General features: G+C 63.5%; 84 protein-coding genes, 1 tRNA gene, 1 other RNA gene and 1 pseudogene (1 of these 87 only partly in view). 53 read left to right on the top strand and 34 right to left on the bottom strand.

Features of this window, described 5'->3' with window-relative positions; all coding sequences use genetic code 11:
- Positions 1–30: 30 nt before the first annotated feature.
- Positions 31–107, bottom strand: a tRNA-Ile gene (locus tag HPO_RS11750).
- A gap of 101 nt (positions 108–208) precedes the next feature.
- Between HPO_RS11750 and HPO_RS11745 the strand changes: the two genes are divergently transcribed.
- A complete protein-coding gene (locus HPO_RS11745) occupies positions 209–994 on the top strand; it encodes an SIMPL domain-containing protein (RefSeq protein WP_051612556.1) in 786 nt (261 codons plus the stop codon).
- A 47-nt stretch (positions 995–1,041) separates the two neighbouring features.
- Here HPO_RS11745 and HPO_RS11740 read toward each other — a convergent pair whose 3' ends face one another.
- Both HPO_RS11740 and HPO_RS11735 read right to left on the bottom strand, forming a co-directional pair.
- Positions 1,042–2,007: a KpsF/GutQ family sugar-phosphate isomerase gene (locus tag HPO_RS11740; RefSeq protein ID WP_241767904.1), complete on the bottom strand. Its 966-nt coding sequence runs from the start codon at positions 2,005–2,007 to the stop codon at positions 1,042–1,044.
- A gap of 102 nt (positions 2,008–2,109) precedes the next feature.
- The gene (locus HPO_RS11735; RefSeq protein WP_084324286.1) at positions 2,110–3,384 is read right to left on the bottom strand and encodes a D-alanyl-D-alanine carboxypeptidase family protein; all 1,275 of its coding nucleotides are present in this window, start codon (positions 3,382–3,384) and stop codon (positions 2,110–2,112) included.
- A gap of 241 nt (positions 3,385–3,625) precedes the next feature.
- Between HPO_RS11735 and HPO_RS11730 the strand changes: the two genes are divergently transcribed.
- The 4 genes from HPO_RS11730 (at position 3,626) to clpA (ending at position 8,430) form a co-directional block, all read left to right on the top strand.
- Complete coding sequence (locus HPO_RS11730; protein WP_035598817.1) at positions 3,626–4,042, top strand: phasin; 417 nt, start codon at positions 3,626–3,628, stop codon at positions 4,040–4,042.
- Between the two features lie 176 nt (positions 4,043–4,218).
- Positions 4,219–5,535, top strand: coding sequence for a tetratricopeptide repeat protein (locus tag HPO_RS11725; RefSeq protein ID WP_035598894.1), 1,317 nt, complete (start codon positions 4,219–4,221; stop codon positions 5,533–5,535).
- 165 nt (positions 5,536–5,700) lie between these two features.
- Positions 5,701–6,057, top strand: a complete 357-nt coding sequence (gene clpS, locus HPO_RS11720) for an ATP-dependent Clp protease adapter ClpS (protein WP_035598890.1) — start codon at positions 5,701–5,703, stop codon at positions 6,055–6,057.
- Between the two features lie 57 nt (positions 6,058–6,114).
- Positions 6,115–8,430, top strand: a complete 2,316-nt coding sequence (gene clpA, locus HPO_RS11715) for an ATP-dependent Clp protease ATP-binding subunit ClpA (protein WP_035598814.1) — start codon at positions 6,115–6,117, stop codon at positions 8,428–8,430.
- A 78-nt stretch (positions 8,431–8,508) separates the two neighbouring features.
- Here clpA and HPO_RS11710 read toward each other — a convergent pair whose 3' ends face one another.
- Positions 8,509–8,937, bottom strand: a complete 429-nt coding sequence (locus tag HPO_RS11710; RefSeq protein ID WP_035598812.1) for an MAPEG family protein — start codon at positions 8,935–8,937, stop codon at positions 8,509–8,511.
- A gap of 155 nt (positions 8,938–9,092) precedes the next feature.
- On the opposite strand from HPO_RS11710, the gene HPO_RS11705 reads away from it, so the two are divergent.
- Both HPO_RS11705 and HPO_RS11700 read left to right on the top strand, forming a co-directional pair.
- Positions 9,093–10,295 carry a serine hydrolase domain-containing protein gene (locus tag HPO_RS11705; RefSeq protein WP_035598810.1) on the top strand — a complete coding sequence of 401 codons (1,203 nt, stop codon included), beginning with the start codon at positions 9,093–9,095 and terminating at the stop codon, positions 10,293–10,295.
- 61 nt (positions 10,296–10,356) lie between these two features.
- Positions 10,357–10,767 (top strand): energy transducer TonB, encoded by a 411-nt coding sequence (locus HPO_RS11700; protein WP_157532791.1) that lies wholly within the window; start codon positions 10,357–10,359, stop codon positions 10,765–10,767.
- Between the two features lie 5 nt (positions 10,768–10,772).
- On the opposite strand, the gene HPO_RS11695 is transcribed toward HPO_RS11700, so the two are convergent.
- From HPO_RS11695 to HPO_RS11680, 4 genes are read right to left on the bottom strand one after another with little or no spacing between them, the layout of a single operon-like run.
- Positions 10,773–11,162, bottom strand: a complete 390-nt coding sequence (locus HPO_RS11695) for a YbaN family protein (RefSeq protein WP_035598808.1) — start codon at positions 11,160–11,162, stop codon at positions 10,773–10,775.
- Between the two features lie 40 nt (positions 11,163–11,202).
- Positions 11,203–11,604, bottom strand: a complete 402-nt coding sequence (locus HPO_RS11690) for a rhodanese-like domain-containing protein (protein ID WP_035598883.1) — start codon at positions 11,602–11,604, stop codon at positions 11,203–11,205.
- 7 nt (positions 11,605–11,611) lie between these two features.
- Positions 11,612–13,015, bottom strand: coding sequence for a metalloprotease TldD (gene tldD / locus HPO_RS11685; RefSeq protein ID WP_035598805.1), 1,404 nt, complete (start codon positions 13,013–13,015; stop codon positions 11,612–11,614).
- A 38-nt stretch (positions 13,016–13,053) separates the two neighbouring features.
- Positions 13,054–13,650 carry a TetR/AcrR family transcriptional regulator gene (locus HPO_RS11680; RefSeq protein WP_035598802.1) on the bottom strand — a complete coding sequence of 199 codons (597 nt, stop codon included), beginning with the start codon at positions 13,648–13,650 and terminating at the stop codon, positions 13,054–13,056.
- Between the two features lie 149 nt (positions 13,651–13,799).
- On the opposite strand from HPO_RS11680, the gene HPO_RS11675 reads away from it, so the two are divergent.
- Entirely contained in the window at positions 13,800–14,555 is a 756-nt protein-coding gene (locus HPO_RS11675) for an SDR family NAD(P)-dependent oxidoreductase (RefSeq protein WP_035598799.1), read from the top strand.
- A gap of 47 nt (positions 14,556–14,602) precedes the next feature.
- Here HPO_RS11675 and HPO_RS11670 read toward each other — a convergent pair whose 3' ends face one another.
- Positions 14,603–15,154: a tetratricopeptide repeat protein gene (locus tag HPO_RS11670; RefSeq protein ID WP_035598797.1), complete on the bottom strand. Its 552-nt coding sequence runs from the start codon at positions 15,152–15,154 to the stop codon at positions 14,603–14,605.
- Positions 15,155–15,306: 152 nt separating this feature from the next.
- Here HPO_RS11670 and coxB point away from each other — a divergent pair, with 152 nt between their 5' ends.
- The 12 genes from coxB to HPO_RS11615 all read left to right on the top strand — a co-directional run bounded on the left by coxB (position 15,307) and on the right by HPO_RS11615 (position 25,665).
- A complete protein-coding gene (gene coxB / locus HPO_RS11665; protein ID WP_035598794.1) occupies positions 15,307–16,266 on the top strand; it encodes a cytochrome c oxidase subunit II in 960 nt (319 codons plus the stop codon).
- Positions 16,267–16,290: 24 nt separating this feature from the next.
- Complete coding sequence (ctaD, locus tag HPO_RS11660) at positions 16,291–17,991, top strand: cytochrome c oxidase subunit I (RefSeq protein ID WP_035598791.1); 1,701 nt, start codon at positions 16,291–16,293, stop codon at positions 17,989–17,991.
- Between the two features lie 80 nt (positions 17,992–18,071).
- Positions 18,072–18,563, top strand: coding sequence for a hypothetical protein (locus HPO_RS11655; RefSeq protein ID WP_035598789.1), 492 nt, complete (start codon positions 18,072–18,074; stop codon positions 18,561–18,563).
- An 8-nt stretch (positions 18,564–18,571) separates the two neighbouring features.
- The gene (locus tag HPO_RS11650; RefSeq protein WP_035598786.1) at positions 18,572–19,525 is read left to right on the top strand and encodes a heme o synthase; all 954 of its coding nucleotides are present in this window, start codon (positions 18,572–18,574) and stop codon (positions 19,523–19,525) included.
- Between the two features lies 1 nt (position 19,526).
- The gene (locus HPO_RS20835) at positions 19,527–19,700 is read left to right on the top strand and encodes a hypothetical protein (protein WP_199285919.1); all 174 of its coding nucleotides are present in this window, start codon (positions 19,527–19,529) and stop codon (positions 19,698–19,700) included.
- Positions 19,700–20,317, top strand: coding sequence for a cytochrome c oxidase assembly protein (locus HPO_RS11645; RefSeq protein ID WP_035598782.1), 618 nt, complete (start codon positions 19,700–19,702; stop codon positions 20,315–20,317). Before HPO_RS20835 ends, HPO_RS11645 begins: the two co-directional genes overlap by 1 nt.
- Positions 20,318–20,392: 75 nt before the next feature.
- Positions 20,393–21,274, top strand: coding sequence for a cytochrome c oxidase subunit 3 (locus tag HPO_RS11640; protein ID WP_035598780.1), 882 nt, complete (start codon positions 20,393–20,395; stop codon positions 21,272–21,274).
- Between the two features lie 121 nt (positions 21,275–21,395).
- Positions 21,396–22,079, top strand: coding sequence for an SURF1 family protein (locus tag HPO_RS11635; protein ID WP_162174039.1), 684 nt, complete (start codon positions 21,396–21,398; stop codon positions 22,077–22,079).
- Positions 22,076–23,458, top strand: coding sequence for a threonine synthase (gene thrC, locus HPO_RS11630; RefSeq protein ID WP_035598777.1), 1,383 nt, complete (start codon positions 22,076–22,078; stop codon positions 23,456–23,458). Before HPO_RS11635 ends, thrC begins: the two co-directional genes overlap by 4 nt.
- Before the next feature lie 9 nt (positions 23,459–23,467).
- A complete protein-coding gene (locus tag HPO_RS11625) occupies positions 23,468–24,037 on the top strand; it encodes a GNAT family N-acetyltransferase (RefSeq protein ID WP_051612552.1) in 570 nt (189 codons plus the stop codon).
- Between the two features lie 13 nt (positions 24,038–24,050).
- Positions 24,051–25,082 (top strand): EAL domain-containing protein, encoded by a 1,032-nt coding sequence (locus tag HPO_RS11620; RefSeq protein WP_035598774.1) that lies wholly within the window; start codon positions 24,051–24,053, stop codon positions 25,080–25,082.
- 4 nt (positions 25,083–25,086) lie between these two features.
- Positions 25,087–25,665: a suppressor of fused domain protein gene (locus HPO_RS11615; protein WP_035598771.1), complete on the top strand. Its 579-nt coding sequence runs from the start codon at positions 25,087–25,089 to the stop codon at positions 25,663–25,665.
- A 5-nt stretch (positions 25,666–25,670) separates the two neighbouring features.
- Here the strand turns inward: HPO_RS11615 and HPO_RS11610 are convergent, their stop codons facing one another.
- From HPO_RS11610 to HPO_RS11600, 3 genes are all read right to left on the bottom strand, one after another.
- Positions 25,671–26,237, bottom strand: coding sequence for a YqgE/AlgH family protein (locus tag HPO_RS11610; protein WP_035598768.1), 567 nt, complete (start codon positions 26,235–26,237; stop codon positions 25,671–25,673).
- 63 nt (positions 26,238–26,300) lie between these two features.
- The gene (locus tag HPO_RS11605) at positions 26,301–27,371 is read right to left on the bottom strand and encodes a PepSY-associated TM helix domain-containing protein (protein ID WP_035598765.1); all 1,071 of its coding nucleotides are present in this window, start codon (positions 27,369–27,371) and stop codon (positions 26,301–26,303) included.
- Between the two features lie 5 nt (positions 27,372–27,376).
- Positions 27,377–29,509, bottom strand: coding sequence for a TonB-dependent receptor (locus HPO_RS11600; protein ID WP_035598759.1), 2,133 nt, complete (start codon positions 29,507–29,509; stop codon positions 27,377–27,379).
- Between the two features lie 320 nt (positions 29,510–29,829).
- Between HPO_RS11600 and HPO_RS11595 the strand changes: the two genes are divergently transcribed.
- The 3 genes from HPO_RS11595 to HPO_RS11585 all read left to right on the top strand — a co-directional run bounded on the left by HPO_RS11595 (position 29,830) and on the right by HPO_RS11585 (position 31,934).
- Positions 29,830–30,312 (top strand): peroxiredoxin, encoded by a 483-nt coding sequence (locus tag HPO_RS11595; protein WP_035598756.1) that lies wholly within the window; start codon positions 29,830–29,832, stop codon positions 30,310–30,312.
- Positions 30,313–30,465: 153 nt separating this feature from the next.
- Positions 30,466–31,434 (top strand): SPFH domain-containing protein, encoded by a 969-nt coding sequence (locus HPO_RS11590; RefSeq protein ID WP_035598753.1) that lies wholly within the window; start codon positions 30,466–30,468, stop codon positions 31,432–31,434.
- Positions 31,435–31,466: 32 nt separating this feature from the next.
- Complete coding sequence (locus tag HPO_RS11585; RefSeq protein WP_035598751.1) at positions 31,467–31,934, top strand: NfeD family protein; 468 nt, start codon at positions 31,467–31,469, stop codon at positions 31,932–31,934.
- A gap of 121 nt (positions 31,935–32,055) precedes the next feature.
- Here HPO_RS11585 and HPO_RS11580 read toward each other — a convergent pair whose 3' ends face one another.
- Positions 32,056–32,814 (bottom strand): hypothetical protein, encoded by a 759-nt coding sequence (locus tag HPO_RS11580; protein WP_035598749.1) that lies wholly within the window; start codon positions 32,812–32,814, stop codon positions 32,056–32,058.
- 206 nt (positions 32,815–33,020) lie between these two features.
- Positions 33,021–35,015, bottom strand: a complete 1,995-nt coding sequence (gene parE / locus HPO_RS11575; RefSeq protein ID WP_035598746.1) for a DNA topoisomerase IV subunit B — start codon at positions 35,013–35,015, stop codon at positions 33,021–33,023.
- A gap of 367 nt (positions 35,016–35,382) precedes the next feature.
- Here parE and lon point away from each other — a divergent pair, with 367 nt between their 5' ends.
- Entirely contained in the window at positions 35,383–37,800 is a 2,418-nt protein-coding gene (gene lon / locus HPO_RS11570; protein WP_035598744.1) for an endopeptidase La, read from the top strand.
- Between the two features lie 102 nt (positions 37,801–37,902).
- On the opposite strand, the gene HPO_RS11565 is transcribed toward lon, so the two are convergent.
- The gene (locus HPO_RS11565; protein WP_035598741.1) at positions 37,903–38,853 is read right to left on the bottom strand and encodes an NUDIX hydrolase; all 951 of its coding nucleotides are present in this window, start codon (positions 38,851–38,853) and stop codon (positions 37,903–37,905) included.
- Positions 38,853–39,425, bottom strand: a complete 573-nt coding sequence (locus HPO_RS11560; protein ID WP_035598738.1) for a YfbR-like 5'-deoxynucleotidase — start codon at positions 39,423–39,425, stop codon at positions 38,853–38,855. The genes HPO_RS11565 and HPO_RS11560 overlap by 1 nt, the downstream gene beginning before the upstream one ends.
- Positions 39,426–39,673: 248 nt before the next feature.
- Between HPO_RS11560 and HPO_RS20530 the strand changes: the two genes are divergently transcribed.
- Entirely contained in the window at positions 39,674–39,823 is a 150-nt protein-coding gene (locus HPO_RS20530) for a hypothetical protein (protein WP_157532788.1), read from the top strand.
- Between the two features lie 74 nt (positions 39,824–39,897).
- Here the strand turns inward: HPO_RS20530 and HPO_RS11555 are convergent, their stop codons facing one another.
- From HPO_RS11555 to ygfZ, 5 genes are all read right to left on the bottom strand, one after another.
- Entirely contained in the window at positions 39,898–41,016 is a 1,119-nt protein-coding gene (locus tag HPO_RS11555) for a beta-ketoacyl-ACP synthase III (protein ID WP_035598735.1), read from the bottom strand.
- Between the two features lie 132 nt (positions 41,017–41,148).
- Complete coding sequence (locus HPO_RS11550; RefSeq protein WP_035598733.1) at positions 41,149–41,427, bottom strand: hypothetical protein; 279 nt, start codon at positions 41,425–41,427, stop codon at positions 41,149–41,151.
- Positions 41,424–41,633: a hypothetical protein gene (locus HPO_RS11545; RefSeq protein ID WP_035598730.1), complete on the bottom strand. Its 210-nt coding sequence runs from the start codon at positions 41,631–41,633 to the stop codon at positions 41,424–41,426. Before HPO_RS11545 ends, HPO_RS11550 begins: the two co-directional genes overlap by 4 nt.
- Positions 41,630–42,211: a DNA-3-methyladenine glycosylase I gene (locus HPO_RS11540; RefSeq protein ID WP_035598727.1), complete on the bottom strand. Its 582-nt coding sequence runs from the start codon at positions 42,209–42,211 to the stop codon at positions 41,630–41,632. The genes HPO_RS11545 and HPO_RS11540 overlap by 4 nt, the downstream gene beginning before the upstream one ends.
- A complete protein-coding gene (ygfZ, locus tag HPO_RS11535; RefSeq protein WP_035598724.1) occupies positions 42,204–43,016 on the bottom strand; it encodes a CAF17-like 4Fe-4S cluster assembly/insertion protein YgfZ in 813 nt (270 codons plus the stop codon). Before ygfZ ends, HPO_RS11540 begins: the two co-directional genes overlap by 8 nt.
- Positions 43,017–43,124: 108 nt before the next feature.
- Here ygfZ and HPO_RS11530 point away from each other — a divergent pair, with 108 nt between their 5' ends.
- Positions 43,125–44,465, top strand: coding sequence for a dihydroorotase (locus tag HPO_RS11530; protein ID WP_035598877.1), 1,341 nt, complete (start codon positions 43,125–43,127; stop codon positions 44,463–44,465).
- Positions 44,462–45,262: an ion transporter gene (locus HPO_RS11525; protein WP_051612550.1), complete on the top strand. Its 801-nt coding sequence runs from the start codon at positions 44,462–44,464 to the stop codon at positions 45,260–45,262. The genes HPO_RS11530 and HPO_RS11525 overlap by 4 nt, the downstream gene beginning before the upstream one ends.
- Before the next feature lie 16 nt (positions 45,263–45,278).
- Here the strand turns inward: HPO_RS11525 and HPO_RS20830 are convergent, their stop codons facing one another.
- Complete coding sequence (locus HPO_RS20830; RefSeq protein ID WP_035598722.1) at positions 45,279–46,352, bottom strand: hypothetical protein; 1,074 nt, start codon at positions 46,350–46,352, stop codon at positions 45,279–45,281.
- 147 nt (positions 46,353–46,499) lie between these two features.
- Here HPO_RS20830 and HPO_RS11515 point away from each other — a divergent pair, with 147 nt between their 5' ends.
- The 3 genes from HPO_RS11515 (at position 46,500) to HPO_RS11505 (ending at position 51,754) form a co-directional block, all read left to right on the top strand.
- Positions 46,500–47,921: a M20/M25/M40 family metallo-hydrolase gene (locus tag HPO_RS11515; protein ID WP_035598720.1), complete on the top strand. Its 1,422-nt coding sequence runs from the start codon at positions 46,500–46,502 to the stop codon at positions 47,919–47,921.
- Between the two features lie 112 nt (positions 47,922–48,033).
- Complete coding sequence (locus HPO_RS11510; protein ID WP_035598717.1) at positions 48,034–49,902, top strand: feruloyl-CoA synthase; 1,869 nt, start codon at positions 48,034–48,036, stop codon at positions 49,900–49,902.
- 304 nt (positions 49,903–50,206) lie between these two features.
- Positions 50,207–51,754 carry an acetolactate synthase large subunit gene (locus HPO_RS11505; protein ID WP_035598872.1) on the top strand — a complete coding sequence of 516 codons (1,548 nt, stop codon included), beginning with the start codon at positions 50,207–50,209 and terminating at the stop codon, positions 51,752–51,754.
- 78 nt (positions 51,755–51,832) lie between these two features.
- Here the strand turns inward: HPO_RS11505 and HPO_RS11500 are convergent, their stop codons facing one another.
- Complete coding sequence (locus HPO_RS11500; RefSeq protein ID WP_035598714.1) at positions 51,833–53,923, bottom strand: alpha/beta hydrolase family protein; 2,091 nt, start codon at positions 53,921–53,923, stop codon at positions 51,833–51,835.
- A 115-nt stretch (positions 53,924–54,038) separates the two neighbouring features.
- Here HPO_RS11500 and ffs point away from each other — a divergent pair.
- Positions 54,039–54,131, top strand: an RNA gene (gene ffs, locus HPO_RS20270) — signal recognition particle sRNA small type.
- Positions 54,132–54,322: 191 nt separating this feature from the next.
- Here the strand turns inward: ffs and HPO_RS21225 are convergent.
- From HPO_RS21225 to HPO_RS11485, 3 genes and pseudogenes are all read right to left on the bottom strand, one after another.
- A pseudogene (locus tag HPO_RS21225) lies at positions 54,323–54,658 on the bottom strand (hypothetical protein); the annotation flags it as partial.
- 62 nt (positions 54,659–54,720) lie between these two features.
- Positions 54,721–55,104 carry a hypothetical protein gene (locus HPO_RS11490; RefSeq protein WP_035598709.1) on the bottom strand — a complete coding sequence of 128 codons (384 nt, stop codon included), beginning with the start codon at positions 55,102–55,104 and terminating at the stop codon, positions 54,721–54,723.
- A gap of 34 nt (positions 55,105–55,138) precedes the next feature.
- Entirely contained in the window at positions 55,139–56,239 is a 1,101-nt protein-coding gene (locus tag HPO_RS11485) for an acyltransferase family protein (RefSeq protein WP_035598707.1), read from the bottom strand.
- A gap of 329 nt (positions 56,240–56,568) precedes the next feature.
- Here HPO_RS11485 and HPO_RS11480 point away from each other — a divergent pair, with 329 nt between their 5' ends.
- Both HPO_RS11480 and HPO_RS19785 read left to right on the top strand, forming a co-directional pair.
- On the top strand, positions 56,569–58,437 hold the full coding sequence (locus tag HPO_RS11480) for a ribonucleoside-diphosphate reductase subunit alpha (protein ID WP_035598704.1): 1,869 nt from the start codon (positions 56,569–56,571) through the stop codon (positions 58,435–58,437).
- Positions 58,438–58,779: 342 nt separating this feature from the next.
- Complete coding sequence (locus HPO_RS19785) at positions 58,780–59,637, top strand: lipid A-modifier LpxR family protein (protein ID WP_051612549.1); 858 nt, start codon at positions 58,780–58,782, stop codon at positions 59,635–59,637.
- A gap of 154 nt (positions 59,638–59,791) precedes the next feature.
- Here HPO_RS19785 and HPO_RS11470 read toward each other — a convergent pair whose 3' ends face one another.
- Entirely contained in the window at positions 59,792–60,241 is a 450-nt protein-coding gene (locus HPO_RS11470) for a DUF2267 domain-containing protein (protein WP_035598701.1), read from the bottom strand.
- Positions 60,242–60,350: 109 nt separating this feature from the next.
- On the opposite strand from HPO_RS11470, the gene HPO_RS11465 reads away from it, so the two are divergent.
- The gene (locus HPO_RS11465; RefSeq protein ID WP_084324280.1) at positions 60,351–62,066 is read left to right on the top strand and encodes a phosphatidylglycerol lysyltransferase domain-containing protein; all 1,716 of its coding nucleotides are present in this window, start codon (positions 60,351–60,353) and stop codon (positions 62,064–62,066) included.
- A gap of 68 nt (positions 62,067–62,134) precedes the next feature.
- On the opposite strand, the gene HPO_RS11460 is transcribed toward HPO_RS11465, so the two are convergent.
- On the bottom strand, positions 62,135–62,704 hold the full coding sequence (locus HPO_RS11460; RefSeq protein ID WP_035598698.1) for a LabA-like NYN domain-containing protein: 570 nt from the start codon (positions 62,702–62,704) through the stop codon (positions 62,135–62,137).
- A 155-nt stretch (positions 62,705–62,859) separates the two neighbouring features.
- Between HPO_RS11460 and rpoZ the strand changes: the two genes are divergently transcribed.
- From rpoZ to HPO_RS11415, 9 genes are all read left to right on the top strand, one after another.
- On the top strand, positions 62,860–63,210 hold the full coding sequence (rpoZ, locus tag HPO_RS11455; RefSeq protein WP_035598694.1) for a DNA-directed RNA polymerase subunit omega: 351 nt from the start codon (positions 62,860–62,862) through the stop codon (positions 63,208–63,210).
- 8 nt (positions 63,211–63,218) lie between these two features.
- Positions 63,219–65,486 (top strand): RelA/SpoT family protein, encoded by a 2,268-nt coding sequence (locus tag HPO_RS11450; protein ID WP_051612548.1) that lies wholly within the window; start codon positions 63,219–63,221, stop codon positions 65,484–65,486.
- A complete protein-coding gene (gene pyrE / locus HPO_RS11445) occupies positions 65,476–66,057 on the top strand; it encodes an orotate phosphoribosyltransferase (RefSeq protein WP_035598691.1) in 582 nt (193 codons plus the stop codon). The genes HPO_RS11450 and pyrE overlap by 11 nt, the downstream gene beginning before the upstream one ends.
- Positions 66,057–66,800, top strand: coding sequence for a pyridoxine 5'-phosphate synthase (locus HPO_RS11440; protein ID WP_035598689.1), 744 nt, complete (start codon positions 66,057–66,059; stop codon positions 66,798–66,800). The genes pyrE and HPO_RS11440 overlap by 1 nt, the downstream gene beginning before the upstream one ends.
- Positions 66,797–67,210: a holo-ACP synthase gene (acpS, locus tag HPO_RS11435; protein WP_035598686.1), complete on the top strand. Its 414-nt coding sequence runs from the start codon at positions 66,797–66,799 to the stop codon at positions 67,208–67,210. Before HPO_RS11440 ends, acpS begins: the two co-directional genes overlap by 4 nt.
- Positions 67,207–67,962 (top strand): ribonuclease III, encoded by a 756-nt coding sequence (gene rnc, locus HPO_RS11430; protein ID WP_051612547.1) that lies wholly within the window; start codon positions 67,207–67,209, stop codon positions 67,960–67,962. The genes acpS and rnc overlap by 4 nt, the downstream gene beginning before the upstream one ends.
- Entirely contained in the window at positions 67,959–68,906 is a 948-nt protein-coding gene (gene era / locus HPO_RS11425; protein ID WP_035598683.1) for a GTPase Era, read from the top strand. Before rnc ends, era begins: the two co-directional genes overlap by 4 nt.
- A gap of 6 nt (positions 68,907–68,912) precedes the next feature.
- A complete protein-coding gene (gene recO, locus HPO_RS11420) occupies positions 68,913–69,644 on the top strand; it encodes a DNA repair protein RecO (RefSeq protein ID WP_035598681.1) in 732 nt (243 codons plus the stop codon).
- A gap of 82 nt (positions 69,645–69,726) precedes the next feature.
- On the top strand, positions 69,727–69,915 hold the full coding sequence (locus HPO_RS11415; RefSeq protein ID WP_114105080.1) for a hypothetical protein: 189 nt from the start codon (positions 69,727–69,729) through the stop codon (positions 69,913–69,915).
- Positions 69,916–69,982: 67 nt separating this feature from the next.
- On the opposite strand, the gene HPO_RS11410 is transcribed toward HPO_RS11415, so the two are convergent.
- Positions 69,983–70,666, bottom strand: a complete 684-nt coding sequence (locus HPO_RS11410; protein ID WP_035598677.1) for an extensin-like domain-containing protein — start codon at positions 70,664–70,666, stop codon at positions 69,983–69,985.
- Between the two features lie 133 nt (positions 70,667–70,799).
- On the opposite strand from HPO_RS11410, the gene parC reads away from it, so the two are divergent.
- A complete protein-coding gene (gene parC, locus HPO_RS11405) occupies positions 70,800–73,034 on the top strand; it encodes a DNA topoisomerase IV subunit A (protein ID WP_035598674.1) in 2,235 nt (744 codons plus the stop codon).
- A 71-nt stretch (positions 73,035–73,105) separates the two neighbouring features.
- Here parC and hemB read toward each other — a convergent pair whose 3' ends face one another.
- Both hemB and HPO_RS11395 read right to left on the bottom strand, forming a co-directional pair.
- Positions 73,106–74,104 carry a porphobilinogen synthase gene (hemB, locus tag HPO_RS11400; protein WP_035598671.1) on the bottom strand — a complete coding sequence of 333 codons (999 nt, stop codon included), beginning with the start codon at positions 74,102–74,104 and terminating at the stop codon, positions 73,106–73,108.
- 29 nt (positions 74,105–74,133) lie between these two features.
- Positions 74,134–74,679 carry a GNAT family N-acetyltransferase gene (locus HPO_RS11395; protein WP_051612546.1) on the bottom strand — a complete coding sequence of 182 codons (546 nt, stop codon included), beginning with the start codon at positions 74,677–74,679 and terminating at the stop codon, positions 74,134–74,136.
- Positions 74,680–74,738: 59 nt separating this feature from the next.
- Here HPO_RS11395 and HPO_RS11390 point away from each other — a divergent pair, with 59 nt between their 5' ends.
- Positions 74,739–75,878 (top strand): isobutyryl-CoA dehydrogenase, encoded by a 1,140-nt coding sequence (locus HPO_RS11390; RefSeq protein ID WP_035598668.1) that lies wholly within the window; start codon positions 74,739–74,741, stop codon positions 75,876–75,878.
- A gap of 129 nt (positions 75,879–76,007) precedes the next feature.
- Here HPO_RS11390 and HPO_RS11385 read toward each other — a convergent pair whose 3' ends face one another.
- A complete protein-coding gene (locus HPO_RS11385; protein ID WP_035598665.1) occupies positions 76,008–76,856 on the bottom strand; it encodes an SDR family NAD(P)-dependent oxidoreductase in 849 nt (282 codons plus the stop codon).
- Between the two features lie 183 nt (positions 76,857–77,039).
- On the opposite strand from HPO_RS11385, the gene HPO_RS11380 reads away from it, so the two are divergent.
- The 4 genes from HPO_RS11380 (at position 77,040) to HPO_RS11365 (ending at position 80,000) form a co-directional block, all read left to right on the top strand.
- On the top strand, positions 77,040–78,005 hold the full coding sequence (locus tag HPO_RS11380) for a glycerophosphodiester phosphodiesterase family protein (RefSeq protein ID WP_199285920.1): 966 nt from the start codon (positions 77,040–77,042) through the stop codon (positions 78,003–78,005).
- A gap of 70 nt (positions 78,006–78,075) precedes the next feature.
- Positions 78,076–78,465 carry a globin gene (locus HPO_RS11375; protein WP_035598660.1) on the top strand — a complete coding sequence of 130 codons (390 nt, stop codon included), beginning with the start codon at positions 78,076–78,078 and terminating at the stop codon, positions 78,463–78,465.
- 41 nt (positions 78,466–78,506) lie between these two features.
- Complete coding sequence (locus tag HPO_RS11370) at positions 78,507–79,064, top strand: cytochrome b (protein WP_035598657.1); 558 nt, start codon at positions 78,507–78,509, stop codon at positions 79,062–79,064.
- Between the two features lie 96 nt (positions 79,065–79,160).
- Entirely contained in the window at positions 79,161–80,000 is an 840-nt protein-coding gene (locus HPO_RS11365; RefSeq protein WP_035598655.1) for a TauD/TfdA dioxygenase family protein, read from the top strand.
- Between the two features lie 10 nt (positions 80,001–80,010).
- Here the strand turns inward: HPO_RS11365 and HPO_RS11360 are convergent, their stop codons facing one another.
- Positions 80,011–80,298, bottom strand: a complete 288-nt coding sequence (locus HPO_RS11360) for a PilZ domain-containing protein (protein WP_162174038.1) — start codon at positions 80,296–80,298, stop codon at positions 80,011–80,013.
- 152 nt (positions 80,299–80,450) lie between these two features.
- Here HPO_RS11360 and HPO_RS11355 point away from each other — a divergent pair, with 152 nt between their 5' ends.
- From HPO_RS11355 to HPO_RS11340, 4 genes are all read left to right on the top strand, one after another.
- Positions 80,451–81,515: an enoyl-CoA hydratase/isomerase family protein gene (locus HPO_RS11355; RefSeq protein WP_035598650.1), complete on the top strand. Its 1,065-nt coding sequence runs from the start codon at positions 80,451–80,453 to the stop codon at positions 81,513–81,515.
- Positions 81,516–81,778: 263 nt separating this feature from the next.
- Positions 81,779–82,273, top strand: coding sequence for a MarR family winged helix-turn-helix transcriptional regulator (locus HPO_RS11350; RefSeq protein ID WP_051612545.1), 495 nt, complete (start codon positions 81,779–81,781; stop codon positions 82,271–82,273).
- A gap of 201 nt (positions 82,274–82,474) precedes the next feature.
- Positions 82,475–82,984, top strand: coding sequence for a DUF1543 domain-containing protein (locus HPO_RS11345; protein WP_035598647.1), 510 nt, complete (start codon positions 82,475–82,477; stop codon positions 82,982–82,984).
- Between the two features lie 84 nt (positions 82,985–83,068).
- Entirely contained in the window at positions 83,069–83,773 is a 705-nt protein-coding gene (locus HPO_RS11340; RefSeq protein ID WP_035598644.1) for a hypothetical protein, read from the top strand.
- 10 nt (positions 83,774–83,783) lie between these two features.
- Here the strand turns inward: HPO_RS11340 and HPO_RS11335 are convergent, their stop codons facing one another.
- Positions 83,784–84,161: the 3' portion of a c-type cytochrome gene (locus HPO_RS11335; protein WP_035598640.1), read on the bottom strand. The gene runs 165 nt beyond the window's last position; 378 of the gene's 543 nt are visible here — the last part of the coding sequence; the start codon falls outside the window, past its right edge; its stop codon occupies positions 83,784–83,786.

The raw sequence follows: 84,161 nt of genomic DNA, 5'->3' as shown, positions 1-84,161 counted from the left end.
CTATGTGTCCGGGCCGGACAAAAGTGGGGATGGTGGGCCCGGCAGGACTTGAACCTGCGACCAAACCGTTATGAGCGGTCCGCTCTAACCAACTGAGCTACAGGCCCCACCGGGATGTCGTTTAAGGGCCGCGGGCTTGCCACGCAACGGCCTTCTTCGGCAGACAAGACAGACAGACCCAATTCTAGGGCAAATGAGGTCACTCACCATGAAACATGCAACTTTGTCTGCCATCGCGCTGGCTTTCGCCCTCGCACCTGCTGCCTGTGCGCAGGGCGCCGCCGCCTACACAGCACCTGCCGGGAGCACGCAGATGGGTCACCCCAACTCTATCCAGCCTGAAACCACCCTTCAGATTTCCGCAGAAGCCCGCGTCGACCGGGCGCCGGATATCGCCTTCATCACGGCGGGCGTCACTGAGGAACGCGCGACGGCGAAAGAGGCGATGGCCGCGCAGTCTGCGGCGATGAACGGCGTGTTCGAAGCCCTGCGGGCCGCCGGTATTGCCGACCGTGACATGCAGACGTCGGGTCTCAGCCTGCAGCCGCGTTACGATTATGTCGAAACTGCCGGCCGCGACGGGATGAAACGCGGCGTACAGAAGCTCGCCGGCTATGTGGCGTCGAATCAGGTGACCGTACGCGTGCGGGATCTGGCCCGTCTGGGCGATACGCTCGATGGTCTGGTCTCGGCGGGCGGCAACACGCTTTCGGGCGTCAGCTTCGCGATCGATGACGACAAGGAAGTGCGCAATGAAGCGCGCACCAAGGCAATGAAAGACGCGATTGCCAAGGCAGAGCTTTACGCTTCCGCGGCGGGCCTGCGCGTCGCCCGCATCGTGACGATCAGCGAGGGCTATGAGTACAGCCCGCAGCCGATGCCGCAGATGGCGCGCATGGCGATGGCTGACGGCATGATGGAATCAACCCCGGTTGCCGGCGGTGAAGTTGGCGTCACAGCGAATGTCAGCGTGCTGTTCGAACTGACGAAGTAAAGCGGATGAGGGCAGGCGTCCTGACGCAGTCAGGCGCCTGCTTCGCCTCAGACATAGCCCTCAGCGAGCAGATCTTTCATGTCGATCAGGCCGAGCGGCTTGCCGGCCTCGTCTACCACGAAGGCGTTCGATATGCGGTTTTCGCTGAAGCTCTTGATCACCGTCATCATCCGCGCGGCGGGATCGATGGTGCGGGGGTGGGGCGTCATCACCTCCAGCGCGCCGGCCTCGGTCCGGCCTGCCAGCATGGCGCGGCGCAGGTCGCCATCGGTGACCATGCCGATCAGCTGGCCATTTCCGTCGACGATGCCGACACAGCCCTTGCGCCCTTCGGACACGGCGATCACCAGCTGCGCAAAGCTCGCATCACTGCCGGTCAGCGGCAGAGGATCCGTCTGGTCATTTACATAATCACCCGCCGTCTGAAGCGTGCGTCCCAGCTTGCCGCCGGGATGGCGGGAGCCGAAATCTTCCCGCGAGAAGCCGCGCCGCGCCATCAGCACGATGGTCAGCGCATCGCCAAGCGCCAGGGCCATCGTGGTTGAAGACGTCGGGGCGAGGCCATTCGGGCAGGCTTCGGGAACGGTGGGCATTTCCAGCAGCACGTCGGCATAGCGGCCAAGGGTCGATTCGCGCGCGCGGGTCATGCCGATGAGGGGGATGGCGTTGCCCTTGCAGTAGCGCAGCAGATCGATCAGCTCACGGCTTTCCCCGGAATAGGAAATGGCGATCACGACCGAGCCCGGCACGATCATGCCGAGATCCCCATGGCTGGCTTCGGTCGGATGCAGGAAGAAAGAGGGCGTGCCGGTGGAGGCGAGGCTGGCGGCGATCTTCTGGCCGATATGGCCGGACTTGCCGACGCCTGCGACGATCACATGCCGGTCGGTGGCGAGGATGGCGTTGACCGCCTGCTCCATCGACGGGCCGATGGCCTGTTCCAGCTTTTCGAGCGCCTCCCGCTCTGTGCGGATGACATTCCGGGCGAGATCGAGATCGGATTGTGTGGTCAAGGCAGGGCAACTCCGCACACCAGGCTGGTCAGCGGCCTTGTCCTAGAAATAGACCCTGGCTTCAAGCCCCGCAGGCCAGCGCCCCGGAGGGCGCGGCCATGATCAGCGGCGCAGCTGGCGGCGGGTATAGTCCGACACCGACTTACCGGCAGCGGCCTTGGCGGCCTGGCGGGCTTCATATTCAGATACCGAAATGCCATCGAAGGTCAGAGCCGGCAGGATCTGCGGGGCGCTGGCAGGCGCGCTCACAGACGCCTGCGTCGGGGCATAGCTTGTGACCGATAGCGTGTTGGGCACATCATAGTCCGGCGTATTGGTGATCTGCGCGGTCACTTCGGCGGCGGCAGAAGCCTGCTCGCTGGCATCACCTTCGCCCACTTCCACTTCGACTTCGCGCAGCATGGAGACAGGCTGCTTGCCGTTGTTCTCGGCGAGGATGGCGCTGAGCGGGCGGCCGTTCAGCATCGGCTCGGCCGCGGCGTTGGGGTTCAGCGGCGTGGAGAGCGACGCGAAGGAGACGAGCCGCGCGTTCGGGTCGATCACTTCCGGTGTCTGGCCGATCGAGACGAAGGCCGATTCGACAAGCTCGGTGACATGGGCATCGCGCGACTTTGCCGAAGCGCCGCCCAGCATGATGGCGATGATGCGGCGCCCGTCCCGTTCGGCCGAGGTCATCAGGTTGAACCCCGAAGCGCGGGTATAGCCGGTCTTGATCCCGTCCACCCCATCGACAGGGCCGATCAGATTGTTGTGGCTCTTGTAGGTCATCCCGCCCCAGCTGAAGCGCTGGGTCTGGAAGTAATGGTAATAGTCGCCGTGATTGTCCAGCAGGGCATCTGCCAGGATCGCCAGATCCCGCGCGGTGGTCAGCTGCGCCGTGTTGGGCAGGCCGGACGCATTGCGGAAGGTGGTGTTGGCAAGGCCAAGCTCGCTGGCTTTGTCCGTCATCTGATTGGCGAACTTGCGCTCGGACCCGCCGAGATGTTCGGCAACGACAACGGCCACATCATTGGCGGATTTGGTGACGAGGGCGAAGATCGCATCCTCGACGGAAATGGTGTCGCCGGCTTTCAGGCGCAGGTTCGAAGGCGGCTGCGCAGCGGCGTTGCGCGAGACCTTCATCTTGTCCTTGAGGCTGACTTCGCCGGCATCGATGGCGTCAAACAGCAGATAGAGGGTCATCACTTTGGTGAGCGATGCTGGGTAGCGCGGATCGTCCTGGTTACGTGCGTGAAGCACTTCCCCGGTATCTGCATCAACGACGATCGCGGCATATTTCTCAGCATGCGCAGCCGGCGCTATGACGGCGGCGGTAATGGTTACTGAGGCGGCGATGGCGGACCCGCGGAACGCACGGGACCAGACTTCTGCTGCCATAGGCGGCACCCTCCAGAACTAAACACGCCCCCCGGACCATCCAGGACCACCCTAGATTCAGCCAATTCTATTGACCACTGCTTAACGCAGGATGAGCAGCTCAATGTTTTGTAATTTCCAGCTGCGATGCAAATCCCATGCAAAATGATTAATGTTGCGGCGCACAAAATTTATTGCGGTCGCGAAGGAGGTGTGCTATATAAAGCACAGTCCACGCCCCCCGTATAAAAAGGATGTCCCCATGGCTAAGACGACCACATCTGCCTCCCGCGCAAAGGCTGAAGCCCGTCCGACCGAGGCTGCCACCAAGAAAATCGAAGCCGGCATGGACACGCTCGCAGGCTTCGCTTCCAAGTTTTCCGAATACACCGAAGACGGCGTCAAAGCGCTGAAAGACAGCGCCGCCGTTTCGACCGAGACGATGCGCGAAATCGGCAGCCGCAACATGAACTTCATGACCCAGGCCATGGAGCAGGGCGTTGAGCTGACCCAGGCGCTGGCCTCGGCCCGCGACCCGCGCGAACTCTTCGAAATCCAGTCTGGCTATGCCAAGTCGATGTTCTCCGCCTACACCGCAGAAGTCACCGCTCAGGCTGAACTCTGCATGGGCGCCTGGCGCGAAGCCGCCAAGCCGTTCATGGGCCGTCTGGCGAAGTAACATCCCGATCCGTTTTCCGGCTCCGGCGTTTCCTCCCAACGCCCGGCAGTAGAGTGGAAGCGTAGATTAGAAAGGCCGGGCCGGTTGGTCCGGCCTTTGGTCTTTTCGGGCCCCGGTTTGCCCCCGGCCAGAACCGATCTATGGTCGGCGGGAATCTGCGTCTGGGGGAAGCCGCGATGATACAGGACCGTCAGGGAAACAGTTTGCCGGGCGCAAGCCCGAAGGCAGCCGAACTGTTTGATCTTTCCTGCCGCCGCTTTGCGCGGTTCCGGGGTGATCCGGTGGCGCCGCTGGATGATGCGATTGCCGATTCGCCGGAGTTCGGCATGGCGAAGATTGCCAAGGCCTGGATTTATGTGATGTCGACCGAGCCGGGCGCGACCGCCGGGGCGCGGCGCATCCTGCGGGACATCGAGAAGGAACATCCCGCCCTCAGCGAGCGCGAAGCCGCGCATATCGAGGCGCTGCAGGCGGCCACGGTGGGCAACTGGACTGTGGCGGGGCGCGTGCTGGACATGTGGTCTGCCTTCCATCCGCGCGATTACCTTGCCCTGCTGGCGGGACACCAAATCGACTTCCTCACGGCGAACGCCCGCAACCTGCGCGACCGGATCGCGCGCGCGCTGCCGGCCTGGGAGAAGGTGCCCGAGCGATCGTTCCTGCTGGGCATGCTGGCCTTCGGTCTTGAAGAGGCGGGCGATTATCCCCGCGCCGAAGCGGCCGGGCGCGAAGCCCTGGAGAAGGATGCCGACGACGCCTGGGCCCATCATGCCGTCGCGCATGTGATGGAAATGCAGGGCCGGGCCGAGGAGGGGCGCGATTTCATCCGCCGGCGCCGGGCGCACTGGGCCCAGCCTGACAGTTTCCTGAAAATCCACAATTGGTGGCATCTGGCGCTCTGCCATCTGGAACTGGGCGAGTTCGAAAGTGCGCTGCAGCTTTATGATGACGAGATCCGCGCCGGGGAAAGTACCATCGCGATGAACCTGGCGGACGCCGCCGCCCTGCTCTGGCGGCTGCAGGTGATCGGCGTGGATGTGGGCGAACGCTGGGACGAACTGGCCGAGGCCTGGACCCAGCATGCCGATGGCCGCTGCTATCCCTTCAACGACATGCATGCCGCCATGGCCTTCATCGGGGCAGGCCGCCGCAATGACGCGCTCGACCTGCTGGTCGCCGCCGAGGGCGCAGAACCTGGGGAAATGCGCGACTGGATGGCACAAACCGGCCGGCCTGTGATTGAGGGACTCGTCGCCTTCGACCGGGGACACTATATGGAGGCCGCCGAGCTGCTTTTCCCGGCGCGCCAGATCTACGGCACCTTCGGTGGCAGCCATGCCCAGCGCGATGTCATCGACTGGACGCTTACGGAAGCTGCCATCCGTGGCAAAATCCATGGGCTAGCCGACTCACTGATTGCCGAGCGCCTGTCTCTCAGGCCCGGCAGCCGCATCAACAGGGCCTTTCAGGCCCGCTCGAAAAAGGAACATTGAAGACGCCCGCCCGTCATCCATTCCTGCCGCCACCTGACGCCGGGGCCCCAATGGAGCGCTGCCACGAAAGCGTGCAGAGCTGGATTTAGACGGTAAATGCATCTTCAATCTCTCACAGGAACGTATATCTTGATCAGCATGAGCAGCGATTTCGACCCGGTCCGGATGAATGGATCATCGAACTCCGGCAGCCCAGGGGGCAGCCAGCCGGGGGACGGGGATGGCACAGGCTTTGATCTGGCCACTGAAACGCGGATCAAGACCAAGAAGCCGTCGCTCTACCGGGTACTCCTGCTGAATGATGATTACACGCCGATGGAATTCGTCGTGTTCATCCTCGAGCGGTTCTTCAACCGCTCCCGCGAACAGGCGACCCGGATCATGCTTCACGTCCATCAGAAGGGTGTGGGGCTGTGCGGGGTCTATACATATGAGGTTGCCGAGACGAAGGTAGCCCAGGTGCTCGATCTTGCACGCCGACATGAACATCCTCTCCAGTGCGTCATGGAGAAAGAAGACTAAGCCACTATATACAAACAACAGGCCACGTTCACACATACCCCCGGAAGGCTTCATCCCTTGCCACGTCTCTCCCCCTCTCTCGAAACGGCCCTCGAAAAGGCCCTCACGCTCGCGTCTGAACGCGATCATGAGTATGCCACGCTCGAGCATCTCCTTCTGGCGCTCACAGATGATGAGCACGCCCGCGAAGTCATGGGGGCCTGCAAGGTAGATATAGAGGCCCTGCGCGGAGACCTGACCCGCTATATCGACGAGGAGCTGTCGAGCCTCATCGTGGATGACAGCGAGGGCCGGGTGCAGCCGACCGCCGCGTTCCAGCGCGTCGTGCAGCGCGCCATCCTGCATGTCGAAAGTTCCGGCCGGGAAGAAGTGACGGGCGCCAACGTCCTCGTCTCGATCTTCTCCGAGCGCGAAAGCCATGCCGCCTACTTCCTGCAGGAGCAGGACATGACGCGGTATGATGCGGTCAATTTCATCTCCCACGGCGTCGCCAAGCAGCCGGGCATGTCGCGCCCGTCTACCCCGCGCGGCGCAGAAGCCTCAGAGGAAGAACCGGTGAAGCAGGGCCACGAGGCACTCGACACCTATTGCGTGAACCTCAACGCCAAGGCGCGGGCCGGCAAGATCGACCCGCTGATCGGCCGCGATATGGAGGTCAACCGCTGCATTGAGGTGCTCTGCCGCCGCAACAAGAACAACCCGATCCTCGTCGGCGACCCTGGCGTGGGCAAGACGGCGATCGCCGAGGGCCTCGCCAAGCGCATCGTCGATGGCGAAGCACCCGAAATCCTGGACGACGCCATCATCTGGTCGCTCGACATGGGCGCCCTGCTGGCCGGCACGCGCTATCGCGGTGATTTCGAGGAACGCCTGAAATCGGTGATGAAGGAACTCGAGCAGCAGGAGAAAGCCATCCTGTTCATCGACGAGATCCACACAATCATCGGCGCGGGCGCCACCTCGGGCGGCGCAATGGATGCGTCCAACCTCCTGAAGCCTGCGCTTCAGTCCGGCGGCTTGCGCTGCATGGGCTCGACCACCTTCAAGGAATACAAGCAGCACTTCGAGAAGGACCGCGCGCTGTCCCGCCGCTTCCGCAAGATCGATGTGGTGGAGCCGACCGTTCCGGACACGATCAAGATTCTCACGGGTCTGAAGTCGAAGTTCGAGGATTTCCACGGCCTGAAATACACCAATGACGCCATCAAATCGGCGGTCGAGCTGTCGGACCGGTACATCACCGACCGCAAGCTGCCCGACAAGGCGATTGATGTGATCGACGAGGCAGGGGCCGCGCAATGGCTGCTGCCGGCATCGAAGCGCAAGAAAACCGTGGGCGCGCGGGATATCGAGGCGGTCGTCGCCAAGATCGCGCGCATTCCCCCCAAGCAGGTCACGTCCGACGATGCCGCCGCGCTCAAATCGCTGGAAAGCGATCTCAAGCGGGTCGTGTTCGGCCAGGACGAAGCCATCGAAGCGCTGTCGGCCTCGATCAAGCTTGCCCGCGCGGGCCTGCGCGAGCCCAACAAGCCGATCGGTTCCTACCTGTTCACCGGCCCCACGGGCGTCGGCAAAACAGAAGTTGCCAAGCAGCTTGCGTCCATCATGGGCGTGGAAATGCTCCGCTTCGACATGTCGGAATATATGGAGCGTCATACCGTCAGCCGTCTGATCGGCGCGCCTCCGGGCTATGTCGGCTATGATGAAGGCGGCCTGCTCACCGATGGCGTGGATCAGCATCCGCATTGCGTGCTGCTGCTCGACGAGATCGAGAAGGCCCACCCGGATCTCTTCAACATCCTGCTGCAGGTGATGGATAACGGCGCGCTGACCGACGCCAATGGCCGCAAGGTCGACTTCCGCAATGTCATCGTCATCATGACGACCAATGCGGGCGCTTCGGACGCTGCGAAAAACTCCATCGGCTTTGGCCGCGGCAAGAAGGAAGAGGAACAGGAAGAAGCGCTCAAGCGCATGTTCACGCCGGAATTCCGCAACCGCCTCGACGCGATCGTCACCTTCGGCGGCCTGACGCCGGAAATCATCGACCGCGTGGTGGAGAAGTTCATCCTGCAGCTGGAAGTTCAGCTGGAAGATCGCAACGTCTCCATCGAGGTGTCCAAACCGGCGCGCGAATGGCTGGCCAAACGCGGCTTCGACGCCGAGATGGGCGCGCGGCCTCTGGCCCGCACGATCCAGGAATTCGTCAAGAAGCCGATGGCGGAGGAACTCCTCTTCGGCAAGCTCCAGAAGGGCGGCGTGGTCCAGATCGATCTCGACAAGAAGGCCGAGGAACTCACCTTCAAATACATTGCTGAGCCGCCGAAGAAGAAAAAGCCGACCAAGGACGAAACCGAGGAACCGGCAGCCTGATTTCTTCAGCGCCTCCAGATGCAAAAAAAAGGGCCGTCCCATCGGGGCGGCCCTTTTCGTTTGGGGCTGGGGTCAGCCTCAGAGGCTGGCGAGCAGGCCCGCCCAGTCTGCCGCGCTAAGGGCGGAGGCGACCAGCGCGATCAGCGCCGCGAAAGAGACCGTCCAGACAAGGCCGCGCAGGTAAGGCACGCCCATCGCATAGAGCGGCAGATAGACAACCCGCGCCCCGGCAAAGATGAGGGCAGAGATGCGCGTGGCCGCTGTGGAATGATCCATCAGCGCCAGAATGATCACGACGCCCAGGAAGAAGGGCAGCGTTTCATGCAGGTTGCGCAGTGCCCGCGTCAGCCGGCCCAGCAGCAGGGAATCCGGCTCGGCCGGCGGCGCGTCCTGCGCGGTGTTGGCATAGGGCACGCCGTGGACGCGCCGGAATTCGATTGCCTGCAGGATCACCTGCACCAACCCCAGCGCAATCACGATCAGCGCCGCCAATAGTTCAACAGTCATGGAACCTCCCCCGTCTGACATTGTTGTGGGCTGAACCTGCGCCCACCCGCGCCGCCTGTCAAAGCGCGCCTTTGGAGGCTGACGCATGGTCAGCCCTCGCAAACGGGCCCAAACCGGCTAACGTTCCGGGCAAAAGAACCTCGGGAGGAATGAATATGGCCGCCAGCGTGCAGGGAAAATGCGATCCGAAATTCGCGAAGGTGCGTGAGGAATTTGAGCGCAATTTTGCCGCGCGCGGCGAGGTGGGCGCCTCGGTCTGCCTGTCGGTGGACGGGCAGACGGTGGTGGACCTCTGGGGCGGCATGGCCAACCCCGAAACCAGCGATCCCTGGCAGGAAGACACCGTCTCCATCGTCTTCTCCTGCACCAAGGCGGCGGTGGCCACCTGCGCCCATATCCTGATCGACCGGGGGCAGCTCAATCCCAATGCGCTGGTGAAGGACTACTGGCCGGAATTTGCCAAGAACGGGAAGGAAAAGACCACCGTTCAGATGATGCTGAACCATGAGAGCGCGCTGCCCACGCTGCGCGATCCGGTCAAGCCCGGCGGCTTTGCCGATTGGGACTATATGGCCACCCGCATGGCGGATGAGGAAGCCTTCTGGGAGCCGGGCACGCGCAACGGCTATCACATGATCAATTTCGGCTGGACGGTGGGTGAGCTTGTCCGCCGCGTTTCCGGCAAATCGCTCGGCACGTTTTTCCGGGAGGAAGTGGCGGAGAAGACCGGCGCGAAATTCTGGATCGGCCTGCCGGAAAGCGAGCAGGTACACATCGCCCCCATCCGCATGTATCAGCCCCAGCCGACCGATCAGCCTACGGAATTTACCATCGCGCTGATGACGGACCCCAATTCCATCCAGCACAAATCCTTCCTCAACACCGGCGGCTGGGATTTCAATGACCGCAAGGGGCAGGCGGCCGAGATTGGCGGGGGCGGCGGCCTCTCCAATGCGCGCGGGCAGGTGGCGTGGTATACGGAGCTTGCCACCAATTCCGGAAAGCTCGTCTCGGCAGACCGTCTCGCCGCCATGGGCCGCGTCACCACCGCCACCCAGCGCGACGCCACGCTGCTGATCCCCACCCGCTTTGCGTCGGGCTATATGAAATCGATGGACAATCGCGGCCTCAATCTCGGCCCCGGCACCAGCGCGATCATGGGCGAGGCCGCTTTCGGCCATGTCGGCGCGGGCGGCTCAATTGGTTTCGCTGATCCCGAAGCGCGCATGGCGTTCAGCTACACCATGAACCAGATGGGCGGCGGCCTGCTGCTGAACGAGCGCGGCCAGAGCCTGATCGACGCGGCCTATCAGGCGCTCGGCTATCGCACGAACACGCCCGGCGCCTGGGTGCGCTGAAGCGGCTTGATTGGCATTTTTCCGGAGACTAACCTTCCCGCATTGATTGCGGGAGACGCGGGTGATTTTCAGGGCTTTGATGACGGGGCTGCTGATAGCGGCGCTGAGCGCGCCGCCGGTATTGGCGCAGGGGAGTCTGCCGGACGTGGAGCCTCGTCCTGTCCGGCCGCCCATGCCCTCTTACCCCGTGGGCGCTGCCCGCGTGATGCTGCAGGGGTATTGCGAGGTTGAGTTTTCCGTGGATACGCGCGGGCGCACCAGCAACATTCATCCGCGCTGTTCGCATCCGGAGTTCTGCGCCAGCGCGACAGCGGCGATGGAAGAAGTGCGGTTCATGCCGGGCCGGCGTGATGGCCGGATCGTTCAGCGAAACAATGTCGTCTATCCGCTTGAATACCGGATTGAGGGTATGCCGGACCCAATCCCAGACCGGACAGAGCTCAAAGGATGTGTGGACCCGCTCGTTTCCTGACGGCCTCAGAGCGGCGGCGGTTCCCGGTCCGTCGGTATGAGGATCATCACGACCGTTGCGGCGACCGCCGCCAGCGCCACGACCAGCACGAGGGGTTTGGTGAGCGACTGGGTGAAACCCGCGGTCACCACCGCTGAGCCCCAGGCAAAGCCGACCGCCACGCGCTTCACTTCCGGGCGCACGGCGCGGCGTTCCTCGAAGCGGCGGGCTTCCTGAAGCGCGGTCTTGAGAATCGGGATGCGTTCCAGCCAGCGTGTCATCCGCTCGGACGAGCGCGCAAACGCCCACAGCGCCACGATCAGGAATACGGTCGTCGGCATACCCGGCAGGATGGCGCCGATAATGGCAAGGCCGGTGAAGATCAGGCCGACCAGAATGAGCAGCGGCCGGGTCATGAAGGGGCACGCCCGCAGCAATGGCGGGGCCTGGAGGACATCAGGAAAACGAGACCGGCAGGCGCTCAGACAGCCAGCCCCCGGGGCCTTCCATGCCGCCCACCACATTGTAAACCTGCGTGAAGCCCACCGCGCGCGCCTGCGCGGCGGCTTGGCCGGAGCGCTGGCCCGAGCGGCAGATAAACGCTACCGGCGCGTCAAAGCCGCCAGCGGCCTGCATCACCTGTTTCAGAAAGTCCTTGTCCTGAAGGGTGATGCGCTGCGCCCCCGGCGCAGTTCCGGTCTGGTGCCATTCCTGCGGCGTGCGCACATCAATCAGCGTGATCTCGCCTGCGGCCAGCTTGTCATGCGCCTCGCGCGCCGAAAGGCGCTGCACGGGCGGCGTGTTCCGGTCGCTTCCCTTCAGGGAAAACATCGAAGCAAGGATCGACTGGATATTCATCGCTGCGTCAGCCAGCTCCCCCAACCGTCAGGGAACCGACTTTCAGCGTCGGCTGGCCCACGCCCACAGGCACCGATTGCCCGGCCTTGCCGCACACGCCAACGCCATCATCCATGGCAAAGTCGTTGCCGATCATCGTCACATCGCGCAGCACGGTCGGCCCATGGCCGATCAGCGTGGCATTCTTCACCGGGGCCACCACCTTGCCATTCTCGACAAGGTAAGCTTCCGTGCACTGAAAGACGAAGTTGCCCGATGTGATGTCCACCTGTCCGCCGCCGAAATCCACCGCCCAGAGGCCGCGCTTGATAGAGGCGACGATTTCCTTGGGATCCTTGTCCCCGCCCAGCATCACGGTATTGGTCATGCGCGGCATGGTGGAGGCTTCATAGCTTTCGCGGCGGCCATTGCCGGTGGGTGCCATGCCCATCAGGCGGGCATTCATCCGGTCCTGCATATAGCCTTTGAGGATGCCATCCTCGATCAGCACGGTGCGCTGGGTCGGTGTGCCCTCATCATCGAAGGACAGCGATCCGCGCCGCGCCTCGATGGAGCCGTCATCGATGATAGTTACGCCCTTCGCGGCCACCTGCTCGCCGATGCGGCCGGAATAGACGCTTGTGCCCTTGCGGTTGAAGTCGCCCTCGAGGCCATGCCCCACCGCCTCATGCAGCAGCACAGCCGGCCAGCCGGGGCCGAGCACCACTTCCATTTCGCCGGCGGGGGCGGGGATGGATTTGAGGTTCACCGAAGCTTTCTGGATGGCGCGGGCCACCATGGCTTTCCAGCGCTCGGGCGCGATCCACTCGTCATAGGCCGCGCGCCCGCCCGCGCCGGCGCCGGCCGATTCGCGCCGGCCGTTTTCTTCCAGCGTCACCGATACGTTGAGGCGCACCAGCGGGCGGATGTCATGGAAATGGGCCCCGTCCGGGCGCAGGATGTCGATCTCGCTATGGCTGCCCGATAGCGAGCAGGAGACCTGCACCACGCGCGGGTCGGCCGCGCGGGCAAAGGCGTCGATCTCGGCCAGCAGGTTTGTCTTGTCGGTAAAGGCCGGCGCCAGCGTCGGATCGATGGGGGCATAGAGGCGCCGGTTGGTCGGCTGAGGGCCGGTGGCGAGCTTCCCCGAATGGCCGCGCTTGGCCTGGGCGGCCGTGTCCGCGGCGCGGCGGATGGCGTCCAGCGTCAGCTGCGAGGCATAGCCCTGGCCCTGTGCCTCGCCCGCCACCACGCGCAGGCCAAAGCCCTGATCGGTGTCATAGGCGGCCGATTTCAGCCGGCCATCGTCAAACACGAAGCTCTCCGAGCGCGAGCGCTCCACATAAAGATCGCCATCATCGGCGCCGCGGGTGGCCTCCGCCAGAATGTCGGCAGCGGCTTTCAGGTCAAAAGGCAGGGGGGATTGGGTCATGTTCCCAAGATGCGGGCTTCCGCGTCTGCGTACAAGCCTCAGCCTGCGGGTGGGGCAGGCGGAAAGACGGCCAGGGCCTGCTCGGCCACCGCCAGCAGCGTTTCCCGGCTGAACCCGGCCTTCGCCTGCATGGCCATGCCATGCAGGACGGCCATCACGAATGTGGCGAGGGCCTCTGGGTTCGAAGTTTCGGGCAGATCCCCGTCTTTTCTGGCCTGTACGAACCGCTCCCGCAGCATCGCCTCGCCTTCGGCCCGCGCATCGATCAATGCCTGCCTCACCGGCTCAGCTTCATCAGAGCCCGCTTGCGCGCCGTTGATCATCAGGCATCCGGTGTTCTCCGGAAATGCGGTATTCAGATGGATTGCAGCGCAGAATATCTTTGTGGCCACTTCCCGCGCGGTCGGCAGGTTCATCGCCTCAGGAAAATAATCGAGATACCGCTCCTGATAGCGATCCAGAGCCTTCCGGAAGAGGGCTTCCTTGTTGCCGAAGGCCGCGTAGAGGGCAGGCCGCTCCACGCCGGTGGCTTCGGTCAGGTCGGTATAGGAGGCGCCTTCATAGCCTTTGCGCCAGAAGACGCAGAGCGCCGCATCAAGCGCTTTCTCCACATCGAATTGCCGGTGGCGTCCCATTAGCTCAGCTCAACTCTGTTATCATAACGATCATTACAAAATAGATTGACCGCGTCCCATCTCATATCATACCAGACGGTATCGTAACAATCGTTACGAAATAATCATCGGGGCTGCAACTGCGGCCCCGAACACGAGAAGGATATCTCATGTCGACGAAACTGAAGGGCAAGGTTGCCCTGGTCACGGGCGGCTCGCGCGGGCTTGGCGCGGCCATTGCCGAGGCGCTGGCCGATCAGGGCGCAGATGTCGCGATCAGCTACACCGCCTCGGCGGCGAAGGCTGAGGCCGTGGTCGAGAAACTAAAGGCAAAGGGCGTGCGGGCGCTGGCCATCCAGGCTGATCAGGGGGATCTGGCCACGGCCGGGCCGCTGGTCGATCAGGTTGCGGCGCACTTCGGCAAGCTGGACATTCTGGTCAACAACGCCGCCGTCGCCGTTCAGGGGCGCACGGTGGACGATCCGGCGCTCGAGACGGCCGAGTATGACCGCCAGTGGCAGGTCAATGTCCTGGGCGTGGTGGCCCTAACGCGGGCAGCGTCCCGCAAGCTCTCCGATGGCGGACGCATCATCTTCATCGGCTCGGGTCTTGGCAGCAAGGTGCCGTTCCCCGGCGTGGCCGACTATTCGGGCACCAAGGCGGCGATTGCCGGCTATGCCAAGGGCGTCCAGCGGGATCTGGGGCCCCGCAACATCACGGTGAACGTGGTGCAGCCGGGCATCATGCTGACCGATATGGGGACCGCCGCCGCCGGCAAGCTGCCGGACTCCGTAATGGATGCCCACCCCATCCGCCGCGTGGCCACCGTTGAGGAAGTGGCCGCCGCCACCGTGTTCCTTGCCGGGCCGGACGCAGGCTACATCGCCGGCAGCATCGTGGATGTGTCGGGCGGTTTCCTCGCCTGAGGCGGGGCCGGGTTCAGGGCGGATAGTCAACATCCGCCCTGAGCGTTTCAGTTCGTCACCACCGTGAACCGGGCGAGCTGGTCATCTGTCGGCGTGTAGTCCGGCTTGAGTTCCTTCGATTTGACGAAGTCGTAATAAGCCCCTTCCACATCGCCGGTACGCTCGCGGGCCAGGCCGCGATTGTAATAGGCGGCGTAGAGGTCGGACGAATCGAGTTCGATGGCCTTGTCCAGCGACACCAGGGCAGAGTTGTAATCCTGCTTGAGGATGTAGGCGGCGCCCTCGTTCAGCCAGGTAGGGCCGGAGTTTGGCGAGATGCGCTTTGAGGCGGCATAATCGCTCAGCGCCGCATCCAGCTTGCCCTGCCGCATCCGCAGAACACCCCGATTCGTGAAGGTGGCGGCGCGATTGGTCAGATTGAGGGCCTCATGCTCCAGGGCCCGCGTGCAGAGTTCTTCCGCAGCCACCTGGCTGAGCAATCCGTATTTCGCCGCTTCGTAACAATCCTTAGCCAGCCCGCCACCGATGACGGTTACCTGCGCGGTGGCCGCAGGGGCCAAAACGGCCAGAAGGGCCGTAAATACAACTGTACGGACCATGTTTTCCTCCCGTATTTCGTTGTAAGAAGAGTATAGCACTCTGCCCCCGGCCGGGCGATGCGCTGCGACAATTTTGAGCGAGGAAAACGCTGGGGTTCCCAGCGCGGCTGGTATAGTTAGAGGCCAAATTGAGACGAATTGGGGTTGAATCCGTGCGACACATCCTTGCCGCCCTCTCCGCTGCCATGCTGGCCGCACCGGCCTTTGCGGCCGAGCCTGTAGACGGCGCGATCAACATGCAGCCTGCGGCGACGCGAATCGCTGAGCGCGTTCATGAGTTCCACAATGTGCTGCTCGTGATCATCACGGCCATCACGCTGCTGGTGCTGGCGCTGCTCATCTGGATCGTGGTCCGCTATAACCAGAAGGCGAACAAGGTTTCCCGCAAGTTCAGCCACAACACCACCATCGAGATCGTGTGGACGGTTGTGCCGGCGCTGATCCTGGTGGGCATTGCGGGCCTCTCCTTTCCGAACCTGTTCTATCAGAACGTCACGCCGAACCTTGGCCAGATCGTTGCCACCTCCAAGCAGCTGCTGGCGGACGGCAAGTCGGCCGAGCATCAGGCCTTCACCAAGAACTACTTCCCCGATGCGGCGGAAGAGGGCTTCGTGAACGTCAAGATCCAGGGCAACCAGTGGAACTGGACCTACACCTATCCCGATATCGTCGATGAGACGGGCGAACCTGTGGAATTCGTTTCCAACGGCATCCATAAGGGCCGCGCCTCTGATCCCACCGATGGCCTGCGCCTGCTGTCGACCGACTATCCGATGGTCGTTCCGGCAAACCGCTATGTCCGTTTCTACACGGCGGCCGCTGATGTGATCCACTCCTGGGCCGTGCCGGCATTCGCCATCAAGGTGGATGCCATCCCCGGCCGCCTCAACGAAGGCTGGTTCCTCGTGCGGGAGCCGGGCGTCTATTACGGCCAGTGTTCGGAACTCTGCGGCGTTGACCATGCCTACATGCCGATCGAGGTCCGCGTGGTTCCGCAGGCACAATTCGATGCCTGGGCTGAGCTGATGAAGGCTGGAGATTTTGACGGCGCCGCCGCTTCGGTGAGCCAGATCGCTTCGGCTGAAACCGAAACCAAATTCGCTTCTAACTAAGTTCCGAGAGAAAGAGCCTTTCCCATGCCTATGGACGAAGTTGCCCTCGATCACGGCCACGACAGCCACGATCACAAACCCGGCTTTTTTGCGCGCTGGTTCTTCTCTACGAACCACAAGGACATCGGTACGCTGTACCTCATCTTCTCGCTGATCGCGGGTATCGTCGGCTATTCAATGTCGGGCCTGATCCGCTGGGAGCTTGCTGAGCCCGGCATCGGCCCGATGCTGTGGATCCAGACCACCTTCTTCGGCCTGGAAGGCGACGCTGCCGTTGCCGCGGCCAAGCATTTCTACAACGTCGTGATCACCTATCACGGCCTCGTCATGATCTTCTTCATGGTGATGCCCGCGCTGATCGGTGGCTTCGGCAACTGGTTCGTGCCGCTGATGATCGGCGCGCCGGACATGGCCTTCCCGCGGATGAACAACATCTCGTTCTGGCTGACGGCGGCTGCCTTCGTGCTGGCCATCCTGTCGATGGTGGTTCCGGGCGGTTCTGCCGGTAACGGCTTCGGCGGCGGCTGGACCCTGTATCCGCCGCTCTCCGGCTCGACCGGCCACCCCGGCCCGTCGATGGACCTCTTGATCCTGTCGCTGCACACCGCCGGTATCGCCTCGATCCTCGGCGCCATCAACTTCATCGTCACCATTCTGAACATGCGCGCACCGGGCATGACGCTGCACAAGATGCCGCTGTTCGCCTGGGGTATGCTGATCACCGCCGTCCTGCTGCTTCTGGCTCTGCCGGTGCTCGCTGGCGCGCTGACCATGCTGCTGACCGACCGTAACTTCGGCTCACAATTCTTCGTGCCTGCCGGCGGCGGCGACCCGGTGATGTTCCAGCACCTGTTCTGGTTCTTCGGCCACCCCGAAGTGTACATCATGATCCTGCCGGCCTTCGGCATCGTCAGCCACATCGTGTCGACCTTCTCGAAAAAGCCGATCTTCGGCTATCTCGGCATGGCCTATGCCATGGTGTCCATCGGCGTGATCGGCTTCGTCGTGTGGGCCCACCACATGTACACGGTCGGCATGAACGTGGACCTGAAGGCCTACTTCGTGGCCGCCACCATGGTCATCGCGGTGCCCACCGGCATCAAGATCTTCTCGTGGATCGCTACCATGTGGGGCGGCTCCATCGAGTTCAAACTCCCGATGCTCTGGGCCATCGGCTTCATCTTCCTGTTCACCGTGGGCGGTGTGACGGGCGTGGTGCTGGCCAATGCCGGTGTCGACCATACGCTGCACGACACCTACTATGTGGTGGCCCACTTCCACTACGTGCTGTCGCTCGGCGCCGTGTTCGGTCTCTTCGCCGGCTGGTACTACTGGTTCGAGAAGATGTTCGGCATCAAGTACAACAGCTTCCTCGGCGGCCTGCACTTCTGGCTGATGTTCATCGGTTCGAACGTCCTGTTCTTCCCGCAGCACTTCCTGGGTCTGCAGGGGATGCCGCGCCGCTACATCGACTATGCAGATGGCTTTGCCACCTGGCACCACTGGTCGTCGATCGGCTACGCCATCACCCTCGTTGCCACGCTGATCTTCTTCTTCTCGCTGGCTGTTGCCTTCATCCAGCGCCGCAAGGCCACCGTGGATGAGCATGGCCATGGCAACCCGTGGGGCGAAGGCGCAACGACGCTGGAATGGACCCTGCCGTCCCCGCCGCCGTTCCACCAGTATAACGAACTGCCGGTGGTCACGAACAAGGGCGGCCACTAAGCGCCCGGCCTGACAAAGGCTTGAAATCAGACGGCCCTTCGCATGAGAGTGCGGAGGGCCGTTTTGCTTTGAGAAGGCTGATGCTTCAGAACCGTTTCGTCCCGCTCGGATTTCTCTTGGCCAGCCTGTTTGCGCTTAGCGGAGGCATCTCGGTTCTTGCAGCGGTCGCGATTGCGCATGCATTGAACAGCCGAATGCCCGATCATGGGCTCTACGATTCGTACTACTTTGTGCATGACTGGGGCTTCACATTCTACGTTTTCGGTGGGTTCTTGGTATTTGCACTGTTTTACTGGTTGGTGCCCCGTGTAACCGGAATTCGGTTTCGTAAAGTTCTTGCTTATTTGCATTGGGGTACGGCTACGATGGCAGCTTTACTTGCCCTCTGGTCGTCACTCTCGGTTGCGTTCCGGGACCCTCCGAAGCGATTTATCGACTATGAGTCGAGCTTCGAGCAGCTATCAATGATCGCCATGCTCGCTGAATATGTCGCGCTGCTTTCCCTCGTCATCTTTGCCATATGCATCGCAGACGCCGTTTTTGAGCGCATCCGCCGAGGCAAACCGCTATAAGCCCGCCTATGACTGACACGCACACGACATCCAGCAAACGCCCCGCCACGGCTGCTGACTATGTGAACCTGATGAAGCCCCGCATCATGATGCTGGTGGTGTTCACAGCGGTCGCAGGTCTGGCCGCTGCCAGCGGCATGACGGGCGTAACCATGCACCCGGCCATGGCGGCGATTGCCGTGCTGGCCGTCGCGCTCGGCTCGGGCGCAGCAGGCGCCATCAACATGTGGTATGACGCGGACATTGACGCCGTGATGAGCCGCACGGCGACGCGGCCGATCCCGTCCGGCGCCGTGCCGAAGGAAGAGGCCCTTGCCATGGGCCTCATCATGTCAGGCGTGTCGGTGATGCTGATGTGGCTGGCGTCCAACTGGCTGGCGGCCGGGCTGCTGGCTTTCTCGATCTTCTATTACGGCGTCATCTACACGATGTGGCTGAAGCGGGCGACTCCGCAGAATATCGTCATCGGCGGCGGCGCAGGGGCCTTCCCCCCGGTCATCGGCTGGGCGGCGGTCACCGGCAACACGCCGCTGGACGCCTGGATCCTCTTCGCCATCATCTTCTTCTGGACCCCGCCGCATTTCTGGGCGCTGTCGCTGCTGGCGCACAAGGAATACGCCAAGGTCTCGGTGCCGATGCTGCCCGTCACGCATGGGGCAAAGGCCACGCGCCTGCAGATCCTGATCTACACGCTGGTGCTGATTCCCGTCTCGCTCAGCCCGCTGGCGACCGGTCTTGGCGGCTGGATCTATGCCGTCACCGCCGGCGTGGGCGGCCTGGTCTTCCTCGTCTGCGCGCTGGCCATCCTGAGCTCGAAGGCGGGGGATGACGGCGCCCCGGGGGCAGACATGAAACTCGCCCGCAACACATTCCTCTTCTCGATTCTCTACCTCTTCGCCCTGTTTGGCGCGGTGCTGGTGGAGCATGCCGCCGGGCTGCATTTCCCGGTCATCGGAGGCTGATATGGAAGATCCGACCCTCAAGCCGGACGTGCGCCGGATGACGCCGGAAGAACTCGCCGCCCGCAAGAAGCGGAACCTGTGGCTGGGTCTGGCCCTTGCCGGTTTCGTCGTTCTGGTGATGATCACCACCATCATCCGGCTGGCAACCGGAACAGGCATTTCGGGGCGGATGTAATGGGTCTGTCGAACGCAAGGATCGGTCTGATCGCGGGCGGCTTTGCCGCTGGTATGCTGACGCTCGCCTTTGCGGCAGAGCCGCTTTATTCGGCTTTCTGTGAAGTGACCGGCTTTGGCGGCACCACGCGGGTGGCTACCGAAGGCCCGAAGGAAATGCTCGACCAGACGGTTGAGGTCCGCTTCGACGCGAATGTGGCCGATACGCCGCTGAAATTCCGCGCGCTGCAGGGGCCCCAGACAGTCCAAATCGGCCAGCATGGCCTGGCCTTCTACGAGGTCACCAACCCGACCGACCGCGAAATCCGCGTCATCGCCAGCTATAATGTGACGCCGCACCTGGCGGGGCCGTATTTCAACAAGCTGGAATGCTTCTGCTTTTCTGAGCGCGTGATCGCGGCCGGGGAAACGCGCAAGCTGCCGGTGGTCTATTTCATCTCGCCCAACATGGTCGAAGACCGGGTGGCGAAGAATCTCGAAACTATCACACTCAGCTACACTTTCTTTGACAGTGGCACGTATAACGGGCCGCGCACCGAAGTGTCCGGGCCTGTGCCCGCAGCGGCGCCTGACGCGCCGGCGGGCGGGGGTGCGGCAAATCCGGCCACGCCGGGCTGAAACAGTTGCGAAAAGGCGCGCGCAAGCGATAAACAGCGCCAAAGTATTGTGGCGATTCCGGAGGGGATTGAGAAAATGGCCGGCGGCGACGTCAAACACGATTATCACCTGGTGAACCCCTCGCCGTGGCCGCTCCTCGGCTCGCTGGCGGTCACCGTTCTCGCAATCGGCGGTGTGACCTACATGAAAGGCCTGTTTGGCCTGGCTGAAGGCACCTGGTGGCTCATGGCCATCGGCTTTGCTATGGTCATCTGGGTCATGTTCGGCTGGTGGGCAACCGTCATCAAGGAAGGCCGCGTGGGCGATCATACGCCCGTGGTCGAGATCGGCCTGCGCTATGGCATGATCCTGTTCATCGCCTCCGAGGTGATGTTCTTCGTGGCCTGGTTCTGGTCCTTCTTCGAATTCGCCATCTTCTGGGATGCCCGCGTCGGCGCGCACTGGGATTCTGCAAACGCGCTGTTCCAGGAAGGGCTTGAGCGCTTCAAGCAGTTCCCCCCCGAAGGCGTCACGATGTTTGACCCCTTCCACCTGCCGCTGATGAACACCCTCGTCCTGCTGCTCTCGGGCACCACGGTCACCTGGGCCCACCATGCGCTGGCTCATGGCAACATGAAGAGTGCAAAGCTCGGCCTGATCGTCACGATCCTGCTCGGCCTCGGCTTCACCGGTCTTCAGGTTCTCGAATACAGCCACGCGGCCTTCTCGTATGACGGCACGCTCTATGGCTCGGCCTTCTTCATGGCCACGGGTTTCCACGGCGCCCACGTGGTGATCGGTACGATCTTCCTGATCGTCTGCCTGATCCGCATGTATGCCGGCAACCTGACGCCGAAGAAGCATCTCGGCTTCGAATTTGCCGCCTGGTACTGGCACTTCGTGGACGTGGTGTGGCTCTTCCTCTTCGCCTTCGTCTATGTGGCTCCGTGGCTCATCCACGGCGGCAGCGGCCACTAAGTCTCTGCGCCGTCCCAAGGGGCGGTAAGGGATGACACAATCTGGCCCGCCGGTGTTTCAGCGCTGGCGGGCTTTGTCTTTCCGGGGACGTGCTTGTCCCGATTTGTCCTGGATCCGACCGATGATGTTCCGCCCCTTACCCGTCATGACCGTGCTGAGCGTGATCGCGTTCGCCATCCTGATCATGTTCGGCAACTGGCAGTGGGGGCGCTATGCGGAGAAGATGGCGCAGAAGGGTGCCGAGCCGGACTGGGCCGAGATCGCCGGCACCACGCTGCCGGGCACCGAGAAGATCGTCTATGCCTATGCCGATGGTGACGCCGCCTGGCGGCAGGTGACCGCGTTCGAGACAGCAGAGGGCATCCTCTTCCTGCCGCTGACGATTACCTATTCGATCGAGCCGCCGCCGGTGAACCCCGCCGGCGAGCCCCAGACGCTGACGCTGCGCGGCCTCTGGCATCCGCCCCAGCGGCGCAACGCGTTCACCACAGAGGATGATCCGGAGAAGGGCATCTATTATGCGCTGGATCCGGAGCGGCTGGCCGCCTCGCTGCCGGCGGATCTGGCGGCGCGGGTGATCCCCCGCGTGTTCGAGCCGGAAACGCTGATCCGTGCGGACTATCCGGCGCCCCAGCCGGTCGCCAACCCTCTGCTGATGCCGGGCGACAGCGCGCGCCTGCCGCCAGAGCGGCATTTTGGCTATGCAATCACCTGGTGGGGCCTCGCCATGGCGCTCGCCGGTGTGTATCTGGCCTTCCATTACCAGCGCGGGCGGCTGCGCTTCAGGCGGGAGACGAGTAAGTGAAGTATATCTCGACACGGGGTCAGGCAGAGCCTGTCGATTTTGCCGGCGCGTGCCTTGCCGGTCTTGCGGCCGATGGCGGCCTCTATGTGCCTGAAAGCTGGCCGCAGATTGCGCCGGCTATACCCGGCGAGCCCTATGCCGAAACCGCCGCGCGCATTCTCTCTGCCTTTGCCGGCGACGCCATCCCCAAGGATGTGATGCGCCAGCTGTGCGAGAAGGCCTATGGCCGCTTTGCCCACCGATCCGTGGCGCCGCTGACGCAGGCTGGCCCCGGCCTCTGGCTGATGGAGCTGCACCATGGGCCGACGCTGGCCTTCAAGGATGTGGCGATGCAGATCATCGGCCAGATCTATGACTATCTCCTCGGCCTCTCGGGCCAGCGGATGACGGTGACCTGCGCGACTTCCGGCGATACCGGCGGGGCCGCTGCCGGAGCGTTTGCCGGGGCGAAAAATGTGCGCCTGGTGATCCTGCATCCGCATGAGCGGGTCTCGCCGGTGCAGCGCCTGTTCATGACGACCACGGGCGCGGAGAACGTCCTCAACATCGCCGTGGACGGAGACTTTGACGACTGCCAGTCGATGGTCAAATCGATGTTTGCCGACAAGGCGTTTGCCGCCAGCATCGGCCTTTCGGGCGTCAACTCCATCAACTGGGCGCGGATTGCGGCGCAGGCGGTCTATTACGCCACCGCCAGCGCGCAGCTCGGCCACCGGGCGCTGCGCTTCGTGGTGCCGAGCGGCAATATGGGCGACGCGCTGGCCGGCTATGTGGCGGCCCGCTGCGGCCTGCTGCCGGGCGGCCTCGAAATCCGCTGCGCAGTGAACGAAAACGACACGCTGGCCCGGGTGTTCAACACCGGCCGGATGACCCGCCAGGCCGCCGTGGCAACGCCCAGCCCGGCGATGGACATTGCCGTGCCGTCCAATTTCGAGCGCCTGCTGTTCGAAGTGACGGGGCGCGACGCTGAGGCTGTGCGCCGGACCTATGAAACCTATGCCCAGGCGGGCGAGGCAGAGCTGCCGGAGACGGCCAGGGCGCGCCTCTCCTGCACCGGGCTTTCCGCCGCTTCGGTGAACAATGCCGATACGCTGGCCGAGATGGAGCGGTTCCGCACCGAGACCGGCTGGCTGATCTGTCCGCATACGGCGGTTGGCACGCAGACGGCACGGGGCCTCAAGCCTTCGGATGCGGCGGCGACCGTGGTGCTGGCAACGGCAGCGGCGAGCAAGTTCCCCGAAACGGTGAAGGAAGCGACCGGCGAAGACGCCCCGCTGCCGAGCCGCTGCGCCGAGCTTCTGGGCCGGGGCGAAGTGTTCGAGCGCTTTGCCTCTGATCCGGCGGCGGTGCGCGCCCGCATTGCGGCCTTCGCAGGCTAGGCCGGGCCCATGGCGTTTGTGCCGCTCGATACGGTTATCGCGGCAGAGCGGCTGGTGCTGATGGCGCCGCGCAAGAGCGACTATGAAGACTGGGCCGCGCTGCGCACGGTGAGCCGCGCCTACCTTGAGCCGTGGGAGCCAAGCTGGCCGGCCGATGCGCTGAGCCGCAAGGACTGGCAGCGGCGCGTCACCGCCTGGACCAAGGCCTGGAAAGCGGGCACGGGCTATGTGTTCCTCATCCGCCGGCTGTCTGACAATGCGCTGCTGGGCGGTGCCTCTCTGACACAGGTGCGCGGCTGGCCGGCCAACAGCGCCAGCCTCGGCTACTGGATGGGCGAGCCCCATGCCGGCCAGGGCTATATGAAGGAAGCGGTGAAAGCCCTGTGCACATGGGCGTTTCCGATGCTTAACCTCGCCCGGATCGAGGCGGGGATCGTGCCGGAGAATGACCGCTCCCGCGGGGTTCTGGAAGGCACGGGATTTGCTGAAGAGGGACGGGCGAGCGCATACCTCGAGATTGCGGGCGTGCGCCGAGACCATATCCTTTTCGCTCTCGTCAGGGGCGATATTCGCCGCTAGGTAACGAGAACACATGGCAAAACGCACCCCCAAGGAACCCCAGGGCAGCTGGCACTGGCGCGGCGAGGCTGGCCGCCTCCTCATCGAGGCACAGACCGGCACGCTGTTATCGGATCTCTCCGGGGACTGGTCTCTCGATGCGCTGGAGAAGATGGTGGAGGGGCTGAGCCGGGGGCGGCTGGCCAAGGCGCTGTCGACCGGTGAAGGCGGCCCGGTGCGCTGCGGCCTGCGGCTTTCCAACGGCCGGGACGTGCATTTCGTCGGTGCCTTCGTCAGCGACAGCGAGGCGCGCGGCATGCTGCTGGCGGGGGAGACCTTCCCCGAGATTGACCCCAGCGATATGCGCCCCGGCCCGGATCTCGCCCCGGTCTACCAGCCGATCATTTCGCTGCGCGATGGCCGGGTGGTCGGCTTCGAGGCGCTGGCGCGCTGGGACAGCAATGAAGAGACCGTTCCGCCCAGCCGTTATGAAGATCAGGCGCTGGCGTCCAACATGCTGATCCGCTCGGCCGAAACCCTGTCGAACCTGCGGGAGGGGGCAAAGCGCGACGACCTCTTCATGCATGTGAACCTCACCGCGCGGGAGCTGACCAAGAGCACGCTGCCGGCGCTGATCGAGGCGCTGATGAATGGCTACAAGCTGCCTGAGCGGGCGTTGCGCATGGAGCTGACCGAGCAGGCCGCCCTGCGCGACGAGACCCATGCGCTGGCCGCCGCGATGGCGCTGAAGGCGGTGGGCGCGGGGCTGGTGCTGGATGATTTCGGCACGGGGCATTCCTCCTTCGCCTGGCTGGCCGACCTGCCGTTTGACAGCCTCAAGATCGACCATGGCCTGACCAGCCGTCTTGGCCAGCACCGCAATGACACGATCCTCTCCACCATCACGCTGCTGGCCAGCCGGCTGGGCATGTCCTCGACTGCCGAGGGCGTGGAAGCGCGTGAAGATGCCAGCCGCCTGCGGGCGCTCGGCTTTGACTATGCCCAGGGCTTTGCCTTTGCCCGTCCGATGGACGCAGACAGCGCGCTGGCTTTCCTGAAAGGATGACGAAATGAGCCAGGCAACGCCCCAGCACCGCGCGATTGCAGATTACCTGACCGATGCCTTTGGCGGCGAGATCAGGGTGATGGGCCAGTCCTATCATGATGGATTATCCGTGAACGTGCTTGTCTCTTCCGGGGCGCCGGAGGGGGACTATCTTTCCTGCTCCACCATCGGCCTCAGCGACCGGGAACTGGTGCTGGAAGATGAGCCGATGGGCTTTGGCGTGGAGCTGTGCGGGGCGCTCTATGCGGACGAAATGCCGTTTGTGGAGATGCTGGCCGATATTGCCCATGAGGTGCAGACCGGTGAATGGAGCATTGGGCTGGGCACGATCCTGCCGGATGTGGTGCAGGCCTATTTCCCCGGCAGCACGATGCAGCATCTTCTGCTGGTGCATCCTTTCTTCTGGGATGAAGACTTCGGCGTGTTCGAGCAGGATGGCCGCAAGACCGTCTGGCTGCAGATCATTCCGATTTCGGGCAGCGAGTTTGAACTGGCCGAGGAAGAAGGGCTCGAAGCGCTGGAAGAGAAGCTGGAAGCCTCCGGCGCCGATGTGTTTGACCTGCTGCGCGCGCCGGTGGTGTGACGCCGTCAGGCATTGCCCGCATTTGACTGAAGCCGCGAGAGGTCTACGCCCATCCGCGTGAGGGCGTGGCGCCATTTGTGTTCATAGGCGTCGCCGAAGACGAGATCGGAATCGGGCGCGCCGACCAGCCAGGCATTCTGCGCCAGTTCCTGTTCGAGCTGGCCAGCGGCCCAGCCGGCATAGCCCAGCGCCATGACGAATTTGCGCGGCGGCGCCGATGAGGCAATCGCGGCGAGGATTTCGCGCGTGGCCGTCATGCACAGCTCATCCTCCACCTCCATCGTGGCGCCGTCACAGATCACGTCATCTGTGTGCAGAACAAAGCCGCGTTCAGTGGCCACCGGGCCGCCCTCCAGAATGGCGACGCCTTCCAGATCAGCCTCCTGGGGCACATCCATCTGGTCGATGATTTCCTGCAGGTCGATGCCCTCCATCGGGCGGTTCAGCACGATGCCCATGGCGAAATCCGGGGTGTGGGCACAGACAAGGATCACCGATCGCTCGAAGCGCGGGTCGCCGATGCCGGGCATGGCAATCAGCAGCTTGCCGGTGAGGTCCGTTTCAATCTGCATGTCGTGCTCCGGCCACCGAGGCTGGGGCAGGTGGCGGGCATTTGCAAGTGAAAATCCGGTGGGTCAGGCCGCGAGGGCAGGCTTTTTCCGGCGCTTGCGCCTGGGTTTGCGCAGGAAGGTCCAGGTTCCGGCAAGGCCGAGAACGGTCAGGGAGAGGCCGGTGAGGAAGGAGAGGAGATCATAGAGGCGCCCGCCGATCCCGGCCGAATGCAGGGGATAGAGCGCGTTGAACACCCGGTCGGCGCGGGAGAGGGCGCGGCCATCTTCGGTGGCGAGGGGGCGGTTGGTGGCCGGGTCCATCAGCACATAGGTGCGCCCGTTCTGGTGCCACTCGCCGGGCTGGCGCAGGCGCAGGGAGGCCGGGGCGCCTTCGCTGCGGGGCGGGCTGGCAAGGCGCGGATAGGCGCCGGGGAAGGCCTCCTGGGCGGCGGCGAGGGTGGCGGTCCAGTCGGTGGTGCCGGGCCCGGCGGCGAGGCGCGCCGAGGGCGCTTCGGCGGGGGTGAGGGTGACCACCTTCAGCACCGCGCGCACCGGGCCGGAATAGACCATGGCGAACCCGGTGAAGGCGATGAGAATGATCGGCAGGGCGAAGATCACACCCAGATCGCGGTGCTGGGCAAGGAGATCCCGGCGCCGGGCCGATTTCGGCCAGACGCGCCAGGCGAACATGCGCAAGGTAGGCCAGACGATGATAAGGCCGGTGAGGGCGAGGATAACCGCCGCCCCGCCGGCCACCCCGGCGATGAGCTTTCCGGTGTTGCCGGCCAGCAGATAGTGGTGAAGGTCAAACAGCCAGTCTTCGGCGCGGCCGTTCTTGGCCCAGCGCGCAACCGTCTCGCCGCTGCGGTCGATATAGGCGCCGCCGCCATCCCGGAAGACCGCCTTGTGCAGGCCGAAATGCGCATCGCCGAGGGAGACGTATTGCAGTCCTTCAGGGCCATAGGTGGCCTCGATCCGGCCGAGCACCGGGCCGAGGGTTTCGGGGGCCAGAGAGACCGCCTCGCGCGCCTCTGGAAAGACGGCGCGCAGATAGTCCTTCTTGAACACCAGCAGGGACCCCGACAGCCCCAGCACGGCAATCAGGAGAGACAGAACGGCGCCCGCCCAGGCGTGCGCCGTTCTCAGAAACATCATCAGCCTCAAAACTTCTTCTCGAAGGCAAGGGCAATCACCCGGCCCCGGCCCGCGAAGAAGCGGGTGTTGCTGGTGGGCTGAACGGTCTGGCTGTCATAGGTGACGTATTGCTTGTCGAAGAGGTTTGACGCCGAGAGGGTGATGTCGCCGAAGCCTGCCGAATAGCGCAGGAAGGCATCGGCCAGGGTGTAGCCGTCAAAGTCTGTATTGGCGGCCAGGCCATCGAAGGTGCGGTCGAGATAGGACCGGGTCTGCACACGGACGGAATAGGGGCCGGCGGAATAATCGGCGGCGAGGTTTACCCGGTCCGGGCTGATATTGGCGCCGTCAAGGTCGGTGTCGACGCGGTTGTCATTATTCGTATCGGTGCGGCCGTTGAGCATGGCATAGCCGCCCGAAAGGCGCAGGCCGTCCAGCGGGGTATCCCAGGCGCCGGAGAGTTCCAAGCCATCAATCTCCGTGCGGCGGCGCTCAACCTCGAACACGTCATTGCGCAGCACAAGGATCGATCCGAGTTCGGACTTGCTCCAGAAATAGGCTGCCGAAGCAGAGAGCGGGCCGCGCCGCCATTCGAGGCCAATCTCGGTATTGTCGGAGATCACCGGCTCGACATTCAGGAAGGTATCGACATCCTGGCCGGGCGTTTCCACGCCGCGCAGGATGCGGCCGACATCAGCCATGGTGAAGCCTTCGGCATAGGAGGTGTAGGCGGTGAGGCCGTCAATGACCTCCACGGTGACGCCGGCATTTATGAGGGTTTTCTCGAACTCCGGTTCGCCGCCGCCCACCTGTTGCGGGCCGTAGGAGTAGAGGGTTTCATAATCGTTCACCTTCAGCTTCGCGATCTCATGGCGCAGGCCGGCGGAGAGGTGAATGCGCTCGCCCCAGAGGGCCTGGTTGAGCTGAAGGAAGGGGGCGTAGGAGGTGAACTCGGTTTCCGGAACCCAGTTGCGGCCCGTGAGGACCAGTTCCTGATAGGTCTTGTCATTGAGCACATCGAGGCCGCCCATCACGCGCAGGCCCGGCACAGCGTCCATTTCGCGCTCATAGGAAACGCGCAGGCCCTTCTTTTCCGAATTGTTCGCAGACTGATCGAACAGGGTGCCGACCGGCGCGATGCGCGGGTCCTGGAAGGAGGCGAACGAACCGCCGCCATAGATGGCTTCAAAATCCTGATAGAAAAGCTGGCCGGTCAGCGTGCCGCCCAGCACATCCTGGTCGGTATAGGTCAGCGAGGAGGTGAGCACCTTGTTGGTGGGGATGATGCCTTCCTGCTGGCCGCGCACGGTGGTCGTCGGCGTATTGGTGGCGCGGGAGCCGTTGACGAGCACATAGTCCCCATCGCCTTCCAGCTCGAAATGCTGGGCCATCAGTTCCAGCCGGCGGGCGCCGCCAAGATCGATGCCGGCCTTGCCGAAGAAGGAGAGGCTTTCGGAATCCTGCAATTCCCCCTGGGCGCCATCAACGCCGATGCGGCGGCCATCGCCGCTATAGAAAGCGCCGCGCTTCTGCTTGGCGATGCCGAGGGTTACGTCGAGGAGGCCGAAATCACGGCCCGCCAGAGCGCCGGCGCGGTAGTCATAGCCATCGCCCTGGAAGTCGTTGGAGGCGGAGATCTGGCCCATCAGCTTGCCGGTCCAGCCTTCGCCCTCCTTGGCGGCCGGGGCGGTGACATAGTTCACCACGCCGCCGGTGGCGCCGATGCCCTGAATGGCGTTGGAGCCGAAGATGACTTCCACCCGGTCGATGAAGAAGGGGTCGATGGTGTGGCCTTCGCGGCTGCCATCGCGCAGCGGGTTGGACTGGGGCACCCCGTCGATCAGGTAGAGCGGCTTGCGGCCCCGCAGGGATTCGCCCGCGCCGGACAGCTTCTCCCGCGTGGGGGAGAAGGAGGGCACCAGCGTGGAGACGACATCGACCGCCGAGCCGGTGAGCTGGGCCTGGAGGGAGAGTTCCTCATCGCTGATGATCTGGATGGTGTTGGGCAGGGCCGAGGGCGGCAGGGTGGTGCGCGAGGCGGTGACGATGATGGTCTGCTCGACCTTGGTTTCGTCCGTGGCGGCCTCGTTTTCCTGCGCGGTGGCGGTGGCCGACATCGCCAGAAGGGCGGCGGCGCTGACGCCAATGAATCTGTTCATGGGGGCTCCTGAAATCTCTCTGTCTGGAGAAAACCCGTCTGCCATAGTCGAAAATGACAATCATTCGCAATGCGTCAATTGAGATTCTTTCGCAGATTCTGCAGCCCGTTGCGCGGGGATCACAATCGGCCCCGCGCCTCTGACGGCCCTTTCAATGCCGCTTTGCCCGGTGGCAGAAAGGGCGGCGGCGATCCTGGGGCGGGTTTGGCGGTTTTCCGGGTTGGGGGGAAACGACACGGATTGCCGGCTGCCGGGCGGGCAAGCATTGCGGGACGCGCCGGAGCGGCCTATCTCCTGAGGCCAGCAAGGAGAAAACTGCCATGGCGATCAAAGTGGGCGACAAACTGCCGGAAGCGACTTTTATGGAAATGACCGTGGATGGGCCAAAGCCCGTGACCACGGCTGAGGTGTTCGGTGGCAAGACCGTTGCCCTGTTCGCCGTGCCGGGGGCCTATACCCCGACCTGTTCGGCCCGCCACCTGCCGGGCTATGTCGACAAGGCTGGCGACTTCAAGACCAAGGGCGTGGATGACATCGTCTGCACCTCGGTGAACGATGTGTTCGTGATGGGCGCCTGGGGCAAGAGCTCCCATGCCGACGAGAAAGTGCGGATGCTGGCCGATGGCAATGGCGCCTTTGCGCAGGCGCTGGGCCTCGAACTTGATGCGTCCGGCTTTGGCATGGGCAAGCGCTCGCAGCGCTATTCCATGCTGGTGAAGGACGGCGTTGTGGCCGAACTGAACGTGGAAGCGGGCGGGGAATTCAAGGTCTCCAGCGCCGACTATCTGCTCGGCCAGCTCTGAGGCCGGCTGAAGGGCGCGTTTAAGCGCCTGTTACCGAATACGGCGATGATCGGCCTGCTGCGGGGACGTGGCGGGCCGATTTTCGTTGCGGATTTATTGAAAAACGGCAAACTCTCCCCAAGTCTGATTTGTTATCAACGTGGAGAGGGACCCATGGACATCGTATTCGTCACCTTCGTCGTCGCCCTGGCTGTGGCGTTCATCCTGCTGTTCTCGGCGCTGAAATTCGTGCCGCAGGGCTATAACTGGACCGTGGAACGGTTTGGCCGCTACACCAAGACGCTGGCGCCGGGGCCGCACGTCATCGTGCCCTTCATCGACCGGATCGGTCGGCGGATGAACATGATGGAGACCGTGCTGGATGTGCCCCAGCAGGAGGTGATCACCAAGGACAACGCCATGGTCTCCTGCGATGCCATCGTGTTCATCCAGGTGATTGATGCGGTGCAGGCGGCCTATGAGGTGAACAACCTCACCCATGCGATCACCAACCTCTCCATGACCAATATCCGGACCGTGGTGGGCTCAATGGACCTCGATGAGGTGCTGTCGAACCGCGACGAGATCAATGCGCGCCTCCTGGGCACGATTGATGCGGCGACCCATCCCTGGGGCGTCAAGGTGACCCGGATCGAGATAAAGGACCTCACCCCACCCGCCGACATTACCGAGGCAATGGCCCGGCAGATGAAGGCCGAGCGCCTGAAGCGAGCGGAAATCCTGACCGCCGAGGGGGAGAAACAGTCTGCCATCCTGAAGGCCGAGGGCCAGAAACAATCGCAGATCCTGGAGGCCGAGGGCCGCCGCGAGGCCGCCTTCCGCGACGCCGAGGCGCGCGAGCGGGAAGCCGAGGCCGAAGCGAAGGCCACCGCGATGGTTTCCGAGGCGATTGCGCGGGGCGATGTCAACGCCATCAACTACTTCCTGGGCCAGGCCTATGTGGCCGCGTTCGAGAAGCTGGCGACCTCCAGTCAGCAGCGCACCGTGATCATCCCGGCCGAGTTCTCGTCGATCCTGGGCACTATCGAAGGCATCCGTGGGCTGACGGACTCGGCGAAGGCCGCCTCGGCCACGCCGCGGCCGCCGGGCGGGGCTGTGCCGCCCACACGGACGGGCAGCTGAGCCCCGGCCGGTAGACAGAGGAGTTCCTGAACATGGACGCATTGCTGGCAGGGGTGACATGGTGGCACTGGTTGGCGCTGGCGCTGATCTTCTTCGGCCTGGAGATGATCACCGGCACGTATGACTTGCTGATGGCCTCCATCGGCGCGGTGCTGACGGCGATCTTTGCCGCCGTAGCGCCCGAGGGGATTGCGGGCTGGCACGGGCAGGTGATCGTGTTCCTGGTGGCCGCGATTATCCTGATTATCGGCAGCCGGATCGTTTTCCCTGGCCTGCGCAAGGCGGCGCCGGAACACCCCACGCTGAACAAGCGGATGGCGCAGCTGGTGGGCCAGCGCGGACAGGCGACGAAGGACTTCGTGGCCGGGGCCGGGCAGGTGAAGATCGGCGATACGGTGTGGGGCGCAGAAGCAGTTCCGGGCGAGCCGCCGATCCTGGCGGGCGACGCGATCATCGTGGCGGAGACGCGCGCCAATACGGCGGTGGTGCGCAAGGGCTGAGGTTTTCCAGCCCTTTGCAATTGAACAAAACCCCTCCGGCAGCGGAGGGGTTTTTTATGTGCAACGCCTGTATCCTCCCCAGCGGGGCTGGGGAGGCGGGCGGCGGGGATTTTGCCGTGCGTCAGGAGGTATTGGGGTGGGCGGGGAAGAGGGGCGCAACCGCCGCATTAAGATCAATCAGGAGGCTGATGAATTGCGGATCGGTTTCTTCGCCGAGGCCGGAGGGCCTCTGAAAGGAGATGGGCAGCGGCGGAAGCGCGCCAATCTGGCGGTGCTTTTCGGCTTCCTTCTCCTGGCGGCGGAGAAAACGTTCGGCTTCGCGCTCGGGATTGCCCATGGCGAAGGCCAGCGCGTCCAGCCGACACAGGAAACGCTCCTGCAGGCGGGCAGCTTCTTCGGTGGGGCTTCTGAGGGGGCGCAGCGGCGCAAGGGGGCGGCAGGGGCGATCCATGGCGGCGGCCTGAAGCAGGCTGCGGCGCAGCTGGTCTGCGGCGGTATCGTCCGCCTTCGAACGGCGCTGGGGTTCCTTCATGCTGAAAACCGGCGTGCGCGAAGATTTTCTGGCGCCGCCTTCCGGGGGCTTGCGCGGCGAGGCTTGCGGCGGGGCCGGGGCGGAGGCCGCAGCCGGGATGAGCGCGGCCAGCGGGGGCAGGGGCAGGGAGGCGGCGATCAGCAGGATGGCGCGGCGCATGGCCGCCTCGGCCGGGATCAGCCAGTTGCGCATCAGCCTACGGATGAGAGCGGCCGGAATGATGGCGCCTTCGCCGGGAGGCAGGCGCTCTTCGATTTCCGCCACCAGGGACAGCACAAATCTCCGTGTACGGCCGATCAGGCCGTCATGGGCAGTCTTGAGCTTCAGGGGGCGGGGCGCATAGTCCATGCAGGGAGATTAGCATGGGCCGGCAGGGGGTGGATAAGCCGGAGGTGTTTTTGGGGAGGGGGTTGATTTGGTGGGAATTTTTGGAAGATGGGGTGGGGGATAGGGGCTCACCGTTGGAGGCCCTCACCTCCCACGTTCTGCGAGCGCGGGCCCCTCCTCTCCCTGAGGGAGAGGGGTTTGGCGTTGTGCTTGGGGTTGACGCTGGATCAGATATCCAGCTCTTCGACGAAGGCGGCGTTTTCCTGGATGAAGCGGAAGCGGAGTTCGGCTTTCTTGCCCATCAGGGTGTTGATGAGGTCTGCGGGCTTCATTTCGTCATCCATGGTGGCCGGCAGGGTGACGCGGGCAAGCGTGCGGGTGGCCGGGTTCATGGTGGTTTCTTTCAGCTGGGCGGGGTTCATCTCACCCAGACCCTTGAAGCGCGTCATGTCGACCTTCTGGTTACCCTTGAAGTGTTCCTTCATGATCCGCGCACGGTCTGCATCATCCATGGCGTAATGGATGTTGCCCTTGTTGGAGAGGCGATAGAGCGGCGGCATGGCGAGGAAGAGGCGGCCGGCCTCGATCAGGCCCGGCGTGAGCCGGTAGAAGAAGGTGATGAGCAGGGAGGCGATGTGGGCCCCGTCCACGTCCGCATCGGTCATGATGATGATGCGATCATAGCGCAGATCATCGATGTTGAACTTGCGGCCAAGCTCCGTACCCAGAGCAAGCGAGAGGTCGGCCAGTTCCTGGTTGCCCATCAGCTTGTCGCCGGACGCGCTTTCGACGTTGAGGATCTTGCCGCGGAGCGGGAGGATAGCCTGCGTCTCGCGGTTGCGGGCCTGTTTGGCGGAGCCGCCGGCCGAGTCGCCCTCGACGAGGAACAGCTCTGTGCCTTCCGGGCCTTTGGCCGAGCAGTCTGCGAGCTTGCCGGGGAGGCGGAGTTTCTTGGTGGCGGACTTGCGGCTGATTTCCTTCGCCTTGCGGCGGCGGGCGCGCTCATCGGCGCGGTCAATCGCCCAGGAGAGGAGCTTGTTTGCCTCCTTGGGGGAGCCGGCGAGCCAATGGTCGAAGTGATCGCGCACCGCGTTTTCCACAAGGCGGAAAGCGTGGGTGGAGGAGAGCTTGTCCTTGGTCTGGCCGACGAACTCAGGCCCGCGGATGAACACCGAGAGGAGGAGGCCGGAATGGCCCATGATGTCTTCGGCGGTGACTTCGGAGGCTTTCTTGTTGCCGGTCAGCTCGCCGAAATTGCGGATGCCCTTGGTGATGGCCGAGCGGAAGCCGGCCTCATGGGTGCCGCCTTCGGGCGTCGGGATGGTGTTACAGTAGGAGCGGGAGAAGCCGTCGGCATCGCCGAAACCGGCCTGCGTCCAGGCAATCGCCCATTCGACCTTGCCTTCGGCGCCCATGTCCACGAGGCCGGTGAAGGGGGTTTCGGTGATCGTGCCCTTGTCGCCGAAGACTTCGGTGAGCTGGTCGGCCAGGCCATTGGGATAGGAGAGGACGGCTTCGGCGGGGACTTTGGAGTCCTCGGGCAGAAGCTCGGGATCACACGACCACCGCAGCTCGACGCCGCGGAAGAGATAGGCCTTCGAGCGCGCCATCTGGAAGAGGCGCTGGGGGCGCCAGCGGAGCTTGTCGCCGAAGATCTGGGCGTCAGGCTTGAAGCTGACGGAGGTGCCGCGCCGGTTGGGGGCAGCGCCGACCTTCTGGAGCTTGCCGAGGGGCTGGCCGCGCGAGAATTCCTGACGGTAGAGCGTGCGGTCGCGGGCAACCTCGACGATGACCTTCTCGGAGAGGGCGTTGACCACGGAGATGCCGACGCCGTGCAGGCCGCCGGCGGTGGAGTAGGCCTTGTCCGAGAACTTGCCGCCCGAATGGAGCGTCGTCATGATGACTTCGAGCGCTGATTTCTTGGGGAATTTCGGGTGCGGGTCGATCGGGATGCCGCGGCCATTATCCGTGACGGTCAGGAAGCCGTCGGCGGCGAGCTTGATCTCGATGCGGCTGGCATGGCCGGCGACGGCTTCGTCCATCGCATTGTCGAGGACTTCGGCGAAGAGGTGGTGCCAGGCACGCTCATCGGTGCCGCCGATATACATGCCGGGGCGCTTGCGGACGGGCTCAAGGCCCTCGAGAACCTCGATATCCTTGGCGGAATAGCCCGCCGTGCCGGCCAGCAGGTCGTCTTGCTTCATCTGCCGCGCTGAGGACATGGGGCCGCTTCTCCGTCTTCTGAAAACGCCGGGGGGACCGGCGGAATTGTGCAGGCAGACAAGAGGGTAAATTCCTTAACGTTCCGCTAAGGTTTGTTAACCTTCGGCCTTCTGCCAAGGGGGAACATCTGGCGGGGTTTGCGGGGTGGGGCAAGGGGGCGGTGTGCGTTGCCGCGCCGGGAACGGGGGAGGAGAAGAGTGAACGCGGGGGTAAGCGCAATTCACAACATTGTTGAGCAGCGTTCAGCTTGAAGGGTTAAGGTGGGGTTTCCACATTCCGACTGTCGCCCGAAGGATGCTCTGACCGGTGTTTTGAGGGTATAACGGGTTGCCGCTCAGCGGGGCCCGAATCAAAGGAGGCACTAAGATGCCAAAAACAAAGACAGTGCCGGTGTTGCCGCTTCGGGACATCGTTGTTTTTCCAGACATGGTCGCGCCGCTGTTTGTCGGCCGTGACAAGTCTGTCCGGGCGCTCGAGATGATCGACGAGTCCGATAATGAAATCATGCTGGTGGCCCAGAAGGACGCGGCCATCGACAATCCGGTTTCCGATGACCTGCATGCCACCGGCACGCTGGCCACCATCTTGCAACTCCTGAAGCTGCCCGACGGCACCGTGAAGGTGCTGGTGGAGGGGCGCACGCGCGCCCGCCTTGTGGAGCTGCACGACCGGGTGGAGTATTTCGAAGCCGAGGTTGAGGCGATCCCCGAGGCCGAGCCGGCGAGCTCCGATGTGCAGGCGCTGATGCGCGCCGTGCAGGAGCAGTTCGAGAGCTATGTGAAGCTCAACCGCAAGATCCCGCCAGAAGCGGTCACCACGATCAGCCAGCTGACCGATCCTGGCCGGCTTGCCGATCAGGTGGCGTCGAACCTCTCGGTGAAGCTCTCCGACAAGCAGGAATTGCTGGAGATGGCCGAGGTGAAGGACCGCCTGGAGAAGGTCTTCTCGCTGATGGAAGGCGAGATGGGCATGCTGCAGATGGAGCGGAAGATCAAAAACCGCGTCAAGCGGCAGATGGAAAAGACCCAGCGCGAATATTACCTCAACGAGCAGATGAAGGCGATCCAGCGCGAGCTGGGCGATCAGGGCGAAGGCTCTGACCGCGACGAGCTGGCCGAGCTGGACCAGAAGATTGCCGACACCCCGCTCAGCCATGAGGCCCGCGCCAAGGCCGAAGCCGAGATCAAGAAACTGCGCCAGATGTCGCCGATGTCTGCCGAATCCACGGTTGTGCGCAATTATCTCGACTGGCTGCTGTCGCTGCCCTGGGGCAAGCGCAAGGATATCGAGACCGACCTGGTCAAAGCCGAGCATCAGCTCGACGACGACCATTATGGCCTCGACAAGGTGAAAGAGCGTATTCTCGAATACCTCGCCGTGCAGAAGCGGACCGGGCGCCTGAAGGGCCCCATCCTCTGCCTCGTCGGGCCTCCGGGCGTGGGTAAAACCTCGCTGGGCCGCTCGATTGCCGAAGCCACGGGACGCGACTTTGTGCGCGTGTCGCTGGGCGGCGTGCGCGACGAAAGCGAGATCCGCGGCCACCGCCGGACCTATATCGGCTCCATGCCGGGCCGGATCATCCAGAGCCTGAAGAAGACCAAGAGCGGCAACCCGCTGTTCCTGCTCGACGAGATCGACAAGATGGGCATGGACCATCGCGGCGATCCGGCGTCGGCGCTGCTTGAGGTGCTCGATCCAGAGCAGAACTCGACGTTCAACGATCACTATCTGGAGGTCGATTATGACCTGTCGGACGTGATGTTCGTGACGACGGCGAACTCGCTCAACATGCCCCAGCCGCTGCTGGACCGGATGGAGATCATCCGTATCGCCGGCTACACGGAAGACGAGAAGCTGGAGATCACCAAGCGCCACCTGGTTCCGCAGGTGCGGGAGGATCATGGTCTCAAGGAAGAGGAATGGATCGTCACTGACGGCGCCATCCGCGACCTTATCCGCTACTACACCCGTGAAGCGGGCGTGCGCAGCCTGAAGCGCGAAGTTTCCCGCCTGGCCCGCAAGGCCGTGCGTGAACTGGCGACGCAGGACATCACCAGCCTGACCATCGATTCCGACAACCTGGCTCAGTATGCCGGCGTGCGGAAACATCGCTATGGCCTTGCCGACGAAACCGATCAGGTGGGCGCGGTGACCGGCCTTGCCTGGACCGAAGTGGGCGGCGACCTCCTCACCATCGAGGCGGTGAAAATGCCGGGCCGGGGCGCAATGAAGGTGACGGGCAACCTGCGGGATGTGATGAAGGAGTCGATTTCGGCGGCCAGCTCGCTGGTGCGCTCGCGCTCGGTGGACCTTGGCATCAAGCCGACCGTGTTCAACACGACCGACATCCACGTGCACGTTCCCGATGGCGCCACGCCGAAGGACGGCCCGTCTGCCGGTATCGCCATGACCACGGCCATCGTGTCGCTGCTGACCGGGGTTCCGGTCAACCGCGAAGTGGCGATGACGGGGGAAGTGTCCTTGCGCGGACGGGTGCTGCCGATTGGCGGTCTCAAGGAGAAACTGCTCGCGGCCCTGCGCGGCGGCATCAAGACGGTGCTGATCCCGAAGGAGAACGAGAAGGATCTCGACGAGATTCCGGAGAATGTGAAGACCGGTCTGAAGATCATTCCGGTGTCGGACATTCAGGAAGTGCTGAAACTGGCGCTGACCGGGCCGCTCGCCCCGATCGAATGGTCGGAGGAGGATGAAGCCCGCCTGCAGGCAAGCCTTGGCGGCGGACCGGGCAATTCCGGCGATGCCGACGCGGTGCGCACGCACTAAGGCCCGCCTGAAGGCTGAAACATATGGAAAAGCCCCCTCCGGAAGGAGGGGGCTTTTTTCGTTCGGGGGCAGACGATTTTGCTTGCCGGGACGGGCGCGCGCTCAGTCCGCAGTTTTTCGCGGGGTGGCGAGGCCGGGGGCGGCGAAGCCGCCGGAGGGGTGGCGCCGGTAGGTGAAGAGTTCGGCCGGCCGTCCGCCGGTGGAGGTTTCCATCTGGCCGGTGCCGGTGACGAGCTGTGTCTTCTCCAGCGCGCGGCGGAAGTTCTGCGTGTGCAGGGGCAGGCCGAGGATGGCCTCGACCGCGCGTTGCAGTTCGCTGAGGGTGAAGCGGTCTGGCATCAGCTCGAACACGACCGGGCGGTATTTGATCTTGCTGCGCAGGCGGGAGAGGCCGGTGGCGAGAATCCGTCTGTGGTCGGATGTCATGGCGGCGCCGAGGCGGATGCCGGCTTCGGGCAGCCCGGCATCGCGCGCACATTCGGCCACGAGGCCCGCCTCATAGAGCAGCTCGTAGCGTTCCAGCACGCGCTCCTCGATCCAGCGGGCATTGTCCAGGCCAAAGGCGATGCGCGCGCGTTCGGCCCGCTGTTCATTGCCCGCCGCCCAGGTTTTCAGGCGCGGGGCGATCTCGGCATCGATGAGGGCGGGGCGGCCGCTGCGATGATCTTCCCACGGAAAATACTGATACCAGCTGCGCCAGCGCGCCTCGAAATTGGCGGCCACAGGCTTTTCTTCCGGCGTCAGCGCCAGATAGCCGACCGAGATGACGTGCGCGTTTGGCGGCGCGTCCACCACGCTGGCTTCGGGCGTTTCGCGGTCCTTGTCGCCGAAGGTGTAGAGCTGTTCGACATAGCCGAGTTCAAAGCCGGTCTGTTCGCGCACCCAGCCGCGCAGGGAGAGGTCGAACGTGCGGTGATTGTCGGGGTCGAACGGGCCGAAGGGCAGGGCTTCCTCGCCGCTCGGCCGGCGGGTGACCAGCACATGCGGCTCGCCCTCCTGGATGGCAACCATCACGGCCGAGAGGCCAATCAGCAGCGGCGAGCCAGCGGGCATCAGGCGGCCTCCGCCGCGAGTGCGTCCTGGATATCGTCGAAGCGTTTGAGGAACGCCTTCTGGGCATCGGGGGCCGAGAGCGGCTTCAGGCGGAATTTCATCCCTTCGGGCGGATGGCCGAAGAAGCCGTCCGACTCTGCCTCGCTGAAGCCGGCAAGCTGGGTCGCCTCGAACCAGGCGCAGATATGATCGGCCTTCTTGATGAGCTTCTTGAGCTTCACCGGCGTGACGGGTTTCAGGCCGAAGCGGATGTGGATCGCCTCCTGCAGGCGGGCCTCGATGTCCTTGTAGCTTTCGCCCAGCAGCGCCTTGAAGGGGGAGATCATGTCTCCGATCACATATTCGGGGCTGTCATGCAGCAGGGCCGTCAGCCAGGCATCGGGGCCGAGGCCGGGCTCCAGCTTGCGCACGATCTGCTCGACCACCACGGAATGTTCGGCCACCGAGAAGGCATGTTCGCCGCGCGTCTGCCCGTTCCAGCGGGCCACACGGGCAAGACCATGGGCGATATCCTCGATTTCCACATCCATGGGCGAGGGGTGCGCCAGATCAAGACGGCGGCCAGACAGCATCCGTTGCCAGACGCGGGGGGGCTTAACAGAACGCTTCAAAGGGTCGGCTCCATGGGGGGCATCTTAAGGGATTGGTAGTACGGGTAAATAAACGGCGGCAATACGGTTACAAACTCGCCTTGTTTATGCCCCGCTTTGCCAATGACGCATTAAGGCCTGTCAGGCATAACCCTTGCAACAGAGGCAATGGTCCCGAGTTTTCCGTGGGCCGCGCCAACAGGCAAGTAGAGTAACGGGTGAGCCGCGTAATGATTGACATCCTGCACCAATTCGCAACCGGGCCTGGTTTTCCTGTCGCTGTTCTTGTGTGCGGTGCTGTCATAGTGGTCACCGAAGCGGCCCGCGCCAGCCGCCGTGCCCTGTGGGGCGACCTGTTTACCGAAGACTTCGACGAATAGGCTTTCTCGCCGAACCCAATCTCCGGCTCATCCCGCCTCCGCAGGATGAGCGGACGGAGGGCGCGGCGTGTCTGCTAGGTCCGCTCCACGAATACCGTGCCGGCTGAATAACCTGCGCCGAAGGAGCAGATGAGGCCTTTCTCGCCGGGGGAAAAATCCTCCGAGTGCAGATGGAAGGCGATGATCGAGCCGGCCGAGGACGTGTTGGCGTAGGTGTCCAGCACCGTGGGGCTTTCGGCTTCGCTGGCTTCGTGGCCGAGCACTTTCGATGAGATCAGCCGGTTCATGTTGGCGTTGGCCTGGTGCAGCCACATGCGCTTCAGTTCGGCAGCCTTGAGGCCGAGCTCGCCGAGATGCGCGGTGATCATCTCTGCCACCATCGGCACGACTTCCTTGAACACCTTGCGGCCTTCCTGGACGAACAGCTTGTCGGGCGCGCCGATGCCGTCGGGCGCGGCGCGGTTCAGGAAGCCGAAATTGTTGCGGATATTGTTGGAGAACTGGGTCTTCAGTTTCGTGCCGAGGATTTTCCAGTGCCCTGCCGGGGCGAAGGCCTCGTCCTCGACCAGGATGGCGGTGGCCACATCGCCGAAGATGAAATGGCTGTCGCGGTCGGTGAAGTTGAGATGGCCCGAGCAGATTTCCGGGTTCACCACGAGCACCGAGCGGGCATTGCCGGAGCGGATGAAATCGGCCGCCGTCTGGATGCCGAAGGTGGCCGAGGAACAGGCGACGTTCATGTCGAAGGCAAAGCCCTGAATGCCGAGCGCGTCCTGCACCTCGATGGCCATGGCCGGATAGGCGCGCTGCATGTTGGAGGCCGCGCAGATCACCGCGTCGACATCCCTGGGGTCGCGGCCGGCGCGTTTCAGCGCGTCGCGGGCAGCCAGCACGGCCATCTCGGCGAGCACCGAAATCTGGTCATTGGGCCGCTCGGGAATGCGCGGGGTCATGATGTCGGGATCGAGGACGCCTTCCTTGTCGATGACATAGCGGGCCTTGATGCCCGAGGCCTTCTCGATGAACTCGACGGAGGAGTGGGGCTTGGGCTCCAGCAGGCCGGAGCTGATATCGGCGGCATTCTCGAGGTTCCAGCTGTCAGCCCAGGCATTGTAGCTTTCGACAAGCTCTGCATTGGAAATCGAGTTGGGCGGGGTCCACAGGCCTGTGGCGGAAATCACGGGGCTCGGCATAGGGGTCTCCGGGGGCGCCCGTCCGCCCGCAGGCGTCAGGCCCTTCTTGCTAAATCCTTATTTTGCAAGCTGTAACGCGCGTTGCGGGGCCAGCACAAGGCTGACCCGCTGTCCGGGACGCCGGAAGAGGACTTACTTGTCGACCTGGCCGGGGCCGCCATAGACCTTGCGGTTCAGTTCCCGGTCTTCGGCAGCGCGGACGCTTTCCTCCCAGGCCTCTGACTCCTTGTCATATTTGGCTTTTTCCGCCGCGATCACGGTTTCGCGGCAGAGGCGGCGCTCATCGGCGTCCACCTTGTCCTGGCAGGCGGAGAGGGCCTTGGCCTCGGCCCGGTCCTGCCAGGTGGTGCAACCTGCGGCGGGAATCAGCGCCAAAAGGGCGCCCGCGGCAGCAAAACGGCGCATCATCATGGACCTTTCTTGCGGTCTTTTTCCCGCTTGGTTGTGAGGGCGACATCCGCCACCATGTTCTGCATGCACCGGGCGCGGTCTTCATCGTCCTGGATGCTGGCGCAGGCATCAAGCGGATTGGCATAAGCGTTCGATGGCGCGCCGCTCGCGCAACCGGCGACACCCGACAGAATTCCCACTGCCGTGACAAACATAATCGTTTTCATGATCTCTCCCGCACACCCTTGTGACGGGGACACCCTACCTCATGGTCGTTGACCATGCCAACAGCCTGAGCCCATGCGTAGACAATTGTGGGCCCGACGAATTTGAAGCCGCGCTTCTTGAGGTCTTTCGACATCTTCTCCGACCAGTCCGTGCTGGTGGGGGCTTCGCGGAAATTCTTCCATTTGTTGATGATCGGCTTGCCGCCGACAAAGCCCCAGCAATAATCGGAAAAATCCTCGCCCGCCTCCATCATGCCCAGATAGACCTGCGCATTGCCGATGACGGCCTCGACCTTCTTGGGGCTGCGGATGATGCCGGGATTCTGCAGCGCTTTTTCGGCGCGTTTGGGGGTCCACCGGGCGAGCTTTTCCGGGTCGAAGCTGTCAAACTCCTGCCGGATGCTCTCGCGCTTGCGCAGGATGGTGATCCAGGAGAGGCCCGCCTGCATCCCGTCGAGCTGCAGTTTTTCCCACAGCGCGCGGGGATCGCGCTCGGGCACGCCCCATTCTTCGTCATGATAGGCGCGGTAGAGCGGGTCTGTGACCGGCGCCCAGCCGCAGGAATGGGGTTCACTCATCGGCCTTTGCCTCCAGATGGGCTTTGACTTCGGCAATCAGCCAGGGCGCGCCTTCGATCTCGGCGGAGGCTTCGTTGACGGTGACGGGCTGCTGGCCGGCGATGGACTGGGCGAACCGGTCTGTGCGGATCAGGGCGAGCGCTTCGCCGGCGGCGGCGCTGGTGATCTGGCCCAGTACCAGCGCCCCGGCGCGGACTTCGGCGCCGGGCGTCAGGCCTTGGCCGCGCAGGCGGACGGTGCGCTTGCGGATGAGGCCCTTGCGCTTCATGCGGCTCGCCACTTCCTGGCCGACGAAACAGCCTTTCTTGTAGTCGATGCCGTTCATCAGATCCATGTTGATGTCGGTGGGGAAGACTTCGGCGGCGCGGTAGTCGCGGCCCCATTCGGGGATGCCGGCGGCGATGGTCAGCGCGTCCCAGCCCTCGATCGGGGGGGCGGCTTCTGCGGCGGGGGCCACGGCGCGGCGCGGCAGCTTTGCGCTGCGCGGATCGGGGGCGCCGTCTGCGCTGATGGCGGAGACCAGCGCCTCATCCCGGACAAGCTCGACCGCCGAGCGCAGGCGGAACATCTTCAGGCGTTTGAGCAGGTCTTCGGCGGCATCCTGATGCACATCGATCAGCGCGCCGTCTGCCGTGCGATGGGCGATATAGTTGGCAATGATCTTGCCTTGCGGGGTGAGCAGGGCGCCGTAGCGCGCTTCGCCCTCTGGCCAGTCCATCACCTTGTGGGTGACCGTGCGCTCCAAGAGGGCGAGCGTGTCGGGGCCGGTGAGGCGGAGAATGGCGCGGTCTGGAAGGCGGTGCATGGGCCTGATCTAAGGCCGCCCGGCGGCGGCCGCAATGCCTGCGTGGTCTGCGGCCGGAACGGCAGAGCTGCGCGTGACTTTTCCTGCAAGCGGCGCGATAAGGCGGCCATGACCCAAGTTTTCGATCTTATCCTGCGCGGCGGCACGGTCGTCACCCCTGGCGGCGAAGCCCAGACAGACATCGGCATCATTGGCGAGCGCATCGCCCGGATCGGGGATCTTTCCAAGGCTGCGGCGGGAGAGATTTATGGCGCCTCCGGCCTGCACATCCTGCCGGGCGTGATCGATACGCAGGTGCATTTCCGCGAGCCGGGCCTGGAATACAAGGCTGACCTTGAAACCGAGGCGCGCTCGGCCGCGCTGGGCGGCGTCGTCGCCGTGTTCGAGATGCCCAATACCAACCCGTCGACCATCACGCCCGATGCGATGCTGGACAAGCTCGCCCGCGCGAAGGGACGGATGGACATCGACCATGCCTTCTATGCCGGGGCGACGCATGACAATGTGGCGCTGCTGCCGGAGATGGAGCGGATGCTCGGCTGCTGCGGCGTCAAGGTATTCATGGGCGCCTCGACGGGCGATCTTCTGATCAAGGATGATGCCGGGGTGGAGGCTGTGCTGCGGGCCATCAAGCGCCGCGCCGCGTTCCATTCGGAGGATGAGTACCGCCTTGAGGAGCGCCGCAGCCTGGCCGTGACGGGCGACTGGAACAGCCATATCATCGTGCGCGATGTGGAGGCGGCGGTTTCTTCCACGCGCCGCCTGTTGCGCCTGGCGCGCAAGACCGGCAAGCGCATCCATGTGCTGCACATCTCCACCGCCGAGGAAATGGACCTCCTGGTGAACGCCAAGGATGTGGCGAGCGTTGAAGTGCTGCCCAACCACCTCACCCTGGCGGCGCCTGATTGTTATGACCGGCTGAAGGGCTTTGCCCAGCAGAACCCGCCGGTGCGCGAGGCGCGCCACCGCGAGGCGCTGTGGCGGGCGCTGAATGCCGGGATTGTGGATGTTCTGGCGACGGATCATGCCCCACACACGATTGAAGAGAAGCAGCGGCCTTATCCGGCCAGCCCTTCGGGGATGCCCGGCGTGCAGACGCTGGTGCCGGTGATGCTGACGCATGTGAATGACGGAAAGCTCAGCCTGCAGCGCTTTGTGGAACTGACGAGCGCGGGCCCGCAGCGCGTCTTCGGCCTCGCCGACAAGGGCCGCATCGCCGAAGGCTATCATGCCGACTTCACGATTGTGGACCTGAAGCACAAGCAGACGATCACGGCTGACTGGTCGAAATCGAAATGCGGCTGGACGCAGTTTGACGGTTTTGAAGCGACCGGCTGGCCGGTGGGCACGGTCGTGCGCGGCGGCTTTGTGATGCGCGATGGCGAGATCGTGAAGAAAGGCGGCGGCCAGCCCGTGCGCTTCAACGAAACGCTGGAGCCGCAGGATTGAGCAAAGCGGCGGCGGAGAAACCCCTCGGCCCGCGCCGGACGCTGATCTGGCTTTACGAAGGCGTGGGCAAATGGCCGCTGACTTTCCGCTGGTCGATCCTTGTGTTCGACATGCTGACGATCAGCTATTTCCTGGTCTCGCCTTTTGTCGGCGAGGAGGGGCGCCATTACTGGCTGGACTATGTGATCGGCGCGATCATTACCGCCGATCTGGTAGCGCGTTTTTACATTTCCCCCAAACGGAAGCGTTTTTTCCTGCGCTTCATGAACATTGCAGACCTGATCGTGGTGTTCACGATGTTCGCCCCGCTGGTCTCGCAGAACTATGCCTTCCTGCGTATCATCCGTGCCGTGAGGATTGCACGCGCTTTCAGCTTCCTGCGGACCGAAAGCCCGTTGGCCCGGTATCTTCAGCTCCACCGCGTGCTGATGGAGCGGGCAATCAATCTTGTGGTTTTCCTCTTCATCATGTCGGCGCTCGTCTATGCCGATCAGGTGGCCAAAAGCCCGGATATCCGGAATTATCTGGATGCCTTCTATTTCACCGTCACCAGCCTGACGACCACCGGCTATGGCGATATTGAGCTTGTCGGCTGGACCGGCCGCGTCCTGCCGATCATCATCATGCTGCTGGGGGTTACGCTGTTCCTGCGCCTTCTGCGGGCGCTCGTCACTCCGGCGAGCAAGGCGGAAGTCGAATGCACCAATTGCGGCCTCACGCGCCATGAGCGGGACGCGGTTCATTGCAAGCATTGCGGCGCAGTCGTGTATATCGAAAATGAGGGTTTCGAACCCTGACCGGTGCCTGGCGGGGTCAGAGATCAACCCGGTAGCCGTGAACGATCATGTCGACATAGGTGCCGGGCGGGAGGTCTTCCCATTTGCCGCACCATTCGGGCCATTTGCATCGCCACAGCTCGGTGACCGGGAACATGGCCACATTGTCCGGCGGGAAGGTGAGACCCTCCGGGGCGCCGGGCTGTCTGGCCCAGGCGGCGACCTTTTCCGGCGTGATGACGAGTTCCTCGCTCCAGCCATCGGTGAGGCTGGTGGCGCGCATGGTGACCTTGCCGGGGCGGCGGATGATTTCATAGCGCATCCGGTGGCCGGTGAGATCCTTCTCTGCCCGGTGCATGTTGAAGCCGCCGCGCCCATTGTGCAGGTTGAACTCCAGGGCGCCATTGACCAGTTCGAAATCGAATTCGTGGCCCCAGGCCTGCGGGCCTTCGGCGAACAGCCAGAGCGGGGCGTAGACGACACCCGGCCAGATGCGGTCTATGGTGGCTTCGACCGTGTAGTGGCCCTGGGTGCGGGCACGGCGCAGCTCCCGCTCCCATTTGATGGCGCCGCCCGCGCGCGCGTCCAGCCGGTGCAGCAGGGAACCGTCCGTCTGCGGAATGACGCGGTCGAAGCGGAAGGAGAAACCGCCCGGCATCTTGGACGGCTGGGGCCCGACGATGGGGTGGTAGACCTGATCATAGTTTGACTTTTCGACCGCCGTGGCGGGAAAGCGGACAAGGCCGCCGGCGTCGCCGCCGGGCAGGGGAAGCTCCATCAGCGCGCCGAGATCCTGCCAGAGCTGGGCGGCCTCTGCCCGCTGGGCCCTGATCCGGTCCTCCAATGCAGGGATGTCCGTCTCGTCTTCAGGCGATGCATCCCCGAAATGGACGGCCGCCAGCCTTGTCTCATCGGCGTAGATGCCGGCCGAGACGGTTCGGAGGTTTTCAAGGGTCTGCTCGATGGCCGGATCGGCGGAAAGGCGGTCAGCGGTGCCTGATTTTGAAAGAAACAGGGCATAGGCTGCCACGGCGCCCGCCACCAGCACCCCTGCAAGCAGCAGACGCCCTGCGCGTGTGAGGGTAAAAGCGGTGTTCTTGCGGTCTGTCATGGCGCGTGCCCTGCGGAACAATGGCCCAGCCTATAGGTGCCGGAAAAACGGCGATGCACAAGCCGTGCCAGGGCGGGGTTTGCCAAGGGGCGGGACTGGCCATACCGTTGCGCCGGAAAGAAACTGCCTGCCCGCCGAGAGGACCCCATGACGTTCAGACCCGCCTTGCTGATTTCCGCTGCCCTGCTGCTGGCTGCCTCTCCGGCCTTTGCGGAGGCGCGCGCCCCGCATGAGCAGAAGGCCCGCAGCCTCTATGAGGAAGCCATCGCGGTGCGCACGGCGCAGGGGCAGGGCAAGGTTCCCGAACTGGTGGCGTATCTGGTCGAGGAGCTGAAAGCGGGCGGGTTCACCGATGCCGACATTGAAGTGACCGATTACGAGAATGATGGCGAGCGGATCCAGGGCCTGATGGTCTGGTACCGCGCCGAGGAAGGCAAGGCGGCGGACAGGCCCATCGTTCTGCTGGCGCATATGGATGTGGTCGATGCGCTGCCCGATACCTGGGAGCGCTATCCCTTCGACCTGATCGAGGAGGACGGCTATTTCTTCGGCCGGGGCACGGCGGACAACAAATATGGCGTGGTCAGCCTGATCTCCACCTTCCTGCGGCTCAAGGAGGAGGGCTTCAAGCCGAGCCGCGACCTGATCATCGCGCTGTCGGGCGATGAGGAGACCGGCATGGTGTCTACCCGCGCGCAGGCCCTGTACACCGCTGAAAAGATTGATCCGGCCTATGTGCTGAATGCGGATGCGGGCGGGCTGTCGCTGGGCATGGATGGCAAGGCGCTGCTTTATGGCATTCAGGGCTCGGAGAAGACCTATGCCACGTTTGAGCTGACGATCGATAATCCCGGTGGGCATTCGTCTGCTCCGAGGGCGGACAATGCCATCTATGAGCTGGCCGATGTGCTGAAGAAGATCGAGGCGTACAAATTCCCGGTGATGCACAGCCCGATGACGCTGGCGTCGATGAAGATTTCCGGGGCGCAGACGCCGGGGCCGCTGGGGGACGCCATGCGCGCCTTCGCCGAGAACCCGGCAGACGAGGCCGCCATCGCCGTGCTGCGGGCCGAGCCGTCTACGGTTGGCACCACGGGGACGACCTGCGTGGCGACCATGCTGCGCGCGGGGCATGCTGAGAACGCGCTGCCGCAGCGGGCGACGGCCACCGTCAATTGCCGCATCTTCCCCGGCGTCGGCATCGAGGCCACCGAGAAGACGCTGAAGGACGTGGCGGGCAATGAGAGGCTGAGGATCAAGCTGGTCTCGGACCTGGTGGAAAGCCCGGAATCGAACCTGCCGGAGGAGGTGCTGGCGGCGGTGAATGTGGCGCTGGCCGCGCGCGGGCTGGAGGGGCTGACGGTCATGCCGCACATGTCGTCGGGCGGCACGGACGGGATGCACTACCGCAATCTCGGCTATGACACGCTGGGCATCGGGGGCTCGGCGGCCAAGCCGAACGACACCTTCGCCCATGGCCTGAACGAGCGCCTGTCGGTCGATGCCTTCTATTCCGGCCTCGATCACTGGTACATCATCCTGAAGGAACTCGCCGGCGGGGAAGGCTGAGGCGCAGGCGGGGGGCTTGCCCTTTTCCGCGCGCTGGGCGAGCAATCAGGCCGCAAAACAACATGAAACGGGGCGGCGTCAGACTGTCCTACGGGGAGGTTGACGTTCGCCCATGAGCAAGACTGCGCACATTCCGTTCCGCGAGGTGCCTTACCTGCCGTTGAAATTGAAGGTGGACCGGCGCGCCGATGGCACGATCTATCTCGACAGCGGCCACCCCCTGAAGGCGCACCCGCCGCATATGCTGGCGCCGCTGGTGAAATGGGGCGCTGAGCGCCCCGGCCAGGTGTGGCTGGCTGAACGCTGGCCGGAAGATCCCGGCGCGAATGACTGGCGCCGGATGACCTACGCCGATGGTCTTGCTGCGGTGAAGCGCCTTGCGGCGGCCTTCCTCAGCGAAGGGGCGGGCCAGGACGCGCCGGTGATGATCCTGTCGAAGAATTCCATCGACAATGCGCTGGTGATGTATGGCGCGATGTGGGCGGCAAGCCCTGTGGTGCCGGTGACGCCCGCTTACGCCACGCTGAGCCAGGACCTCTTGCGCTTTGGCTATATCGACCAGCTGACCAGCCCGAAATTCATCTATGTCGAGGACGGGAAGGAATATCAGCGCGCCCTGAACAGCCTGGACCTGACCGGCCGGCTGGTGATCTATTCGCGCAATGCGCCCGATGTGCCCCGCGCTGTCAGCCTGGAGGATTTTGCCGGGCAGGCGGGGCCAGCGGTGGACGAGGCATATGCCCGGCTGACGCCCAAAACGGTTGCCAAATACATGCTCACGTCGGGGTCCACCGGTGAGCCCAAAGCGGTGATCAACACCCATGGCATGGTGGCGGCCAATGCCAAGATGATCCGCTCCGTGTGGAATGAGGAACGCCTCGACGAGATTACCGGCGGGCCGCAGGTGATGCTGAACTTCCTGCCCTGGAGCCACACCTATGGCACCCATTCCATCCTGCACAACATGCTGGACTGGGGCGGCACGCTGTATATCTGCCAGGGCGCGCCGACGCCCGCGCGCCTTCCCGAGATGATCCGTAACCTGAAGGAAATTCCCACCACCCAGCACACCACCGTGCCGCAGGCCTGGGCGGCGTTGGCCACGGCGCTGGAACAGGATGATGCGCTCGCCGAAGTGTTCTTCTCCCGCCTCACCTCCATGGCGTATGGCGGCGCCTCGATGGGGCAGGATATCTATGAGCGCATTCAGGAAGTGGCGGTGCGCGTGACCGGGGAGCGTATCTCGCTTTCGGCAGGCTATGGCGCCACCGAAACCTCGCCGACGGCGTCCAACGTTCACTGGCCCAATGACAAGATGGGGCTGATCGGCCTGCCTCTGCCGGGCAATACGTTCAAGCTGGTGCCCACGGGCGAAAAGCTGGAACTGCGGGTGAAGGGCGTGAACGTTACGCCCGGCTATTTCCGCAATCCGGAGAAGACTGCAGAAGCCTTCGATGAAGAAGGCTATTACCGGCTGGGCGACGCGGTGAAGTTTGTTGATCCGGCCCTGCCTGAGCGCGGCCTTGCCTTTGACGGGCGCACAGTGGAGGAATTCAAGCTGGCCAGCGGCACCTGGGTTTCGGCCGGGGCGGTGCGCGTGGCGGCTGTGGCGGCGTGTGGCGGGGCGCTGTCGGACGCTGTGGTCTGCGGGCTCAACAAGGATGAGATCGGCCTCCTCGGCTTCCTCAATCTTGCCTGGTGCCAGCGGCTGGTGGGGGAGGCGCTGCCGGCCGATCAGCTGGTCACCCATCCCAAGGTTCAGGAGGCCGTGCGGGCCGGCCTTGCCGCGCACAACAAGGCCCACCCTAATGCGGCGGCCCGGATTGCGCGCATCCTTCTGCAACCCCAGGAGCCGCGCGCCGATCTGGGGGAAATCACCGAGAAGGGCTATATCAACCAGTCGCGCACCCAGGCGTTGCGGGCGGACCAGCTGGACCTGCTCTATTCGGACGCGCCTGCAGCGGCAAGACTCCTGATTTGACGGAAAATTCTGTGGCAAAAGGCGCTTGCCGGGTAGAAACCTGCCCTTAAGGGCTCGATTCCTTATCCAAAGTGCTTAAACATGCCCCGCGGAGCGACCGGGTAACCGGAAGCTTCAGCCATTCCCCTTTGGCTTATGGGCGGGTCGCGGATAGTCAGGAAGCTCCCCTTGCTTCCTAATTGTCTGCGGCCCGCTTTCTAATTGTCTGCGGCCCGCTTTGGTTTTGCGCTGGCGTCAAAACCCGCTAGGGAACGCCAGCAGCAAATTTAGGGGAGGTTCGTCCATGTCCGACACGTCCGCCGCCATGACCGGCGCAGAGGCCCTTGTTTCCACACTGGCAGATCATGGCGTTACTGCCTGTTTCGCCAATCCCGGCACTTCGGAGATGCACCTCGTCACCGCGCTGGACCGCGAGCCGCGCATCCGCTCGGTGCTCTGCCTGTTCGAAGGCGTGGCGACGGGCGCGGCTGATGGCTATGCCCGCGTTACCGGCCGCCCGGCGATGACGCTGCTGCATCTTGGCGCGGGCTTCCTCAATGGCGGGGCGAACATCCACAATGCCAAGCGCGCCTGGACGCCGATGATCAATGTGATCGGCGATCATGCCGTGCCGCATCTGCGCTATGACGCGCCGCTGACCTCCAATATCATGGGGCTGGCCGGGCCCAACTCCGTCTGGATCAAATCGGCTGACAGCGTGGCCGCCACGGGCGAGTTGGCAGCCGAGGCCTGGGCGGCGAGCTTTGGCCCGGTGCCCGGCCCCGTCTCTCTGATCCTGCCGGCAGATTCGGCCTGGAATGAAGGCGGCAAGCCCGGCAAGACGCGCGCCCAACCTTTCCTGCGCGCGCCGGACGCGGCGCGGGTGGAGGCGGCGGCCAAAGCCGTGAAGGCCGCCAAGCGGCCGATGATCCTGATCAGCGGCAGCGCGCTGACGGGGCCCGGCCTTGGCCATGCGGCGCGCCTGAAGGCGGCTGGCATCCGTGTGCTGACGGATACGTTCTTCCCACGGCAGGTGCGCGGGGCCGGCATCTTCGCGCCCGAGCGGATGCAGTATTTTGCCGAAGGCGCGATGGCAGACCTTGACGGCACGGACCTGATGCTGGTGGCCGGTACGCAGGTGCCGGTCGCGTTCTTTGCCTATCCCGGCAAGCCGAGCCTGCTGGTGCCCGAAGGCTGCACGCCGCTGGTGATCGGCGGGCCGGAAAGCGACAGCGCGGCCATCCTCGAAGCCCTCGCCGATACGCTTGGCGCCACTGAAGCGGCCCCGGCGCCCACGCTGGAAATTCCCGACGCGCCCACCGGCGCGCTGAACGCGGCCACGGTCGGCGCGTCGATTGCCCGCCATATGCCGGAGGGCACGTTTGTTTCCGATGATGGCGTTTCCAACGGCCTGCCGAGCTTCCTGATGACGGGCCGGGCGCGGCCGCATGACTGGATGATGCTGACCGGCGGGGCCATCGGGCAGGGCATGCCGCTGGCGCTGGGCGCGGCGGTCGGCGCGAAGGGCCGCAAGGTGCTCTGCCTGACGGGCGATGGCGCGGGCATGTATACCAACCAGGCGCTGTGGAGCATGGCGCGGGAAGGCGTGGACGTGGTCAATGTCGTGTTCGTCAACAATTCCTACCGTATCCTGAATATCGAGCTGGCGCGCACCGGCGCGGGCAATCCCGGCCGCGTGGCCGCTGACCTGCTCGGCCTCGGCCGCCCGGAGATCGACTGGGTGAAGCTTTCCGAGGCGCAGGGCGTGCCTGCGGTGAATGCCACCACGGCGGAAGAGTTCGACGCCGCCCTCCAGCGCGCCTTCAGCGAGCCGGGGCCGCACCTCATCGCGGCGCATGTGCCGGCGCGCTGAGCTGGTTCACAATGACAACAAAAAAGCCCCGGAGCAGGCTCCGGGGCTTTCCTGTTTCATCTGAGGACGGAGGACTGGTTATTCTGCCGCCTCGTCCTTCTTCTCCGCCTGCTTCACCGGATCAAACTTCGCGAACCAGCCCATCACATTGTCCGTCTGGGCGATGAGGCGGCTGGGGCGGCCGGTGATGTGGTGGGGGGCGCCGGGAATGCGGATGAGGGCGGTTTCCACGCCGTTCATCTTGAGGCCGGTGTAGAACTGTTCGGCCTCCCAGGCGGGGGTGCGGAAATCTTCCTCGCCCACCAGCATCATCGTCGGCGTCGTCACCTTGTTCACAAAGCTGATCGGCGAGCGTTTGAGGAAGGCGTCCGGATCGGTCCATGGGTCGGCGCGTATCCAGTGGCGGCGGACATATTGGGCAATGTCTGCAGCGAGTGCCATCGTGTACCAGTTGATCACCGGCTTGGCCGACACGGCGGCGGCAAAGCGGTCGGTCTTGGTGACGATCCAGGCGGTGAGGATGCCGCCGCCCGATCCTCCGGTCACGAACAACCGGTCCTTGCTGACATAGTTGCGGCGGATGAGTTCATCCACCACGCTCATCAGGTCGTCATAGTCATAGCCGGGATAGGCCAGGTCGATGGCGTGGGCAAAGTCCTCGCCATAGCCGGTCGAGCCGCGCGGGTTTGACCAGACGGTGACATAGCCTTCGGCCGCATAGCGCTGGATCTCGCTGGCGAAATAGGGGCCATACATCGCGAAGGGCCCGCCATGGATTTCCAGGATCATCGGGAAGCTGCCATCGGCCTTGAAGTCTGGCGGCAGGGCCACCCAGGCTTCGATCTCCAGCCCGTCATGGCTGGAGGGCACCTTGATCTCTTCAACGCGCGCCATTTCCAGATAGGGCAGGATATCGTCGTTCAGCGCGGTGAGCACCTTGGCGTCCTTGCCATCGATGCCGGCGGAGGCAATCTCGGAGGGGCGCTCGGCAAAGCCGGCGGTATAGGCGATCAGCGGCTTTTTCCCTCCGCTGACGGAGAAACTGCCCGAGGCATAGGGGCGGCCAATGGAGGTGCCCCCGATATCGGTGAGCAGCCGGGTCACGGCCCCGCCTGTGGTGATGCGGAAGAGGCTCAGCACGCCATGATCTTCGGACAATACCAGCAGGCTCTTGCCATCGGGCGCCCACACGGTCTGGTCCACGCTGCCGGGAAAGTCTGCGGCGATCTCGCGCGCGCCGCTGCCATCGGCATTCATCAGATAGAGATTGTCCTGCTGATAGGACAGTACCTTGTCGTCATAGCCGCGATAGGCAATCGTCTTGCCGTCCGGCGAAACAACGGGGGCGTAATCCGGCCCGTCCCGGTTTGTCAGAGGGCGGATGGAAAGATCGCCGAGGCTGATGGCGTAGATCTCGCTCTCGATGGGGTCGAGCTCGTGGTCTTCGGCGAGGTTTCCGGACACCAGCAGGGTGGTGTTGTCCAGCCACGCCGGCCCGCCCATGTCTGTTTCCTCAAAGCTTACCTGGCGCGGCGTGCCGCCATCCACCGGGAGCACGAAGATCTGCGTGGTGCCGTATTTGAGATAGCCGCTCCCATCAAAGCGGAACTGCAGGCGATCGAACACCTTGACCGGATCGCTCCATTTGCCGCCTTCGGGCGTTGCAGGCGCCTTGGCAAAGCTCGGCGTTTCTCCGGGTACGAACATCGAGAAGGCGATGAACTTGCCGTCCGGTGACCAGACCGCCTGCGACGGCGCCTGCAGGAACTGGGCCAGCGGATGGCTGCGGCCGGTATCGGGATAATAGACGCGCATTTCCGGCTTGCCGCCATTGCTGGCGGAATAGACGAGGCGCGAGCCATCGGGCGACCAGCGGGGGCTGGAGGCGCCTTCGGGGCTGACGATCAGCGGGCGGTGGTTGCCGGTGGCCGTGTCGATGCTCCAGAGCTGGCCGATGTCGCGGTCGGTCAGCCGGTCCATCGCGCGGCGGACATAGACAATGGTTTTCCCGTCCGGCGAAATCTGCGGATCGGTGGCGTATTCCATGTCGAAAACGCGCTCCGCCGTGAAGCGTTTGGACGGCGTCTTGTCTTTCTTCGTGTCGGCGATTGCCGGCGTGACCGCCAGCACAAGCGCCAGGCTGGCTGCGGCCAGTATGCGCAATTTCATCGGAAACCCCTCCGTCAGTCGTGTGCGCATGGCGTAACATGCTGAAAGCATGGAGGATAGCGCAGCGGCAATCCGGGCTTGCGATTCGGGGGCTGCTCACGCATATAGCCCTCGGAGGCAGGCGGCGGACGAGCCGCTCGCCAATCGGGTCAGGCGGGGAACCGAGCAGCCCTAACGAGTTTCCGCTCGGGTCGTTTGCCTGTCTCCACCCTTTCCCCCTTCCTCTGCCGCCACCGCCCGTACCATGGCGGTCTCCGTCAGCAGGGGATGCTCCGCCAGATCCGACACGGATATATAGACGGCGCCGAGCCGCGTGCTCTTGGCCGGCAGGGCGTCTTCGCCCAGCGCCTCGGACATCGCCCGCCAGACCAGCTCAGTGCAATAAAGGCGCGTATCGGTCTCCAGCGAGAAGGCGCGGTCGAACGGGCGCCCCACGGCGGCTTCGGCATAGGCGAGATAGGCGGCGCGCGCCGGGCCGGTGAGATCGATCTGGTAGAGGCCAAGCTCGCTGACATCGGAGAGATAGGCGGCAAGGCTGACGCGGACCACCTTGCCCGTCTGCCGGGGCGCGCCGGTATCGGCATGGATTACCGAGAGACTGCCATCGGGATTGGCCACCGCGATGCCGACATGGCCCCAGCGCTTGTCGCCCTGAGACCAGATGGCCGCGATCTGAGTGCCCGTGCCGGTGCCGGCGCCCTTGAACAGGAGGTCGCCCGGCTGGACCGGGGGCAAGGCAGAGGGAAGGATCTCGGCGCCCGCGGCGCTTGCAACCAGCAGGCAGGCCAGCGCGGGGGCTATTTGCCGAAGCAATTGGAGAGCACGGCGCTGCCCGGCAGGGAGATCGATTCATAGATGAGCGTCATGGCGTCATCGATGGTCGCGGCTGAAGACAGCGTGTCAGCCACCAGCATGGCGTCGGCTTCCGACATGAATTCGCCTGTGGGCTCTTCGTATATTTCGTCCCAGCCTTCCCAGGTGATGGAATCGGCGAGGCAGGTGCAGTCTTCCGCGTAGTAACTGCTCACCTTGCCCGCCGTGACGGCGGCATCATGCCGGGCCACCAGCGCCGGGCAGGCATTTTTGGCCCGCGTCTGCTGCGCGATATGAACATCGGTCAGCTGGGCGAGGGCGGGCATGGCAACGGCAAGGCCCGCCAGAGCGGCGATCAGATATTTCATGTGTACGTCCCCGGTAAGTCGTGTGGGCTTGAGGCTACACCTGAGCTGCGGCGGGGCGCAATCGACCGAATATCCTTTGGCCGAGTTTCTTTGACTGGCCGGTCACCGGCTGTTCGAACAGGGTGAAACTCGCCCAGGCGACAAGCGTGCAGCCCAGCATGATGGCGGGCAGGGCAATCGCATTGTCCAGCAGGCCGGGCATGGCAACCTTGCCCCAGACCAGGCCGAAGAAGTTGGCCGACAGCATGTGGGTCAGATAGAGCGAGTAGGACCAGTCCCCGATGCTTACCGGCAGGCCGGTCAATTTCCAGTCCTGGCGCAGTTCGATGGAGGCGGCGCCATAGGTCAGCAGCGCCGCGCTTGGCAGGAAGAGAATGACCCGGGCGCGGTCATGGGTGATGAAGCCGCCGGAGTCTGCGCCCAGCGCGCCGTTCACATAGAGGGTCATGCCGATGATCAGGGCGGCGGCGCCCACTGCCAGGGCCGGCACACCCAGGGCGCCTCTCGTTGACCGCCAGAGGAAGGCGGCGGCTGCCCCGGCCAGGAATTCCAGCAGCATAGGGTGCGTGAGAAGCCGCAGGACCGGTTCTTCGCCGCGGGAGGGATTGAGAATCAGGCCGAGGCTGACGGCTACCGTGCCCCAGAGAATCAGGATCGGCAGGCGGCGGCGTTCGCCCAGGGGGATCATCAGCAGCGCCGCGAAGAAGATGTAGAAATACATCTCGTGAATCAGCGTCCAGCCGGTCTGGAGCAAAGGGCTCTCGGATTTGGGAATCAGCAGGTAATCCTTGAGCAGGCTGATCTCCTGCTGAGTGCCGCCATAGACCAGTTGCGGACGGAAAAGCCAGATCGGCACCAGCGCCGACAGGCAGAGCCACCACAAGGGATAGATTCGCGTGACCCGCGACCAGAGGAATTTTCCGGCATCCCGGAGGCCCCCCAGCGTATGGTGGGACACCAGCACCATGACGAAGCCCGACAGGACGAAGAAAAGATCGACGCCCCAGTCGCCGATATCGGTCCATCGGCCGAGAATGTGGCCGATTCCCCGCTTGGCCTCGATATCCTCGATATGGGCGAGCAGCACCATGTAAGCGGCAATGGCCCGCAGCACTTGCAGATTGTTCAGCTTCATTCGGGTCCCCACACGAATATTGCTGATTGTTAGTGGCGACCATCTGGCTAAAAGTGCAATAGCCTTCTTATCGGCGGCCGCCGGGACTGAGAGGTTTCTGACCGGGCTTCAGGCGGGGCTGAAACGCCTGAAAACACTGGGCGATCCGGCCCGCGTTAAGAATTTGTTCACCGGTTTTCCACGCCTTCTTGACGGAATTGCGAATTGGGGCGTTGACCCGAAATTAACCTTCGGACACTATATCTTGTGTCGGGGCAAAGGGGTGAGGCCACATCTGGTTTAACTCCCGCGATATCCCTATATCTGCAGGAACATCGAGGAGGGTCGCCATGTCGGCAACCAACGCTAAATCCGTCGCCGCTGAAGCCGCTCGCAAGGGCAAGCCGAAGGCGGGTACGGGCGCGAAAGTGGCGCTCGTGCCGGTCAATCAGGTTGTGACCGATCCGTCCCGCGATTCTCTGCTGACCGATTTCGGCAAGAAGACGCTCGATGACCGCTACCTGCTGCCGGGCGAGACCTATCAGGACATGTTCGCGCGCGTTGCCACGGCCTTTGCCGACGATGCCGCCCATGCCCAGCGCATCTATGACTATATCTCCAAGCTCTGGTTCATGCCGGCGACCCCGGTGCTGTCGAATGGCGGCGCTGATCGCGGCCTGCCGATCTCCTGCTTCCTCAACCAGGTGGGCGATTCGCTGGACAATATCGTCGAGACCTGGACGGAGAATGTCTGGCTCGCCTCCAATGGCGGCGGCATCGGCACCTATTGGGGCAATGTCCGCTCCATCGGGGAGAAGGTCGGCCAGAACGGGCAGACCTCGGGCATCATCCCCTTCATCCGCGTGATGGATTCGCTCACCCTCGCGATCAGCCAGGGCTCGCTGCGCCGTGGCTCGGCGGCGTGCTATCTCGACATCCACCACCCGGAAATCGAGGAGTTCCTCGAAATCCGCAAAGCGTCCGGCGACTTCAACCGCAAGTCGCTAAACCTGCACCACGGCCTCAACATCACCGACGCCTTCATGGAAGCGGTGCGCAATGACGAAGAGTTCGGCCTGATCTCGCCCAAATCCGGCGAAGTGCTGAAATACGTCAACGCCCGCAAGCTGTGGCAGAAGATCCTTGAGCTGCGGATGCAGACCGGCGAGCCCTACCTCCTGTTCACCGACACCGTGAACAATGCCATGCCGGCCCACCAGAAGCGCCTCGGCCTGAAAGTCACCCAGTCGAACCTCTGCTCGGAAATCACCCTACCGACCGGCATTGACCATCGCGGCCAGGATCGCACGGCCGTTTGCTGCCTCTCCTCGGTCAATGCCGAGACGTTCCTGGAATGGTCGAAAGAGCCGATGTTCCTGGAAGACATCTTCCGCTTCCTCGACAATGTGCTGGAAGACTTCATCCAGCGCGCCCCGCCGGAAATGGCCCGCGCCGTCTACTCCGCCAAGCGCGAGCGCTCGGTTGGCCTCGGCGTCATGGGCTTCCACTCCTTCCTGCAGGCGATGAACGTTTCGCTGGAAAGCGCGACTGCCAAGGCGCTCAACCTCAAGATCTTCAAGCATATCCGCCAGGGCGCGGACGCGGCTTCGGTGAAACTCGCCAAGGAGCGTGGCCCCTGTGAGGACGCCCGCGATGTCGGCATGATGGCGCGCTTCTCCAACAAGCTCGCCGTGGCGCCCACCGCGTCGATCTCGATCATCTGCGGGGGTACCTCGGCCGGCATCGAGCCGATCCCGGCCAACGTCTACACCCACAAGACCCTCTCGGGCTCCTTCACGGTGAAGAACAAGCAGCTGCAGGAACTGCTCGGCTCCAAGGGGCTCGACACGGACGAGGTCTGGACCTCGATCCTCGAGCATGAGGGCTCGGTGCAGCATCTCGACTGCCTGACGCCGGACGAGAAGGACATCTACAAGACTGCCTTCGAACTCGACCAGCGCTGGATCATCGAGCTGGCGGCTGACCGCACGCCCTTTATCTGCCAGTCCCAGTCGCTGAACCTCTTCCTGCCCGGCGACATCAATAAATGGGACCTGCACATGCTGCACTGGACAGCATGGGAGCGCGGCCTGAAATCGCTTTACTATTGCCGCTCCAAATCGGTGCAGCGCGCCGCCTTTGCCGGATCGGAAAAGATCGAAGGCGAGAAGCTGGAAATCGAGAGCACCGATTATGACGAGTGCCTCGCCTGCCAGTAAGGGCCGCTCACATAAGTGATTTCCATCAAGGGGCGTTTGCCGTTAACGGCAGGCGCCCTTTCTCGTTGGGGAGGTAAACCCCGGCACTGCCTTGGTTTTGTCTATTTTCTCAACGCGTTAATGCAAATCCCGGGCTTGCCGCAGGGGTAGGAAAGTCAAAAAATTTTTTTATTTCCGAAACCTGTAGCGTTTTCTGCAGAAATGGGCGGGCAGGCGATCCGTTAATCAATTCGGGCCGAAATCTGTGTTGGGCTCGATTTCTCTTCATGATATTGGAACTGATAAGGGCGAACTTCGTTACAGAAACAGTGGCGAGGTTCTACCTTGAGAGGCGTCCGAGTGATGATGATTGCATTCGCAACCAGTCTTGCATCATTAGCCTGCCAGGGCTGTGTCTCTGGCGATGTCGCCGGGCATGCCTACGCCGAAGCCGCAGCCGAACCCTCGCTGGGCATGATGCTCGCAGTTCCGGGCGCGATGGGCGCAGGCCCGCTGAACGCCCCTTCCGATGCAGCGTCCGCCGCGCTTGCCGCTTCGGCAAACACCAGTGTCATCACGCCGCTGACCAGCGCGGATGCCCCGATCAGCGTTGTTGCCATGTCCGGGCCGCAGCCGGCCTTCAGCCTTACGGGCTCTGGCACCACCGGCGTGTCGGTCGTTGATTCCAACCTCGCCTGGACCGGCAGTTCTGCCCTGTCGCGCGTTGCCGCCGATCTGGCCACCCGCCGCGCGGGCCGCTCGGTTGAGGTGGTGCAGGATATGTCGCTCGGCCTCTCCATTGCTGCGCCTGCCTCCCGCACCGGCCTTGCCTTTGACGTTGGCCTCGCCCCGCGCGTTGCCATCCGCGATGAAGGCGATCTCACCAGCCAGCGTTTCGGCGGTGAAGTCCGCTTCGGTCAGGGCCTGAACCTCACGAACAATAAGGGCCAGCCGGAAGGCTGGTATCTCTTTGTCGGCGCCGATGGCGAAGCGCTCGTCTGGGATAATTCCGGCTCCACGCCGTCGCTGTCGGATGTCTTCGATGTCCAGGTCACCGATCAGGTCACTGTGGGTGACCTTCAGGCTGGCGTGTCGATCCAGCGGGCAGGGGGCGAGCTGTCCTTCAGCTATATCCGCCGCGAGATGAAGTTTGACGACCGCAACCGCAGCCTCAAGGATACCGAGGACTTTGCGGGCATCACCTTCACGATGCGCCGCTGAGCAGGCCTGCTGCCAGGGCTGCCACCAGTACCAACAAGGCAGATCGCCTTGAGGTTCCGGACCCACAGGCAATCAGTATACTGAAAAATATGGTATCCCGTGCCTGACGTTTCTGCCGTATGGGTTAGCTTTTCCGCGCCAGAGTTTTGCACGCTCAGGGAAAATCAACCGGGCGCAGCCGTTCTGGCGCGACGCGCCAGAAGGCTTCGGCTTCCGGGCCAATGGCAGACAGAACCGGGTCTATTTCATCGGGCCTGACCACCGCGCGCAGGGCAATTGCCGCCGCCTCAATGCAATTGTCAGGCGTCAGATTGTGACGTGGCCGCAAGGCTTTTGCCTCGGCAGTCTGCGCCTCGCGGTTGCCCCAGGGCGATGGGGCTTTCGGATGCCAGCGGTAGAGGAAGATGGCGCGCACAACACTGGGCAGGGCATCGGCAAATCGCAGCGCCTGGTCCACAGTCAGGCGCCGTCGGAAGGCCAGCAGCACGCCTTCAATGGCGGTGTAGGCGGAATTGTTGCTGACGAGATCCATTTCATCTCTGGCGACTTCAAGGAAGCGTTGCCATTCGGCGCTGGCATGTCGATAGGTCCACGGCATTGGCATGCCTAACTGATATATCCCTCCGCCGCGCTGCCCATGTGGTCGCTCGCCGCAATTCGTGGCAAGTCAACAGCTCAGGGATTCCTTTTCCGTACGCAGGGCAGGCTGGGCAATGGCTGAGAAAGAACTGGCAGAGACCCCCGAAAAGCAGTCAAGCGAGCCCCCCGCTACAACCCGCAGCGGGGAGTTTGGCTGGCGGGTGTTTGTGGATGCCGCTGTGCCGCCGGCGGCGGCCATTATCTGTTTTGCGGCTGGTGTGCTGTTGCTGCTCTCGGCCTCCCAGCCAAATCTGGCGGGGCGGATGGGCGATCTGCTCGCCGTGCTGCCCCTGCCTCTGGTCGAGGTGTCTCATTTCGTTGCCTCGCTGCTGGGGATGCTGCTTCTCTTCCTGGCGGCGGGCCTCTGGCGGCGGATTGATACGGCCTGGTGGGCGGCGATCCTTGTGCTGCTGGCAGGCGCCGCTTTCTCCCTGCTGAAGGCGCTGCATTGGGAGGAAGCCCTTGCGCTGGCGCTGATCGCGGGGGCGCTGATGCCGCTGCGCCGCTCCTTCTACCGCCGGGGCCATATGTCGGACGGGCTGCTGTCGCTGCCCAGCCTGATTGCCATCTTCGCGGTGACCGGCCTTGCCATCTGGGGCCTGCTGGCGGCCTATGAGAATGTTCCTTATCAGGATGATCTCTGGTGGACGTTCCTGCGCGATTCCGATGCGCCGCGCTCCATGCGGGCGCTGGCAGGCGCCGTCACGCTCGGCTGCGTCGTGGCCGCCTGGCAGATCATCGGTGTGCGGCAGAGCCGGAAGGCTGACGGTCACACCGCCGCAGACCTTGCCAGGGCAGAGGCCATCTTTTCCGCCACGCGCGAAGGCCATCCCGATGCCAATCTGATGTTTGTGGGCGACAAGTCCTTCGCGTTCACGCCTTCGGGCAAAAGCTTCGTCATGTATGGCCGGCGCGGCGGCCTCTGGATCGCCATGGGCAATCCGGTGGGCCCGGCGGAGGAGCAGCTCGACGCCCTGATCGCCTTTCATGAAGCGGCCGATCATGCGGGCAAGTCTCCAGTCATCTACGGCGCCAGCGGCGATCTGCTGCCCGCGCTGGTCGATCTGGGGTACACCATTCGCAAGATCGGGGAGGCGGCCTGCATCGATGTGCCGGGGTTCAGCCTGGAGGGATCCTCCCGCGCGCGGCTGCGCCAGGCACGCAACCGGGCGCTGCGCGATGGCTGGCGGGTGGAGGTCATCCCGCCGGGCGGCCCGGTCCCCTGGGAAGCGCTGCGCCAGATCTCGGACGCCTGGCTGAAAGCGCATTCGGGCACCGAGAAGGCCTTCTCGCTCGGCCGCTATGACGAGGCCTATCTGGCGCGCTTCCCCATTGCCATCGTGCGGCAGGAAGGAGGGGGCGGGGCGCCGGTGGCCTTCGCCTCGCTCTGGCCGGCGCCGGGCGGCAAGGAGATCGCGGTCGACCTGATGCGCCATGGCCCAGACGCGCCCAATGGGGTGATGGATTTCCTGTTCCTGGGGGTGACCCTGTGGGCCAAGACGCAAGGGGTTGAGGTTTTCGATCTGGGCATGGCGCCGCTCTCGGGCCTGCGGCCGGGGCGGTATTCGCCCGCCCTCACCAATGTCGGCCACATCGCCTATGACCGGGGCGAGAGCCTCTACGGCTTCCGGGGCCTGCGAGCCTACAAGTCGAAATTTGCGCCGGACTGGCAGCCCCTGTTCATCGCCGCCCCGCCCAGGGTGTCACTGCCCTTTGCGCTGATGGCGGTGGCCTTGCTCACTTCGGGCGGGCTGCTGGGCCTGATTCTGCCTAAAACGTCCGCCAGATGACCCGGACGTGTCCGGAAATGTCCGAAACTGCCTGGATATGTCCGGCGTCTGACCGGCTTTTCCGGGGGTTAGTCGTCGTGATCGAGGGGCGGGGCGTCGCTCGTGTCGCGGCGCGGCCGGGCCACCAGATCGCCCAGATCGGTCAGTTCGATGAAGGTATCCGCCTCCCGGCGCAGATCGTCTGAAATCATCGGTGGGGTTGCATTCATGGTCGAGACGACCGACACGCGAACCCCTTTGTTTTTCACAGCTTCCACCAGCCGCCGGAAGTCGCCATTGCCGCTGAAAAGCACGATGTGATCACAGTAGGTGGCCGCTTCCAGCATATCGACCGCCAGTTCCACATCCATGTTTCCCCGCACCCGCTTGCGGCCTTCGCGGTCCACAAATTCGCGGGCGGGTTTCTTCACGACGTTGAAACCGTTATAGGCCAGCCAGTCCACCAGGGGGCGGATCGGGCTATAGTCGTCATTCTCCACCAAGGCAGTGTAATAGCTCGCCCGCACCAGCCGCCCGCGCGACTGGAACTCCTTGAGAAGCTTGCGGAAATCAATTTCCAGCCCGACGGACCGGGCCGCAGAATAAAGATTGGCCCCATCAATGAACAACGCCAGGCGTTCATCCTTGTAAAAAGCCATTGGCTTTATCCTCTTCTTCCAATAGGGAAGGGCCAAATTCATGCCCAGACGCGTTTACGTCCGGAATACCGGTCCCCTGCAGACTCTGCAAGGACGGGTTGCCGTGGCGTGCTGCAGCGCATATAAAGGGCGGTTCTTCAGGAGTATTTCCCCGTATGGCCCGCGTTACCGTAGAAGACTGCATCCAGAAGGTTCCCAACCGCTTCGAGCTGGTTCTGCTCGCAGCGCATCGCGCCCGCATGATCCGTGAAGGATCGCCGCTGACGATCGACCGGGACAATGACAAGGATCCGGTCGTTTCCCTGCGTGAAATCGCTGAGACCTCGGTGGACCTGAAAGTCGTCAAGGAAGCCCTCATCTCCAACCTGCAGGACATCCGTCCGGGCGAGGAGAACGAGCGTGAAGCTGACCGTGTTGCGCTTCAGGCAGCGCCGGCTGCGACCGAAGAAGATGTTCTGCGCGCCTATCAGGCAGAACTCGAATCCGGGCGCGACGACCGGCTCTAGGAGCACCAATGGACGGCAGCGCCCTTTCCGGACCGGAAAAAGGGGCTGGCACGGGGGCTGGCACACCGGCTCCTGCCAGCGATATTGCGTCTGACCTGCCGCCGGTTCTCTCGCGGGAAGAGCTGATCGCCAAGGTCCGCGCCTATCACCCGCGCGTCAAATCCGAGCTTCTGGGACTGGCCTATGATTTCGCCAAGAAGCATCATGGCGAACAGTCCCGCGATTCCGGCGAGGCCTATTATTCTCACCCGGTTCAGGTGGCGAGCCTGCTGGCCGATGTGAAGCTGGACGAAGTTACCATCGTTGCCGGCCTGCTGCATGATGTGGTCGAGGATACCGAGATCGACATTGGCGACATCGAGGTGCGCTTCGGCCCGCAGGTGGCTGAGCTCGTCGACGGCGTCACCAAGCTCGACAAGCTGGAATTCACCTCCAAGGAAGCCGCGCAGGCGGAGAACTTCCAGAAGTTCATCCTGGCGATGACGAGTGACCTCCGTGTACTGCTGGTCAAGCTGGCGGACCGGATGCACAATATGGAGACGCTGCACTTCCGCAAGAAGCCGGAAAGCCGGCAGCGGACCGCGCGCGAAACCATGGACATCTATGCCCCGCTCGCCCGGCGCATCGGCCTTTATGATATGGCCGCCCGGATGGACGATCTGGCATTCAAGGAACTCAATCCGGAAGCCCGCCGCGCTATCATCTACCGGCTGGAAGAGCTCGAACGCGAAAACAAGGACGACCTCGGACGGATCCGCGCGGACCTCACGCGCATCCTGAATGAGGCGGGCCTGCGCTACCGCCTGAGAGGCCGCCGCAAGCAGCCCTATTCGCTGTGGCGCAAGCTGGAGCGCAAATCGATCTCCTTCCGCGATGTGGCCGATCTTTTCGCCTTCCGCATCATCGTGCCGGATGTGGCTGATTGCTATCGCGTGCTCGGCGTGCTGCATACGCATTGGGCCTGTATTCCGGAACGCTTCCGGGATTTCATCTCCGTACCCAAACCAAACGGATATGCCAGCCTTCACACCACCGTGCGCGCTTCCGGCAACCGCCGGGTGGAGCTGCAGGTCCGTACCGAGACGATGGACCTCACCGCCGAATATGGCGTGGCCGCTCACTGGGGCTACAAGAACCGCTCCTATGGCTTTGACCTGGATTCGGCCCGCGCCGCCGGTCTTGATCCGGAGGCCAACCTCAAAGCCTTTGCAGAGCTCGTCCGTGACGGGGCGGAGCCCGGCGAATTCCTTGAGCATGCCAAGCTGGAGATGTACCGCGAGCATGTGTTCACCTTCACGCCGAAGGGCAAGCTGATCATCCTGCCGGCCGGGGCCATGCCGCTCGACTTTGCCTATGCCGTTCACTCGGCCGTGGGCGACACGACCATCGGCGCGCGCATCAATGGCGAGGAGAAATCCCTCCGCCGCCCGCTCAAGAATGGTGATGTGGTCGAGATCATCCGTGGTAAGACGGCTGAGCCGATCCGCGGCTGGGAAATGCTTACCCATACCGGCCGGGCAAAATCCGCCCTCCGGCGCCTGGAGCGCGAGCGTGAGGTTGCCGAATTCCGCCGGCTGGGCGAGGGGCTGATCAACCAGGCCCTGCGCCGCGCGGGCGCCGACCCGGTGGACGTGATGCTGCTGGATGTGGCGCAGAAGTCCGGCTTCAAGAGCGTCGACGACATGCGCGAGGCTGTTGGCCGGGGACGCTTCAAGACCTCCGCCGTGATCAAGCTTGTTTTCCCCGGCTACCAGCCCGAGCGGACCGACGACACCGCCAAGACGCCGATCGACAGCGACCATGTTCCGCTCTTTGTCGAGGGGCGCACGCTGACGCCGGGCGTCACGCTGCATCTCTCCACCTGCTGCCACCCGTTGCCGGGCGACCGGATCATCGGCGTGCAGGTGCCCGACAAGGGCCTGATGGTGCATGTGTCGAGCTGCCCGCGCCTTGCCGAGTATGATGACCGGCCGGAGCTGTGGCACGACCTGAAATGGACGGAGCTGGCGCGCACCGATGCCGTCGCCGTTACCCGCATTCGCATCAACGCCTCCAACCAGCGCGGCGTGCTGGCAAAGCTCTGCGCGGCGGTGGCCGAATCCAATGGCAATATCATCGGAATCTCGACGGCATCGCGGCATCCGGATTTCATTGAGCTGGTGATGGATATTGAGGTTGAAGACCTGAAGCGTATGACGCAAATCCTTGCGGCACTGCGGTCGTTGGCCGTGGTAGACAGAGCCATACGCGACCAGGAGGGGCAGAATGACCAGTGAAGACGTACTCGCCGTATTCAAGGAGGCGGGTGCATTGCTGGAGGGGCATTTTATCCTCTCCTCCGGGCGGCGCAGCCCTGTGTTCCTGCAGAAGGCGCTTGTCTTCTCCCGGCCCGATCTTTCCGAAAAGCTCTGCAAGGCGCTGGCGGAGAAACTCACCGCGAGCTTCGGCAAGATCGATGTGGTAGCCGGCCCCGCCGTGGGCGGCATCATTCCGGGCTATGAGCTCGCGCGTCATCTGGGCGCCCGCGCCATCTTTGCCGAACGCGTGGATGGTCAGCTTCAGTTCCGCCGCGGCTTTTCGATTGCCGCAGGCGAGCGCGTGCTGATTGCCGAAGACATCGTGACGACCGGGCTTTCCTTCCGCGAGACGGTGGAAGCGCTGGCCAAGCTGCCGGGCGAAGTGGTGGGCGGGGCGTGCATCATCGACCGTTCGGGCGGGCGCGCCGATGTCGGTTGCAAGCTGATCTCGCTGGCGCAGGTGAACTTCCCGGATTACGCGCCCGATGATCTGCCTCCGGAGCTTCAGAAGCTGGAAGCGATCAAGCCCGGCTCGCGGGGCCTTGCCTGATGACCGGCCGCCTCCGCCTCGGGGTCAATATCGATCATGTGGCGACCATTCGCAATGCGCGCGGGGGCGCCCATCCTGATCCCATGCGCGCGGCAGAGATTGCCGCCGCCGCCGGGGCAGACGGCATCACCATCCACCTGCGGGAAGACCGCCGCCACATCCGCGATGGCGACCTCGACGCGATCCGCGCGGCCACGCATCTGCCGATCAATCTGGAGATGGCGGCCACCGAAGAGATGACGGAAATCGCCGTCCGCTTCCGTCCGCATGCGGCCTGCATCGTGCCGGAGCGGCGCGAGGAACGCACCACCGAAGGCGGCCTCAATGTGGCCGGTCTGCACAATCAGATTGCGCCGATTGTCAGCCGTCTGAACGAAGCGGGGGCGCGCGTTTCTCTCTTCATCGAGCCTGATCCGGTGCAGATTGCTGTGGCCGAAGTGCTGGGCGCGCCGGTGGTGGAGCTGCATACGGGCCGTTATGCGGAGCTTTGGATCGAGGGCGGGGCAGAGGCCGCCGCGCCCGAGCTGGAACGGCTGAAGCTAGCCGCGGCCGATGCGCGCCGCCGGGGCATCGAGCCGCATGCCGGCCATGGCCTGACTTTCGAGAATGTCGGCCCCGTTGCCGCCATTCCGGAGATTGCCGAGCTGAATATCGGCCATTTCCTGATCGGGGAAGCCATCTTCATCGGCCTCGACGCGGCGATCCGCGAAATGCGCCGCCGCATGGACGAGGCGCGCGGATGATCATCGGCATCGGGAACGATCTCTGCAATATCGAACGCATCCAGCGCTCGCTGGATCGTTTCGGCGAGCGGTTCGAGCAGCGCGTATTCACGCCCTATGAGATTGCCAAGGCGCGCGGCCGCCGCCGCGTGGCAGAGACTTATGCCAAACGTTTTGCCGCCAAGGAGGCGATGGCCAAGGCGCTGGGCACGGGCGTCCCGCGCGCGGGCGTCCACTGGCAGCATATGGGCGTTATCAACCTGCCTTCGGGCAAGCCGGGCTTCGAGCTGACAGGCGGGGCCGCTACGCGCCTGGCAAAGCTGACCCCGCCGGGCCATCGCGCCCTGGTGCATCTGACGCTTACGGACGATCATCCCTGGGCCGAAGCGCAGGTGATCATCGAGGCCATTGCCATGGCAGATGTGCGATGAAGCCCGCCCGTCCGAAGCGCACGCGCCAGCGCGCCGCCGTCAAGGCGATCAGGCCGTCATTGGCGCTCGAAGCGCTGAAGGAAGCGCAGGACATCATCGGTTTCCGCTTCAAGGATGCGGCGAGCCTTGAGCGCGCCTTGACCCATCCGAGCGCCGTTGCGCCGTCGGGGGATACGGTCAAGCTTTCCAATCAGCGCCTGGAGTTTCTGGGCGACCGGGTGCTGAACCTCATCATTGCCGAACGCCTGATCGAGCGCCGCCAGTCTGACAGTGAAGGCGATCTGGCGCCGCGCCTCAACCGGCTGGTCAAGAAGGGTGCGTGCGCCGAGGCGATGCGGCATCTGGGGCTGCAGCGCTTCATTCTGATGTCCGAGAGCGAAGCGGCGGCTGGCGGGCAGGAGCGGGAATCGACGCTGGGCGACGCCTGCGAGGCGATCATCGCGGCGATCTATCAGGAGGGCGGCCTCAATGCCGCGCGCAAGTTCATCGAGCGCGCCTGGGCGCCGCAGTTTGAAAACGTTCCGGCTGAAACCAAGGACCCCAAGACCCTTCTTCAGGAATGGGCGCAGGGGCAGGGACATCCGTTGCCGGAATATGTGGTCACCGGCCGGTCCGGCCCCGATCACGCCCCGGTTTATGAAGTTGAAGTTCGCCTTGCCATGGGCAAGGCTGCCGCTACCGGCTCTTCCAAGCGCGAGGCGGAGCGTCATGCTGCTGCCCTGATGCTCCGAACACTGACAGGAACAGAATGAGCGAAACAGATATCCGCCGCGCCGGGTTTTGCGCCGTCATCGGCGCGCCGAATGCCGGCAAATCTACCCTCACCAACCGCCTTGTCGGGGCCAAGGTCGCCATCGTCACGCATAAGGTGCAGACGACGCGGTTCCCTGTGCGCGGCGTGGCGCAGGTGGGGGATACCCAGATCGTGATCGTCGACACGCCCGGCATATTCGCCGCCAAGCGCCGGCTGGACCGGGCGATGGTCAAGGCCGCCTGGGGCGGGGCCGAGGAGGCCGATTGCATTGTTCACCTCGTCGATGCCTCGGCCTGGGTGGCCGAGCAGGCGGGCCGGCTCAGCGCGGCGCAGCGCCACTCCATCGAGGATGATCGCCGCGTGATCGAACAGCTCAAGGAGGCGGGCAAGCGCGCCTTCCTCGCGCTCAACAAGATTGATCTGTTCCCGCATGATCAGGTGCTGCCCGTCATGGCGGCGCTGAACGAAGCGGGCGTCTATGATGAGATCTTCATGATCTCTGCCGAGAAGGGCGACGGCGTGGACAAGCTGGAAGCGGCCATCGCGGCGCGGATGCCCGAAGGCCCGGCGCTTTACCCGCCAGACCAGATTGCCGACCTGCCCATGCGCCTTCTGGCGGCGGAGGTGACCCGCGAAAAGCTGATGCTGCGCCTGCATCAGGAGCTGCCCTATCAGCTGATGGTCGACACCGAAGCCTGGGAAGAGCGCGCCGACGGGTCCGTTCGTGTGCAGCAGGTTATCATCGTGGGCCGCGAAGGTCACAAGGCGATGGTGCTGGGCAAGGGCGGCAGCCTGATCAAGGAAATCGGCCGCCAGGCACGGCTGGAGCTGACCCAGATGCTGGAGCGCCCGGTGCATCTCTTTCTCTTCGTGAAGGTGGATGAGCGCTGGCAGGAAAAGCGTGAGCGCTATCAGGGGATCGGCCTGGAGTTTGATGTCTGAGGGTGCATGAACTGGTCCGATAACGGAATAGTACTCGGAGGGCGCCGCTTTGGGGAAGGCGGCCTCATCCTGGATGTACTGACCCGTGAAAGGGGACGCCGTTCCGGCCTTGTCTATGGCGGCGCCTCTCGCCGCAAGCGGGCCCAGTTTGAAACGGGCAACACGGTGGCGCTGAGCTGGAGCGGGCGGCTGGACGATCAGCTGGGGCGCTTCGATGTTGCCGAGGCGAGCCGGGACCGCGCCTCGCGCCTGCTGGATGATCCCGCCGCGCTGGCGGCGCTTGCCTCGATCACGGCGCTCTTGCGCGCGGGCCTCAACGAGGGGGATGCGGCCGGCTCCAGCCTCTATGAGGCGACCACGTTGCTGCTGGACGAGCTGATCCATCCGGAAGTCTGGCCGGCGCTTTATGTGCGCTGGGAACTCGGGCTTCTCTCTGCCCTCGGCTTCGGGCTGGACCTTGATGAATGCGCCGTCAGCGGCGCCAATGACGGCCTCACCCATGTTTCCCCGCGCACAGGCCGCGCCGTGCGTGGCTCGGAGGCAGAACAATATGTCGACCGTCTCTTCGCGCTGCCCGCCTTCCTGATCGACAGCCGCGCCGACATCTTCCCCGGAGACATCACCGCCGGCCTGCGCCTCACCGGTCATTTCATCGAAAACCGCCTCTTCGCCTCCGTCCATCGCGGCCTGCCCGCGGAGCGGGAGCGGCTGATCAAGCGCATTGCCCCGCAGGCTTGACCCTCCATTCACGGATCATTCATTCGCCTTCGCCAAACGTCCGCGCGGGGAGTTGATAGCTATCAACAAAAAGGCTGATGACATGAAACCGATCTTGATCGCCGCGAGCGCTGCGCTCACCCTTGCCCTCACGGGCTGCATCTCCGTCTCCGACAATTCGGCGGCTTCCACCAAGGTTCAGGAGAATACTGACATCGCCGTCCGCGTCTGCGGCGGGGCAGGCAATGTCGCCGAGGTGAGCCGAGAGGGCTATCGCTGCAAGGTAAACTGAGCAGAGCCAAGGCAGAGCCTGCGCTCAAAGAAGGCCGGGGAGCGTCGCTGTCCGGCTTTTTGCTGTCTCACCGGCAAACGCGGCCCGGCCCCATATCCATGTGGAAATGATCGGCGTGGGCGGCGTTGTATTCGGGGCCCAGGGTTACCGAGAAGAGGTCGCACGCGCCCTCATGCACGCGGCGGAGGAACTTGGCTTCCTTGCCGCCTTTGTCCCAGTGCGCCTTCACATCGATCAGCCGCCCATCCTCCAGGCGAAAGCCGGAGACATCCAGCGCATTGCCAAAGGCGTGCTGGGAAAGGCGCCGGCTGCCGGCAATGTTGCGGCAGGAAAAGCTGCCATAGGTCTCGATCCGGGCGACCGGCGAATCGAAGATTTCCACAGCCGCCGGGCGCACCACATGCCGCTCCCACATATAGGCCGCCGCCGTCTGCGCGCAGGTCATCTGCAACGTGGCCGAATAGGGCGTCAGCGTCCGGTCCAGCGTCAGGGCGTCAAACAGGCCGCATTTTTCCCCGCGAGGCTCGTCCTCCAGCGGGGTATAGCCCACGCCGGCGTTGTCGAGCGCCACGAAACAGGCTTCCCGGTCACCCTTCAGGCGGGTCAGTTGAGCGGAAATGGCCAGCCCCGGGCGCACCGACAGGTCAATCGGCGCCAAGGGATTGTGCCGCGCCGGCAATGTGCGGGCGAGGATCACGACAATGGCGCCAATCAGGAAGGCATATGTCAGGAGAATGCTGATTCCACGCATATCTGCAGCAGCGGCCTTTGATGTTCCTTAACCAAACGCAGGTTTCTGTTAACCTGCGCTGTTTCCAGCGAGTCGGGGCATCCTGACCCGCAAACCCGCACCAGAATGTGGCGAGACCTGCAAAGAGGCCAGAATGTCCAAACGCACCACCGAGCCCCCAGAGGACCGGATCATCAATGAGCCGATGAGCGAGGCGCTCTCCAAGCGCTATCTCGCCTATGCGCTCTCCACGATCACGTCCCGCGCGCTGCCCGATGTGCGCGATGGCCTCAAGCCCGTTCAGCGCCGCATCCTTTATGGCATGCGCGTCCTGCGGCTCGATCCCGAAGGCGGCTATCGCAAATGCGCCAAGATCGTTGGCGATGTGATGGGTAACTACCACCCCCATGGCGACAGCTCGATCTATGACACGCTGGTCCGCCTCGCCCAGGATTTCAACGTCCGCTATCCGCTGGTCGATGGGCAGGGCAATTTCGGCAATATCGACGGGGATAGCGCGGCGGCCTATCGTTACACCGAAGCGCGGATGACGCGCGGCGCCGAACTGCTGATGGAGGGCCTCGACGAGAACGCGGTCGATTTCCGCCCCAACTATGCCGAGAATGATGAGGAGCCGGTCGTGCTTCCCGCCGGCTTCCCCAATCTCCTCGCCAATGGCGCCACGGGCATCGCCGTGGGCATGGCCACCTCCATTCCGCCGCACAATGTTGCCGAGGTGATCGATGCGGCGCGCTTCCTGATCGACAAGCCCAAGGCCACCACCGAAGAGCTGATGGAATTCGTTCAGGGGCCGGACTTTCCGACCGGCGGGGTGATCGTCGAGGATCGCGCCTCGATGCTGGAGGCTTACGAGACCGGCCGGGGCGCCTTCCGCATGCGCGCCCGATGGCATGTCGAGGATACCGGCCGGGGCACCTATCAGATCATCGTCACCGAAATTCCGTATCAGGTGCAGAAGTCAAAGCTTCTGGAGAAGCTTTCGGAGCTGCTTGAGGCGAAGAAGGTTCCGCTGCTGGAAGATGTGCGCGACGAGTCTGCGGAGGATGTCCGCCTCGTCCTTGTACCGCGCGCCAAGACGGTTGAGCCGGACGTGCTGATGGAAAGCCTGTTCAAGACCTGCGATCTGGAAACGCGCTTCAGCATGAACATGAACGTGCTGCACAAGGGCGCGCCGCAGGTGATGGGCCTGCGCGATGTGCTGCAGGCTTATCTCGACCATCGCCGTGAAGTGGTGGTGCGCCGGGCTGAGTTCCGTCTCGACAAGATCGAGAAGCGCCTGCACATCCTGGAAGGCTTCCTGAAAGCCTATCTGAACATTGACGAGGTGATCCGCATCATCCGTACGGAAGACGAGCCCAAGCCCGTCCTGATGAAGCGGTTCAAGATTTCAGACATTCAGGCCGAAGCCATCCTCAATCTCCGCCTGCGCGCGCTGCGCAAGCTGGAGGAAATGGAAATCCAGGGCGAGCACACAAAGCTCACCGAGGAGCGAGACGAGCTGGTGAAACTGCTCGGTTCTGAGCGCCGTCAATGGATGCGCGTGTCGAAAGAGCTGAAAGCTGCGCGCGACGAGTTCGATCCGTCAACGGACCTTGGCCGCCGCCGCGCGACCTTTGAAGATGCGCCCACCGTTGACCTTGCCGCTGCGCTTGAAGCGACGCGCCCGAAGGAACCGGTTACCGTGGTGCTCTCCGCGCAAGGCTGGATTCGCGGCATGAAAGGCCATGGGCTTGATCCGGAGTCGATCAAGTTCAAGGAAGGCGATGGCCCGGGCTTCATGGAAGAGGTGATGAGCACCGACAAGCTCGTCTTCATGTCCTCGGATGGGCGGGCCTTCATGCTGGCGGCAGACAAGCTGCCGGGGGGGCGCGGCCATGGCGAGCCCATCCGCCTCTCCATCGAGTTGGAAGACAATGTCGCCATCGTGAATATGTTCAAGTTTGAGCCCGAGCGTAAACGCGTGATGGCCTCGTCCACGGGCTATGGTTTCGTTGTTCCGGAGACGGAGCTTGAGTCAAACCGCAAGGCGGGCAAGCAGATCGTCAACACCGGCGGCGGGCATCTCAATGTCTGCGTGCCTGTGCTGGGCGACATGATTGCGGTGGTCGGCACCAACCGGAAGATGCTGATCTTCCCGCTGAAGGATCTGCCCGAAATGCCGCGCGGCAAAGGCAACAAGCTGCAATCCTATAGCGGCGGGGCAGAGCTCGCTGACCTGATCACCTTCGACAAGCGCGACGGCCTGATCGTCGTCACCGGTGGCCGCCACCGCGCCTTCGAGGAATGGAAAGAGTGGAAAGGCCAGCGCGCGCAAGCGGGCAAGGTCGTGCCCAAGGGCTTCCCGAGGACGGGCACCTTCAGCGGCTGAGGCGGGGATCCCCTCAGCCTGCTGATGGGTTGAAATAGGATTGGAACGAGAAGTGAGGCGGCGGCTCTGGCCTATCCGCCGAGCTTCTCGGCGGCGCGTTCTGCAAAATATGTGATGATGCCGCTGGCGCCCGCGCGTTTGAAGCACATCAGGCTTTCCATCATCACGCGGTCGCCGTCGATCCAGCCATTCTGCGCGGCGGCCATGATCTGCGCATATTCGCCCGACACCTGATAGGCGAGCGTCGGCACGCCGAAGGTGGACGAGACGCGCTGCACAATGTCCAGATACGGAAGACCGGGCTTCACCATCACCATGTCGGCGCCCTCGGCAAGGTCGAGGGCCACTTCGCGCAGCGCTTCATCCGAGTTTGCGGGGTCCTGCTGATAGGTTTTCTTGTCGCCCTTGAGGGCTGCGGCGGAGCCGATGGCTTCGCGGTAAGGCCCGTAAAAGCCGCTGGCATATTTGGCGGCATAGGCGAGGATCATGGCGTTGGAGAAGCCTTCTTCCTCGAAGGCGTAGCGGATGGCGCCGATGCGGCCGTCCATCATGTCGGACGGGGCCACAACATCCGCGCCTGCGCTGACATGCACCAGGGCCTGTTCCACCAGCCGCTCCACCGTCGCGTCATTGGGAATGGTGCCGTCTTCATCCAGCAGGCCGTCATGGCCATGCGACGTATACGCATCAAGCGCCACATCGGTGATGAGGCCCACTTCCGGCGCGGCATCCTTCATGGCCTTCAGGGCGCGGGGCACGAGGCCGTCAGGGGAAAGCGCGCCGCTGCCGTCTGCATCTTTGCCCTCCGGGCCGATATAGGGGAACAGCGCGATGGCCGGAATACCAAGCGCCTTGGCGCGCTTGGCGGTGAGGGCCGCTTCGGCGACGCTGAGGCGGTCCACGCCGGGCAGGGAGCTGACGGGCACGCGGCCTTCGCCATCATGCACGAACACCGCCCAGACCAGATCTGCCGGGGTGAGGACATTTTCTGCCACAAGGCTGCGCGCCCAGGGGGCCTGGCGCAGGCGGCGCATACGGGTGCCGGGAAAGGCTTGGGGAAACGGGGTCATTCTTCCTCCTAGCGCCGAATGCGGCGCCCTCACAACCAGCCCAATCGCCGCGCCATGAAACACCGGTCACGCACGTTGAGGCCGTTATCATCCTGGATCGATTCAATCTCGATCATCCATTTTTCCATCTTCTTCCGGGGCAGCTCCCGGAAGCCGTTTTTCCGGTAGAACGGCCCGTTCCAGGGCGGATCACGGAACGTGGACAGCGTCACGCGTTTCAGGCCCCGGTCCTTGGCTTCCAGCATCACCCGACCGATCAGCGCGCTGCCGATGCCCTGGCGGCCATAGGCGGGGTCCACGCTGATCTGATCGAGATAGAGCCATCCCTCGCGCACGGAGGTCAGCGCGAAGCCGGCCAGATTGCCCTTGCGGTCGCGCACAGTGTGGAGATGCCCGGTCTGCATGGCCTCACGCAGCACATTGGCGGGCACATGGTCGTCCAGCTGCGCCTCGGGCAGCAGGCCGGTGCCTTCGAAGATTTTCCCTGCCGCCAGATCGATCGCGATCAGGGCGGGGATCTCTTCAGGCGCGGCGCCGGCGGTTTCATACCCGGCAGGAGGGCGTCGGATTGACATATATCAGGGCTCACAGGACAAGCGGGCCAAAGACTTAAGCCAATCGGAGGGCCACGCCAATGAGCCTCATCTTCACAGACGAACAGCAGATGATCCGCGATATGGCGGCCAAATTCGCCGCTGACCAGCTTGCCCCCCATTCCGAAGCCTGGGACCGGGACAGCCATTTCCCTGTCGATGTGATCAAATCTGCTGCAGAACTCGGCTTTGCGGGCATCTATGTGAAGGAAGATGTGGGCGGCTCCGGCCTGACGCGGACGGACGCGGCGCTGATCTTCGAGCAGCTTTCCTATGGCGATGTTTCTACCGCCGCCTTCATCTCCATCCACAATATGGCGAGCTGGATGATCGACACCTTTGGGTCACAGGAGCAGCGCGCCGCCTGGCTGCCGCGCCTTACCTCGATGGAGCTGATCGCCTCCTACTGCCTCACCGAGCCGGGCGCCGGCTCTGACGCGGCCAGCCTGAAAACCAAGGTCGTGAAAGACGGCGACGAATACGTCATCACCGGCACCAAACAGTTCATCTCCGGCGCAGGCACGTCGGATGTTTACGTCCTCATGGCGCGCACCTCTGACGATGGCGCCAAGGGCGTGTCCGCCTTCATCATCGAGAAGGATGCGCCGGGGCTGTCGTTTGGCGCCAATGAGCGCAAGATGGGCTGGAAATCCCAGCCGACGCGGCAGGTGATCCTGGACGGCGTGCGCGTGCCGGCGGCAAACCGCATCGGCGAAGAAGGGCACGGCTTCCGCTTCGCCATGGCGGGGCTGGATGGCGGGCGCCTCAACATCGCCGCCTGCGCGCTGGGCGGCGCGCAACTCGCCCTCGACAAGGCGGTCGCCTATGCCAAGGAACGCCAGCAATTCGGCAAGGCCATCGCCGACTTCCAGAACACCCAGTTCAAACTCGCCGATATGGAAACTGAGCTGCAGGCCGCGCGCCTGATGCTGTATGAGGCGGCGGCACGCCTTGACGGCAAGACGCCGGACGCCACCCGCTGGTGCGCCATGGCCAAACGCTTCGTCACCGACACCGCCTTCAAGGTCGCCAACGACGCCCTGCAGATCCATGGCGGCTATGGCTACCTCGCCGACTACCACGTCGAACGCATTGTCCGTGATCTGAGGGTGCATCAGATCCTGGAGGGGACGAATGAAGTGATGCGGGTGATCATCTCGCGGGATATGTTGAAGGGGTAGGCGGAGCGCAGCCTCAGAACCCCTCGCCCCCGGAACGGGGGAGAGGGGCAGGGGTGAGGGGGCGCGCCGCCGAATTGTTGCGAAATGGGTAGGCGTAGCAACCCCTTCTCCCTCAGGGAGAAGGGGCTTTTAGTGCCGCGGTACGCGGTCCCGTATCCGGTCAAACCCTTCCTTGATCGCCGCAAAGCGCGCGTCGATATGTGGCTCGAATTGCAAATCCGTGAAGATGTGCGGCCAGTCGTTCTCGATTGCTTCGCGCACCAGTTCGCCGACATAGAGTGGGTCGATCCCGGCGGCGATGGCTTCGGTGACGGCTTTCAGAACTTCCGTACCCGGTCCTTCGACTGGCGTTGTCTGTATCTGCCCGGCAAAGCGGCTGGGAATGTTACGGCCTGAATCCACGATATTCGTGCGGATCACACCGGGGCAGAGCACCGAGACGCCGATGCCGCGCGCGGCCAGTTTCGGCCGCAGGTCTTCTGAGAGCGCCACCACGCCAAACTTCGTCACGTCATAGGCTGGGTTGGTGAGCGCCACCATGCCGGCGATGGAGGCGGTGGACACGATCTGCCCGCCTTCACCATGCGCCTCGATCAGCGGCCCGAAAATCTCGATGCCCCAGATTACCGACCAGAGGTTCACCCCCATCACCCAGTTCCAGCCCGCATCATTCCAGCTGCCATAGTCGCCCCCGCCGCCCACGCCGGCATTGTTGACGAGAATGTGGACCTTGCCGAAGCGCGCGATGGTCTCATCGGCTGCGCGTTGCAGATTGTCCTTCAGCGACACGTCCGCGATTACGCCGTCCACGTCCGCATTGGTCTCGCGCAGGCCGGCCACTGCCTTGTCCAGCGCTGCCTTCTCGATGTCGCACAGCATTACCTTTACGCCCGCCTGCGCCAGCGCCGTGGCAATGCCGAGGCCGATGCCCGAGGCGGCGCCCGTGACGAAGGCCACTTTTCCTTCCAGATGCTTCATTGGTTTCCTCCCGATTTTTTTGAAATCATGCGCCCGGCAAAGACCCTGCGCAATCAGCAAGCCGGCTTCACGCGGCGTCAGGCCTGCGCCCGGAATTGGACCGGAAAGAATCTCAGGCCTGCCTTGTTGGCGCCGTGATGTCCCGCGAAACCGGCGTTCACGAAAATGCGGGGCTTACATATGCTGAAGAAAATCCTGATTGGCCTTCTGGTTGTCATCGCCGCCCTCTGGCTGCGCAACACCAGCGTCTTTACTCCGCCCGCCAGCGATGGCCCGCTCCGCTTCATTTCCCATCGCGGGGTTCACCAGACCTACCACCGCGAAGACCTTGAGCGCGACACCTGCACCGCCATCCGCATCTATCCGCCTACGCACGACTTCATCGAGAACACGCTGCCCTCCATGCAGGCGGCTTTCGAGGCGGGGGCTGAGGTCATCGAGATTGACGTGCATCTCACGCCGGATGGTGAATTCGCCGTGTTCCATGACTGGACGCTTGACTGCCGCACGGAGGCGGAAGGCCAGACCAACAAGACGCCCATGAGCCTCATCCGCACGCTGGATGCCGGCTATGGCTACACTGCCGATGGCGGAGAGACCTTTCCCCTGCGTGGCAAGGGGGTGGGCATGATCAAGTCGCTTCCCGAAGTGTTCGACGCCTTTCCGGAAGGCAAGTTCCTCATCAACTTCAAAAGCCGCCGCGCTGTGGAAGGCCGGGTGCTGGCAGAGATACTGGAGGCAAACCCGCGCTGGCGCGGGCAGGTCTGGGGCGTCTATGGCGGGCCCATTCCGGTGGAAGCATTGGTCGAACGCATTCCGGACATGAAACATTTCACCAAGGGCAGCGCGAAAGATTGCCCGATAGACTATCTGCTGATGGGGTGGTCAGGGTTTGTGCCCGATAGCTGCAAGAACACACTCGTGCTGATGCCTGTCGACTATGCCCCGCTGCTTTGGGGGTGGCCGCGCGCCTTCGAGGCCCGGATGAGCGCGGCCGGCAGTGAGGTGATCCTGTTCGGAACGCCGGGTGGGACAGGCAATGACGGCGCGCCCGGCATCGACACACCCGCCCAGTTGCGCAAGGTTCCCAAAGGCTTCGGTGGCTATGTCTGGACTGACCGGATCGAATCCCTTGGTGACGTCAATTAGGGTGGCTCCCTATTGTGGATGTCCCGTAGGCTGGGTTCTGTCACGGCGATAAAAAACGGGGAGGGCGCAGATGCCAAATGCAGAGATCATCCACGCGACCTTCGAGCGGGCCGCTGAGGCCTGCGCGGACCCTGCGCCGCTCGTTTATGCGCGCCTTTTCGCGTTGCGGCCGGATTTCAAGCCGCTGTTTGATATGGACACCGATGGCGGCGTGCGAGGCTCGATGCTGGAAACCTGTTTCGAGGCGATCCTGGGCCTGGTGGAGGGATCGGGCTCTCAGCGCGTCATCCTTTCGGCGGCCCGCTTCTCCCATGGCGGCTATGGCGTGGAGGGGGCGGAGTTTGATGTGATGTTTGCCAGCATCCGCGATGTGTTCCGGGATCTGCTGATGCCCGATTGGACGGCAGACGAGGAAGCCGCCTGGGCTGATCTTCTGGGCGAGATTGCCGCCATCGCCTGATGCGCTAGTGTTCCCTTGGAAGAACAAGGGGAGACGGAGCGATGACGGACAAGACAAATGCCACCTATGGTGGCCTCTCGCGGCTGAACCACTGGCTCGGCGCGCTCCTGTTTGGAGGGGTCATTCTGGTGGGCCTCTATCTCGCTTATAGCGGCGTTGAAGGTGAAGACCGCGCGCCCATCATGGCGATGCACCGGGCCACTGGCTCCGTGCTGCTGCTGTTTGCGCTCTGGCGCGTCTGGTGGCGCATTCGCCAGGGCTTTCCCCCGCCGGTCGCGGGTGTGCCTGCCTGGCAGGTCACCGTGGCGCGTGTGACGCATTGGGGGATGATCTTCTGCATGCTGGCCATGCCGCTTTCAGGCGTCTTCCTGATGTCGTTGCTGGGTGGCCGGCCCATCAATATCTATGGCCTCCTCACCATTTCGCCGATCATGGACATTGACGGCATTCGTCCCATCGGCCGCCAGATCCATGGCCTCGTCGCCTACGCCTTCATCGCCCTGATCAGCCTGCACATCCTTGCCACGCTGAAGCATGCCTTCATCGACAGGGACGGGACGCTGGCCCGGATGCTCAGTGGCAAACCAGCGGGCGTATAGGCAGGGTTTAGGCAGGGTAATTGCCAATTCCCGCCCGCTGGGGTTAGTCTGCGTTCAGCAGCCCGCCGCACTCCAGAGAACGGGCAGGGAGGAACCATGCAGATCACATCCCTTGATGGCGCCGGCGCAGAGATTACCGGTGTCGATATCCGCCAGCTGTCAGATGCGGACTTTGCTGCCGTCCGGCAGGCCTATGCCGATCACGGCGTCATCTTCTTTCGCGATCAATCGCTCACCGAAGACGACCACATCGCCTTTGCCCGGCGCTTTGGCCCGATCAATATCAACCGCTTCTTCCTGGCGCATGAGCGCTATCCGGAAATTGCGCTCGTGCTGAAGGAGAAGGAGCAGAAAACCAATATCGGCGGTGGTTGGCATACGGATCATTCCTATGATGCCGAACCGGCCATGGGGTCTGTCCTCGTCGCCCGGCAATTGCCCGATGCGGGCGGCGACACCTGGTTTGCCTCCATGTATACTGCTTACGACACGCTGGACGACGCCACGAAGGAAGAGATATCCAGCCTGCGCGCCGTGCATTCGGCCAAGCATATCTTCGGTTCGGCAGAGAACAATTTCTACAAGGCAAATGAAGATACCGGCGGGCGCATTGGCAATACTTCGGCGGCGGATGCATTGCAGGATGTAACCCATCCCATCGTCATCACTCATCCGCTCAGCGGCAAGAAGGCGCTCTATGTAAATCCGGCCTTCACCACGCGCATTGAAGGTTATGATGATGACGCGTCAAACGCCTTGCTGATGCGCCTCTATGCCCATGCGATGAACCCCGATCATGCTCACCGTTTCAAATGGCGCGAGGGCTCCGTTGCCTTCTGGGACAACCGCTCGACATGGCATTGGGCGATGAACGACTATCATGGAGAGCGGCGCCTGATGCACCGGATCACGATTGAAGGCTGCGCGCTGAATTAGCGCCGCCGGTTCAGTCCATCCGGAATTCGACGCCTACATCCCGGCCGCTTTCCCAGCGCTTCATGCAGGTGCGGGGATATTTAAATTGCGGCAGTGTCATCACGAACTGATCGGGCAGCGCGATCCCTTCCGGTACGCAGATGCGCGCGCCGCCGGGGGATATGTCCCGCAGCTCGCATTCCACACGCTTGAACAGGCCGAGGCGCACATACGCCTTGCCTTCGACACGTATCCGCTGGCCCCGCCTGTTATATTGCAGGAAGGGCTGATGGTTGATTTGAGAGCGCTGTTGGGTCATGGGGATGGCCAGGCGGTCATGGGTAGGATGTTGAGCCATAAGGGGAATGGCATATCTTTATAATGACATATCCAAGTAAAGCCCTGTCCAAAGCCATTGATTTAATTGAACAGATTCCGGTCATCCGGACTTCATGATTGGGGAGAAGCAAATTGAGCGCAGACGTAAACATCAGAGCCGCAGGTGGCATCGGCCGTATCACGCTGACGCGCCCGGCCGCACTTCATGCGCTCAACACGCCGATGTGTGCAGCCATCCTCAAGGCGCTGGTTGCCTGGAGAGATGACCCCTCCATTCATATCATATGGATCGACCATCAGGAAGGCACGCGGGGGTTCTGTTCTGGCGGGGACATCCGGATGCTTGCGACAAGCGGCGCGGGCGACGCGGCCGAAGCGCGGGATTTCTTCCGCACCGAATATCGCATGAATGCCGCGCTGAAAGCCTTTCCCAAGCCGGTCATCTCCATTCTGGATGGCGTTACGATGGGCGGCGGCGTGGGGCTTTCCGTGCATGGCTCTCACCGCATTGCCACCGAGCGCACACTGTTTGCCATGCCGGAAACCGGCATTGGGCTCTTTCCTGATGTGGGCGGCGGCTGGTTCCTGCCGCGGCTGGAGGGCGAGCTGGGCACCTGGCTTGCGCTGACCGGCGCGCGCCTGAAAGGCGCCGATGTGGCTGCGGCTGGCGTGGCCACCCATTATCTCCCGTCCGAGCTTGTGCCGGCCCTCGGCAGGCAGCTTGAAGCGGCGGACTTCTCGATGGATGCCAGCGCCATGCTGAACGAGATGCTCCGCGGTCTGACTCATCCCATCCCGGCGCCGTCCTATGGCGCGCATCGCGAAACCATCCATCGCTGTTTCGCCGGCCAGAGCGCCGAGGCCATTGTGGCTGCGCTGGAAGGTGACCCCGGTGACTGGGCAAAGGGCGAGGCGGCCACGATCCGCGCCAAATCTCCCGAGACGGTGAAGGTTGCCCTGCGCCAGTTGCGTGAAGGCGGGCGCTGCGAAACCTTTGAAGACAATATGCGCATGGAGTTCCGCATTGGCTGGCGCAAGGTTCAGAGCCATGACTTCCAGGAAGGTGTGCGGGCCGTCATCATCGACAAGGACAACGCGCCTGTCTGGTCGCCAGCGCGCCTGGAAGATGTCAGCGAGGCAGAGGTGGCGCGATACTTTGAGCAGCTGGGTGAGAATGAGTTGAGTTTCGAAGACTAGAAGCAGCGTCTCCATATATTCAGTCTTATTCAAGATAAAGACCGCCCGGATACTTCCGAGGCGGTCTTTTTATGTCCCTTGTTTCAAAATGAAACGGAATCCGGCGCAAAAACACGTTACGGGGCAGTAACGGTTAATGAATGCTCTGATTTGTTTACCAACATCATTTGAAACCGCATTGTGCTTATCAATTTATTAGGCCTGATCCTGTAAATCTACTCAAACTACAACAAAAGTTGAGTAAAAGTTGAGTGGTGGTGAATATGATGATGATCGACATGCAGGACACTGCAACAGGCACAATCGGCGAATCTTTCCTGAAGTCGCTGTCCCTTCTTGAGCAGGCGCATCGCCGTCTGCACGATGTGGTGAAGGATGATCTGGAACGCGCCGGCGAACGTTCGCTGACCGGCGTTCAGGCTCTGCTCCTTTACGAGATTGGTGAAGGCGAAGCTCCGGCTTCGGTACTTCGCGCTCGCGGCGCCTTTGCCGGCACCAGCCTTTCCTACAACGTGAAGAAGCTTCAGGAGGGCGGCTATCTCGTCCAGACGCGTTCGGAAGATGACAAGCGTACGGTTACCCTGCGCCTGACCGACCGCGGCAAGAAAGTCCGTGCACGTGTGGAAAAGCTGTTCGAGAAGCAGGCAACTGCGCTTGAGCCGACCGCCAGCGTCCGTGCTGACGACCTCTCGCAGCTCAACAAAACCATTTCGCGTCTCGAGCGCTTCTGGTCTGACCAGATCCGTTATCGTCTCTAGGTTCTTTCGGGGGGAAGAAGACGGGAAAACCCTGGAGCGCGGACAAGGCGCTCCGGGGTTTACTTGTATGTGGACGGATCAACTGTACCCGGCGGATTTGCCCGGCGCCGCGCGCGGCAGGGGGCGAGAAGGGGAGCGATAGGGGGGCTTGCTCCAAAGGCCCCAGTCTCTAATCTGGCGTCAGGATTAGAGGCGACCCTCATGAAACTCTTTGCCGTCTTTGTCGGGGGGGATCATCCCCGTGCCAGTATCGAGGTCCACGACCTGCGCTTTGTGGTGGGCGAAACGCTTGAGGACACCCTCCCGGCGCTGCGGGCCGCCTGGTGGGGGACGCCCGGGTCCCTGCATATTGATGGCTATGCGGAACTGACCGAAGTGGATGGCTGGCAGGTCGTTCTTGCGCCGGGCAAGGCGGGTGCTCCGCCTGCCCGCCGTCTCTGGTTTGTCAATCTCGGCGGCTACACGCCCGGCCTCTTCGGCGAGCAGCACAACTATCTCTTCCTGGCTGGCACGGACAAAGCTGAAGTCTGGAGCCGCGCCCGCGCGCTCTCCCCGGAATGGACCGGCCGCCACAAGGACAATTTCGTCTGCATCGATGAGGTGATCGATGTGAGCGACCTGCTGGACAGCGAAGGCTGGCACCTGCGCCTTGACCATCCCGCCACCGGCGAGACGCCCGGCCGCATCGTGTCGGACTATATCAAGCTCTGATCGGGCCGAGGCATGGGATAATTTTCTGATCCTCTGTTAAATCAAGGCTTAACCCTGTGGAATTTTTTCCTTAGGGTGGTGGCCATGCGGGGGATCGCTTCCATCATACTCGCCGGCGCCAGCGCGGCCGGCACAGCCGATGCGGCCCCCTGGGTACGCGAAGATGGCGGCTGGTATGCCCGCGTATTGGGCGCTCACGACACGCTGAACGGCGCCGACGGCTGGCGCCTCGATCTTTACGGCGAATACGGCGTCACAGACAAAATCACCGTCACCCTGAAGAACGAAGCCGTCACCTATCCCGACTTCCGCGCCTTTGACCGCGACACCTGGCGCCTCACCGCGCGGCGCACCCTTGGCAGTTACAAGGGATGGACCGCCGGGGCCGAGTTCGGTGCTTTTCACGGCAGCACCCTGAGCGGAAGCGGCGCGCAAGGCCTCGTCTTCTGTGAAGGCACAGGCTTCGAGGGGCGTGTAGGCGCAGGGTGGTCAGGCAACTATCGCGGCCGTCCGCTATACGCCTTTGTGGATGCGGCCCATCTGGCCCAGGATGGCGGCTGCAATCGCAACCGCATTGAGGCCGGCTATGGCCAGGATCTGTCGCGGCACATCTTTATCGGCCAGCAGGTCTGGTTCGAGGAAGGCGAGATCAGCGGCCGCTCCGTGAAGACCGAAACCCAGCTGGGCGTACATTTCGGGCCAGCCGATGTCTCCCTTGGCTACCGCGAAGAGATTGGCGGCGCCTTCAACGAAAACGCCGTCCTCATCGCTGTCGTCATGCGGCGCTAACGCGCCGGACTTATTCCGCCGGGGCAGCTTCGCCCTGATAGCCCGTTTCGACCATCAGATAGGCAATCACGCCCAGACGGTCGGCTTCGCGGCGCACGCCGGAAAAGCTCATCCGGTTGCCGGGAACAAAGGTGCGCGGGTTTTCCAGCCAGTGATCGAGCTGCTCGGGCGTCCACGTGAAGTCTTCTGCCTGCAGCGCGGGGGAATAGGCAAAGCCTTCGGCGCTGGCGACCTTGCGGCTGAACACACCGTGAAGGTTCGGGCCAACAAGGTGCCCCGCCCCTTCTGCGGTGAGGTGGCAGGATTGGCAGAGCTTCCAGGTGCGCGCGCCCACGGCATAGTTGGCCGTGTTGTAAGGAGCCGGCAGGTTTGCAAATTCCGGGCTGGG

Origin of the sequence: Hyphomonas polymorpha PS728 (assembly GCF_000685315.1) — a bacterium.
GTDB lineage: Bacteria > Pseudomonadota > Alphaproteobacteria > Caulobacterales > Hyphomonadaceae > Hyphomonas > Hyphomonas polymorpha.
Note: the sequence above shows the minus strand (reverse complement) of the source record. Positions and strands in the feature narration are given on the sequence as shown.

Bases quoted from the DNA above. Each gene is read 5' to 3' on its own strand.
- HPO_RS19785 (WP_051612549.1), top strand. From the start codon at position 58,780: ATGATGATTGCATTCGCAACCAGTCTTGCATCATTAGCCTGCCAGGGC.
- HPO_RS11515 (WP_035598720.1), top strand. From the start codon at position 46,500: ATGACGTTCAGACCCGCCTTGCTGATTTCCGCTGCCCTGCTGCTGGCT.
- HPO_RS11340 (WP_035598644.1), top strand. From the start codon at position 83,069: ATGCGGGGGATCGCTTCCATCATACTCGCCGGCGCCAGCGCGGCCGGC.
- HPO_RS11560 (WP_035598738.1), bottom strand. From the start codon at position 39,425: ATGCTGTCTGGCCGCCGTCTTGATCTGGCGCACCCCTCGCCCATGGAT.
- HPO_RS11395 (WP_051612546.1), bottom strand. From the start codon at position 74,679: ATGTCAATCCGACGCCCTCCTGCCGGGTATGAAACCGCCGGCGCCGCG.
- HPO_RS11490 (WP_035598709.1), bottom strand. From the start codon at position 55,104: ATGAAATATCTGATCGCCGCTCTGGCGGGCCTTGCCGTTGCCATGCCC.
- HPO_RS11670 (WP_035598797.1), bottom strand. From the start codon at position 15,154: ATGGTCCGTACAGTTGTATTTACGGCCCTTCTGGCCGTTTTGGCCCCT.
- HPO_RS11595 (WP_035598756.1), top strand. From the start codon at position 29,830: ATGGCGATCAAAGTGGGCGACAAACTGCCGGAAGCGACTTTTATGGAA.
- HPO_RS11695 (WP_035598808.1), bottom strand. From the start codon at position 11,162: ATGACCCGGCCGCTGCTCATTCTGGTCGGCCTGATCTTCACCGGCCTT.
- HPO_RS11600 (WP_035598759.1), bottom strand. From the start codon at position 29,509: ATGAACAGATTCATTGGCGTCAGCGCCGCCGCCCTTCTGGCGATGTCG.
- parC (WP_035598674.1), top strand. From the start codon at position 70,800: ATGTCCAAACGCACCACCGAGCCCCCAGAGGACCGGATCATCAATGAG.
- HPO_RS11735 (WP_084324286.1), bottom strand. From the start codon at position 3,384: ATGGCAGCAGAAGTCTGGTCCCGTGCGTTCCGCGGGTCCGCCATCGCC.
- HPO_RS11510 (WP_035598717.1), top strand. From the start codon at position 48,034: ATGAGCAAGACTGCGCACATTCCGTTCCGCGAGGTGCCTTACCTGCCG.
- recO (WP_035598681.1), top strand. From the start codon at position 68,913: ATGAACTGGTCCGATAACGGAATAGTACTCGGAGGGCGCCGCTTTGGG.
- HPO_RS11605 (WP_035598765.1), bottom strand. From the start codon at position 27,371: ATGATGTTTCTGAGAACGGCGCACGCCTGGGCGGGCGCCGTTCTGTCT.
- acpS (WP_035598686.1), top strand. From the start codon at position 66,797: ATGATCATCGGCATCGGGAACGATCTCTGCAATATCGAACGCATCCAG.
- HPO_RS11625 (WP_051612552.1), top strand. From the start codon at position 23,468: ATGGCGTTTGTGCCGCTCGATACGGTTATCGCGGCAGAGCGGCTGGTG.
- hemB (WP_035598671.1), bottom strand. From the start codon at position 74,104: ATGACCCCGTTTCCCCAAGCCTTTCCCGGCACCCGTATGCGCCGCCTG.
- clpS (WP_035598890.1), top strand. From the start codon at position 5,701: ATGAATGGATCATCGAACTCCGGCAGCCCAGGGGGCAGCCAGCCGGGG.
- HPO_RS11415 (WP_114105080.1), top strand. From the start codon at position 69,727: ATGAAACCGATCTTGATCGCCGCGAGCGCTGCGCTCACCCTTGCCCTC.
- HPO_RS11565 (WP_035598741.1), bottom strand. From the start codon at position 38,853: ATGCCCGCTGGCTCGCCGCTGCTGATTGGCCTCTCGGCCGTGATGGTT.
- HPO_RS11375 (WP_035598660.1), top strand. From the start codon at position 78,076: ATGCCAAATGCAGAGATCATCCACGCGACCTTCGAGCGGGCCGCTGAG.
- HPO_RS11645 (WP_035598782.1), top strand. From the start codon at position 19,700: ATGGGTCTGTCGAACGCAAGGATCGGTCTGATCGCGGGCGGCTTTGCC.
- HPO_RS11635 (WP_162174039.1), top strand. From the start codon at position 21,396: ATGATGTTCCGCCCCTTACCCGTCATGACCGTGCTGAGCGTGATCGCG.
- HPO_RS11725 (WP_035598894.1), top strand. From the start codon at position 4,219: ATGATACAGGACCGTCAGGGAAACAGTTTGCCGGGCGCAAGCCCGAAG.
- ctaD (WP_035598791.1), top strand. From the start codon at position 16,291: ATGCCTATGGACGAAGTTGCCCTCGATCACGGCCACGACAGCCACGAT.
- rnc (WP_051612547.1), top strand. From the start codon at position 67,207: ATGAAGCCCGCCCGTCCGAAGCGCACGCGCCAGCGCGCCGCCGTCAAG.
- HPO_RS11590 (WP_035598753.1), top strand. From the start codon at position 30,466: ATGGACATCGTATTCGTCACCTTCGTCGTCGCCCTGGCTGTGGCGTTC.
- HPO_RS20830 (WP_035598722.1), bottom strand. From the start codon at position 46,352: ATGACAGACCGCAAGAACACCGCTTTTACCCTCACACGCGCAGGGCGT.
- HPO_RS11745 (WP_051612556.1), top strand. From the start codon at position 209: ATGAAACATGCAACTTTGTCTGCCATCGCGCTGGCTTTCGCCCTCGCA.
- HPO_RS11580 (WP_035598749.1), bottom strand. From the start codon at position 32,814: ATGGACTATGCGCCCCGCCCCCTGAAGCTCAAGACTGCCCATGACGGC.
- HPO_RS11440 (WP_035598689.1), top strand. From the start codon at position 66,057: ATGACCGGCCGCCTCCGCCTCGGGGTCAATATCGATCATGTGGCGACC.
- HPO_RS20835 (WP_199285919.1), top strand. From the start codon at position 19,527: ATGGAAGATCCGACCCTCAAGCCGGACGTGCGCCGGATGACGCCGGAA.
- HPO_RS11465 (WP_084324280.1), top strand. From the start codon at position 60,351: ATGGCTGAGAAAGAACTGGCAGAGACCCCCGAAAAGCAGTCAAGCGAG.
- era (WP_035598683.1), top strand. From the start codon at position 67,959: ATGAGCGAAACAGATATCCGCCGCGCCGGGTTTTGCGCCGTCATCGGC.
- HPO_RS11450 (WP_051612548.1), top strand. From the start codon at position 63,219: ATGGACGGCAGCGCCCTTTCCGGACCGGAAAAAGGGGCTGGCACGGGG.
- HPO_RS11350 (WP_051612545.1), top strand. From the start codon at position 81,779: ATGATGATGATCGACATGCAGGACACTGCAACAGGCACAATCGGCGAA.
- ygfZ (WP_035598724.1), bottom strand. From the start codon at position 43,016: ATGCACCGCCTTCCAGACCGCGCCATTCTCCGCCTCACCGGCCCCGAC.
- HPO_RS11620 (WP_035598774.1), top strand. From the start codon at position 24,051: ATGGCAAAACGCACCCCCAAGGAACCCCAGGGCAGCTGGCACTGGCGC.
- pyrE (WP_035598691.1), top strand. From the start codon at position 65,476: ATGACCAGTGAAGACGTACTCGCCGTATTCAAGGAGGCGGGTGCATTG.
- HPO_RS11470 (WP_035598701.1), bottom strand. From the start codon at position 60,241: ATGCCAATGCCGTGGACCTATCGACATGCCAGCGCCGAATGGCAACGC.
- HPO_RS11505 (WP_035598872.1), top strand. From the start codon at position 50,207: ATGACCGGCGCAGAGGCCCTTGTTTCCACACTGGCAGATCATGGCGTT.
- HPO_RS11385 (WP_035598665.1), bottom strand. From the start codon at position 76,856: ATGAAGCATCTGGAAGGAAAAGTGGCCTTCGTCACGGGCGCCGCCTCG.
- HPO_RS11555 (WP_035598735.1), bottom strand. From the start codon at position 41,016: ATGCCGAGCCCCGTGATTTCCGCCACAGGCCTGTGGACCCCGCCCAAC.
- HPO_RS11675 (WP_035598799.1), top strand. From the start codon at position 13,800: ATGTCGACGAAACTGAAGGGCAAGGTTGCCCTGGTCACGGGCGGCTCG.
- HPO_RS11690 (WP_035598883.1), bottom strand. From the start codon at position 11,604: ATGAATATCCAGTCGATCCTTGCTTCGATGTTTTCCCTGAAGGGAAGC.
- rpoZ (WP_035598694.1), top strand. From the start codon at position 62,860: ATGGCCCGCGTTACCGTAGAAGACTGCATCCAGAAGGTTCCCAACCGC.
- HPO_RS11360 (WP_162174038.1), bottom strand. From the start codon at position 80,298: ATGACCCAACAGCGCTCTCAAATCAACCATCAGCCCTTCCTGCAATAT.
- HPO_RS11460 (WP_035598698.1), bottom strand. From the start codon at position 62,704: ATGGCTTTTTACAAGGATGAACGCCTGGCGTTGTTCATTGATGGGGCC.
- HPO_RS11710 (WP_035598812.1), bottom strand. From the start codon at position 8,937: ATGACTGTTGAACTATTGGCGGCGCTGATCGTGATTGCGCTGGGGTTG.
- HPO_RS11365 (WP_035598655.1), top strand. From the start codon at position 79,161: ATGCAGATCACATCCCTTGATGGCGCCGGCGCAGAGATTACCGGTGTC.
- HPO_RS11705 (WP_035598810.1), top strand. From the start codon at position 9,093: ATGGCCGCCAGCGTGCAGGGAAAATGCGATCCGAAATTCGCGAAGGTG.
- HPO_RS11530 (WP_035598877.1), top strand. From the start codon at position 43,125: ATGACCCAAGTTTTCGATCTTATCCTGCGCGGCGGCACGGTCGTCACC.
- tldD (WP_035598805.1), bottom strand. From the start codon at position 13,015: ATGACCCAATCCCCCCTGCCTTTTGACCTGAAAGCCGCTGCCGACATT.
- HPO_RS11550 (WP_035598733.1), bottom strand. From the start codon at position 41,427: ATGATGATGCGCCGTTTTGCTGCCGCGGGCGCCCTTTTGGCGCTGATT.
- HPO_RS11640 (WP_035598780.1), top strand. From the start codon at position 20,393: ATGGCCGGCGGCGACGTCAAACACGATTATCACCTGGTGAACCCCTCG.
- HPO_RS11480 (WP_035598704.1), top strand. From the start codon at position 56,569: ATGTCGGCAACCAACGCTAAATCCGTCGCCGCTGAAGCCGCTCGCAAG.
- HPO_RS11500 (WP_035598714.1), bottom strand. From the start codon at position 53,923: ATGAAATTGCGCATACTGGCCGCAGCCAGCCTGGCGCTTGTGCTGGCG.
- HPO_RS11545 (WP_035598730.1), bottom strand. From the start codon at position 41,633: ATGAAAACGATTATGTTTGTCACGGCAGTGGGAATTCTGTCGGGTGTC.
- parE (WP_035598746.1), bottom strand. From the start codon at position 35,015: ATGTCCTCAGCGCGGCAGATGAAGCAAGACGACCTGCTGGCCGGCACG.
- HPO_RS11655 (WP_035598789.1), top strand. From the start codon at position 18,072: ATGCTTCAGAACCGTTTCGTCCCGCTCGGATTTCTCTTGGCCAGCCTG.
- HPO_RS11410 (WP_035598677.1), bottom strand. From the start codon at position 70,666: ATGCGTGGAATCAGCATTCTCCTGACATATGCCTTCCTGATTGGCGCC.
- HPO_RS11610 (WP_035598768.1), bottom strand. From the start codon at position 26,237: ATGCAGATTGAAACGGACCTCACCGGCAAGCTGCTGATTGCCATGCCC.
- lon (WP_035598744.1), top strand. From the start codon at position 35,383: ATGCCAAAAACAAAGACAGTGCCGGTGTTGCCGCTTCGGGACATCGTT.
- HPO_RS11615 (WP_035598771.1), top strand. From the start codon at position 25,087: ATGAGCCAGGCAACGCCCCAGCACCGCGCGATTGCAGATTACCTGACC.
- HPO_RS11485 (WP_035598707.1), bottom strand. From the start codon at position 56,239: ATGAAGCTGAACAATCTGCAAGTGCTGCGGGCCATTGCCGCTTACATG.
- HPO_RS11650 (WP_035598786.1), top strand. From the start codon at position 18,572: ATGACTGACACGCACACGACATCCAGCAAACGCCCCGCCACGGCTGCT.
- HPO_RS11585 (WP_035598751.1), top strand. From the start codon at position 31,467: ATGGACGCATTGCTGGCAGGGGTGACATGGTGGCACTGGTTGGCGCTG.
- HPO_RS11680 (WP_035598802.1), bottom strand. From the start codon at position 13,650: ATGGGACGCCACCGGCAATTCGATGTGGAGAAAGCGCTTGATGCGGCG.
- HPO_RS11390 (WP_035598668.1), top strand. From the start codon at position 74,739: ATGAGCCTCATCTTCACAGACGAACAGCAGATGATCCGCGATATGGCG.
- HPO_RS11540 (WP_035598727.1), bottom strand. From the start codon at position 42,211: ATGAGTGAACCCCATTCCTGCGGCTGGGCGCCGGTCACAGACCCGCTC.
- HPO_RS11370 (WP_035598657.1), top strand. From the start codon at position 78,507: ATGACGGACAAGACAAATGCCACCTATGGTGGCCTCTCGCGGCTGAAC.
- HPO_RS20530 (WP_157532788.1), top strand. From the start codon at position 39,674: ATGATTGACATCCTGCACCAATTCGCAACCGGGCCTGGTTTTCCTGTC.
- HPO_RS11730 (WP_035598817.1), top strand. From the start codon at position 3,626: ATGGCTAAGACGACCACATCTGCCTCCCGCGCAAAGGCTGAAGCCCGT.
- HPO_RS11345 (WP_035598647.1), top strand. From the start codon at position 82,475: ATGAAACTCTTTGCCGTCTTTGTCGGGGGGGATCATCCCCGTGCCAGT.